The sequence below is a fragment of the Microbacterium rhizophilum genome (assembly GCF_039605615.1).
In the GTDB taxonomy this organism is placed as follows: Bacteria; Actinomycetota; Actinomycetes; order Actinomycetales; family Microbacteriaceae; genus Microbacterium; species Microbacterium rhizophilus.
Window position 1 is genome coordinate 1 of sequence record NZ_JBCNUN010000007.1, and the last position, 115,041, is coordinate 115,041.

Annotated in this window: 102 protein-coding genes and 1 tRNA gene (1 of these 103 only partly in view); 66 read left to right on the plus strand and 37 right to left on the minus strand. The window is 72.6% G+C overall.

Going from position 1 to position 115,041, the window contains the following annotated elements; translation table 11 throughout:
* Positions 1-115 precede the first annotated feature (115 nt).
* Positions 116-595 (plus strand): YbaK/EbsC family protein, encoded by a 480-nt coding sequence (locus AAD528_RS11900; protein WP_345752297.1) that lies wholly within the window; start codon positions 116-118, stop codon positions 593-595.
* Position 596: 1 nt separating this feature from the next.
* On the opposite strand, the gene AAD528_RS11905 is transcribed toward AAD528_RS11900, so the two are convergent.
* Positions 597-1,862, minus strand: a complete 1,266-nt coding sequence (locus AAD528_RS11905) for a DUF445 domain-containing protein (RefSeq protein ID WP_345752298.1) — start codon at positions 1,860-1,862, stop codon at positions 597-599.
* Positions 1,863-1,912: 50 nt separating this feature from the next.
* Here AAD528_RS11905 and AAD528_RS11910 point away from each other — a divergent pair, with 50 nt between their 5' ends.
* Entirely contained in the window at positions 1,913-2,188 is a 276-nt protein-coding gene (locus AAD528_RS11910) for a metal-sensitive transcriptional regulator (protein WP_203135935.1), read from the plus strand.
* A gap of 6 nt (positions 2,189-2,194) precedes the next feature.
* Here AAD528_RS11910 and AAD528_RS11915 read toward each other — a convergent pair whose 3' ends face one another.
* From AAD528_RS11915 to AAD528_RS11925, 3 genes are all read right to left on the minus strand, one after another.
* Positions 2,195-3,352 carry an acyl-CoA dehydrogenase family protein gene (locus AAD528_RS11915; RefSeq protein ID WP_345752299.1) on the minus strand — a complete coding sequence of 386 codons (1,158 nt, stop codon included), beginning with the start codon at positions 3,350-3,352 and terminating at the stop codon, positions 2,195-2,197.
* Complete coding sequence (locus tag AAD528_RS11920) at positions 3,349-4,107, minus strand: alpha/beta fold hydrolase (protein WP_345752300.1); 759 nt, start codon at positions 4,105-4,107, stop codon at positions 3,349-3,351. Before AAD528_RS11920 ends, AAD528_RS11915 begins: the two co-directional genes overlap by 4 nt.
* A gap of 229 nt (positions 4,108-4,336) precedes the next feature.
* Complete coding sequence (locus tag AAD528_RS11925) at positions 4,337-5,545, minus strand: MFS transporter (RefSeq protein WP_345752301.1); 1,209 nt, start codon at positions 5,543-5,545, stop codon at positions 4,337-4,339.
* Between the two features lie 390 nt (positions 5,546-5,935).
* On the opposite strand from AAD528_RS11925, the gene nrdH reads away from it, so the two are divergent.
* Genes nrdH through nrdF form a run of 4 tightly spaced genes read left to right on the plus strand, consistent with a single transcriptional unit; the run spans position 5,936 to position 9,805 of the window.
* Positions 5,936-6,169, plus strand: coding sequence for a glutaredoxin-like protein NrdH (nrdH, locus tag AAD528_RS11930; RefSeq protein ID WP_345752302.1), 234 nt, complete (start codon positions 5,936-5,938; stop codon positions 6,167-6,169).
* Between the two features lie 54 nt (positions 6,170-6,223).
* A complete protein-coding gene (nrdI, locus tag AAD528_RS11935; RefSeq protein WP_345752303.1) occupies positions 6,224-6,655 on the plus strand; it encodes a class Ib ribonucleoside-diphosphate reductase assembly flavoprotein NrdI in 432 nt (143 codons plus the stop codon).
* On the plus strand, positions 6,634-8,796 hold the full coding sequence (nrdE, locus tag AAD528_RS11940) for a class 1b ribonucleoside-diphosphate reductase subunit alpha (RefSeq protein WP_345752304.1): 2,163 nt from the start codon (positions 6,634-6,636) through the stop codon (positions 8,794-8,796). Before nrdI ends, nrdE begins: the two co-directional genes overlap by 22 nt.
* A gap of 34 nt (positions 8,797-8,830) precedes the next feature.
* Positions 8,831-9,805, plus strand: coding sequence for a class 1b ribonucleoside-diphosphate reductase subunit beta (gene nrdF, locus AAD528_RS11945; protein WP_345752305.1), 975 nt, complete (start codon positions 8,831-8,833; stop codon positions 9,803-9,805).
* Between the two features lie 532 nt (positions 9,806-10,337).
* Here the strand turns inward: nrdF and bcp are convergent.
* The 3 genes from bcp to aroA form a co-directional block, all read right to left on the minus strand.
* Positions 10,338-10,811, minus strand: coding sequence for a thioredoxin-dependent thiol peroxidase (gene bcp / locus AAD528_RS11950; RefSeq protein WP_345752306.1), 474 nt, complete (start codon positions 10,809-10,811; stop codon positions 10,338-10,340).
* 123 nt (positions 10,812-10,934) lie between these two features.
* Positions 10,935-11,984, minus strand: a complete 1,050-nt coding sequence (gene rsgA / locus AAD528_RS11955; protein ID WP_345752307.1) for a ribosome small subunit-dependent GTPase A — start codon at positions 11,982-11,984, stop codon at positions 10,935-10,937.
* 85 nt (positions 11,985-12,069) lie between these two features.
* Positions 12,070-13,407, minus strand: a complete 1,338-nt coding sequence (gene aroA, locus AAD528_RS11960; RefSeq protein WP_345752308.1) for a 3-phosphoshikimate 1-carboxyvinyltransferase — start codon at positions 13,405-13,407, stop codon at positions 12,070-12,072.
* 31 nt (positions 13,408-13,438) lie between these two features.
* Here aroA and AAD528_RS11965 point away from each other — a divergent pair, with 31 nt between their 5' ends.
* From AAD528_RS11965 to AAD528_RS12000, 8 genes are all read left to right on the plus strand, one after another.
* Positions 13,439-14,227, plus strand: a complete 789-nt coding sequence (locus AAD528_RS11965; protein ID WP_345752309.1) for a sigma-70 family RNA polymerase sigma factor — start codon at positions 13,439-13,441, stop codon at positions 14,225-14,227.
* Positions 14,224-14,466, plus strand: coding sequence for a zf-HC2 domain-containing protein (locus tag AAD528_RS11970; protein ID WP_345752310.1), 243 nt, complete (start codon positions 14,224-14,226; stop codon positions 14,464-14,466). The genes AAD528_RS11965 and AAD528_RS11970 overlap by 4 nt, the downstream gene beginning before the upstream one ends.
* Positions 14,467-14,530: 64 nt before the next feature.
* A complete protein-coding gene (locus AAD528_RS11975) occupies positions 14,531-15,823 on the plus strand; it encodes a GNAT family N-acetyltransferase (RefSeq protein WP_345752311.1) in 1,293 nt (430 codons plus the stop codon).
* Between the two features lie 146 nt (positions 15,824-15,969).
* Positions 15,970-17,010, plus strand: a complete 1,041-nt coding sequence (locus AAD528_RS11980; RefSeq protein WP_345752312.1) for a hypothetical protein — start codon at positions 15,970-15,972, stop codon at positions 17,008-17,010.
* Positions 17,011-17,206: 196 nt separating this feature from the next.
* Positions 17,207-18,328, plus strand: a complete 1,122-nt coding sequence (locus AAD528_RS11985) for an ABC transporter substrate-binding protein (protein ID WP_345752313.1) — start codon at positions 17,207-17,209, stop codon at positions 18,326-18,328.
* Positions 18,325-19,260 (plus strand): ABC transporter permease, encoded by a 936-nt coding sequence (locus tag AAD528_RS11990; RefSeq protein ID WP_375339614.1) that lies wholly within the window; start codon positions 18,325-18,327, stop codon positions 19,258-19,260. The genes AAD528_RS11985 and AAD528_RS11990 overlap by 4 nt, the downstream gene beginning before the upstream one ends.
* Entirely contained in the window at positions 19,257-20,102 is an 846-nt protein-coding gene (locus tag AAD528_RS11995; RefSeq protein WP_345752314.1) for an ABC transporter permease, read from the plus strand. Before AAD528_RS11990 ends, AAD528_RS11995 begins: the two co-directional genes overlap by 4 nt.
* Positions 20,102-21,196, plus strand: a complete 1,095-nt coding sequence (locus tag AAD528_RS12000; protein WP_345752315.1) for an ABC transporter ATP-binding protein — start codon at positions 20,102-20,104, stop codon at positions 21,194-21,196. The genes AAD528_RS11995 and AAD528_RS12000 overlap by 1 nt, the downstream gene beginning before the upstream one ends.
* Positions 21,197-21,284: 88 nt before the next feature.
* On the opposite strand, the gene AAD528_RS12005 is transcribed toward AAD528_RS12000, so the two are convergent.
* Positions 21,285-21,956 (minus strand): class I SAM-dependent methyltransferase, encoded by a 672-nt coding sequence (locus AAD528_RS12005; RefSeq protein WP_345752316.1) that lies wholly within the window; start codon positions 21,954-21,956, stop codon positions 21,285-21,287.
* 107 nt (positions 21,957-22,063) lie between these two features.
* On the opposite strand from AAD528_RS12005, the gene AAD528_RS12010 reads away from it, so the two are divergent.
* From AAD528_RS12010 to AAD528_RS12020, 3 genes are read left to right on the plus strand one after another with little or no spacing between them, the layout of a single operon-like run.
* Positions 22,064-23,227 carry an inorganic phosphate transporter gene (locus tag AAD528_RS12010; RefSeq protein ID WP_345752317.1) on the plus strand — a complete coding sequence of 388 codons (1,164 nt, stop codon included), beginning with the start codon at positions 22,064-22,066 and terminating at the stop codon, positions 23,225-23,227.
* Complete coding sequence (locus AAD528_RS12015) at positions 23,227-23,502, plus strand: hypothetical protein (RefSeq protein WP_345752318.1); 276 nt, start codon at positions 23,227-23,229, stop codon at positions 23,500-23,502. Before AAD528_RS12010 ends, AAD528_RS12015 begins: the two co-directional genes overlap by 1 nt.
* Before the next feature lies 1 nt (position 23,503).
* Positions 23,504-23,812 (plus strand): DUF3349 domain-containing protein, encoded by a 309-nt coding sequence (locus AAD528_RS12020; RefSeq protein ID WP_345752319.1) that lies wholly within the window; start codon positions 23,504-23,506, stop codon positions 23,810-23,812.
* 123 nt (positions 23,813-23,935) lie between these two features.
* Here AAD528_RS12020 and AAD528_RS12025 read toward each other — a convergent pair whose 3' ends face one another.
* Positions 23,936-27,649 (minus strand): multifunctional oxoglutarate decarboxylase/oxoglutarate dehydrogenase thiamine pyrophosphate-binding subunit/dihydrolipoyllysine-residue succinyltransferase subunit, encoded by a 3,714-nt coding sequence (locus AAD528_RS12025; protein ID WP_345752453.1) that lies wholly within the window; start codon positions 27,647-27,649, stop codon positions 23,936-23,938.
* A 257-nt stretch (positions 27,650-27,906) separates the two neighbouring features.
* Between AAD528_RS12025 and AAD528_RS12030 the strand changes: the two genes are divergently transcribed.
* Positions 27,907-29,475: an SPFH domain-containing protein gene (locus AAD528_RS12030; protein ID WP_345752320.1), complete on the plus strand. Its 1,569-nt coding sequence runs from the start codon at positions 27,907-27,909 to the stop codon at positions 29,473-29,475.
* Positions 29,476-29,521: 46 nt separating this feature from the next.
* Here the strand turns inward: AAD528_RS12030 and AAD528_RS12035 are convergent, their stop codons facing one another.
* Positions 29,522-30,208 (minus strand): response regulator, encoded by a 687-nt coding sequence (locus tag AAD528_RS12035; RefSeq protein WP_345752321.1) that lies wholly within the window; start codon positions 30,206-30,208, stop codon positions 29,522-29,524.
* Positions 30,205-31,314 (minus strand): sensor histidine kinase, encoded by a 1,110-nt coding sequence (locus AAD528_RS12040; protein WP_345752322.1) that lies wholly within the window; start codon positions 31,312-31,314, stop codon positions 30,205-30,207. Before AAD528_RS12040 ends, AAD528_RS12035 begins: the two co-directional genes overlap by 4 nt.
* A gap of 159 nt (positions 31,315-31,473) precedes the next feature.
* Here AAD528_RS12040 and AAD528_RS12045 point away from each other — a divergent pair, with 159 nt between their 5' ends.
* The 4 genes from AAD528_RS12045 (at position 31,474) to AAD528_RS12060 (ending at position 35,782) form a co-directional block, all read left to right on the plus strand.
* Positions 31,474-32,139 (plus strand): hypothetical protein, encoded by a 666-nt coding sequence (locus AAD528_RS12045; RefSeq protein WP_345752323.1) that lies wholly within the window; start codon positions 31,474-31,476, stop codon positions 32,137-32,139.
* A gap of 84 nt (positions 32,140-32,223) precedes the next feature.
* Positions 32,224-33,216, plus strand: a complete 993-nt coding sequence (locus AAD528_RS12050) for a squalene cyclase (RefSeq protein WP_345752324.1) — start codon at positions 32,224-32,226, stop codon at positions 33,214-33,216.
* Positions 33,217-33,341: 125 nt separating this feature from the next.
* Entirely contained in the window at positions 33,342-34,718 is a 1,377-nt protein-coding gene (locus AAD528_RS12055; protein WP_345752325.1) for a hemolysin family protein, read from the plus strand.
* Positions 34,715-35,782, plus strand: coding sequence for a hemolysin family protein (locus tag AAD528_RS12060; RefSeq protein ID WP_345752326.1), 1,068 nt, complete (start codon positions 34,715-34,717; stop codon positions 35,780-35,782). Before AAD528_RS12055 ends, AAD528_RS12060 begins: the two co-directional genes overlap by 4 nt.
* Before the next feature lie 42 nt (positions 35,783-35,824).
* Here AAD528_RS12060 and AAD528_RS12065 read toward each other — a convergent pair whose 3' ends face one another.
* Entirely contained in the window at positions 35,825-36,904 is a 1,080-nt protein-coding gene (locus AAD528_RS12065) for an NADH:flavin oxidoreductase/NADH oxidase (protein WP_345752327.1), read from the minus strand.
* 42 nt (positions 36,905-36,946) lie between these two features.
* Here AAD528_RS12065 and AAD528_RS12070 point away from each other — a divergent pair, with 42 nt between their 5' ends.
* The 8 genes from AAD528_RS12070 to AAD528_RS12105 all read left to right on the plus strand — a co-directional run bounded on the left by AAD528_RS12070 (position 36,947) and on the right by AAD528_RS12105 (position 46,511).
* The gene (locus AAD528_RS12070; protein WP_375339616.1) at positions 36,947-37,837 is read left to right on the plus strand and encodes an ADP-dependent NAD(P)H-hydrate dehydratase; all 891 of its coding nucleotides are present in this window, start codon (positions 36,947-36,949) and stop codon (positions 37,835-37,837) included.
* Positions 37,838-37,847: 10 nt separating this feature from the next.
* Positions 37,848-39,074, plus strand: a complete 1,227-nt coding sequence (locus tag AAD528_RS12075) for a hypothetical protein (RefSeq protein WP_345752329.1) — start codon at positions 37,848-37,850, stop codon at positions 39,072-39,074.
* Between the two features lie 11 nt (positions 39,075-39,085).
* A complete protein-coding gene (locus AAD528_RS12080; protein ID WP_345752330.1) occupies positions 39,086-39,409 on the plus strand; it encodes a thiamine-binding protein in 324 nt (107 codons plus the stop codon).
* A 47-nt stretch (positions 39,410-39,456) separates the two neighbouring features.
* Positions 39,457-40,674 carry an MFS transporter gene (locus tag AAD528_RS12085; RefSeq protein WP_345752331.1) on the plus strand — a complete coding sequence of 406 codons (1,218 nt, stop codon included), beginning with the start codon at positions 39,457-39,459 and terminating at the stop codon, positions 40,672-40,674.
* A gap of 124 nt (positions 40,675-40,798) precedes the next feature.
* Positions 40,799-42,163, plus strand: a complete 1,365-nt coding sequence (gene gabT / locus AAD528_RS12090) for a 4-aminobutyrate--2-oxoglutarate transaminase (RefSeq protein ID WP_345752332.1) — start codon at positions 40,799-40,801, stop codon at positions 42,161-42,163.
* Positions 42,164-42,174: 11 nt separating this feature from the next.
* Positions 42,175-43,533, plus strand: coding sequence for a flavin monoamine oxidase family protein (locus AAD528_RS12095; protein WP_345752333.1), 1,359 nt, complete (start codon positions 42,175-42,177; stop codon positions 43,531-43,533).
* 45 nt (positions 43,534-43,578) lie between these two features.
* The gene (locus tag AAD528_RS12100) at positions 43,579-45,156 is read left to right on the plus strand and encodes an APC family permease (protein ID WP_345752334.1); all 1,578 of its coding nucleotides are present in this window, start codon (positions 43,579-43,581) and stop codon (positions 45,154-45,156) included.
* Positions 45,153-46,511 (plus strand): NAD-dependent succinate-semialdehyde dehydrogenase, encoded by a 1,359-nt coding sequence (locus tag AAD528_RS12105; RefSeq protein WP_345752335.1) that lies wholly within the window; start codon positions 45,153-45,155, stop codon positions 46,509-46,511. The genes AAD528_RS12100 and AAD528_RS12105 overlap by 4 nt, the downstream gene beginning before the upstream one ends.
* Positions 46,512-46,591: 80 nt before the next feature.
* Here the strand turns inward: AAD528_RS12105 and AAD528_RS12110 are convergent, their stop codons facing one another.
* Positions 46,592-48,271 carry an amidase gene (locus AAD528_RS12110; protein ID WP_345752336.1) on the minus strand — a complete coding sequence of 560 codons (1,680 nt, stop codon included), beginning with the start codon at positions 48,269-48,271 and terminating at the stop codon, positions 46,592-46,594.
* A complete protein-coding gene (locus tag AAD528_RS12115; protein ID WP_345752454.1) occupies positions 48,268-49,299 on the minus strand; it encodes an agmatine deiminase family protein in 1,032 nt (343 codons plus the stop codon). Before AAD528_RS12115 ends, AAD528_RS12110 begins: the two co-directional genes overlap by 4 nt.
* A 62-nt stretch (positions 49,300-49,361) precedes the next feature.
* Here AAD528_RS12115 and AAD528_RS12120 point away from each other — a divergent pair, with 62 nt between their 5' ends.
* Positions 49,362-49,970, plus strand: a complete 609-nt coding sequence (locus tag AAD528_RS12120; protein ID WP_345752337.1) for a TetR/AcrR family transcriptional regulator — start codon at positions 49,362-49,364, stop codon at positions 49,968-49,970.
* A 200-nt stretch (positions 49,971-50,170) separates the two neighbouring features.
* Here AAD528_RS12120 and AAD528_RS12125 read toward each other — a convergent pair whose 3' ends face one another.
* From AAD528_RS12125 to AAD528_RS12135, 3 genes are all read right to left on the minus strand, one after another.
* Positions 50,171-50,800, minus strand: a complete 630-nt coding sequence (locus AAD528_RS12125) for a DUF4126 domain-containing protein (protein ID WP_345752338.1) — start codon at positions 50,798-50,800, stop codon at positions 50,171-50,173.
* Positions 50,801-50,816: 16 nt separating this feature from the next.
* Positions 50,817-52,025 carry a homoserine O-acetyltransferase MetX gene (gene metX / locus AAD528_RS12130; protein WP_345752339.1) on the minus strand — a complete coding sequence of 403 codons (1,209 nt, stop codon included), beginning with the start codon at positions 52,023-52,025 and terminating at the stop codon, positions 50,817-50,819.
* A 158-nt stretch (positions 52,026-52,183) separates the two neighbouring features.
* Positions 52,184-53,515 (minus strand): bifunctional o-acetylhomoserine/o-acetylserine sulfhydrylase, encoded by a 1,332-nt coding sequence (locus tag AAD528_RS12135; RefSeq protein WP_345752340.1) that lies wholly within the window; start codon positions 53,513-53,515, stop codon positions 52,184-52,186.
* Between the two features lie 186 nt (positions 53,516-53,701).
* Here AAD528_RS12135 and AAD528_RS12140 point away from each other — a divergent pair, with 186 nt between their 5' ends.
* Genes AAD528_RS12140 through AAD528_RS12155 form a run of 4 tightly spaced genes read left to right on the plus strand, consistent with a single transcriptional unit; the run spans position 53,702 to position 56,338 of the window.
* Positions 53,702-54,460 (plus strand): SDR family oxidoreductase, encoded by a 759-nt coding sequence (locus AAD528_RS12140; protein ID WP_345752455.1) that lies wholly within the window; start codon positions 53,702-53,704, stop codon positions 54,458-54,460.
* 17 nt (positions 54,461-54,477) lie between these two features.
* Positions 54,478-54,984 (plus strand): phosphoribosyltransferase, encoded by a 507-nt coding sequence (locus AAD528_RS12145; protein ID WP_345752341.1) that lies wholly within the window; start codon positions 54,478-54,480, stop codon positions 54,982-54,984.
* A gap of 2 nt (positions 54,985-54,986) precedes the next feature.
* Positions 54,987-55,679 carry a uracil-DNA glycosylase gene (locus AAD528_RS12150; RefSeq protein ID WP_345752342.1) on the plus strand — a complete coding sequence of 231 codons (693 nt, stop codon included), beginning with the start codon at positions 54,987-54,989 and terminating at the stop codon, positions 55,677-55,679.
* 32 nt (positions 55,680-55,711) lie between these two features.
* Positions 55,712-56,338 carry a GNAT family N-acetyltransferase gene (locus AAD528_RS12155; RefSeq protein ID WP_345752343.1) on the plus strand — a complete coding sequence of 209 codons (627 nt, stop codon included), beginning with the start codon at positions 55,712-55,714 and terminating at the stop codon, positions 56,336-56,338.
* Between the two features lie 29 nt (positions 56,339-56,367).
* Here AAD528_RS12155 and AAD528_RS12160 read toward each other — a convergent pair whose 3' ends face one another.
* The 10 genes from AAD528_RS12160 to AAD528_RS12205 form a co-directional block, all read right to left on the minus strand.
* The gene (locus tag AAD528_RS12160; protein ID WP_345752344.1) at positions 56,368-57,450 is read right to left on the minus strand and encodes a TIGR03364 family FAD-dependent oxidoreductase; all 1,083 of its coding nucleotides are present in this window, start codon (positions 57,448-57,450) and stop codon (positions 56,368-56,370) included.
* Positions 57,450-59,249 (minus strand): PhnE/PtxC family ABC transporter permease, encoded by a 1,800-nt coding sequence (locus AAD528_RS12165; protein ID WP_345752345.1) that lies wholly within the window; start codon positions 59,247-59,249, stop codon positions 57,450-57,452. The genes AAD528_RS12160 and AAD528_RS12165 overlap by 1 nt, the downstream gene beginning before the upstream one ends.
* Entirely contained in the window at positions 59,246-60,160 is a 915-nt protein-coding gene (phnC, locus tag AAD528_RS12170) for a phosphonate ABC transporter ATP-binding protein (RefSeq protein WP_345752346.1), read from the minus strand. Before phnC ends, AAD528_RS12165 begins: the two co-directional genes overlap by 4 nt.
* 38 nt (positions 60,161-60,198) lie before the next feature.
* Positions 60,199-61,164, minus strand: coding sequence for a PhnD/SsuA/transferrin family substrate-binding protein (locus tag AAD528_RS12175; RefSeq protein ID WP_345752347.1), 966 nt, complete (start codon positions 61,162-61,164; stop codon positions 60,199-60,201).
* 200 nt (positions 61,165-61,364) lie between these two features.
* On the minus strand, positions 61,365-62,153 hold the full coding sequence (locus AAD528_RS12180; RefSeq protein ID WP_345752348.1) for an ABC transporter ATP-binding protein: 789 nt from the start codon (positions 62,151-62,153) through the stop codon (positions 61,365-61,367).
* Positions 62,150-62,932 (minus strand): ABC transporter ATP-binding protein, encoded by a 783-nt coding sequence (locus AAD528_RS12185; RefSeq protein ID WP_345752349.1) that lies wholly within the window; start codon positions 62,930-62,932, stop codon positions 62,150-62,152. The genes AAD528_RS12180 and AAD528_RS12185 overlap by 4 nt, the downstream gene beginning before the upstream one ends.
* Positions 62,929-63,810 carry an ABC transporter permease gene (locus AAD528_RS12190; protein WP_345752350.1) on the minus strand — a complete coding sequence of 294 codons (882 nt, stop codon included), beginning with the start codon at positions 63,808-63,810 and terminating at the stop codon, positions 62,929-62,931. The genes AAD528_RS12185 and AAD528_RS12190 overlap by 4 nt, the downstream gene beginning before the upstream one ends.
* The gene (locus AAD528_RS12195) at positions 63,810-64,757 is read right to left on the minus strand and encodes an ABC transporter permease (RefSeq protein WP_345752351.1); all 948 of its coding nucleotides are present in this window, start codon (positions 64,755-64,757) and stop codon (positions 63,810-63,812) included. Before AAD528_RS12195 ends, AAD528_RS12190 begins: the two co-directional genes overlap by 1 nt.
* A gap of 19 nt (positions 64,758-64,776) precedes the next feature.
* Positions 64,777-66,294 carry an ABC transporter substrate-binding protein gene (locus AAD528_RS12200; RefSeq protein ID WP_345752352.1) on the minus strand — a complete coding sequence of 506 codons (1,518 nt, stop codon included), beginning with the start codon at positions 66,292-66,294 and terminating at the stop codon, positions 64,777-64,779.
* 53 nt (positions 66,295-66,347) lie between these two features.
* A complete protein-coding gene (locus AAD528_RS12205; RefSeq protein ID WP_345752353.1) occupies positions 66,348-67,397 on the minus strand; it encodes an alpha/beta fold hydrolase in 1,050 nt (349 codons plus the stop codon).
* Positions 67,398-67,606: 209 nt separating this feature from the next.
* Here AAD528_RS12205 and AAD528_RS12210 point away from each other — a divergent pair, with 209 nt between their 5' ends.
* The 3 genes from AAD528_RS12210 to AAD528_RS12220 all read left to right on the plus strand — a co-directional run bounded on the left by AAD528_RS12210 (position 67,607) and on the right by AAD528_RS12220 (position 69,365).
* Positions 67,607-68,098, plus strand: coding sequence for a carboxymuconolactone decarboxylase family protein (locus AAD528_RS12210; RefSeq protein ID WP_345752354.1), 492 nt, complete (start codon positions 67,607-67,609; stop codon positions 68,096-68,098).
* 10 nt (positions 68,099-68,108) lie between these two features.
* Positions 68,109-68,813, plus strand: coding sequence for a tyrosine-protein phosphatase (locus AAD528_RS12215; RefSeq protein WP_345752355.1), 705 nt, complete (start codon positions 68,109-68,111; stop codon positions 68,811-68,813).
* Positions 68,814-68,882: 69 nt separating this feature from the next.
* Positions 68,883-69,365, plus strand: coding sequence for an SIP domain-containing protein (locus tag AAD528_RS12220; protein ID WP_345752356.1), 483 nt, complete (start codon positions 68,883-68,885; stop codon positions 69,363-69,365).
* A 44-nt stretch (positions 69,366-69,409) separates the two neighbouring features.
* Here AAD528_RS12220 and AAD528_RS12225 read toward each other — a convergent pair whose 3' ends face one another.
* The 4 genes from AAD528_RS12225 to AAD528_RS12240 all read right to left on the minus strand — a co-directional run bounded on the left by AAD528_RS12225 (position 69,410) and on the right by AAD528_RS12240 (position 73,748).
* The gene (locus AAD528_RS12225) at positions 69,410-69,802 is read right to left on the minus strand and encodes a Fe-S oxidoreductase (RefSeq protein ID WP_345752456.1); all 393 of its coding nucleotides are present in this window, start codon (positions 69,800-69,802) and stop codon (positions 69,410-69,412) included.
* A gap of 80 nt (positions 69,803-69,882) precedes the next feature.
* A complete protein-coding gene (locus tag AAD528_RS12230; protein WP_345752357.1) occupies positions 69,883-70,707 on the minus strand; it encodes an arginase family protein in 825 nt (274 codons plus the stop codon).
* Positions 70,708-70,922: 215 nt separating this feature from the next.
* Positions 70,923-71,660, minus strand: a complete 738-nt coding sequence (locus AAD528_RS12235; protein WP_345752358.1) for a PspA/IM30 family protein — start codon at positions 71,658-71,660, stop codon at positions 70,923-70,925.
* Between the two features lie 93 nt (positions 71,661-71,753).
* Complete coding sequence (locus tag AAD528_RS12240) at positions 71,754-73,748, minus strand: TPM domain-containing protein (protein ID WP_345752359.1); 1,995 nt, start codon at positions 73,746-73,748, stop codon at positions 71,754-71,756.
* Positions 73,749-73,939: 191 nt separating this feature from the next.
* On the opposite strand from AAD528_RS12240, the gene AAD528_RS12245 reads away from it, so the two are divergent.
* The 5 genes from AAD528_RS12245 (at position 73,940) to AAD528_RS12265 (ending at position 79,917) form a co-directional block, all read left to right on the plus strand.
* Positions 73,940-74,773 carry a DUF3097 domain-containing protein gene (locus tag AAD528_RS12245; protein ID WP_345752360.1) on the plus strand — a complete coding sequence of 278 codons (834 nt, stop codon included), beginning with the start codon at positions 73,940-73,942 and terminating at the stop codon, positions 74,771-74,773.
* 134 nt (positions 74,774-74,907) lie between these two features.
* A complete protein-coding gene (gene trmB / locus AAD528_RS12250; RefSeq protein ID WP_345752361.1) occupies positions 74,908-75,663 on the plus strand; it encodes a tRNA (guanosine(46)-N7)-methyltransferase TrmB in 756 nt (251 codons plus the stop codon).
* 1 nt (position 75,664) lies between these two features.
* Complete coding sequence (locus AAD528_RS12255; RefSeq protein ID WP_345752362.1) at positions 75,665-76,516, plus strand: CPBP family intramembrane glutamic endopeptidase; 852 nt, start codon at positions 75,665-75,667, stop codon at positions 76,514-76,516.
* A gap of 19 nt (positions 76,517-76,535) precedes the next feature.
* The gene (locus AAD528_RS12260; RefSeq protein WP_345752363.1) at positions 76,536-78,344 is read left to right on the plus strand and encodes a gamma-glutamyltransferase family protein; all 1,809 of its coding nucleotides are present in this window, start codon (positions 76,536-76,538) and stop codon (positions 78,342-78,344) included.
* A 70-nt stretch (positions 78,345-78,414) separates the two neighbouring features.
* Entirely contained in the window at positions 78,415-79,917 is a 1,503-nt protein-coding gene (locus AAD528_RS12265) for a serine/threonine-protein kinase (protein WP_345752364.1), read from the plus strand.
* Between the two features lie 182 nt (positions 79,918-80,099).
* Here the strand turns inward: AAD528_RS12265 and AAD528_RS12270 are convergent.
* Positions 80,100-80,175: transfer RNA gene (locus AAD528_RS12270), tRNA-Arg, on the minus strand.
* A gap of 49 nt (positions 80,176-80,224) precedes the next feature.
* Positions 80,225-81,043: an SGNH/GDSL hydrolase family protein gene (locus AAD528_RS12275; RefSeq protein ID WP_375339617.1), complete on the minus strand. Its 819-nt coding sequence runs from the start codon at positions 81,041-81,043 to the stop codon at positions 80,225-80,227.
* Positions 81,044-81,228: 185 nt separating this feature from the next.
* On the opposite strand from AAD528_RS12275, the gene argS reads away from it, so the two are divergent.
* From argS to AAD528_RS12370, 19 genes are all read left to right on the plus strand, one after another.
* The gene (gene argS / locus AAD528_RS12280) at positions 81,229-82,896 is read left to right on the plus strand and encodes an arginine--tRNA ligase (RefSeq protein WP_345752366.1); all 1,668 of its coding nucleotides are present in this window, start codon (positions 81,229-81,231) and stop codon (positions 82,894-82,896) included.
* Between the two features lie 49 nt (positions 82,897-82,945).
* Positions 82,946-83,743: an LmeA family phospholipid-binding protein gene (locus AAD528_RS12285; RefSeq protein WP_345752367.1), complete on the plus strand. Its 798-nt coding sequence runs from the start codon at positions 82,946-82,948 to the stop codon at positions 83,741-83,743.
* A 271-nt stretch (positions 83,744-84,014) separates the two neighbouring features.
* Positions 84,015-85,466: a diaminopimelate decarboxylase gene (lysA, locus tag AAD528_RS12290; RefSeq protein WP_345752368.1), complete on the plus strand. Its 1,452-nt coding sequence runs from the start codon at positions 84,015-84,017 to the stop codon at positions 85,464-85,466.
* Positions 85,463-86,767, plus strand: coding sequence for a homoserine dehydrogenase (locus tag AAD528_RS12295; protein ID WP_345752369.1), 1,305 nt, complete (start codon positions 85,463-85,465; stop codon positions 86,765-86,767). The genes lysA and AAD528_RS12295 overlap by 4 nt, the downstream gene beginning before the upstream one ends.
* A 2-nt stretch (positions 86,768-86,769) precedes the next feature.
* The gene (gene thrB, locus AAD528_RS12300; RefSeq protein WP_375339620.1) at positions 86,770-87,720 is read left to right on the plus strand and encodes a homoserine kinase; all 951 of its coding nucleotides are present in this window, start codon (positions 86,770-86,772) and stop codon (positions 87,718-87,720) included.
* A 19-nt stretch (positions 87,721-87,739) separates the two neighbouring features.
* On the plus strand, positions 87,740-89,191 hold the full coding sequence (gene thrC / locus AAD528_RS12305; RefSeq protein ID WP_345752371.1) for a threonine synthase: 1,452 nt from the start codon (positions 87,740-87,742) through the stop codon (positions 89,189-89,191).
* A gap of 169 nt (positions 89,192-89,360) precedes the next feature.
* Positions 89,361-91,277: a transcription termination factor Rho gene (gene rho, locus AAD528_RS12310; protein WP_345752372.1), complete on the plus strand. Its 1,917-nt coding sequence runs from the start codon at positions 89,361-89,363 to the stop codon at positions 91,275-91,277.
* A gap of 4 nt (positions 91,278-91,281) precedes the next feature.
* Positions 91,282-92,361 carry a peptide chain release factor 1 gene (gene prfA, locus AAD528_RS12315; protein WP_345752373.1) on the plus strand — a complete coding sequence of 360 codons (1,080 nt, stop codon included), beginning with the start codon at positions 91,282-91,284 and terminating at the stop codon, positions 92,359-92,361.
* 162 nt (positions 92,362-92,523) lie between these two features.
* Positions 92,524-93,171 (plus strand): cell wall protein, encoded by a 648-nt coding sequence (locus AAD528_RS12320; RefSeq protein WP_345752374.1) that lies wholly within the window; start codon positions 92,524-92,526, stop codon positions 93,169-93,171.
* Positions 93,168-94,982, plus strand: a complete 1,815-nt coding sequence (locus AAD528_RS12325) for a DUF4012 domain-containing protein (protein ID WP_345752375.1) — start codon at positions 93,168-93,170, stop codon at positions 94,980-94,982. The genes AAD528_RS12320 and AAD528_RS12325 overlap by 4 nt, the downstream gene beginning before the upstream one ends.
* A gap of 179 nt (positions 94,983-95,161) precedes the next feature.
* Positions 95,162-95,773, plus strand: a complete 612-nt coding sequence (locus tag AAD528_RS12330) for an RNA polymerase sigma factor (RefSeq protein WP_345752376.1) — start codon at positions 95,162-95,164, stop codon at positions 95,771-95,773.
* Between the two features lie 2 nt (positions 95,774-95,775).
* Positions 95,776-96,237: a hypothetical protein gene (locus tag AAD528_RS12335; RefSeq protein ID WP_345752377.1), complete on the plus strand. Its 462-nt coding sequence runs from the start codon at positions 95,776-95,778 to the stop codon at positions 96,235-96,237.
* 80 nt (positions 96,238-96,317) lie between these two features.
* The gene (locus AAD528_RS12340) at positions 96,318-97,928 is read left to right on the plus strand and encodes a S8 family peptidase (protein WP_345752378.1); all 1,611 of its coding nucleotides are present in this window, start codon (positions 96,318-96,320) and stop codon (positions 97,926-97,928) included.
* Between the two features lie 194 nt (positions 97,929-98,122).
* The gene (locus AAD528_RS12345; RefSeq protein WP_345752457.1) at positions 98,123-100,615 is read left to right on the plus strand and encodes a CHAT domain-containing protein; all 2,493 of its coding nucleotides are present in this window, start codon (positions 98,123-98,125) and stop codon (positions 100,613-100,615) included.
* 150 nt (positions 100,616-100,765) lie between these two features.
* Positions 100,766-101,803, plus strand: a complete 1,038-nt coding sequence (locus tag AAD528_RS12350; RefSeq protein WP_345752379.1) for a dTDP-glucose 4,6-dehydratase — start codon at positions 100,766-100,768, stop codon at positions 101,801-101,803.
* On the plus strand, positions 101,800-102,987 hold the full coding sequence (locus AAD528_RS12355) for a DegT/DnrJ/EryC1/StrS family aminotransferase (RefSeq protein WP_345752380.1): 1,188 nt from the start codon (positions 101,800-101,802) through the stop codon (positions 102,985-102,987). Before AAD528_RS12350 ends, AAD528_RS12355 begins: the two co-directional genes overlap by 4 nt.
* The gene (locus AAD528_RS12360) at positions 102,984-103,643 is read left to right on the plus strand and encodes a NeuD/PglB/VioB family sugar acetyltransferase (RefSeq protein WP_345752381.1); all 660 of its coding nucleotides are present in this window, start codon (positions 102,984-102,986) and stop codon (positions 103,641-103,643) included. The genes AAD528_RS12355 and AAD528_RS12360 overlap by 4 nt, the downstream gene beginning before the upstream one ends.
* Before the next feature lie 199 nt (positions 103,644-103,842).
* A complete protein-coding gene (locus AAD528_RS12365; RefSeq protein WP_345752382.1) occupies positions 103,843-104,631 on the plus strand; it encodes a phosphatase PAP2 family protein in 789 nt (262 codons plus the stop codon).
* 106 nt (positions 104,632-104,737) lie between these two features.
* Positions 104,738-105,997, plus strand: coding sequence for a glycosyltransferase (locus AAD528_RS12370; RefSeq protein ID WP_345752383.1), 1,260 nt, complete (start codon positions 104,738-104,740; stop codon positions 105,995-105,997).
* Positions 105,998-106,013: 16 nt separating this feature from the next.
* Here AAD528_RS12370 and AAD528_RS12375 read toward each other — a convergent pair whose 3' ends face one another.
* Together AAD528_RS12375 and AAD528_RS12380 are read right to left on the minus strand one after the other, a co-directional pair.
* Entirely contained in the window at positions 106,014-106,916 is a 903-nt protein-coding gene (locus tag AAD528_RS12375) for a glycosyltransferase family 2 protein (protein WP_345752384.1), read from the minus strand.
* On the minus strand, positions 106,913-107,839 hold the full coding sequence (locus tag AAD528_RS12380; protein WP_345752385.1) for a glycosyltransferase: 927 nt from the start codon (positions 107,837-107,839) through the stop codon (positions 106,913-106,915). Before AAD528_RS12380 ends, AAD528_RS12375 begins: the two co-directional genes overlap by 4 nt.
* A gap of 171 nt (positions 107,840-108,010) precedes the next feature.
* On the opposite strand from AAD528_RS12380, the gene AAD528_RS12385 reads away from it, so the two are divergent.
* From AAD528_RS12385 to AAD528_RS12400, 4 genes are read left to right on the plus strand one after another with little or no spacing between them, the layout of a single operon-like run.
* Positions 108,011-109,165: a GNAT family N-acetyltransferase gene (locus AAD528_RS12385; protein ID WP_345752386.1), complete on the plus strand. Its 1,155-nt coding sequence runs from the start codon at positions 108,011-108,013 to the stop codon at positions 109,163-109,165.
* Positions 109,162-109,953, plus strand: coding sequence for a polysaccharide deacetylase family protein (locus AAD528_RS12390; protein WP_345752387.1), 792 nt, complete (start codon positions 109,162-109,164; stop codon positions 109,951-109,953). Before AAD528_RS12385 ends, AAD528_RS12390 begins: the two co-directional genes overlap by 4 nt.
* Entirely contained in the window at positions 109,950-110,879 is a 930-nt protein-coding gene (locus AAD528_RS12395; RefSeq protein ID WP_345752388.1) for a glycosyltransferase family 2 protein, read from the plus strand. Before AAD528_RS12390 ends, AAD528_RS12395 begins: the two co-directional genes overlap by 4 nt.
* A 4-nt stretch (positions 110,880-110,883) precedes the next feature.
* Entirely contained in the window at positions 110,884-112,674 is a 1,791-nt protein-coding gene (locus AAD528_RS12400) for a hypothetical protein (RefSeq protein WP_345752389.1), read from the plus strand.
* Between the two features lie 33 nt (positions 112,675-112,707).
* Here AAD528_RS12400 and AAD528_RS12405 read toward each other — a convergent pair whose 3' ends face one another.
* Both AAD528_RS12405 and AAD528_RS12410 read right to left on the minus strand, forming a co-directional pair.
* Positions 112,708-114,648: a UbiA family prenyltransferase gene (locus AAD528_RS12405; protein ID WP_345752390.1), complete on the minus strand. Its 1,941-nt coding sequence runs from the start codon at positions 114,646-114,648 to the stop codon at positions 112,708-112,710.
* Between the two features lie 7 nt (positions 114,649-114,655).
* Positions 114,656-115,041: the final stretch of a GNAT family N-acetyltransferase gene (locus tag AAD528_RS12410; protein ID WP_345752391.1), read on the minus strand. It continues 784 nt past the right edge of the window; only the last 386 of its 1,170 coding nucleotides appear in the window; the start codon falls outside the window, past its right edge — the gene reads right to left on this strand; it ends in the stop codon at positions 114,656-114,658.

A 115,041-nucleotide genomic window follows, 5' to 3' on the forward strand; every position in this document is an offset into this window, starting at 1 on the left:
ACCCTGTGGGAGAGTAGGACACCGCCGGACTTAACGTGAAGACAGAAGGGCCACCCAACGACGGGTGGCCCTTCTGCATTTACCTGGGCATTTCGCCCCTTCGTAGACTGGCGGCATGGCGACCGCGCAGCTGCACCCCCGCAACATCCACGTCTCCGAGCGCCTGGCCGAGGCCGGCATCCGCGGCGAGATCGTCCTTCTTCCGGACGCCGCGTCGACGGCCGTCCTCGCGGCCTCCGCGCTCGGTGTCGAGGTCGGCGCCATCGCGAACAGCCTCGTGTTCTGGTGCGACGATCGGCCGCTGCTGGTCATGACGAGCGGCGCGCACCGCGTCGACACCGCGGCCCTCGCCGCGCGGCTGGGCCGCGGCACGATCCGGCGTGCGAAGCCGGCTCAGGTGCTCGCCGCGACCGATCAGGTGATCGGCGGGGTCGCGCCCACGGGCCATCCGGCGCCCATCGAGACCGTCGTCGATGAGCACCTCTCGACGTACGCGCAGCTGTGGGCCGCCGCCGGCACCGCGCACTCCGTGTTTCCGCTGACGTTCGACGAGCTCGTGCGGCTGACGGGCGGGCGCGTCGAGCGCGTCGACTGAGTCAGCCCAGCAGGGCGTGCGCGATCGTGAAGATCGTGAGGCCGGCGAGCGCGCCCACCACCGTGCCGTTAAGGCGGATGTACTGCAGGTCGCGTCCCACCATCAGCTCGATCTTCTCGGTCGTCTCCTGGGGATCCCACCGCTCGACCGTGTCCGTGATCACCGACGCGATGTCGTGTCGATACCGGTCGACGACGAACACCGCGGCGTCGGTGACCCACGTGTCCACTCGGGCGCGCAGCCCGGGCTCGTCCTCGAGGCGGCCGCCGATCTCCGCGAGCGCGTCACGCAGCCGAGTCCGGAGCGCGCTGTCGGGCTGCTCGAGCTCCCGCAGCAGGCCCTGCTTGGCGGCACCCCACGCCTCGGCGGCGAGGCGACGCACGCCGGGACTGTCGAAGAGCGTGGTCTTTGCCTGCTCGAGACGACCGCGCGTGGCGTCGTCGTGCTGCAGGTTCTGGGCCAGGCGCGCCAGGTAGCCGTCGATCGCGCGGCGAGCGGGGTGGTCCGGATCGGCCTGCACCGCGCCGACGAACGCCACGGCCTCGTTGTAGACCGTGTGGTCGACCAGGCGCTGCGCGATGGACGGCACCCAGGACGGCAGGCGGCGGGAGACCAGTCCCTGGAAGGACTCGGGGTTCGCGTCCAGCCACGCGGCAACGGTCTCGGCGGCGAGGTCGACGGCACCGTGATGCGCCCCGGTGTCGATGACGCGCTCGAGCCAGCCGCCGAGCGGATCGCCCCATCCAGGCTGGATCAGGTGGCGTCGCGCGAGCGACTCGATGACATCCTGCACGTCGTCGTCGCTCAGCGCGCGCAGCACGCCCTGGGCGACCGCGGCGCTCTCCGTCGCGACGCGCTCGGCGTGCTCCGGCTGCCTCAGCCAGGCGCCGAGCCGCGCCGCGATCGGTGTGGACGCGAGCTTCGCGCGCACGACGCCGCCCTCGAGGAAGTTGGTCTCGACGAACTCGCCGAGGTTGCGGCCGATCTCGTCCTTGCGCGTCGGGATGATCGCGGTGTGCGGGATCGGCAGGCCGAGCGGGCGTCGGAACAGCGCGGTCACGGCGAACCAGTCGGCCAGCGCGCCCACCATGCCGCCCTCTGCCGCCGCCCGCACGTACGCGAAGGCCGGCACGCGATCCTGCAGCGCGAAGCCGACCGCGAACAGCACCGCCATGAAGATCAGCGCGCCGAGCGCGACGGCCTTCATGCGGCGCAGGCCCCGCAGCCGCTCCTGATCGGCGGGGGAGAGGAGCTCGAGGGTCGCCATGCCCGCTATCCTCGCACGCGCCTCATACCCGGTGGGGGTACTCTCGCCGTGTGATCGAAGACATCCAGAAGCGAGCCCTGCATCGCACCCGCATCCTCGAGGGCCAGCTGCGCGGGCTCGGCCGGATGATCGAGAACGAGGACTACTGCATGGACATCATCACGCAGTCGCGCGCGATCCAGCGCTCTCTCGAGTCGCTCAACCGCCTGCTGCTGGAGAACCACCTGCGCACGCACGTCACGCACATGTTCGACAGCGGCGCGGAGGATGACCGCGAGCAGGCGGTCGCCGAGCTGCTGCGCGCGTTCGACTTCGACGGGCGCTGATCCGGGCTACTGCTCGAGCGGCCCCAGCCAGGCGGTCGCGACGGTGGCGTGCGCCGACTCCGGATCGGACGGGTGGAACGCGCCCGCGATCACATCGCGATACAGGCGCGACAGCTCGCTCGCGGCGAAGAACGAGGATCCGCCCGCGACGAGCATCGCGTCGTCGACGACGCGCTTGGCGGTCGCCGTCGCGCGGTGCTTGATCCCGGACAGCAGCGAGAACCACCGCGCCCCGTGATCCGCGCGCTCGTCGATGTCGCGGCACAGCGCGGCCAGCTGCGGCGGGAGCGCGTCATAGGCAAGGGCCATCTCGGCGATCCGCCAGCGGATGTCCGGATCCTGGCTGTACGTCCTGCCGGTCCGCTTCGAGCGGCGCGCCTGCGCGGACGCGACCGCGAGGTCGAGGGCCCGGCGCGCGACGCCCGTGTACACCGAGGCGAGCAGCAGCTCGAAGACGCTGAAGATGCCGAAGACGATCGGATCAGGGTTCGGGCCGGGCGCGACCCGGCGCACCACGCGGTCGGCGGGCGCGACGGCGCCGTGCAGCTCGGTCGTGCGGCTCTGGGTGCCGCGCATGCCGAGCGTGTCCCAGTCGTCGCGGGTGACCACGCGCTCGTCGCGGCCGACGAACGCGTAGACCATCTGCGGGGCATCGGGGGAGGTCGTGTCGAGGCCGTGCAGGCCGAGCCGCGTCCACACCGGGCCGAGCGACGTGAATATCTTCGTGCCGGTGAAGGCGTACGACCCGTCGGGCTGCGGCGCCGCCTCGGTGTCGCTTCCGAACAGGACGAGGTCGTTGCCGGCCTCGCTGATCCCGAACGCGAACACCTCGCCCGCGGCGGCGGCTTCCTGCACGAAGCGGAGATCGTCGATGCCGCGATCCCACATGACCTTCGCGACGCCGGTCCACACCAGGTGCATGTTGATCGCCAGGGCGGTCGCTGGGGCGGCCTCGGCGAGCCGCTGCTGCAGCAGCGAGACGTCGGCGAGCGACAGGCCGAGTCCGCCGCGGTCGGCCGGGACCAGCGCGCGCAGGTAGCCGGCCTCGCGGAGCTCGGCGAGATCCTCGTCGGGGAACGCGTTGCCGGCGTCCACGGCGGCCGCGCGCGAGCGGATCCGCTCGACGAGCTCGTCGGTCAGGATCTCGCGGGGGTCGACGCTCACGACAGCACCTCCGACAGCAGTCGCATGGTCTGCTCGGGCTCGTCGCGGTGCGGCGAGTGGCCTGCGCCGGGCACGATCGACATCGAGATCCGCGGGTTTCCCAGCACCTCCTCGGCCAGCGCGCCGGCGAAGATGCTGTAGACCTCGGGGTCGGCGCCGAGGATGTGCATCGGCACCTGCAGGCGGACCGCGGCCTCGCGGACGTCCCACGTGCGGTTCTGCGCGCTGGTCTGCTCGACGGCCCACCGGCTCGCGCGGGCGACGCCGGCGACCTTCAGCTCGAGATCCTGCGGGTGCCAGTGCGGGTGCTCGTCGCGCACCGCCTCGATCCGGTTGTCGGCGAACGCGCGCTCCTGGCTGCGGCGGACGATGCCCGCGTCGCGGTCGTCCACGAAGATCGCCGGATCGATCAGGACCACCTGACGCGCCCAGTCCGGATGGTCCGCGGCCGCGACGGTGGTGGCGGCGCCGCCGAGCGAGTGGCCGATCACGAGGTCCCACGCGCCGCCGCCCTCGGGCCACGTGGCGGCGACGTCCGCGGCGTACGCCGGGATCGAATAGTCGAGCGCGCGGGGAGCGTCGCCGTGACCGCGCAGATCGACCGCGGTGGCGTGCCATCCGGCGTCCGCGAGCGCCACGCCGAAGCGCCACATCAGCGCGCCCGACGAGCCCAGCCCGTGGACGAGCAGCGCGCGGCGATCCGAGGACGGATCGCCCCAGTGGATCCGGGGCAGAGACACGGGAGCAGGCGTCATGGCATCAGCTTCTCATTCGCTCGCTCCGCTCGCGCGTCCCACGCGCTCGGGCTCCCCCGAAGGCGAGGTCGGTGTATGACCAGGTGCGAGCGGAGCGAGCGTGCCGCGAAGCGGCCCCGCAGCGCGAAGCGCTGCCTTCGATGGAGCGTCAGCGACAGCGTGTCGCTCGCGAGTGCCGGCGCGGAGCGTCGGCCGAGCGCGTGCGACGGCGAGCGGAGCGAGCTGAGAACTACGTGATGACCGGGAGCTGCTCCGTGTCGGGAATCGGGGAGGCGTCGCGGTGGCGCAGATCCGGGAATGCCCGGTGGAAGACCGCCGCGATGATCGCGGCGCCCACGACCATCGCGATGCTCACGACGTACGCGCCCACGGCGCCCGTGCCGTCGATCGCGAAGCCGGCGGCCATCGATCCGAGCGCCGCGCCGATGAGCTGACCCGTGTTGATCCAGCCGTACGCCTCGGCGGTCTCGCTGAACTTCACGCTCGCGGACGTGCCCGCGAGCATCACGGCCAGGGCCGGGGCGAAGCCGACGCCGGCGATGAACAGGGAGGCCGCGAGTCCCACGGGGTTCGTCACCCACAGCAGCGTCAGCGCGCTGCCGATCGCCACGATGACCAGTCGCCGGGCCGTGGACCATGGGCTCATCGGGATGCCGCCGGAGCCGAGACCGCCGACGAGGCTGCCGAAGGCGTAGGCGGCCAGCACGAGGCCCGACTCGACGCCGCCCTCGCCGAAGGTCGCGACGACGCCGGCCTCGATCGCGGCGGCGGAGCCGATGAACAGCACGCCGATCGCGGTGGTCAGCAGAACGGTGGGCTTGCGCAGCACGCGACCGAAGGCTGCGCGGCTGCGCGGGATGCGCACGCGTCCGACCTCGGGAGACAGGATGAACCACGCACCGCCGGCGAGGGCGACGGCGGAGATGACGAGCAGCGCGAGCACCGACGAGACCTGCAGCGCCAGGAACGTCACGAGCACGGGAGCGGCGACCCAGATGATCTCCTGCAGCGAGGCGTCGAGGGAGTACAGCGCCGTGAGCTGACGCGAGTTGACGAGCTTGGGATAGATCGTGCGGACCGCCGACTGCACGGGCGGCGTCGACAGGCCCGCGAGCATGCCGAGCACGATCAGTGCGGGGACGGGCAACGGGGCGAGCGCGACGACCGCGACGGCCGCGGCGTAGAGGAGCGTGAGCGTGGTCAGCACGGGACGCATGCCCCAGCGGCCCATCCAGCGGCTGGTGATCGGGCCGGCGAACGCCTGGCCGATCGACATGGCCGCGAGCACCGTACCGGCGACGCCGTACGAGTGGGTCAGATGCTCGACGTGGATGAGGATGCCGAGGCTGATCATGCCCGAGGGGAATCGCGCCGTCAGCTGTGCGGCGATGATCCGGGCGACGCCCGGGGTGCGGGCCAGCTCACGGTAGGACGACATCCCTTCAGGCTATCCGGTGGGCACCTTCGGAGGCTGGGCAGGGGCAGGGCAGGCGACGGGTGCGACACGCCGCGACACGCCGGGGAGCAGGGATCCACAGCCTGTGGGATGTCGGAGGCCCTCCCTAGCGTCGTACCTGTGGAGAAGCCGTCGCGGCCGCGCCGGGAACCGCGATTTCCCGCCCGATCCGGGCCGGCCGCGCAGCGCGCGGGCTGTGGAGGGATCGGTGGACAGACCTGTGGTGGGGCGGTGGAGAACGGTGGAAAATGACAACCGTGTAACTACTAGTCCTAGTGGTGACCCGGAATGTCCGTACCCATATGTAGTATTGAGGTCCCGGTGGAGGTCCACCGGATCTCACCAGGTTTTCGAGGGGAAGAAGAGAGCGCCATGGCGATCACGGTCTACACCAAGCCCTCCTGCGTCCAGTGCACGGCCACCTACCGTGCGCTCGACTCCAAGGGCATCGAGTACGAGGTCGTCGACCTCTCGCAGGACCCGACGGCTCTCGAGCAGGTCAAGGCCCTGGGCTACATGCAGGCGCCGGTCGTCGTGACCGACGAGGACCACTGGTCGGGCTTCCGTCCCGACATGATCGACGAGCTCGCTACGCGCCTCGCCTGATCGGCCGCACCTGCCGATCCTGACGAGTCGGCAGGCCCGGCGAACGGAGGAGAGATGACCGCGACAGTCACCGCGACTGAGGCGCCGCTCCTTGTCTATTTCTCGAGCGTGTCGGGCAACACCGCGCGTTTCATCGAGAAGCTCGGAATGCGGGCCGAGCGGATCCCCCTCCACCGCAGCGACGACGAACTGGTCATCACCGAGCCCTACGTCCTGGTCACCCCCACCTATGGCGGGGGCGACGGGCGGGGGGCCGTCCCCAAGCAGGTGATCCGGTTCCTCAACGACGAACGCAACCGGGGAGCCATCCGCGGGGTGATCTCCGCGGGCAACACCAACTTCGGCGAAGGCTTCTGCATCGCCGGCGACATCATCAGCCGCAAGTGCCACGTGCCTCACTTGTACCGGCTTGAACTCTTCGGCACACCCGACGACGTCGAACGCGTCTCCGACGGATTGGAACGATGGTGGAAGCAACAGCACTGACCACGGATGCGGACTTCAAGCACAACGTGAAGTTCGAGGGCATGGACTACCACGCCCTCAACGCGATGCTGAACCTGTACGACGAGAACGGGAAGATCCAGTTCGGCGCCGACAAGCGCGCCGCGCGGGAGTACTTCCTGCAGCACGTCAACCAGAACACGGTGTTCTTCCACTCGCTCAAGGAGCGACTCGACTACCTGGTCGAGAAGGAGTACTACGAGGGCGCCGTCATCGAGGCCTACCCGTTCGAGTTCGTCGAGCGCCTGAACGAGTTTGCGTACGGCAAGAAGTTCCGCTTCGAGACCTTCCTCGGCGCGTTCAAGTACTACACGAGCTACACGCTCAAGACGTTCGACGGCAAGCGCTACCTCGAGCGCTTCGAGGACCGCGTCGTCATGACCGCTCTCGCGCTGGCGAACGGCGACCAGGACCTCGCCTGGAACCTCGTCGAGGAGATCATCTCGGGACGCTTCCAGCCCGCGACCCCGACATTCCTCAACGCCGGCAAGGCGCAGCGCGGCGAGCTCGTCAGCTGCTTCCTGCTGCGCATCGAGGACAACATGGAGTCGATCGCGCGCGGCATCAACTCGGCGCTGCAGCTGTCCAAGCGCGGCGGCGGCGTGGCCCTGCTGCTGTCGAACATCCGCGAGGCCGGCGCCCCGATCAAGCAGATCGAGAACCAGTCCAGCGGCATCATCCCCGTCATGAAGCTGCTCGAGGACTCGTTCAGCTACGCCAACCAGCTCGGTGCGCGGCAGGGCGCGGGCGCGGTGTACCTGTCGGCGCACCACCCCGACATCATGAAGTTCCTCGACACCAAGCGCGAGAACGCCGACGAGAAGATCCGCATCAAGACGCTGTCGCTCGGCGTCGTCGTGCCGGACATCACGTTCGAGCTCGCGAAGAACGACGAGGACATGTACCTCTTCTCGCCGTACGACGTCGAGCGCGTCTACGGCGTGCCGTTCGGCGACATCTCGGTGACCGAGAAGTACCGCGAGATGGTCGACGACCCGCGCATCAAGAAGACGAAGATCAACGCGCGCAAGTTCTTCCAGACGCTCGCGGAGATCCAGTTCGAGTCGGGCTACCCGTACATCATGTTCGAGGACACGGTGAACAAGGCCAACCCGATCAAGGGCCGGATCAACATGTCCAACCTCTGCAGCGAGATCCTGCAGGTGAACACGCCGACCACGCTGAACGAGGACCTCTCGTACGACCAGATCGGCAAGGACATCTCCTGCAACCTGGGCTCGCTGAACATCGCGCTCGCGATGGACTCGCCGAACCTCGGGCAGACCGTCGAGACGTCGATCCGCGCCCTCACCGCGGTCAGCGACCAGAGCCACATCCGCTCGGTCCGCTCGATCGAGGACGGCAACGACAAGTCGCACGCCATCGGCCTCGGCCAGATGAACCTGCACGGCTACCTCGCCCGCGAGCGCGTCTACTACGGCTCGGAGGAGGGTGTCGACTTCACGAACATCTACTTCTACACGGTGCTGTTCCACGCGCTGCGCGCCTCGAACAAGCTCGCGATCGAGCGCGGGGTCGCATTCGAGGGCTTCGAGGACTCGAAGTACGCGTCGGGCGAGTTCTTCGACAAGTACACCGAGCAGGCGTGGGTTCCGGCGACCGCCAAGGTCGCGGAGATGTTCGCGGGTCACCACATCCCGACGCAGGACGACTGGCGCGAGCTGAAGGCGTCCATCCAGCAGCACGGCATCTACAACCAGAACCTGCAGGCCGTGCCGCCGACCGGCTCGATCTCGTACATCAACAACTCGACGTCGTCGATCCACCCGATCGCGTCGAAGGTCGAGATCCGCAAGGAAGGCAAGCTGGGCCGCGTCTACTACCCGGCGCCGTTCATGACGAACGACAACCTGGACTACTACCAGGACGCCTACGAGATCGGCTACGAGAAGGTCATCGACACGTACGCCGCGGCGACGCAGCACGTGGACCAGGGCCTGTCGCTGACGCTGTTCTTCAAGGACACCGCCACCACGCGCGACATCAACAAGGCGCAGATCTACGCATGGCGCAAGGGCATCAAGACGATCTACTACATCCGCCTGCGCCAGATGGCACTCGAGGGCACGGACATCGATCAGTGCGTCAGCTGCACGCTGTGACGCCGCTGAGCTCGGATCTGCTGAAGAAGGAATCATGACTGAAGCCGTCAAGCTGCTGGACCACGTCCAGGCGATCAACTGGAACCGGATCCAGGACGACAAGGACGTCGAGGTGTGGAACCGCCTCGTGAACAACTTCTGGCTGCCCGAGAAGGTGCCGCTGTCGAACGACATCCAGTCGTGGAACACCCTCACGCCGGATGAGCAGCAGCTCACCATGCGCGTGTTCACGGGCCTCACGCTGCTCGACACGATCCAGGGCACGGTCGGCGCGGTCTCGCTGATCCCTGACGCGCTGACCCCGCACGAGGAGGCGGTGTACACCAACATCGCGTTCATGGAGTCGGTGCACGCCAAGAGCTACTCGTCGGTGTTCTCGACGCTGTGCTCGACGCAGGAGATCGACGAGGCGTTCCGCTGGTCGGTCGAGAACCCGAACCTGCAGAAGAAGGCCCAGATCGTCATGGACTACTACCGTGGCGACGACCCGCTCAAGCGCAAGGTCGCCTCGACCCTGCTCGAGAGCTTCCTGTTCTACTCGGGCTTCTACCTGCCGCTGCACTGGTCGTCGCGGGCGAAGCTGACGAACACGGCCGACCTGATCCGCCTCATCATCCGCGACGAGGCCGTGCACGGGTACTACATCGGCTACAAGTTCCAGAAGGGGCTCGAGCAGGCCGACCAGGCCCGCAAGGACGAGATCAAGGACTACACGTTCTCGCTGCTGTACGAGCTCTACGACAACGAGGTGCAGTACACGCAGGACCTCTACGACCAGGTCGGCCTGACCGAGGACGTCAAGAAGTTCCTGCACTACAACGCCAACAAGGCCCTCATGAACCTGGGCTACGAGGCGATGTTCCCGGCATCGGTCACGAACGTGAACCCGACGATCCTGTCGTCGCTCTCGCCGAATTCGGACGAGAACCACGACTTCTTCTCCGGCTCGGGCTCGTCGTACGTGATCGGCAAGCACGAAGCCACCGACGACGACGACTGGGACTTCTGAAATGCCTGACCATAGCCGATATCTGGGCGCGACTATGGTCAACAGGCCGTCGACGAATAGTGCTCATGCTGAGCACGTCGTCGGGGGCTTGCCCACATCTTGCCCACAACTGATCGAGGGGCGCAGATGTGAGACCGGGCTCAGCTGTTGAGGGTGACCCCTCCCGGGGAGCAGGAGGCTCAACCCGAGAGGGGCGGTGCGCTTCCGAGCGCCCTCCCCCCGGAGGGCCCCAGCTCGTTCGCCCCCTAATTATGAGTGGGCGCAGAGAATAGCGAAACCGCCCCTCCCAGGGAGCAGGCCATATGCCGCATCGACGAGATCCGCTGTGGGTGCCCACGCGTTGGCCGTGGATCGCAGAACCCGACGGTCAGCGCAGCGCAACCGTGTCGTGCTGCCTCTGGTCGGGGTACCGAGCCAGGAGGTCGCGGCCTGCCTCAGCCCCTACCCGCCGTCCAGCCGAGGAGATCCGGCTTCGCGAGGAGATCCGGATCCGATTCGTCCTCGGGAAGCCGGATCTCCTCGCGTGGCGGCGTCAGTCGACGCCGAGCTCCCGGCGGAGGCGCGCGACGTGGCCGGTGGCCTTGACGTTGTAGAGCGCCGTGGTGACGATGCCCTGCTCGTCGAGCACGAAGGTGGACCGGATGACGCCCTCGACGACCTTGCCGTAGTTCATCTTCTCGCCCCACGCCCCGTAGGCGCGGTGCACGGCGGCGTCGGGGTCGCTCAGCAGCCCGAACGTGAGGCCGTCGCGATCGCGGAACTCGGCGAGCTTCTCAGGCGTGTCCCGCGAGACGCCGAGCACCGTGTAGCCGGCGCCGGCGAGCGAGCCGATGCTGTCGCGGAAGTCGCAGGCCTCGGTGGTGCAGCCCGGGGTCATCGCGGCGGGGTAGAAGTACAGCACGACCTTGCCGCCGCGGAAGTCCGCGAGCGAGACGGGCGCGCCGTCCTGATCCTGCAGCGTGAAGTCGGGGGCGGGTGTTCCGGGTTCCAGGCGCGTGTCAGTCACCCGTCCAGCCTAGGCCGCGCACCAGAACACGTGTTCTCGGCGACGACATGCCAGATCGGGCCCGAAAAGGCGTGTCGTCGCTGATCACACGTGTTCTCGATGCGGGGCCGGAGCCGGGTCTCGTCAGTAGTCCGTGCGGTCCTTGAAGGTGGCGAGCAGGCGCTGCAGCGAGTCGACGCGGGCGGCGGGCAGGCGGCCCTCCGCGACGGCCTCGTTCAGCGCGCAGTCCGGAGCGTCGGCGAGGTGCGTGCAGCCGCGCGGGCACTGCTCTGCGACGTCCTCGAGGTCGCGGTACGCGCGCAGGATGTTGGCCGGATCCACGTGTCCGAGCCCGAAGGAGCGGACACCGGGAGTGTCGATGACCCAGCCGGACCCGCCGTGGCCGTGGTAGCGCAGCGACACGGTGGACGACGACGTGTGGCGGCCGCGGCCCGTGACGACGTTGACGTGGCCCGTCGCGCGTCCGGCGGTCGGGACGAGCGCGTTCACGAGCGTCGACTTGCCGACGCCGGAGTGCCCCACGAACACGGTCGAGTGGCCGATCAGCGCCTGTCCGATCGCGTCGGCCGGTGTCTCGTCGCGCGCGCTCGTGAACACGCGGAGGTCGTCCAGGCCGTCGAAGTGCGCGAGGAACGGCGCCGGATCGGCGAGGTCCGTCTTCGTGACGACCATGAGCGGCCGGATGCCCGCATCGAGCGCCGCGATCAGGTAGCGATCCACGAGACGGGGCCGGGGCTCGGGATCCGCCGCGGCGACGACGACCAGCATCTGGTCGGCGTTCGCGACGATGACGCGCTCGACCTGGTCGGTGTCGTCGGCGCTGCGCCGCAGCAGCGACGTGCGCTCCTCGATCCCGATGATGCGCGCGAGCGTGCCCTCCTCGCCCGTCGTGTCGCCCACGATCCGCGCGCGGTCGCCCGTGACGATCGGGGTCTTGCGCAGCTCGCGGGCGCGCACGGCCGTGAGCTGGTGCTCATCCGGCGTGTCCTCGCCCGCCAGCACCGCGTAGCGGCCGCGGTCGACGCCGAGGACGCGCGCGATCGTGGCGTCCTCGTGCGCGGGGCGACGCTTGGTGCGCGGCCGGTTGCCCTTCGGGTTCGGGCGCACGCGCACGTCGCTCTCGTCGAAGAGGGGCTCGTCCTCGTCGTCGAGCGGATCGTCGAGCCAGCTCACTGCGACTCGCTTCGATCGAGCGGCCGGACACCGCGGGTCGTCTCGACTCGCCCGAGGCTCGCTCGTCGACCGATGGTTCCGCTCGTCACCGTGCGCCCCGCATCTCGTCCCACAGCTGCGTGAACTGGGGCAGGGTCTTCGCGGTCGTGCCGATGTCGTCGACCACCACGCCCGGCACACGCAGACCGATCAGCGCGCCCGTGGTCGCCATCCGGTGGTCGTGGTGAGCGCGCCAGGTGCCGCCGACGAGCGGCGTGCCGGTCACGGCCGGGGGAGTGATCCGGATGCCGTCGGGCATCTCCTCGGCGTCGCCGCCGAGCGCGGTCACGTTCGCCGCGAGCGCCGCGATCCGGTCGGTCTCGTGACCGCGGATGTGCGCGATGCCGTGGAAGGTCGTGGGGGAGTCGGCGAACACCGCGAGCCCCACGAGCGTGGGGGTGAGCTCGCTCACGGCCGACAGGTCGAGGTCGACGCCGTGGATGCCGCGCCCGGCGGCGACCGTGAGGGCCCCGCCGCGGCGGCTCACGCGGCCGCCCATCAGCTGCAGGATGTCCGCGAGCTGCGAGCCCGGCTGAGTCGAGTGCGGCGGCCAGCCGGCGATCGTGACGGAGCCGCCCGCGACCATCGCCGCCGCGAGGAACGGCGCGGCGTTCGACAGGTCGGGCTCGATCGCGATGTCCTTGGCGCGCAGCGATCCGGCGGGCACGATCCACTCGCCCGGCGCGGGGCGCTCGACGTGCACACCGCGGCGGGCGAGCGCCTCGACCGTCATGTCGATGTGCGGCACGCTCGGCAGACGCGCGCCCGTGTGGCGCAGGTGCAGTCCGACGTCGAAGCGCGGGGCGGCCAGCAGCAGGCCGGACACGAACTGGCTCGACACGGACGCGTCGATCGAGATCTCGCCGCCACGCACATGCCCGTGGCCGCGCACCGTGAAGGGCAGCGACCAGTGGCCGCCGTCGTCGATGTCCACGCCGAGGTCGCGGAGCGCGCGGATCATCTCGGCCATCGGGCGGTGCAGGGCGCTCTCGTGCGCCGTGACGAGCACGTCGCCCGACGCGAAGCCCGCCAGCGGGGCGAGGAACCGCATCACGGTGCCGGCCTGGCCGCAGTCGACCGTCGCGCCGCCCGTGAACGGAGCGGCCGGGTGCACCAGCAGGTCGGGACCGAACCCGCCCTCTCCGGGGACCTCCTCGACCTCGACGCCCAGCGCGCGCAGGCCCTCGACCATGCGCCGCGAGTCGTCGGACTGCAGCGGCGCGATCAGCCGACTCGGAGCCTCGGCGAGCGCCGCCAGGATCAGCTCGCGATTCGTGAGCGACTTGGATCCGGGGATCGTCAGGGCCGCGTCGAGAGGGGCGTCCGCGACGGGCGCGAGGTACTCGCCCTGGGGGGCTTCGGGGGAATACGCACGCGAGGTCATCGGTTCCACCCTAGTGAAAGCGAGGACCTGGATGACTGCGACGATTCTGGCTCCGGAGCGGCCGCTGGCCGTCCCGATGTCGTCTCGGGCGACCGGCCTAGACTGGCGCGTGATGGATGACGAGCTGGACCTGGCCGACACCGACGACGCGACCGCGCGGCCGGTGCCCGCCGAGGCGAGCCCGGAGGCCGACGCCGGACCGGAGACCGCCCGCGACCAGTTCCAGGAGCAGGCGCTGCCGTTCATGGACCAGCTCTACGGCGCCGCGATGCGCATGACGCGCAACCCCAGCGACGCCGCGGATCTGGTGCAGGAGACCTTCGTGAAGGCGTTCGCCTCGTGGGCGTCGTTCACGCAGGGCACGAACCTCAAGGCGTGGCTCTACCGGATCCTCACCAACACGTACATCAACACCTATCGCAAGAAGCAGCGCGAGCCGTACCAGGGCACGATCGACGACCTCGAGGACTGGCAGCTCGGCGGCGCCGAGTCGACCACCGCCATGAGCAGTCGATCGGCCGAGGCCGAGGCGATCGACCACATGCCGGCGTCGGTCGTCAAGGACGCGCTGCAGTCGATCCCCGACGACTTCCGGATGGCGGTGTACCTCGCAGACGTCGAAGGCTTCGCCTACCAGGAGATCGCCGACATCATGAAGACCCCCATCGGCACGGTCATGAGCCGCCTCCACCGCGGCCGCCGCCTGCTGCGCGACCTGCTGCAGGACTACGCGGCCGAGCGAGGCATCCGGGCCGCCACGGAAGACACCACCGCCGGCACCGCCCCCCGAGGCCGGCGTCCCAACAGGAGTGAGAAATGACCGACTGCGGCTGCGAGAAGGCGCGGCAGGATCTCGAGGAGTACCTGCGCAACGAGGTCTGCAAGACCGAGCATGCGGACATCAAGGAGCACCTGGCTACCTGCGCCTCGTGCCGTGACGAGGCCCTGGTCTCGCGCACGCTGACCGAGGTGGTCGCGCGTGCGTGCAAGGAGACCGCCCCCGAGGAGCTCAAGCACCTCGTGCTCGCGCGACTGCGGGACGTCCAGGCCACGCACTGACCCATCGCGGCCCGCCGGCGCAAGGGGCTCCTTCCCCGTCGGGACCGCTGGGTAGGGTCGGATCATGGCAGAGCTCCCCGACGCCCGCGCGCTTCCCCTCGACGAGACGACGCGGGCGGCGCTCGCGGAGCGAGGGCTCGAGTACCGCCTGATCGAGAACGAGCGCGCGGCCGTCATGGACGAGTGGTCGCACGCGGTGCGCCGCGGGTTCGCGGGGCCCGAGCTCTCGGACGCCGAGATCGCGGAGTGGCGCGAGCCCATGTCGTGGCGGCGCGTCACGGGCGTCTACGACCCGTCGTCGCCGCAGGCCGAGCGACCCATCGCGACCGCGAGCTCGTGGGTCGCGCCCATGACGATCCCGGGCGGCCGGCTGCCGTCCTGGGCCATCAGCACCGTCACCGTCGCGGGGACCCACCGGCGCCGCGGCGTCGCCCGCGCGCTGCTCGAGGCGGAGCTGCGCGACGCGCACGCCGCCGGCGTCCCCGCCGCGGGCCTGACGGCCAGCGAGGCCACGATCTACGGCCGCTACGGCTTCGCGCCCGCCACGAGGATCGCCGCGTGGAACGTCGACTGCCGCCGCGCGCGCTGGGCGGGCCCGGAGGCGCCGGGACGCGTGCAGTACCTCGATCGCGAGGACGCGGCGCTCCTGATGGGCGCGCTGCACGAGCGCACACTGGCGCAGCGGATCGGCGAGCTGCCGGGCTGGCCGCGGCGGTGGCGCGGGCGCCTCGCGCTCGCCGAGGACAGGAACGACGCGGTGCGCGCCGTCCGGTACGTCGACGAGGCCGGCGAGCCGCGCGGCGTCATGGCCTACCTCATCGAGGGAGACCCGGAAGGCGACGGCGGCACGCTGAGCATCCGGTACCTCGTCGCGGAGGACGACACCGCGCTCGGCGCGCTGTGGCGCTTCGCGATCGAGCACGACCTGGTCGCGACCGCGACCGCGCCGATGCGCCCGGTCGACGAGCCGCTTCCCTGGCTCCTGGACGACCCGCGCCTCGCCGTGTCGTCCGTCACGGACCACGGCTGGCTGCGCATCCTGGACGTCCCCGCGGCGCTCGAGGCGCGCGGCTACGCCGCTCCGGCCGCGCTGACCCTCCGGGTGACGGATCCGCTGGGCTACGCGGAGGGGACGTGGCGCGTCGAGATCGCGGAGGGCCGTGCCACGGTGGCGCCGACGACGGGCGATCCGGACGTCGCGCTGTCCGTGATCGAGCTGTCGGCGGCGTACCTCGGCGGCTTCCCGCTCGCGGTGCTGCGGGCGGCGGGGCGCGTCACGGGGTCGGCCGAGTCGGTCGATGCCCTCGACGCCGCGTTGCGCGTGCCGCGCGCGCCGTTCCTGAGCATCGTCTACTGACGGGGATCGCGCCGACTGCCACGACGGGGGTTCATCGTGGCGGTGGCGTGTCGTCCGCATCCGCGCGAGCGGCGCGCAGGCCGCACCTAGGGTGATGCCCATGAGGGATGAGGAGTACTTCGTCGACCCGGGCCCCTACTACATCGTTGGAGTCCGGCCCGTTCATCGAGACGGTGCGGGCGCGGATCGTGCGCGCCGGACGGTGGCAGTACGTCGAGATGCTCGACGCCTGGGATGACCTGATCGGCCAGGAAGATGACGAGCCGGATCTCGTGGCGGATGCCGCCGGCGAAGACTGGAATCCGCCAGGCCGCGTCGTCGAGTTCTCCCATCGGCCCCTCGTGGACGGGAATCTCCAGGCGATGAGGCAGAAGACTCCGGTCGAAGCGTGGTCGGCCGAGGGCTGGACTGTCATGCGATGGTCAGCGTCGGTGCCCGTCGGCCTTCCGCCCGGGGCGCGCGATACACCCATCGTGACATTCCACTCGCTCAGCGAGCGCGGAGTCGGAGAGCGCGGGTGGATCGGTGTGGAGACGTGCGGCGGGAACTACTACGCGGTCGACTGCAGCCCTGCTGACGAGCGGGTGACGACGTGGCCTCCAGCTGAGTTCGAAGCCGATGCGCGCCGACTCGCGCTTGTCCTCCTCGACGAGAACCGTGCTCGCGGCTCCGCGGTCGCAGCGCTGACCGCAGATCCCGAACTGGTCGTCGCGGTCGAGTCTGTGAGGGAAGTGCTCGCCCAGGACAGGACCATGCGAGAGCGGGCGCAGGGGCTGGCCACACTGTTCGGAGTACCTGCCGATACAGTCGCGCGGGCCCTCGACGGCGAACCGATCCCGGACGCGAAGCACTATGAGCCTCGGGGCATCCTGGGCACGATCTGGGAAAGCGCGCGCGCCGACGGCGCGAGCATCCGGCGGCCCGGACAGTCCGCCGGCGCCCTGACGCGAGCCGAGTCTCGCCTCGCGGACCTGCAACGTCGAGAAGCCGGGAGCTTCGTGCATTCGCCGGGGTGGGCGACGGCATCCGTCATTGCCGGTCCGATTCTGATCGCGCTGGTCTGGATCCGGTGGGACGCGCCGATCACCTGGGTCGTGACGGTCATCGCCGGCCTCGGCATGGTGGTCGGCGTCCACGACCTCTGGAGGCATGGCCGCCGGAAGCGCGAGCAGCGCCGCTCGTCCTGATCTCCAGGCCATGATCCGGATCCCGGGATGTGGGCCACCTGCCGGTAACCGAGAGCGGGAGCGTCGTTCACCTCCCGGAGAGCGGGATGTTCACGCGCCCTGCGTAGCGTCGGGTCGTCTCGCCTCGAGACCCGCGCTGCCCGAGCGCGAGCCCGCACCACAGCGCGGGACGCTCCCATTCACCCGGAGGACATCCATGATCCGTCGTTCCGCATTCGCCGCGCTCGGCCTCGTCGCCGCGTCGGCCGTCGCTCTCACCGGCTGCGCATCGAACGCAGCCGCGCCCGCCGAGGGCGCCGTCGACGCGGCCACCGCCACCAGCGTCGACGCGTTCGGCTCGTTCGAGGCGCTCGAGGAGGCCGCCAAGGCCGAGGGCGCGCTGAACGTCATCGCGCTGCCGCGCGACTGGGCGAACTACGGCGAGATCCTCGACCTGTTCGCCTCGAAGTACCCCGAGATCGCCATCACGGAGCAGTCGCCCGACGTCTCGAGCGCGGAGGAGATCACGGCCGCCGAGACCAACCAGGGCCTCGACACCGCGCCGGACGTGTTCGACCTCGGCCTCGCCGTCGCGCTGCAGAGCACCGACGTGTTCGCGCCGTACCAGGTGCAGACGTGGGACGAGATCCCCGACGCGCTCAAGGAGCCCAGCGGCCTGTTCGTCGGCGACTACGGCGGGTACATGTCGGTCGGCTACGACTCGTCGAAGTTCCCCGCCCCCGAGGCGCTCGAGGACCTGCTCGGCGACGACTACAAGAGCGCCGTGGCGATCAACGGCGACCCGACCCAGGCGGGAGCGGCCTTCGCGGCCGTCGGTCTCGCGACCATCCAGTCGGGCGGAGACCTCGACGACTTCCAGCCCGGCATCGACTTCTTCGCCGACCTGCAGAAGGCCGGCAACCTGCTCAAGGTCGACGTCACGACGGCGACCGTCGCGAGCGGCGAGACGCCCGTCGTCTTCGACTGGGACTACCTCAACGCGACCCACAAGGCCGACAACCCGAACTGGGAGGTCGTGGTCTTCGATGACAAGGGCTACGCCGGCTACTACAACCAGGCCATCAACAAGGACGCCCCGCACCCCGCGGCCGCGCGCCTGTGGCAGGAGTTCCTGTACAGCGACGAGGCGCAGAACCTCTGGCTGAAGGGCGGCGCCCGCCCGGCGCGCATGGACGCCATGACCGAGGCCGGCGCGATCGACGCCGACCTGGCCGCGGCTCTGCCCGCCACGCCCGCCGAGACGCTGGTTCCGACGCAGGAGCAGAGCGACGCCGCCGGCGTCCTGCTCGGCGAGAAGTGGGCCTCGGCGGTCCAGTGACCGTCGCCCCCCTCGCGGCCGCGGAACCGGGCCTCGTGGCCGGGCCCGCGGTCGCCGCGGCGCCGGCCCGCGCGCCGCGCGCGACCGCATCCGCCGCGCTCGCCTGGCTCGGGCTCGCGCCGTTCGCCGCGTACATCGTGCTGTTCCTGGTGCTGCCGACGATCCTGTCGCTCGCCTCCGGCCTGTTCGACGCCGACGGCGCGCTGACCGCGGACAATCTCGCGGCCCTCGCGGATCCGACGATCGTCGCCGTGTTCGGCAACACCGTGTGGCTCTCTGCCGCGACCGCCGCCATCGGCGCCGTGCTCGGCGCGCTGATCTGCTACGCGCTGCTCGGGGTCGCGGACACGCACCCGATGCGCCGCGTGGTCGACGCGGCATCCAGCGTCCTCGCCCAGTTCGGCGGCGTCATGCTCGCGTTCGCGTGGATCGCGACCTTCGGCCTGCAGGGCGTGGTGACCGAGCTGCTCCAGGGCGCCGGCATCGACCCCTACGCCGAGGGCCCGTGGATCTACGAGCTGCCCGGCCTGTTCGGGCCCTACATCTACTTCCAGGTGCCGCTCATGGTCATCACGTTCATGCCGGCGCTCGCCGCGCTCAAGCCCCAGTGGGCCGAGGCGAACCTGACGCTCGGCGGCACGCGCGCCGGCTTCTGGGCGCACGTGGGCGTGCCCGTGCTGGCACCCGCCTTCCTCGCCAGCCTGCTGCTGCTGTTCGCGAACGCCTTCTCGTCGTACGCGACCGCCGCCGCGCTCGCCAGCCAGGGCGGTCAGATCGTGCCGCTGCAGATCCGGGCGGCGCTGACGAGCGAGACCGTCCTCGGACGCGAGAACCTGGCGGGCGCGCTCGCGCTCGGCATGATCGTGATCGTCGCGCTCGCCATGTGGGCGTACTCCGCCGTGCAGCGCCGCGCCGCGAGGTGGCAGCGATGAGCGGCGCAGGCATCGCCCCGGGCCGCCCGGTGCGCTGGATCATCGGCGTCCTGATCGGCGGCGCGTTCCTCGTGCCGCTCGTCGGCACCTTCCTCTACACGATCCGCGACACCGCGACCGGCGGCGTCACGGGCGCGCACTGGGCGAGCCTGCTCGACCCGGCGAAGGCGGCCACGCTGCGGCCGATCTGGACGGGCCTCGGCAACTCGCTGACCCTCGCGGTCGTCACCGTCGCGATCGTGCTGATCCTGGTCACGCCCACGATCATCCTGGTGAACCTGCGGTTCCCCTCCCTGCGGCGCGGATTCGAGTTCGTCGCGCTGCTGCCGATCTCGATCCCCGCGATCGTGCTCGTGGTCGGCCTCGCGCCGATCTACCTGCAGATCGGACGCGCGCTCGGCACGGGCGCGTGGACGCTCGCGTTCGCATACGGCATCACCGTGCTGCCGTTCGCGTACCGCGCCATCCAGGCCTCGCTCGACGCCATCGACCTGCGCACGCTCAGCGAGGCGGCGCGCTCGCTCGGCGCCAGCTGGCTCGACGTCGTGCTGCGCGTGCTCGTGCCGAACCTGCGCCAGGGACTGCTCGCGGCGTCGCTCATCTCCGTGGCCGTGGTGCTCGGCGAGTTCACGATCGCGTCGCTGCTGAACCGCCAGGTGTTCCAGACCGCGATGGTCGTGGTGCAGAAGCAGGACTCGGTCGCCCCGGCGATGTTCACGCTGCTCGCGCTGCTGCTCGTGTTCGTGCTCCTGCTGATCCTCGGATTCCTCGCCGGCGGCCGCGCGGCCGGCGCGTCCCCGCTGCGCACCAAGACGCGCGTGAAGAAAGTGAAGGCCCCCTGATGACCACCGTCGACGACGCCCCGCACGGGCTGCCGCGCACGTCCGACAACGTCCTGCTGGCCGAGGCCGGCGAGGGCACCCGCGTCGAGTTCCGCCAGGTCGTGAAGGATTACGGACCCACCCGCGTGCTGCACGGCATCGACCTCGACATCCGCCCAGGCGAGTTCGTGTCGCTGCTCGGGCCCTCCGGCTGCGGCAAGACGACCGCGTTGCGCGTGCTGGCGGGCCTGGAGCAGGCGAGCGCCGGATCCGTCCTGCTCGGCGGGCAGGACGTCTCGGGCACGCCGACCAACAAGCGCGACATCGGCATGGTGTTCCAGGCGTACTCGCTGTTCCCGCATCTCAAGGTCGTCGACAACACGGCCTTCGGCCTGCGCCGCCGCGGCGTCGGCCGCGTGCAGGCGACGAAGCGCGCCGGCGACGCGCTCGACCTCGTCGGGCTCGGGCACCTCGCCGACCGCTTCCCGCACCAGCTGTCGGGCGGCCAGCAGCAGCGCGTGGCGCTCGCCCGCGCGCTGGTCACCGAGCCGCGCGTGCTGCTGCTCGACGAGCCGCTGTCGGCGCTCGACGCCAAGGTGCGCGTCCAGCTGCGCGACGAGATCCGCCGCATCCAGCTGCGCCTGGGCACCACGACCGTCTTCGTCACGCACGACCAGGAGGAGGCGCTCGCCGTCTCCGACCGGATCGCCGTGATGAACGCCGGCCGGATCGAGCAGATCGGCACGCCCGAGGACCTCTACCTGCGCCCCGAGACGCCCGGCGTCGCGGCGTTCGTCGGCCTGTCCTCGATCGTGCCCGCCATGGTCTCCGGCGGCGTCGCGTCCGTGCTCGGCGTCGACATGCCGGTCGTGGGCGCGGCCGAGGACGGCCCGGCCGAGGCGTTCCTGCGCCCCGAGAACGTGCGCCTCGGCGGGCCCATCCCCGCCGTCGTGCAGGAGTCCACGTTCCTGGGGTCGCTGCGCCGCACCGTGGTGCGTACGGAGACGGGCGTGCTGCTGCGCCTGCAGCACGCCGCGAGCGAGCGCCTCGACTTCGACGAGCGTGTCACGGTCGGCATCGACCCGGTTGCGGTGGTGGTGCGGCCCGGCGTGTGACGGCTTCTCCGGAGATGCCGTGTTCTCCGGAGCGCATCCGCGATCCGGATCCTGAGAAGCCGGGATCTCCGGGGATGCGGGTGCCGCCTCACCGCGGCGGCGCGGTCCACTCGATCGTGTGACGGAAGCCGAGGCGGCGGCGAAAGCGCGCGCCGGGGAGGTGCCGGGCGCACGCGGCGCGGAGGTCGCGCAGCGTGACATCCGGTTCCTTCGTGGGGAACGGATCGCCGGAGGGCGCGTCCAGGACGGGGCGCGGATGCAGGATGAACCCGATCAGCGGATTCGTCGCGACCGACAGCAGGTCCCATGCGAGGTCGACCGACCCGCTCGGCCGCGCGAGACCGACGACCAGCAGGCGGCCGCCGGGGGAGAGCAGGCGGCGCACGTGCGCGAGCGCGTCGTCGAGGTCGAGATGGTGCAGCACCGCGACCATCGTGATGCAGTCGAACGCCCCTTCGGCCTCGTCGAACGCGGCCCGCCGTGCGGTCACGTTCGCGCGGTCCGCGCAGCGCGCGGCCGTCGCGGCGGCCTGCCGCCCGTCCACGTCGATCGCCAGCACCCGGGCGAAGCGGTGCGAGAGACGCCACGCGAGCAGCCCCTGACCGCACCCGACGTCGAGGGCCGCGCCGCGGCGATCCGGAAGCCGCCTCGCGATCCAGCGGTGCCGGCGGTCGTTGTGGCTCCAGGGGTGCCGGCGGTTCGCGCGGTGCAGCCAGGCGACGATCCGCGCAAGCGCGGCGCCGAGCACGCGATGGTCCATCCGGTCACGCTAGCCGACCCGGGCACGGGTGAATGGCGGGTGGCGGGGCGCGGAACAGATCCGGAACCGCCCCGAGGAAGCGGGCGGATCGCGCGCAGGATGACCGCATGGAAGAGTTCCTCGTCCTGGCGATCGTGATCGCGACCGCCCTCGCGTTCGACTTCACCAACGGCTTCCACGACACGGGCAACGCCATGGCGACATCCATCGCGACCGGCGCGCTGAAGCCGCGCATCGCGGTCGTCCTGTCGGCGGTGCTCAACCTCGTCGGCGCGTTCCTGTCCATCGAGGTCGCGAAGACCGTGGGCGGCGACGTCGTCGACCTGAGCCAGGCGCAGGGCGACCAGCTGATGCTGATCGTCTTCGCCGGTCTCGTGGGCGGCATCATCTGGAACCTGCTGACCTGGCTCCTCGGCCTGCCGTCGTCCTCGAGCCACGCCCTGTTCGGCGGGCTGATCGGATCCGCCCTCGTCTGGGGCATCGTGACCGGCGCGAACGGCGTGCTGTGGGGATCCATCATCGGCAAGGTCATCCTGCCGGCGCTGTTGTCGCCCGTGATCGCGGCGCTGGTCGCCGCGGCGGGCACCTGGATCGTGTACCGGATCACCGCGCGCGTGCCGCGGCGGATCGAGAACCAGGGCTTCCGATGGGGGCAGATCGGATCGGCCTCGCTCGTCTCGCTCGCGCACGGCACGAACGACGCGCAGAAGACCATGGGCGTGATCTTCCTCGCGCTCGTCGCGTCGGGCGGGCTGACGCAGGACGACGACATCCCGTTCTGGGTGAAGGCGGCGTGCGCGCTCGCGATCGCGCTGGGCACCTACCTCGGCGGCTGGCGCGTGATCCGCACGCTCGGCAAGGGCCTGGTGGAGATCGCGCCGCCGCAGGGCATGGCGGCGGAGGCGTCCAGCGCCGCGATCATCCTGTCGTCCAGCCACCTGGGGCTGCCGCTGTCGACCACGCACGTCGCGACCGGATCCATCCTGGGCACGGGCATCGGCAAGAAGGGCGCCCAGGTGCGATGGGCCGTCGCGGGCCGGATGGTCGTCGCCTGGCTGATCACGCTCCCGTCCGCGGGAGTCGTCGGCGTGGTGTGCTGGCTGATCGCCCACGCGATCGGCGGGCTCCTCGGCGTGCTGGTCGTCTTCGCGATCCTGATCGGCCTGGCGCTGGCGATGTGGCTTCGCGCGAACCGCACGCCGATCAACCCCGACAACGTCAACCACGAGTGGACCGGCACGCTTCACCCCGGTCTGGAGAGGGTGCCCTGATGGAGATCGACGTCGGCGGGATCCTGAACTCGCTGTGGCAGGTCGTGGTCGTGGGCCTGCTGTTCGGCGCGGGACTGCCCGCGCTGTTCGCCCTCGGAATGCGCTCGCTCGCGTCCGTGCCGGCGGGGCACCGGCTCGACCCGGAGTCGAACGCGCCGGTGCCGACGACGCCCGTGGGCCGCGCCGTCGCCTACCTGTGCTTCGGGCTGTGCGTCGCCGCCGCGCTGTTCGGCGTCGTCGTGATCGTGTTCGGCAAGCAGATCTTCGGAGGCTGATGTGACGGATTCCTCGATCATCCAGCGCGTCGTCGGCTGGCTGCGGGCCGGATACGCCGACGGCGTGCCGCCGCAGGACTACGTGCCGCTGCTCGAGGTGCTGCACCGGCGGCTGACGGACGGCGAGGTGGACGCGGTCACGCACGAGCTCATCGCGGGGGAGGGATGGCCGTTCACGGCCGAGAGCATCGTCGACGCGACCCGCCGCCGCGTGCTCGAGCACCCGGGCGACGCGGACGTGAACCGCGTCGCGTCGCGCCTGGCCGCCGCCGGCTGGCCGCTCGAGGGCTTCGACCACCTCGAGGCGTAGCGCGCGGCCGCCTGCCGCCACGTGCCGCCCATGGTCGCGGAATCGCGGCACATCGAGGAGAGCCGACCTCCGCAACGCCGAAGCGGCCGGCCCCGAGGGGACCGGCCGCTTCGCGCGTGCGGATCAGGAGAGCGCGCGCTGCATCAGATCGGCGTGCTCGGACGCGTGGACCTTCGACGAGCCGGTGGCCGGCGACGCCGACGAGGCGCGCGCGACCACGCGGATGTCGCGGCCCTTGAGGTCCTTCGCGAGCTCGAGCGCGATGAACGGCCACGCGCCCTGGTTCTCGGGCTCGTCCTGCACCCACACCAGTTCGGCGTTCGGGTACTGGTCGAGCACGGCATTGAGCTGCTCGACCGGCGCCGGGTAGAACTGCTCGAGGCGCACCAGGGCGATGCCGTCATTGGGGCGCTTGTCCAGCTCGCCGCGCAGATCCCAGTGGATCTTGCCCGAGTGCAGCAGCACCTTCTTCACGGCGCCCTTGTCGACGCCGCGGTTGTCGTCCAGCACCGGCTCGAAGCGGCCCGACGTGAAGTCGGCGACCTCGCTGGTCGCGCCGCGCAGGCGCAGCATGGCCTTCGGCGTGAAGACGATCAGCGGACGGCGCGGGCGCATGTACGCCTGGCGGCGCAGCAGGTGGAAGTACGACGCGGGCGTCGACGGGCGCGCCACGGTCATGTTGTCCTGCGCGCACAGCTGGAGGAAGCGCTCGATGCGCGCCGACGAGTGATCCGGTCCCTGGCCCTCGTAGCCGTGGGGGAGCAGCAGCACGACGCTCGACTGCTGACCCCACTTCTGGTCGGCCGCCGAGATGTACTCGTCGATCACCGACTGGGCGCCGTTGATGAAGTCGCCGAACTGCGCCTCCCAGAGCACGAGGGCATCCGGGTTCTCGACCGAGTAGCCGTACTCGAAGCCGAGCGCGGCGTACTCGCTGAGCAGCGAGTCGTAGATCCAGAACCGGCCCTGGTTGTCGGACAGGTTCACGAGCGGCAGCCACTCCTGGCCGTTCACGCGGTCGTGGAACGTCGCGTGACGCTGCGCGAACGTGCCACGGCGGGCATCCTGTCCGGCCAGGCGCACCGCCGTGCCCTCCGTGAGCAGCGAGCCGAACGCGAGCAGCTCGCCGAAGGCCCAGTCGATCTGGCCGTTGCGGCTCATCTGCACGCGCTTGTCGAGCACCTGCTGCAGCTTGCTGTGCACCGTGAAGCCCTCGGGCTTGTTGGCGTGCGCGTCGCCGATCTGCGTGATGACGTCGACGGACACGCCGGTCGTGTCGGGCTCGCCCACGGGCTCGGTCGCGATCGGGCCGGACGCGTCGACGATCGGGATGGACCCGGTCTCGGCGGCGTGCGTCTCGGCGAACGCGATCTCCAGGCGATCCTGGAAGTCGCGCTTGGCCTGCTCGTACTCCTCCTCGGTGATGTCACCGCGGCCGACGAGCGACTCGGTGTACAGGCGCCGGGTGGAGCGCTTCGCCTCGATGAGGTCGGTCATGAGCGGCTGCGTCATCGACGGGTCGTCGCCCTCGTTGTGACCGCGACGGCGGTAGCAGACGAGGTCGATCACCACATCGCGGTGGAACCGCTCGCGGTACTCGAACGCGAGCTCCGAGACGCGCACGACGGCCTCGGGGTCGTCGCCGTTCACGTGGAAGATCGGGGCCTGGATCGTCTTGGCCACATCCGTCGAGTACACCGACGTGCGGCTGTCCTGCGGCAGCGTCGTGAAGCCGACCTGGTTGTTGACGACCACGTGCACCGTGCCGCCCGTGCGGTAGCCGCGCAGCTGCGACATCTGCAGCGTCTCGACGACCACGCCCTGGCCGGCCATGGCGGCGTCGCCGTGGACGAGGATCGGCAGCCACGTGAACGATCCGACCGGCTTGCGGTCCTGCTTCGCGCGGACGATGCCCTCGAGCACGCCGTCGACGACCTCGAGGTGCGACGGGTTCGCGGCGAGGTAGACGTCGAGCTCGGCGCCGGACTCGGCGACGAACGTGCCCTCGGTGCCGAGGTGATACTTCACGTCGCCCGAGCCGCGCTTGTTGCCCGGCAGGGCGCCCTCGAACTCCTGGAACACCTGGCCGTACGTCTTGCCCGCGATGTTCGTGAGCACGTTCAGGCGCCCGCGGTGCGCCATGCCGATCGCGGCGCCCTCGAGACCCGCCTCGGCCGCGCCCTCGAGGATGCGGTCCAGCAGCGGGATGAGCGACTCGCCGCCCTCCAGCGAGAACCGCTTCTGGCCCACGTACTTGGTCTGCAGGAAGGTCTCGAACGCCTCGGCCTCGTTCAGCTTGCGCAGGATCCGCAGCTGGTCGTCGTGGTCGGGCTTGGTGTACTTCTGCTCGAGCTTCTGCTGGAACCACTCCCGCTGCTCGTAGTCGTGGATGTGCATGTACTCGATGCCGGTCGTGCGGCAGTACGAGTCGCGCAGGACGCCCAGGATGTCGCGCAGCTTCATGGTGCGCTTGCCGCCGAAGCCGCCCGTCACGAACTCGCGCTCGAGGTCCCAGAAGGTCAGGCCGTGCGACTCGATCTCGAGGTCGTGGTGCAGGCGCTGCACGTACTCGAGCGGATCGATGTCGGCCATCAGGTGGCCGCGCACGCGGTAGCTGTTGATGAGCTCCTGCACGCGGGCGGTCTTGTCGACGCGCTCGGCGAGGTCGACCGCGACGTCGGCGTTCCACTGGATCGGCGCATACGGGATGCGCAGGGCCGCGAAGACGCCCTCGTAGAAGCCGCGCTGGCCGATGAGCAGCTCGTGCACCTTCTTGAGGAACTCGCCCGAGCCGGCGCCCTGGATGACGCGGTGGTCGTACGTGCTCGTGAGCGTGATCGTCTTGCCGATCGCGAACTCGTTGAGCGTCTTCTGGCTCGCGCCCTGGAACTCCGCGGGGTAGTCGAGGGCGCCCGCGCCGATGATGCAGCCCTGACCCTTCATGAGGCGCGGGACCGAGTGGACCGTGCCGATGCCGCCGGGGTTCGTGAGCGAGACGGTGGTGCCCGCGAAGTCGCCGGCCGTGAGCTTGTTGCCGCGGGCGCGCTTGACGAGGTCCTCGTACGCCGAGAGGTACTCGGTGAACGAGAGCGTGTCGGCGTTCTTGATACTGGGAACCAGCAGCGCGCGCGTGCCGTCGGGCTTGGGCAGGTCGATCGCGATGCCGAGGTTCACGTGCGCCGGGGCGACGACCGACGGCTTGCCGTCGATCTCGGCGTAGAACACGTTCTGGCTCGGGAACTCCTTGAGCGCCTGGATCAGGGCCCAGCCGATCAGGTGCGTGAAGCTCACCTTGCCGCCGCGCGTGCGCGACATGTGGTTGTTGATGACGATGCGGTTGTCGATCATCAGCTTCGCCGGGATCGTGCGCACGCTCGTGGCCGTGGGGACCGTGAGCGACTCGTCCATGTTCTTGGCGAGGGTCTTGGGCATGCCGCGCAGGACGGAGACGACGTCCTCGTCGGCCTTCGACTCGGCAGGCTCGGCCGGAGCGGCGGGCTTCTGCGGCGCGTCGGCCGGGATCGGCGCGGGCTTGGCCGGCTTGGCCGTCGTGCGGGCCACGGGCTGCTGACCCGTGGGGGCCGGCGCGGCGACGGGCTCCTGCAGTGCCGCGGGCTCGGACTTCGGCTGCGCCTGCGGTGCGGCGGCCGGAGCCGCGGCGGCCGGGGCCGGCTGCCCGGAGCGGCCGCCGTGGTAGGCCTCGAGGACGGGCCACCACTCCTTGTCCACCGAATTCCTGTCGGCCTGGAACTGCTCGTAGAGCTCGTCCACGAGCCACTGATTGGCCCCGAACTCCCCCTCGTTCGCAGTCCCGGTGCCCGTTCCCTGGCTCGACACGGCCGATTCGCCTTCTTTCATCGGTGACTTCTCTGACCCGGAGACCGCTGGAGCGGTCTCCACCGCCTCTCGCGCGCACAGCGAAGTGCGCACGCGCGTACGCCTCAAAAGCCTAGCCCAGATCGCCCCTCGCCCTCCCCGTGCCGAGGGCACGCGGAGGTCCCTCTCAGGGCGGATGCGCGCCGCCGCGGCGCCTCGCTATGTTGAGCGGGCGTGCGGGCGCACCCAGGCGCCCGCGATACCCGAACGGAGCACCCGTGGATCCCTTCTCCCTGCTGTTCACGGTGGGGCCGATCGCCGTCGGCGTCATCGTCCTGGCGCTGATCGTGCTGCTGCTGTTCCGCGCCTGGTACCGGATCGCGAAGGCCGACGAGGCGCTCGTGATCGTCGGCAAGAGCCAGCGCGGCGCGGACGGCGAGACCTCCCGGGTCACGGTCGTCACGGGCGGCGGCGCGATCGTCAACCCCATCACGCAGCGCGCGGAGCTGATCTCGCTGCGCGCGCGCCAGATCAACGTCGAGCCGACCGCGCAGTCGTCCAACGGCGTCACGGTGGACGTGACGGGCGTGGCGCTGTTCAAGATCGGCTCCGATCCGGATCAGGTGCGTCGCGCGGCGGAGCGCTTCGCCTCCCAGGACAGCGCGATCGAGCAGTTCACGCGCGAGCAGCTCGAGGGCTCGCTGCGCGGGGTCGTGGCGATGCTCACGGTCGAGCAGCTGATGCGCGACCGGCAGCAGCTGTCGGACCAGATCGCCGACAACATCAAGGGCGACCTCGAGGCGCAGGGCCTGATCCTCGACTCGTTCCAGATCCAGGGCATCACCGACAAGAACGGCTACATCGAGGCGCTCGGCGCGAGCGAGATCGAGCGCGTGAAGCGCGACGCCCAGGTGGCGAGCATCTCCGCGCAGCGCGAGGTGCAGCGCAACACGATCGCGACCAACGAGCAGAACCTGGTCGAGTACACCGCGTTCCAGAAGAACGAGGCCAACGCGAAGGCCGAGATCGGCCGGGCCAACGCCCAGGCCGAGGCGGCCGAGAAGCTCGCACGCGAGCAGCTCGAGCAGGGCGTGCTCGAGCAGGCGGCGATGAACCAATCGGCCAAGCTCGACGCGGAGGTGCGCCGTGTGGCCGAGGCCGCGACGTACGAGCGCCAGCAGAGGGCCGACGCCGAGGCCTATGAGCAGCAGAAGCAGGCGGACGCCGAGGCGTACGCGCGCATCAAGGAGGCCGAGGCGCAGGCCAAGATCGCCGAGCAGAAGGCGCTCGAGCTCAAGACGCGTGCCGCGGCCGACGCCGAGACCGTGCGCCTGGCGGCCGAGGCCGAGGCGGGAGCGCAGCGCGCCGCCGCCGAGGCCGCCGCGTTCGCCGCGCAGCAGGAGGCGCAGGGCACGAAGTTCCGCGCGGACGCCGAGGCCGAGGCCGTCCGTCTCGCGGGTGAGGCGAAGGCATCCGCCATCAAGGCCGAGGCCGCAGCGATCGCCGAGCACGAGGAGGCGCTGATGGCGCAGCGCGCCATCGAGGCCGTGGTGCCGATGATGGCCGAGTTCGCCAAGGGCTATCAGCGGGTCGGATCCATCACGGTGCTGGGCGGCGAGGGCGGCGCGTCCGCGCACCTCGCGAGCGAGCAGGCCGTCGGGATGCGCGCGACGTTCGACGCGGTCAAGGCCGCCACGGGCGTCGACCTCGCGGCGATCATCGCGGGCCGCGCGGTGGGCGAGGGGATCGGCGAGGGTCTGCGCCCCGCGGCGCCGCCGACCCCGAAGCGGGCACCCGCGGCCACGCCCGTGGCCCCCTCCGTCGCGCCCGAGGACGCCGGCGCCTGACCGCGTCGCGGATCGCGCCCGCGCGGGGGCTCGCCGCCGATCCCGGTCAGGGGTCGCGGGCCTCGCCGGGCGCGACCAGCCCGGACTCGTAGGCCAGGACCACGAGCTGGGTCCGGTCGCGCAGCCCGTGCCGGACGAGCACGTCGCTGAGGTATCCCTTCACGGTCGACTCGGCCAGGTGCAGGCGCCCGGCGATCTCGCGGTTGCTCAGCCCGCGCGCGACGAGACGCACGACATCCGCCTGCCGCTCGGTCAGACCGAGCGCGGAACCGTCGCCGACCCCTGGTCTCGCGATGTGGCGCTCGATCAGCCGTCGGGTGATGGCGGGCGCGAGCAGCGCATCGCCGGCATGCACGGCCCGGATGCCGGCCCACAGCTGCTCGCGGGGCACGCTCTTGAGCAGGAAGCCGCTCGCTCCGGCGCGCAGCGAGGCGGCGACGATGTCGTCGCTCTCGAACGTCGTGAGCACCAGCACGCGGGTCGGCGCACCGGAGGCGACGATGCGGGCCGTGGCCTCGATGCCGTCCACGCCCGGCATCCGGACGTCCATCAGCACCACGTCGGGCGCGCGCGCCGCGCCGATCACCAGTTCGCACGCCTCGGCGCCGTCGGCGGCGGTGCCGATCACCTCGATGTCGGCCGCGGCCCCGAGGATCGCGGCCAGCCCGTCGCGGACCAGCGTCTCGTCTTCGGCCACGACCACTCGGATCGGATCACCGGGCCGATCGTTCATGTCGGGATCTCGGCGTCGAGTCGGAAGCCGTTCGCGTGGGGGCCCGCGGTCAGGGTGCCGCCGAGCATGGCCACCCGCTCGCCCAGACCGGCCAGGCCGCGGCCGGTCCCGCCATACGCCGAGGTGTGGCGGGAGCCGCTGCTGTCGAGCCGCACGTGCAGTCGCCGGGCGTCCGCGTCGATCCGGAGATCCACGGCTCCTCCCGCCGAGTGACGCAGCGCGTTGGTCAGCCCCTCCTGCACGATGCGGTACGCGCATCGATCGACGGCGGCGGGCAGGGAGCCGGCCACGGCGAGGTCGGCGTCCACGCGGAGCCCCGCCGCTCGTGCACCCGCCAGCAGCGCGTCGATCCGACCGAGGCCCGCCTCCGGCGGGTCGTCCTGCTCGCCGCCCAGCAGCGCGAGGAGGCGGTGCAGCTCTCCCAGCGCCTCACGGCTGACGTCGCCGATCGACTCCAGTGACCGTCGGGCCGCGGCCGGGTCGGACTCGAGGAGCGTCGACCCCGCTTCGGCCTGCACGGCGATCAGCGTCACGGCATGCGAGACGACGTCGTGCAGCTCGCGGGCGATCCGCTGCCGTTCCCGGTCGACGGCTTCGCGCGCCTCGGCCTCCAACCGGATCCGCTCGGCCTCGAGTCCGTCGATCTGGCGCTGGCGTCGGCCGACGCTCCGCCCGATGACCGCGGGCACGGCGAGGAAGAGCATCAGGGTCGGCAGCACGTTGACGGCCGAATCCGACGGGTCGAGCACGATCGCCACCGCGAGCGCCATCGCGAGCAGCACGCCGCCGGCCACGAGGTCGCGCGTCGGCGCGTACGCCGCCAGGGAGAAAGACGCCAGCGCGGTCGCGAGAAGGACGCCCACCTCGTCGGGGCTCTCCAGCAGCATGGATTCGGCGGCCAGGCCCGTCGCGACGACCGTCGCCGCCGCGAGCGGGTGCCGACGCCGCAGCGCGAGCCCTCCGCAGGTGAGCGCCGCCATCAGGGCACGCAGGCCCGCGTGCGGCGCCGTGGACACGATCAGCGTCTCGGCGACCGCCAGCGCGGCGAACACCCCGGCGAACCCGAGGTCACGCCACGTCGTGTGCCTGGCCAGCAGCCCTCGCATGTCCAGAACCGTAGTCCTCCGCGGCGGACCGCACCCCCGTCGCGGGGAGGGGCATCTCCCGCCCCGCGGAGGGGGTGGCGCCGCCGAGCGCCGGTGCCGGCCGGCGCCGCCCGTTCCTACCTTCGAGATCGACGCACTCACCAGATCCGGGAGGTCTCCATGTCCACATCCATCGCCGCGGCGCCCTCGACCGCGCCGTCTCGCATCGCGAGGCCCGGCGGCTCGTGGTGGCTGCTGCTCGCGGGCTTCGTGCTGGTCGCCGTCAGCGAGCTCGTCGCGCCTCACCAGTCCGTCGCCTCGGACGACCCCGCGCAGCGCGCCCAGTTCCTCGTCGAGCACCAGGGGCCGCTGCTCGCGAGCTATGTGATGGCGTTCCTCGCGGCGCCGATCATCGGTGCGATGTTCGTGCGGCTCGGGTGTCTTCCCGCGGGACGGGGACGGATCGTGGGCCGCATCGCGGCGGGCTTCGGCGCCCTCGGCGCGACCGGCCTCGCCGGCCTGCGCACCGCCGACATGATCTCGCTCGACCTCTACGTGCAGGATCCGAGCGTCGCACCGGTGGTCGAGACGGTCGGCGAGACGGGGGCGTCGGGCGCCGTCGTGTTCCTCGCCCTCCTGGTCGGGATGATGACGGGCCTGGTCCTCCTCGCGATCGCCGCGGTCCGGGCCGGCTGGGCGCCGTGGTGGATCATCGCGCTGGCGGTCGCCGCGGTCGTCTCCGACTTCCTGCCGTTCGACTACAAGACGACCCTGTTCGGCCTCCTCGCCGCGCTCGTGTGCGGACTGGTGCTCGCCGGTGCTCGGCGTGCGAGCCGCACCTCTTGACGCCACCCCGCATCCGGGCGCCCGACCTCGTCGCGCCGGCGCCGGGCCCTCGCGCCCGGCCCCGGCGCGTCCTACTGTGACGCCATGGCGATCGCTCCCGAGCTCGCGGACTGGCTGCTCGACTCCGATCCGACCCTGCGCTGGCAGGTCGAGCGGGACCTCCTGCACCTGCCGGAGGACACGTGGCGGGCGACGCGGGCGCGCGTGCCGGCCGAGGGGTTCGGCCGGCGGCTGCTCGAGCGGCAGGACCCCGAGGGGACGTGGGCGCGCGGCGCGCACTTCCCGGGGAAGGGCTGGCGCGCCGCCGGCGTCGCGATCGGCGAGACGGGCGAGGACGCCCAGCCGTGGGTCTCCACGGACTGGAGCCTCAGAGCGCTGCAGGACTGGGGCGTGGACGCCGCGGCGCTCGGCGACACCGCCGAGCGCATCGCGGCGAACTGCCGCTGGGAGTACGACGGCCTGCCGTACTGGGGCGGCGAGACCGACGTCTGCATCAACGCCATGACGCTGGCCTCCGGCGCATGGCTCGGGGCCGACGTCGCCGCCCTCGCCGCGTGGTTCCCGGAGCACCAGCTGTCCGACGGCGGCTGGAACTGCGAGTGGGTGGAGGGCTCGAGGCGGTCCTCGTTCCACTCGACCCTGAACGCGTTGCGCGGCCTGCTGGACTACGAGCGGATCACCGGCGACGCCTCGGTGCGCGCGGCCCGGCGCCGCGGCGAGGAGTACCTGCTGGCGCGGCGGCTGCTGTACCGCCTGTCGAGCGGCGAGCAGGTGGCGCGCTGGGCGACGCGGTTCTCGCATCCGTTCCGCTGGCGCTACAGCGCGCTGAGCGCGGCGGATCATTTCCGGGCCGCCGGTCGGCACGACGGCACGGATCCGGATCCGCGCCTCGCGGACGCGATGGACGCGATCCGCGCCGCGCGCGAGCCGGACGGGCGCTGGCGGCAGGGCGGCCGCGAGCCCGGGCTGGTGTGGTTCGAGACGGATGTCCCGCCCGACGAGCCGTCGAAGTGGCTCACCCTCGTCGGCACCCGGGTGCTGGAGTGGTGGGACGGCACGGGCGCGGAGCGGACGTGACGTCCCCCGGCCGCCGCATAGCCGCCGGCTCTAGACTCGAACCCTATGGACGACCCTCCCAGTAGTAGATCGCCCCATCGACCGGCCTTCGCCCCGGCTTGCGACGTGAGCGGAGGTGGATCCGCATGGACCTGATCCTGCTCGGCGTGGGGCTGCTGCTGACGGTCGGCACCGGCCTGTTCGTCGCGAGCGAGTTCGCGCTCGTGAACCTCGATCGCGCGGATCTCGAGGCCCGCCGCGAGCGCGGAGAGTCGCGTCTCGGGATGACCATCGCCGCGCTGCGGCAGACGTCCACGCACCTCTCCAGCGCGCAGCTCGGCATCACGCTGACCACGCTGCTGACCGGCTACACGCTCGAGCCCGCGTTCTCGCGCCTGCTCGAGCCGGTCCTCACGTCGTGGGGGCTCGCGGAGGCCGCGGTGGCGCCGATCGCGACGGTCGTCGCGGTGGCGATCGCGACGATCCTGTCGATGATCCTGGGCGAGCTCGTGCCGAAGAACCTGGCGCTCGCGCTGCCGGTGGCCACAGGCAGGTTCGTCGCCCCGTTCCAGATCGCGTTCACGACCGTGTTCCGTCCGGCCGTGGCGCTGCTCAACGGCAGCGCCAACGCGGTGCTGCGGGGGTTCGGCATCGAGCCGAAGGAGGAGCTCTCGGGCGCCCGCACAGCCGAGGAGCTGTCGTCGCTCGTGCGGCGCTCCGCTCTCGCCGGCGTGCTGGAGGAGGACACCGCGACGCTGCTCGACCGCAGCCTCACGTTCTCGCGCCTGAGCGCCGGCGACGTCATGACCCCGCGCCCGCGCATGCACGCGGTGGCGGCCGACGACTCGGCCGACGATGTGATCGAGCTCGCGCGCCAGACCGGGCACAGCCGCTTCCCGGTGTTCGACGAGTCGATGGACGACATCGTGGGCATCGTGCACCTGAAGGCCGCTGTGGCCGTGCCGCGCGGCCGACGCGCCGACGTGCCCGCCGCCGCGCTCGCCACCGAGCCGCTGCGGGTCCCCGAGACCGTGCACCTCGACCAGCTGATCTCCGAGCTGCGCTCGCGCGGTTACCAGATGGCCGTCGTGGTGGACGAGTACGGCGGCACGGCCGGCGTCGTCACGCTCGAGGACCTGGTCGAGGAGATCGTGGGCGAGGTGGCCGACGAGCACGACCGCCGCCTCGCGGGCGTCGTCCGGCACCGCGACTCGATCACGTTCCCGGGCCAGCTGCGTCCCGACGAGCTGCGCGACCGCGCCGAGGTCGAGGTGCCCGAGGACGACGCGTACGACACGATCGGCGGCTACATCATGAGCGTGCTCGAGCGCATCCCCGCCGTCGGCGACGCCGTGCGGCTGGAGGACGGGACGCTGAGCGTGGAGCGGATGGACGGCCGCCGCGTCGACCGCGTGCGGTTCACGCCCGACGCGCCGCCCGATCCGGATCCGATCGTCGAGCGGCGCTCGGACGAGCCGCGATCCGGATCGCGCCCCGGCTCGAACACGGGGGGCGGGCGATGAACGACTGGGCCGGGATCGCATGGCTCGTGGTGCTGCTGCTCGCGAACGCCTTCTTCGTCGGCGCGGAGTTCGCCGTCATCTCCGCGCGCCGCTCGCAGATCGAGCCGCTCGCCGAGCGCGGATCGCGCGCGGCGCGGACCGCGCTGTATGCGATGGAGCGCGCGACGCTCATGCTCGCGACGTCGCAGCTCGGCATCACGATCTGCTCGCTGCTGATCCTGAACGTCTCCGAGCCCGCGATCCACCACCTGTTCGCGGTGCCGCTGGAGCTCACGGGGATGTCCGAGGCGTTCGTCGACACGGCCGCGTTCGTGATCGCGCTCGTGCTCGTGTCGTACCTGCATGTGGTGTTCGGCGAGATGGTCGCGAAGAACATCGCGTTCTCGCTGCCGGATCGCGCCGTCCTGCTGCTGGCGACACCTCTGGTGTGGATCTCGAAGGTGTTCCACCCCGTGATCTGGGTGCTGAACTGGCTCGCGAACGCGGTGCTGCGCCTGTTCGGGGTAGAGCCCAAGAACGAGGCGGCGTCGACGTTCACGCTCGACGAGGTCGCCACGATCGTCACGCAGTCGCGCCGCGAGGGCGTGCTCGACGACGTGTCGGGCGCGGTCGCGGCCGCCGTCGAGTTCACGGACAAGAAGGCGAAGGACGTCGCCGTGCCGCTGAGCGAGATCGTCTCGCTGCCCGAGACGACCACGCCCGCCAGGATCGAGCGCGCGGTGGCCAAGCACGGCTACTCGCGCTACGTGATCGTGGACGGCGGCGGCGATCCGGTCGGGTACGTGCACCTCAAGGACATCCTGCGCGTCGCCGACGAGGCGGACGTGCCGGCGGCGCTCGTCCGCCCGATCCCGGCGAAGCGGATCCACCACATGGTGCCGGTGCAGGAGGACACGGATCTCGAGGACGCCCTGGCCGTCATGCGGCGCGCGGGGCGCCACCTCGCGCGCGTGCGGGACGCCGACGGCCGCACGACCGCCGTGCTGTTCCTGGAGGACATCCTCGAGGAGCTGATCGGCGAGATCCACGACGCCACCCGTCGCGGGCGAGCCCCCGGACGGTGAGCGAGGGGTCGGCCCGCGAGGGCCGGCCCGACGACCGCCGGCTCAGCGGCCGAGCGGGCGGTGGGCGCGCAGGTACTGCGGCGGCCAGAGGGCGTCCGGGTCCTCGCCGAGCTCGGTCGCGGCGCGCAGGCCGAAGTGCGGATCGCGCAGCCACTCGCGCGCCGCGAACACCGCGTCGGCGGACCCCTCCCGCAGGATGGCCTCCGCCTGCGCGCCGGTCGTGATGATGCCGACGGCCGCCGCCGGCACGCCGGCCTCGCGGATGCGCGCGGCGAACGGCACCTGGTAGCCCGGGCCCACCGTGAGCTGCTGGTGGGCCACGAGGCCCGCCGAGGACACGTCGATCAGATCGGCGCCGGCGTCGACCGCCCAGCGCGAGACGCGGGCCACGTCGTCCGGCTCGAGCCCGCCGGGGGCGGCGTCGGAGGCCGAGAAGCGCACGAGCACCGGCACGCCCTCGCCCGCCTCGGCGCGCACGGCGCGCACCACGTCCAGCACGAGGCGCGCGCGGTTCTCGATCGATCCGCCCCACGCATCCGCGCGCTCGTTGCTGAGCGGCGACAGGAACTGGTGCAGCAGGTAGCCGTGCGCGGCGTGGACCTCGAGCGCGTCGAAGCCGGCGTCGAGCGCGCGGCGGGCCGCGGCGCGGAACGCGTCGACCACGGCCGCGATGCCGTCGGCGTCGAGCGCGACGGGCGCGGCGAAGCCGTCGTACGCGATCGGCGACGGCGCGACGGTCGTCCATCCGCCCTCCGCCTCGGCGACGCTCCCGCGCCGACCCGAGAACGGCGACCACGTGGAGGCCTTGCGGCCGGCGTGCGCGAGCTGGATGCCGGCGAGCGCGCCCCGCGCGTGGATCGCGTCGACGATCCGCCGCCATGCGTCGCGGTGGGCGTCGTCCCAGATGCCGGTGTCCTGCGGCGAGATCCGGCCCTCCGGCACGACCGCGGTCGCCTCGGCGACCACGAGGCCCGCGCCGCCCGACGCGAACTGCGCGAGGTGCACGTGGTGCCAGTCGTTCGGCATGCCGTCCTCCGCGCTGTACTGGCACATCGGCGCGACCCACAGGCGGTTGCGGGTCGTGACGTCGCGCAGGGTCAGCGGGGTGAACAGCAGGCTCATGGGGCTCCGATCGCGTTCGCGGCAGGGGAATAGGGTGACGGCATGACAGCACGGGAGTGGTCCGCGGCCGATGCCGCCTCCGTTCTCCGGACGCCAACGGCCGCCTCGCACAAGTATTCCCGCGGAGTCGTGGCGCTGCGGACCGGGTCGACCGCGTATCCGGGCGCGGCGGTGCTCGGCGTCGAGGGCGCCGCGCGCGCCGGAGCCGGCATGGTGCGCTGGATCGGCGACCCGGACGTCGGGCGGCTCGTGCTGCAGCGCCGGCCCGAGACGGTCACGGGGGAGGGGCGCACCGACGCGTGGGTGCTCGGCTCGGGCGTCGACGCCCGCACGCGCCCCGACGACGTGCGCGCGGCGATGCTCGACGCCCTCCGTTCGGGCGCGCCCGTCGTGGTGGACGCGGGGGCGCTGGACCTCGCGGCCGAGGCCCGCGGCCCCGTCGTCGTGACGCCGCACGACGGCGAGCTGAAGGAGGTGCGGATCCCGCTCGGCCTGGGCGTCGACGACGTGGAGGGCGACGATCCGCTGGCCGACCGGCTGCGACGCGGCTTCGACGAGCGGCTGCTGGTCGTGCGGGAGACCGCGGTCGCGCTCGGCGGCGTGGTGCTGCTGAAGGGCGCCGCCACGATCGTCGCGGCGCCCACCGGCTGGTTCACGGTGGTGCGCGCAGGCACGCCCTGGCTCGCCACCGCCGGCACGGGAGACGTGCTCGCGGGCGCGATCGGCGCCGTGGCGGCTGCCGTCGCGGGCGCGGGTCCCGTCGACGCGGAGGCGCTCGGAAGGGCGGCGGCGACCGGAGCCTGGCTGCACGGCCATGCGGGCCGGCTGGCGGCGGGGGCCACGGAGGGCCGCCCGGGCCACCCCATCACGGCGCTCGACGTCGCCGCGCACCTGCCGGCCGCCTACGCGGCCGCATTCGGCGCGCGTCCCTAGGATGAGGATCGTGCGTCGGCGACTGATCCTGTGGCTCGCCTTCGCGCTCGTCCACGGCCTGGTCGGATGGCTCGGCTGGCGGATGCCGAATCAGCCCATGGGCGACGTGTACCTCGTGTACGAGCCCTGGTCGACCGCGGCACTGCACGGCGCGGGCATCGTGGGCGTCACCGAGTCGTGGGTCTACCCGCATCTCGCGCTCGTCCCCATGCTGCTGGCGCACGCGTTCGCGTGGCTCGGCGGCTACACGGTGGCGTGGGCCGTGCTCGTGACGCCGTGCGATGCGGCCGGGTTCTGGCTGCTGATCGGCGACGCGCGCTCGCGCTCCCGACGCGCGGCCGCGTGGTTCTGGCTCGCATTCATCCTGCTGCTCGGCCCGGTCGGGATGTACCGCATCGACGCCATCACGGTGCCGCTGGCGATCACGGGACTGCTGTGGGTCGTGCGCCGCCCGTTGGTCGCGTCGGCGCTGCTCGCCGCGGGGGCCTGGATCAAGGTGTGGCCCGCCGCGCTGCTCGCGGCGGCGCTCGTCGCGGTGCGCCGCCGGGCCGAGGTCGTCACGGGCGCCCTCGTGACGTCCGCGGTGATCGTGGCCGTCGTGATCCTGATGGGCGGCGTCGCGCACCTGCTCGGCTTCGTGACCGCGCAGACGGGGCGCGGCCTGCAGCTCGAGGCGCCCGTCAGCACCCTGTACCTGTGGGGCGCCGCGCTGCGTGTGGACGGATGGTGGCTGTTCTACGACCGGGACATCCTGACCTTCCAGGTGACGGGCCCGAACGTCGATGTCGTGATCGCGGCGATGACCCCCGTGCTCGCGCTCGCCGCGGCCGCGGTCGTGCTGCTCGGCGCGCTCAAGGCCCGCCGCGGCGCGTCGGTCGTGCGGCTGCTGCCGCCCCTCGCGCTCGCGCTCGTGGTCGTGCTGATCGCGCTCAACAAGGTCGGATCGCCCCAGTTCCACGACTGGCTGATCGCGCCGCTCGTGCTCTGGATCGTGCTCGACCGGCGCCGCGCCCGCCCGCTCGCGGCGCTCGCGCTGCTGTCGGCCGTGCTGACGCAGACCGTGTACCCCCTGATGTACGGGCTGCTGCTCGTGCCGGACGTGTCCGCCGTCGCGGTGCTGACGGCGCGGAACCTCGTGCTCGTGGCGCTCATGGTGTGGGCGGTCGTCCGGCTCGCCCGCGTGCCCGTCCCCGCTCGCGTGAGGCGCCCGCTCGCCGAAGCCCCCGCCCCCGTCTGAAAGGACCCCTCATGCTCGTCGCCTTCTCCGTCGCCCCGTCCGGATCCAACGCCGCGAATCCCGAGGGATCCGTGCACGACGCGGTCGCCGCGGCCGTGAAGGTCGTGCGGGAGTCGGGCCTGGCCCACCGCACCACGTCGATGTTCACCGAGATCGAGGGCGAGACCTGGGACGAGGTCATGGACGTCGTCAAGCGCGCCACCGAGGCCGTCATGCCGTTCGGATCCCGCGTCTCGCTCGTGCTGAAGGCCGACATCCGCCCCGGATACTCGGGCGAGCTCGACGGCAAGATCGCGCGTCTCGAGGCGGCGATCGACCAGCAGCGGGACGCGTAGCCCGCCGGTGGAGCCGCCGTCAGCCGGCCGCCGGTAGGCTGGAGCGCATGATCTCCTCGACCTCGTCGAGGGGTGCGGCGATGTGGGCGCTCCTCTCACTCGCCATCGGCTCGTTCGGCATCGGCATGACCGAGTTCGTCTCCATGGGCCTGCTGCCCGGCATCGCGCGGGACCTGCTCGCGGACTCCTGGGCGACCAGCCAGGAGGGCGCGATCGCCCAGGCCGGCCTGCTCATCAGCGTGTACGCGCTGGGCGTCGTGATCGGAGCGCCGCTGATCGCCGGCTATGCCGCGCGGTTCGCACAGCACCGCGTGCTGATCGTGCTCGCGTCGCTGCTGCTGCTCGGCAACCTCCTGACCGTGATCGCGCCGACGTTCGAGACCGTGGCGATCGCGCGCCTCATCGCGGGGCTGCCGCACGGCGCCTACTTCGGCATCGCGGCGATCGTCGCCGGCGACCTGCTGGGCCCCGGCAAGCGGGCGCGCGGCATCTCGATCGTGATGAGCGGCCTCACGGTGGCCAACGTGGTCGGCGTGCCGCTCGGCACGTGGCTCGGCCAGGTCGCCGGATGGCGCATCTCCTACGCGGTCGTCGTCGGCATCTTCGGCCTTGCCGCGCTGATGATCGCGCTGATCGTGCCGACCATGCCGGGCCGCGGATCCGGATCCCTGCGGCACGAGCTCGGCGTGTTCCGGATCGGGCAGGTGTGGCTCGCGCTCGGCGTCGGCGCGATCGGCTTCGGCTCGTTCTTCGCGATCTACAGCTACATCTCGCCGCTCATGACCGAGGTCGCGGGCGCGCCCGAGGCGGCCGTGCCCTTCGCACTGGTCGCCACGGGCCTCGGCATGACCGTGGGCAACCTGGTCGGCGGCGTCGTCGCCGACCGCAACCTCGGGCGGGCCCTGATCGCGGCGTTCGTGCTGCTCGCCGCGGGCTCGGCGGTCGTCGGGCTCGCCTCGCACGATCCCGTGACGCTCGTCATCGCGATGTTCCTGTTCGGCGCGATCAGCGCGCTGGCCGGCCCCGCCATCCAGACGCGCCTGATGGACGTGTCGCAGGATCGCCCGACGATCGCGTCCGCGCTGAACCACTCCGGCATGAACGTCGGCAACAGCCTCGGCGCCGCCCTCGGCGGCGGCGTCATCGCGCTCGGCTGGGGCTACGTGGCCCCCGCGTGGCTCGGCGTCGTGCTGGCCGTCCTCGGCGTGGGCATCGTCGTCCTGAGCCTCTCGCTCGAGCGGCGGAAGGTGCTCGTCGACGCGTGAGTCGTGCCGCCGAGGGCGGATCTCGGATGCGTTTCGCTGTTCTGTCTGCGGAATCCGCGGTGATCCGATGCTCTGGCGACGGAATCCGTTGTGAGGTCTTGCGCGGGTCGCCTAGACTGCCCGCATGACCGTCACCACCGATCCCATCGCCGCCGGCATCGTCGCGGGAGGCCCTGCCCTGCCGCAGGAGCGTCGGCTCGTCACCGAGATCCCCGGCCCCCGCTCCCAGGAGCTGCTGGCCCGCAAGGCCGAGGCCGTCGCCGTGGGCGTCGGGCACACGGCGCCCATCTCCGCCGTCGCCGCGGGCGGCGGCGTGGTCGTCGACGCGGACGGCAACTCGCTGATCGACCTGGGCTCCGGCATCGCCGTCACCACGGTCGGCAACGCGCACCCCAAGGTCGTCGCGGCCGTGCAGGAGCAGGTCGCCGCCTTCACCCACACGTGCTTCATGGTCTCGCCGTACGAGTCGTACGTCGCCGTGGCCGAGGCGCTGAACCGCCTGACGCCCGGCGACCACGCCAAGAAGAGCGCGCTGTTCAACACGGGCGCCGAGGCCGTCGAGAACGCGGTCAAGATCGCCCGCAAGCACACCGGCCGGCAGGCGGTGGTCGCGTTCGACCACGGCTACCACGGCCGCACCAACCTCACGATGGGTCTGACCGCGAAGGCGATGCCCTACAAGACCGGCTTCGGCCCGTTCGCGCCCGAGATCTACCGCGCCCCGCTGTCGTACCCGTTCCGCGACGGCCTGAGCGGCCCGGAGGCCGCCAAGCGCGCGATCGGCCTGATCGAGAAGCAGATCGGCGGCGATCAGGTCGCGGCCGTCATCATCGAGCCGATCCAGGGCGAGGGCGGCTTCATCGTCCCGGCCGACGGCTTCCTGCCCGCCCTGGTCGACTGGTGCCGCGCCCACGGCGTCGTCTTCATCGCCGACGAGGTGCAGACGGGCTTCGCCCGCACCGGATCGATGTTCGCCAGCGAGCGCTTCGGCATCGTCCCCGATCTCATCACCACGGCGAAGGGCATCGCGGCGGGCCTGCCGCTCGCCGCCGTCACCGGCCGCGCCGAGATCATGGACGCCGCTCACGCCGGCGGCCTGGGCGGCACCTACGGCGGCAACCCGATCGCGTGCGCCGCGGCGCTCGCCGCGATCGACGCGTACGAGACCGAGAACCTCGTCGAGCGCGCGAATGAGATCGGCACGATCATCCGCGAGCGCTTCACGGCGGTGCAGGCCTCCGACCCGCGCCTCGGCGACGTCCGGGGCCACGGCGCCATGATGGCGCTGGAGTTCGTCGACCCCGCCACGGGCGAGCCGGACGCCGCCCTGACCGCCGCCATCGCGAAGGCCTCGATCGCGCAGGGCGTGATCGTGCTGACCTGCGGCACGTACGGCAACGTGATCCGGTTCCTGCCGCCGCTGGCGATCGGCGACGAGCTGCTGCTCGAGGCGCTGGACGTCGTGACCGCGGCCCTCGCGGCCGCCTGAGGGAGAGCACCATGACCGAGATCACCCGGGACGTCGTCGTGGTCGGGGCCGGCCCCGCCGGGCTCACCGCGGCGAACCGGCTGAAGGAGGCCGGTCTCAGCGTGGCCGTGCTCGAGGCCCGCGACCGCGTGGGCGGCCGCACCTGGACCGACGACATCGAGGGCGCCACCCTCGAGATCGGCGGCCAGTGGGTCTCGCCCGACCAGGAGGCGCTGCTCGAGACGCTCGAGGAGCTGGGACTGGAGACCTTCGAGCGCTACCGCGAGGGCGACAGCGTCTACATCTCGAAAGCCGGCGAGCACACGCGCTTCACCGGCGACATCTTCCCGGTTGCGCCCGAGACGGCCGCCGAGCTCGAGCGCCTGATCGAGAAGATCGACGTCATGGTCGCCGAGCTCGACCCCGACCGGCCGTGGGAGCACCCGCGCGCCGCCGAGCTCGACCGCATCTCGTTCGAGGCGTGGCTGGCCGCCGAGACGTCGGACCAGGAGGCGCGCGACAACATCGCGCTGTTCATCGGACCCGCGATGCTCACCAAGCCCGTGCACGCCTTCTCGATGCTGCAGGCCATGCTGATGGCCGCGAGCGCGGGCAGCTTCTCGAACCTGGTCGACGCCGACTTCATCCTCGACAAGCGGATCGTCGGCGGCATGCAGGAGGTCTCGAAGCGTCTCGCGGCGCGCCTCGGCGGCGACGTGTTCCTCGCCCAGCCCGTGCGCCGCATCGAGCAGGACGCGGACGGCGTCGTCGTGCACGCCGACGGGATGCACGTGCGCGCGAAGCGCGTCATCCTGGCGCACGCGCCCGTCCTGTACAGCCGGATCACGTTCGATCCGCCGCTGCCGCGCCGCCAGCACCAGCTGCACCAGCACCTCTCGATGGGTCTCGTCATCAAGGTGCACGCCGTGTACGACCGCCCGTTCTGGCGCGAGGCTGGGCTGTCGGGCACGGTGTTCAGCCCGTACCAGCTGGTGCACGAGGCGTACGACAACACCAACCACGAGGACGCGCGCGGCACGCTCGTCGGCTTCGTGTCCGACGTGCACGCGGACGGCGAGTTCGAGCTGTCGCCCGAGGAGCGCCGGGAGCGCATCCTCGACTCGCTCGCGGCGTACTACGGCCCCGAAGCGCGGAACCCCGTCGTGTACTACGAGAGCGACTGGGGCGCGGAGGAGTGGACGCGCGGCGCGTACGCCGCGAGCTTCGACCTCGGCGGCCTGCACCGGTACGGCGCGGATCTGCGCACGCCGGTCGGGCCGATCAGCTTCGCCTGCAGCGACATCGCGGGCGCCGGCTTCCAGCACGTCGACGGCGCGATCCGCATGGGTCGCCTCGCCGCCCAGAACCTGATCACCGACCTCGGAGCCTGATATCCCCACCCCGGGCCCCATCTACCCGACCCCAGAGGACACCGCATGACCGAAACAACCCGCCAGGCCGACGGCGCCGGCGAACCCACCGTCCAGGCAGGCAAGCCCGGCCTGATCACGCAGGTGATCTCGAGCAAGGGCCTCGCCGTCGGCGCGGTCGGGCTGTTCGGCGCCACCGTGATCGGCGTCTCGACCGTCGCCCCCGCGTACACCTTCACGATCTCCCTCGGCCCCGCGGCCGCGGAGGTCGGCACGCAGGCGCCCGCCGTCATCCTGCTCGGCTTCATCCCGATGCTGCTGGTGGCGCTCGGCTACCGCGAACTGAACAAGGTCATGCCCGACTCGGGCACGACCTTCACGTGGGCCACGCGCGCGTTCGGCCCGTGGATCGGCTGGATGGCCTCGTGGGGCCTCGTGATCGCGACGGTGCTGGTGCTGTCCAACCTCGCCGCGGTCGCGGTCGACTTCCTGTTCCTGCTGATCTCGCAGCTGACCGGCGATCCGGCCATCGCCGACCTGACCTTCAACCCCTTCATCAACGTCGCGGTGTGCCTGCTGTTCATGGTCGGGGCGGCGTACCTGTCGTTCCGCGACATGAAGGAGTCGAAGGTCTTCCAGGTCGTGCTCGTCGCGTTCCAGGTCGCGATCCTCGTGCTGTTCGCGGCGCTCGCGATCGGCAAGGCCGTCGAGGGCGGCGTGAACTCGATCCCGTTCGACGCGAACTGGTTCAACCCCTTCACGGTCGGCAGCCTGTCGGCGGTCGTCGCGGGCCTGTCGGTCTCGATCTTCATCTTCTGGGGCTGGGACGTGACCCTCACGATGAACGAGGAGACGATCGATCCGGAGCGCACGCCCGGGCGCGCGGCCACGCTGACCGTCGTCGTCGTGGGAGGCCTGTACCTGCTGCTCGCCGTCGCGCTCATCATGTTCGCGGGCGTCGGGGAGGGCGAAGGCGGCCTGCTGAACGAGGACGTCGTCGAGAACGTGTTCTTCGGACTGGCCGACTCGATCATGGGCCCCTGGGCGTTCCTGATCTCCCTGGCCGTGCTGGTGAGCTCCGCCGCGTCCCTGCAGTCGACCATCATCGGCCCCGCCCGCACGCTGCTCGCGATGGGCCACTACAAGGCGCTGCCGGCCAGGTTCGACGCGGTCCACCCGAAGCACAGGACGCCGGTGTTCGCGATCGTCGTGTCGGTCGCGGTCGCCGGCGGCTTCTACGCGGTGATGCGCTTCGTCAGCGAGAACGTGCTGTGGGACACCATTCTCACGCTCGGCATGATGATCTGCTTCTACTACGGCCTGACGGCGTTCGCGTGCGTGTGGTTCTTCCGCAGGCAGTGGTTCGACTCCGTGTCGGCCTTCCTCACGCGCCTCCTCGCCCCGCTCGTGGGCGGCGCCATCCTGCTCGCGCTGTTCGTCATGACGCTGTCCGACTCGCTGGACCCCACGTACGGCTCGGGCGAGAACATCGCCGGCGTCGGCATCGTGGGCATCCTGGGCATCGCCATCCTCGTGCTCGGTGTGGTCATCATGGTGATCATGGCCGTGCGGCAGCCCGACTTCTTCCGCGGCCGGATCCTGCCGGTCGCCGCCCCCGAGAGCGCAAAGGAGACCATCCGATGACCTACGCAGTCGTGAACCCCGCCACCGGCGAGACGGTGGCCGAGTACCCCGGCGCGAGCGACGCCGAGATCCAGGACGCGATCGCCGCGGCGCACGCGGGCTTCCTCGCGTGGCGCGAGACGCCGGTCGCGGAGCGCGCCGCCGTCGTGCGCCGCATCGCCGAGCTGCACCGCGAGCGTCGAGAGGAGCTCGCCGCGGCCATGACCCGCGAGATGGGCAAGCCCCTGGAGGCGTCGCGCGGCGAGGTCGACTTCGCCGCGGACATCGTGGAGTTCTACGCGGGCAACGCCGAGAAGATCACGGCGGATCAGCCGATCGACATCCTCGGCGAGGGATCCGCGGTCATCCGGCGCTCGCCGCTCGGCGTGCTGCTCGGGATCATGCCGTGGAACTTCCCCGCGTATCAGGTCGCGCGGTTCGCGGCGCCGAATCTCGTGATCGGCAACACGATCATCCTGAAGCACGCGCCGCAGTGCCCCGAGTCGGCGGCGATCCTCGCGGGCATCTACGCCGACGCCGGGCTTCCCGACGGCGCCTACGTCAACGTGTACGCGACCAACGAGCAGGCCGCGACGATCATCGCCGACCCGCGCGTGCAGGGCGTGTCGGTGACGGGATCGGAGCGCGCCGGATCCGCGGTCGCGTCGCTGGCCGGGCAGCACCTGAAGAAGGTGGCGCTCGAGCTGGGCGGATCGGATCCGTTCGTGCTGCTCTCGACCGACGATCTCGACACCGTCGTGCAGAACGCGGTCGACGCGCGCCTGGACAACACGGGTCAGTCATGCAACGCGGCCAAGCGCTTCATCGTGGTCGACGAGCTGTACGACGCGTTCCTCGAGAAGTTCGTCGAGAAGATGGCCGCCGCGAAGGTCGGAGACCCGACGGACGAGGACACCGTGCTCGGTCCGCTGTCCTCGCTCGCCGCGGCGGAGCGCCTGCAGGAGCAGGTCGATTCGGCCGTGACGCAGGGCGCTCAGGTCGCGGTCGGCGGCGCGCGCGACGGCGCGTTCTTCCCCGCGACGGTGCTGACGGGCGTCACTCCGGAGATGGACGTGTACCGCGAGGAGCTGTTCGGCCCGGTCGGGGTCGTCTACCGCGCGGCCGACGAGGCCGACGCCGTGCGCATCGCGAACGACACCCCGTTCGGCCTCGGCTCGTACGTGTTCACGACGGATCCGGTGCAGGCCGGCCGCGTCGCGGACGCGATCGAGGCCGGCATGGTCTACGTCAACTGCGTGCTGGCGGACAGCCCCGAGCTGCCCTTCGGCGGCGTGAAGCGCAGCGGCACCTCGCGCGAGCTCGGCCTGCTGGCAGCGGACGAGTTCGTCAACAAGAAGCTCATCCGCGTGGCCTGAGCCCTCGGCAGTTGACCCGATCGGCCCGAATTCCGGCAGGAATTCGGGCCGATCGGGCCAACGCCGGGGTCGACGCGGCGTCAGGCGAGCGGCGGGGTGAGCGGGGGAGGCGTGCGGCGGGAGCCGGTGGCCTCGAACGCGGAGGCGAGCGCGAGGAGGGCGGCGTCGTCGTACGCGCGGCCCGCGAAGGTCAGGCCCACGGGCATCCCGGTGTCGGGCATCGTGCCCATCGGCACCGTGACGGTCGGGACGCCGAGGTGGCGGATCGCGAGATTGCCGTTCGCGACCCACACCCCGTTGCGCCAGCCGAGGTCGGCGGACGCGGGGCTGACGTCCATGTCGGCCGGCGCGACGTCGGCCATCGCCGGGAACGCCACGGCGTCGAGGCCGAGGCCGTCCATCCACTCCTCGAGGTCGATCCGGCGGGTCTCCTCGAGGCCCGCGAGCCCCGGGGTGAGGTCGGCGAAGTCCGCGAGCGTCGTGCCGGGATGCTCGCGCACCCACGCGGGGTAGGTCGCGATGTCATCGTCGAATCCCGTGTACCGGTCGGGCAGCGCACCCTCCGGCGCGGGGAAGATCGCGGATCCGTCCACGTCGGCGAGCGACGACAGCGCCGGATCGCCGTTGGCGGCGAGGAAGTCGTCCCACGCCCACGCCGACAGGTCGAGGATCTCGCGGTCCAGGTACTCCGGAGACACGAGGCCGCGGGTGCGGATCGTCGGCGCGCCGGGCCGGTCGCCCTCGTAGTTCGTCACGACCGGGAAGTCGACCTCGACGACCTCCGCGCCGGCGGCCTCGAGCGCCGCGCGGGCATCCGCCCACAGCTCCAGGACCGACGGGCGGGTGTCGATCGGCTGCCCCGTGGATCCGCCGATCCCGCCGTCCGGGTTCGTGCCGGCATCCGGGTCCGTCCCGATGTACATGCGGGGCACGCCGATCCTGCGGCCGGCCACCGAGCCGCCCGCGAGCGCCGTGTAGCACGCGGGACGCTCGTGGCGGGGAAGCGGCACCCACGGCTGCCCGCGCCAGAAGTCGCCGCGGGTGTCGGGGTCGTCCGCGACGATCACATCGAGCAGCGCGAGCAGGTCGGCCATCGTGCGGGTGTGCGGCACGACGACGTCCATGGTCGGGACGAGCGGCCAGTTGCCGCGCACCGAGATGACGCCGCGCGAGGGCGTGTAGGCGCACAGCGCGTTGCACGACGCGGGCGCGCGGCCGCTCGACCAGGTCTCCTCGCCGAGGCCGAACGCCGCGAAGCTCGCGGCCGTGGCGGTGCCGGAGCCGTTCGAGGATCCGGATCCGAACGCGCTCGTGAGGTAGGCGCGGCTGTAGGGCGACTCGGCGCGGCCGTAGAGCCCGCGCTGCATGCCGCCGTTGGCCATGGGCGGCATGTTCGTCAGGCCCAGGCAGATCGCCCCGCCCGCGCGCAGCCGCTCGATCGCGAACGCGTCGCGCCGGGCCACCAGCCCGGCGAACGCGGGGCTGCCCGCGGCGGCGGTGAGGCCGCGCACGAGGTAGCTGTCCTTCGCGGTGTAGGGGATGCCGTCGAGCGGACCGAGCGCGGTGCCGGATGCGCGGCGCGCGTCCGACGCGCGCGCCTCCGCGAGGGCGTCGGGATTGCGCACCACGACGGCGTTCAGCTCGCCGTCGTACGCGTCGATGCGCGCGACGTACGCCTCGACGAGCTCGACGGCCGTCGTCCGGCCGTCCTCGAGCGCGGCGCGCAACTCGGCGATCGACGCCTCGTGCACCTCGATCATCGGGCACCCCTGACGGCCGGCTGCTGCTGCGTGATGCAGTGGATGCCGCCGCCGCGCGCGAAGATCTCGCGGGCGTCGACCGTCACGACCTCGCGGCCCGGGTACGCCTCGGCGAGGATCGCCGCGGCCCGCGCGTCGGCCTGCGGCTCGCCGAAGCCGCACGCGATCACGCCGCCGTTCACGACGAGGTGGTTCACGTAGCTCCAGTCGACCGGGCCGTGCGCGTCGGTCAGCGTGGCGGGCGCGGGCAGGCCGACGATCTCGAACCGGCGACCGGCGGCGTCCGTCTGCTCCGCGAGCAGGGCTCGCAGCTCGCGCGCGACCGCGTGATCCGGATGGGACGGGTCCGGCTGATCGTGCAGCAGCAGGCGGCCGGGGGAGGGGATCGTCGCGACGATGTCGACGTGACCGTTCGTGCCGAGGTCGTCGTAGTCGCGCGTCAGGCCGCGCGGCAGCCACACGGCGTGCGTCGCGCCGATCGTGCGGGCCATCTCGGCCGCGACGCGTGCGCGGTCGGCGTGCGGGTTGCGTCGCGGGTCGAGCTGCACGGTGTCGGTGAGCAGCACGGTTCCCTCGCCGTCCACGTGGATGCCGCCGCCCTCGTTCACGAGCAGCGATGACACGAGTTCGGCGCCCACGTGCTCGGCGATCAGGCGCGCGTGGTCGGCCGAGCGCTTCCACTCCGCCCAGTCGGGCGCGCCCCAGCCGTTGAAGACCCAGTCGACGGCGCCGAGCCGGTCGCCGTCGGTCACGAACGTCGGGCCATGATCGCGCATCCAGAACTCGTCGACGGGCGCCTCGATCAGCTCGATGTCCGACGACAGGATGCGCCGTGCCCGCGCGGTCTCGCTCCGGTCGACGAGCATCGACACGGGCTCGAAGCGGGCGACGGCGTGCGCGACGGCCGCCCATGCGGCGTAGCCCGCCTCGCGCGCGGCGTCGCTCGCGCCGAGCGTCGCGCCCTCCCGAGGGAAGGCCATCCAGGTGCGCTCGTGCGGCGAGGTCTCCGCGGGCATCCGCCAGGACATCCGGATCTCCGTTCTATTGATCATCTGATCAATATGTCGACGGTAACGGCTACGCTGAGAGGGTGTCAACCGCACCGGCCCGCCGCACGCGCGCCCCGCGCCGCGCGCCGGAGGAGCGCCGTGCCGCGATCGCCGGCGCCGCCCGCGCCGTCGCTCTGTCCGACGGCCTCGGCGCCGTGACGCTGCGCTCGGTCGCCGCGCGCGCCGGCGTCGCCCCGGCGCTCGTCGCGCACTACGCCGACGGCGGGATGGACGCGCTCGTGGCGGACGCGTTCGCCCGCATCGTGGGCCACGAGCTCGCCGAGGTCGCGGCGCTCGTGTCGACCGAGGATCCGCGCGCCGCGCTCGCCGCCATGATCCGGACGCTCGCGAGCGGCGAGCGCGACGAGGTCACCGCGGTCTGGGTCGAGGCGTGGGCGCTGGGCCGCCGCAACGAGGCGCTCGCGGCGGCCGTGCGCGCGCAGATGGACGCGTGGCAGGAGCTCGTCCGCGGCATCGTGGAGGCCGGCGTCGCCCGGGGCGACTTCCGCGCGGCCGACCCCGCCGAGGCCGCCTGGCAGGTGCTCGCGATGATCGACGGCACGGGCGCCCAGGGCCTGGTCCGCTGGGGTAGCACGGCCGACAGGTCCGACCTGCTGCTGCGGGCCGTGGAGGGGATGCTGGGGGTCTGAGCCCTCGTCGGGCCGCACACCCGCCGAGCCCAGCCGCACAACGCAGGAGCGGATGTGACGGGAGGGGCTGCTGCCGGCGTGTCGCGGGCGCATCCGGATCCGGATCCTGCGTTGTGCCGGTGGACGGGATCGGGCCGGCGGACGGGATCGGGCCGGCGGACGGGATCGGGCCGGCGGACGGGATCGGCCGGTGGACGGGATCAGGCCGGTGCCGGGCGGCCCTGGTCGCGCCGGCGCCGGCGGTGCTCCAGCCGGCGTCGACGCAGCCACACGAACAGCGCGACGGCGCCGATGAGCAGCAGCACCGCCAGGATCGCGGCGAGCGGCAGCAGCGGGAAGGCCAGCACGAGCAGGACGGCCGCGGCCGCGTCCTCGCCGAAGCTCACCAGGACGTTGGACACAGGCTCGGGCAGCGTGTTCACCACGGCGCGCGTCGCGGCCTTGCCGAAGCTGACGCCGGCCGCCGTGACGCCGCCCGCGACCGCGGCGCCCACCGCGACGCCCGTGCCCTCGTCGGCGCCGATGCCGTAGCCGAGCGCCGCGCCGAACAGCGGCCGCAGCACCAGGTGGATGCCGTCCCACGCGGAGTCGAGGTAGGGGATCTTGTCGACCACCACCTCGCCGAGCGCGAGGACCCCCACGACGATCAGGACCCACGGCTGCGCGAGCATCTCCGGGATCGCGCCGATCACGCCAGCGGCGGGACCGGCCGCATCGAGCGGCACGAGGGCCTTCACGGCGCCGAGGGTCAGCACGACGAAGTACGGCCGCAGGCCCGACACCGTGCCCGACGCGATCGAGAGCAGGGCCGCCGTCCATGCCGGATCCATCAGCGGCTCCCGTCGGTCAGTCGGCGTCGAGCAGGCGCCGCAGGTGGGATCCGACCGCGGCCGTCTCGATCAGGAATCCATCGTGCCCGAAGTCGCTGTGCAGCACGACGGCCGCATCGCCGTCGAGCGTGTGCGGGACGCCGCGGGCGATCCGGTGCTGTCCGTCGACCGGGAACAGGCGATCCGAGTCGATCCCGAGCACGAGCGTCGTGGCCGTGACGCGGCCGAGGGCCTCCTCGACGCCGCCGCGCTCGCGTCCGACGTCGTGGGAGTCCATCGCGTCGACGAGCCGGATGTACGTGTTCGCGTCGAAGCGGCGAGTGAACTTGTTTCCGTGGAAGTCGAGGTACGACTCCACGGCGAAGCGCCCGCCGTGGCCGAGCGGGCTCACGCCCGACTGCCACGAGCGCTGGAAGCGCGAGTTGAGCTCCGTGGGGCTGCGGTAGTTCAGCAGCGCCATGCGGCGGGCGAGCGCCAGACCGCGGTGCGGCCCGTCGCCGTCCGCGGCGTCGTAGTACTCGCCGCCGCGGAACCTCGGGTCGACGTGGATCGCCTGCAGCTGCACCGAGTTCAGGGCGATCTGGTCGGCCGTCGTGACGGGCGGCGCCGACAGCACGGCGAGCCGCGTGACGCGATCCGGATGCCCCACACCCCACTCGAGCGCGTGCATGCCTCCCATCGAGCCGCCGACGACCGCGGCCCACACGTCGATGCCGAGCGCATCGGCCAGCCGCACCTGGGCGGCGACCTGGTCGCGGATGGTCAGGTACGGGAAGCGGGACGCCCACTCCTCGCCATCGGGATGCACGCTCGCCGGGCCCGTGGACCCCTGGCAGCCGCCGAGGATGTTCGGCGCCACCACGAACCACCGGTCGGTGTCGATCGGGGCGCCGGGGCCGACGATGTCGCCCCACCAGCCCGCGGTCGCGTGCCCCGGGCCGGCGTCGCCGCGCACGTGGCTGTCACCCGTGAGCGCGTGCGCGATCAGGACGGCGTTGTCGCGCGCCGCGTTCAGCTCGCCCCACGTCTCGTACGCGAGCCGGAAGGACGGCAGGACGCCGCCGCTCTCGAGCGGCAGCTCGCCGAAGCCGGCGAAGCGGCGGTCGCCCGCAGGGTCGCCGTCGCGCCAGGCGCCGGATGCCGGCGGGCGGCCGACCATGGACCGGGCATCGGCCTCCGTGACGAGGCTCGACGGCACCGTGTCCTCGGAGATCTGCCAGTCCATACGCCCCATTCTGCCGGGCGGCCCGCACAGCCCCGGCCAGTGTTACGCCGCCGAGACAGCATCGCCCCGCCGAGACAGCAATACCCCGCCGAGACAGCGGTGCGGACCGGCTGTCTCGGCGGGGCGATGCAGTGTCGCGGCGCGGGCGCGGCGAGGGGTTACGCGCGGGCGGCGGCCGAGGTGGCGCGCGCCGCGGCGAGGGCCTGCTCGAGGTCGGCGACCAGGTCGTCCACGTTCTCCAGGCCCACCGAGAGGCGCACCAGGCCCGGCGTGACGCCCGCGCTGAGCTGCTGCTCGGGCGTGAGCTGCGAGTGCGTGGTCGAGGCGGGGTGGATCACGAGCGAGCGCACGTCGCCGATGTTCGCCAGGTGGCTGAACAGCTGCAGCGAGTCGACGAACGTGCGGCCGGCGTCCACGCCGCCCTTCAGCTCGAACGACAGCACCGCGCCGACGCCCTTGGGGGCGTACCGGTTCGCCGCGGCGTACCAGGGCGAGGTCGGCAGGCCCGAGTAGTTCACGGTCGCGACGTCCGGATGGTTCTCGAGCCACTCGGCCACGTGCTGCGCGTTGTGCACGTGGCGCTCCACGCGCAGCGAGAGGGTCTCGATGCCCTGGATCAGCTGCCACGCGCTCTGCGGCGCGATCGAGGAGCCGAGGTCGCGCAGCAGCTGCACGCGCGCCTTGATGATGTACGCGAGCTCGTCGCCGACCGCGTCGGTGTAGACCGCGCCGTGGTACGAGGGGTCGGGTGTCGTCAGCCCGGGGAACTTCTCGCCGTTCTGCGACCACGCGAAGCGGCCGCCGTCGACGATCACGCCGCCGATGACCGTGCCATGGCCGCCGAGGAACTTGGTCGCCGAGTGCACGATGATGTCCGCGCCGTGCTCGAAGGGCCGGATCAGGTAGGGCGTCGCGATCGTGTTGTCGACGATGAGCGGCACGCCGCTGTCGTGCGCGATGTCGGCCACGGTGCGGATGTCGAGCACGTTGATGGCCGGGTTGCCGATCGTCTCGGCGAAGAACAGCTTGGTGTTCGGGCGGACCGCCGCGCGCCACGCCTCCGGGTCGTCCTGGTTCTCGACGAACGTGACCTCGATGCCGAGCTTGGCGAGCGTGTACTTGAACAGGTTGTACGTGCCGCCGTAGATCGACGAGGACGACACGATGTGGTCGCCGGCCTGCGCGATGTTCAGCACCGCGAACGTCTCGGCGGCCTGGCCGCTCGCGACCAGCAGCGCGCCCGAGCCGCCCTCGAGCGCGGCCAGGCGCTGCTCGACCACGTCCTGCGTCGGGTTCTGGATGCGCGTGTAGATGTTGCCGGTCTCGGCCAGCGCGAACAGGTTCTTCGCGTGGTCGGAGTCGCGGAACACGTACGACGTGGTCTGGTAGATCGGCGTCGCGCGCGCGCCCGTGACCGGATCCGGGGCCGCGCCGGCGTGGATCTGCAGGGTCTCGAAGCGCAGCTGCTGCGGAGTCTGGTCGTCGCTCATCGGGGTGCCTCCGGTCGGGGTGAGGTCTGCGGCCGTCTGGGCCTCGGTGCGACGTTACGTCCGCCGCCCGGAGCGGGCAATCGGCGGGACACGCGGCGTCACATAGCCGCCCGCGCCCGCGGGTAGGTTTGACGGGTGACGAATACCCAGGGTGGCGCCGCGTCCCGTTCTCTCGGGCGCCGCGCGGTGGTGACGGGGGCGAGCTCGGGAATCGGCGAGGCCGCCGTGCGGGCGCTGCGGGCGTCCGGATGGGACGTGCTCGGCGTCGCGCGCCGGGCCGACCGCCTCGAGGCGCTCGCGCAGGAGACGGGCGCCGCGGTCTTCGCGGCCGACCTCACATCGCCGGCCGACGTCGACGCGCTCGCGGCGCACGTCGAGGCCACGGGCGGCGTCGCCGCGCTCGTGCACGTGGCGGGCGGCGCGCGCGGCTCCGACCGCGTCGAGGACGGCGACGCCGGCGACTGGACGTGGATGTTCGACGTCAACGTGCTCTCGGCCCAGCGCCTCGTGAAGGCCCTGCTTCCGCAGCTGCGCGACGCGATCCGATCCGGATCGGGCCACGCCGACACGCTGTTCGTCACGTCGACGGCCTCGCAGGTCGCGTACCCGGGCGGCGGCGGCTACAACGCCGCGAAGGCGGCCGAGATGATGCTCGTGCGCGCGCTGCGGCAGGAGCTGAACGGCGAGCCCATCCGCGTGATCGAGATCGCGCCCGGCATGGTGCACACCGAGGAGTTCACGCTCAACCGCCTCGGCGATCAGGCCGCGGCCGACGCGCTGTACGAGGGCGTCGACGGCGTGCTCGTGGCCGAGGACGTCGCGGACGTGATCGCGTACGCGCTGAACGCGCCCGGGCACGTGAACCTCGACTCCGTGACGATGCGCCCCGTGGCGCAGTCGGCGCAGCACATCCTGGCGCGCGGCCCGCTGAAGCCGCGCGACTGACCCCTGAAAGGATCCCTGTGGCAGACACCGACATCCGCGAGCGCCTCACCTGGGACGGCTTCGGCGAGGCGACGCGCGATCTGGCGCGGCGCATCCTGGACGACGGCTTCGAGCCGGAGGTCGTGGTCGCGATCGCGCGCGGCGGCCTGCTGCCGGCCGGCGCCATCGCGTACGGCCTGGGCGCCAAGAACTGCGGCGCGCTGAACGTCGAGTTCTACACCGGCATCGGCACCGTGCTGGACGCGCCCGAGGTGCTGCCGCCCGAACTCGACATGGCCTACCTCGGCGGGCGCCGCGTGCTCCTCGTGGACGACGTGGCCGATTCCGGCCGCACGCTCGCGCTCGCCGTGGACCTGCTCAAGGGACAGGGCGCGGACGTGCGCTCGGTGACGATCTACACGAAGCCGACCACGATCATCGAGCCCGACTACGCCTGGAAGGCGACGGACCTCTGGATCGACTTCCCGTGGTCGTGGAAGGGCACGGTGCGCGAGGAGGACGCGGGCCTGGAGGCGTCGGCCTGACCATGGCCATGACGCTGCCCGAGCTCGCCGACGCGGGCCTGATGGATCCGGGCTGGGCCGCCGCGCTCGCGCCCGTCGCGGGCGACATCGCGGCCCTGGGCGAGCGGCTGCGCGGCGAGGTCGCGGCCGGGCATGGCTACCTTCCCGCGGGGGATCGGGTGCTGCGCGCGTTCCAGCGACCGCTCGCGGACGTGCGGGTGCTGATCGTCGGGCAGGATCCGTACCCCACGCCGGGGCATCCGATCGGGCTGTCGTTCGCGGTCGAGCGGCACGTCCGCCCGCTGCCGCGCAGCCTCCGCAACATCTACCGCGAGCTGCAGACCGACCTCGGGATCGAGCCGGCGCCGCACGGCGACCTCTCGGCCTGGAGCGATCAGGGCGTCATGCTGCTGAACCGCGTGCTCACGGTGCGGCCGGGCGCGCCCGCCTCGCACCGCGGCTGGGGCTGGGAGCGGGTGACCGAGCACGCCATCCGGACGCTCGTCGCGCGCGACGCCCCGCTGGTCGCGATCCTGTGGGGCCGCGACGCGTCGGGCCTGAAGCCCCTGCTGGGCGCCGCGCCATGGGTCGAGTCCGCACATCCGTCGCCGCTGTCGGCCAGCCGCGGGTTCTTCGGATCCCGCCCGTTCTCCCGCGTCAACGCCCTGCTCGAGCAGCAGGGCGCCGCGCCGGTCGACTGGCGCATCCCGGCGTAGCGCGGCACGCCGCCCGCCGTAGGCTGGAGCGCATGCTGGAGGAGGAGTACCAGAAGCGCCGCGTGCTGCCGCGCCACCTGCGTCGGGCGTCCGCGGCCGAGCGGCCCTTCGCGTACGAGATCCGGCCGGCGACGCTCGCGGACATCCCGGACATCCGCGAGATCTACAACTACTACGTGCGCAACTCGGTCGTCACGTTCGACGAGAAGGCGTGGACGCAGAAGCGGTGGCGTGAGAAGTTCGAGCACCTGCAGAAGCTCGGGCTGCCGTTCCTCGTGGCCGTCTCGCCGAGCGGGCAGGTGCTCGGCTACGCGCTGGTGTCGCCCTGGGCCGGCAAGTCGGCGTTCCGCTACACGGTGGAGAACTCGATCTACCTCGGCCAGGCCGCGACGGGGAAGGGCCTCGGCCGCGCGCTGCTCGAGGCGCTGATCGAGGCGTGCGAGGAGATCGGCCTGCGCCAGCTCGTCGCCGTGATCAGCGACAAGGGCGCGGAGGGGTCGATCGCCCTGCACGAGAAGCTCGGCTTCGTCGAGGTGGGCCGGATGGGCAAGGTCGGCTTCAAGTTCGACCGCTGGCTCGGCACCGTCTACCTGCAGAAGCAGCTCAGCCCGAAGAAGAAGACCGGCATCCTGAAGCGGATCTTCGGCGGCGAGGCCTGAGGGGCCCGGTCGGCTTCCAGCCGATTGGGTCAACCCGGAGCGAAGAGCTCCGTCACGACCGATTCGGCGAGCCCGAGGCCCGTGGTCATGCCGATGCCGGTCGTGACGGACACCACGCGCACGCCGTCGAGCGGCGCGGCGCGCAGGAAGTCCTGCGGTGCCGAGGCGTAGACGCCCTGCCAGCGCTGCCGGATCCGCAGCCCGCGGCCGAACAGCTCGCGCGCCAGGCGGCCGAGCAGATCGAACGCGGCCTCGTCCTGGAACGGCGCGACCGTGACGTCGCGGTGGTGCGTGTCGCCGACGAGCAGCGTGCCGTCCGGACGCTCCGTGTACATCTGGTTCACGTCGCGCGCGAGCACCTCCGGGTCCTCCGCCGCGAAGCGGGCGCGGAGCGCTGCCGCGGCGTCCGTGCCGGCGAACGTCGAGTACCGCAGCATCGACGACCCCGTGAGGACCGGGGTGCCGAGACCGAGGCCGTCCGCGAGCATCATGTCGAGCCCGCACCGGACGATCCCGTGCTCCTCGGCGATCTCGGGGAACAGGTGGTCGACGTCGAAGTTCACGGCGAACACGATCGCGTCGGCCGCGATCTCGCCGCGACTGGTGTGCAGCGCGCCGGGCTCGACGCCCAGCGCCGTGGTGCGCCAGCGGAACTCCACGCCGCGGCGCGCGAGGTAGCCCGCCAGCGCGGGCGCGGCCTCGCGCGGATCGACCTGCACGTCGCCGGCGAGGAACGCGCCCCCGACCGCGCCCCTCACGGGGGAGCGGTGCATCACGTCCTCGCCCGACAGCAGCGTGCCCTCGCCCGCCTCGGCGAGCACGGCGCGCTCGTCCTCGTTGCGTGCCACGACCAGCGTGCCGGGCTCGCGCAGCCAGAAGCCCGCGCGCGGGGCGTAGCGCTTCCAGAGCTCGCGCGCCCGTTCGGCGTACTCGCGCGCCTCGCCGACGTGCGCGGATGTGCCGATGTGGCCGAAATTGCGCACGGTGGAGCCGACGATCGCGGTGGCGCGGTCGATCACCACGACCTTCAGGCCCCGCTGCATGGCGGCCGCGGCGTGGCCGAGCCCGACGACGCCCGCGCCGACGACCGCGAGGTCGTAGCGCTCCGGCATCACTTCAGCGCGCGGCGGATCAGGACCGACGCGCCCTCGACCACGACCACCATCGCGATGATCACGAACAGGAAGGCGACGACCTGGTCGAAGTGCCGACCCTGCAGCGCGTTGAGCAGCAGGAAGCCGATGCCGCCCGCGCCGACGACGCCGAGCAGCGTGGCCGAGCGGATGTTGTGGTCGAGCACGTACATCAGGTGGCTGACGAGCGCCGGGACCGACATCGGCACGGTCGAGGAGAAGAACACCTGCGGACGGCTTCCGCCGGCGGCCGCGAGAGCGCGCTCCGGGCCGTTCGGCACCTCCTCCATGGAGTCGCCGATGAGCTTGCCGAGCAGGCCCACGCCGCCGATGCCGAGCGCGAGCGCCGCCGCCTGCGCGCCGAAGCCGGTCGCGATGATGAACAGGATGGCGACGACGAGCTCCGGGACCGCGCGGAGGAAGATCGTGATGCCGCGGAACACGTTGCGCACGGCGCGGCTCGAGGCGACGTTGCGCGCCGAGAGCGGGCCCACGACCGCGGATATCACAGCGGCGATGAGCGTCGAGGCGAAGGCGACCTGCACCGTCGTGAGCACGGCCGCCGTCACGTCCGCCCAGTCGCGGCTGCCGAAGTTCGGCGGCCAGACGGCGCGGTCGAGCGCGGGGTTGCTCACCTGATCCCACTCGGGCGCGAAGATCTTCGCGACGCTCGGTGCGGCGTACACGAACGACGCCACGACCACGGCGATCCCGACCCAGACCCAGACGACGGACGTGATCCTGCCGCGATCCCACGGCCGCCGCATCGCCGCGGCGATCCGCTGGCCGCGCTCCAGCTGCAGCACCGGCTGCGCGGGGGCGGCGCCCTTCCGGGCGGCCGCGCGGGCGATCCGGTCGCCGAGGCGCCTGCCCGTGGGCTCGACGCCGAGCAGGCGCGCACGCAGGAGCGACGAGATGATCTCGAACAGGAGGCAGAGCACGATGATGATGAGCACGAGCGGGATCACGCGGCGCATGCCCGACGGGCCGGCGTGCAGCGCGTCGTCGAGCTCGTATCCGAGGCCGACCACGCCGACCACGCCGAGGATGACGGTGCCGCGCAGGTTGATGTCGGCACGGTGCAGCGTGACCGCGATCCACGCCGGCAGCGCCTGCGGCACGACGCCGGTCCAGAACTCCTGCGCCTTCGAGCCGCCGGCCGAGCGCACCGCGAGGCGCGGGCCCTCGTCGATCTGCTCGATCGCGTCGGCGAACATCTTCGAGATCATGCCCACGGAGTGGATGGCGACCGCGACGATCGCGGGCAGCGTGCCCGAGTTGAACCATAGGAACGCCAGGAACACGACGAACGCGATGTCCGGGACGGCGCGGGCCAGCACGCCGATGCCGCGGCAGATCGCCATCACGGCCGGGCCGGGCGTGGTGTTGCGCGCGGCGCCGTACGCGACCGGGATCGAGATCAGCGCCGACAGGAACGTGGCCGCGATCGTGATCGCGAGGGTGATCGCGATGGCCTCCACGATGTGCCAGACCGCGTCGAAGCCGACCCACTCGAACGTGAAGCTCTTCACACCGCCCGCGCCCACCGTGGCGAGCACCTCGAAGCCGGGCCACTGCATGGGGGTGGCGAGGTCCAGGAAGCGCTGGATGTTCTCGCCCGTGGTCGCGAAGTTCGCGAAGTTGTACTCGAGCGCGACGATCGACCACACGCCCATGCCGAGCACGCCGATGATCACCGCGTACGAGACGACGGTCGAGACGCGCGGGGCGGGACGCGGCACCGAGGCGATGCGCGCGGCGAGCGCCGTCGTCGTCACGACGGGTCCTCCTCGGCGAAGCCCTGCTGCAGGCGCTCGCCCGCGTTGCGCTGGATCTCGGCGGCGAGCACCTGCTCGCGGGCCTCGGCGAGCTCGGCGGCGACCGCGTCGATCTCCGCGGTCGTCGTCGCGACGCGGCCGTAGATCTCCATGACCTGCTCGCGGGAGAGGTTCTCGGTGGTCATGTCGAGCACGACCGCGCCGGCGCGCAGGCCGACGATGCGGTCGCCCCAGCTAAGGGCGAGGTCGACCTGGTGCAGCGAGCACAGCACGGTGAGGCCGCGCTCGGCCGCGATCTCGCGGATGAGGCCCATGACCTGGCTGCTGGACTCGGGGTCGAGCGAGGCGACGGGCTCGTCGGCGAGCAGGATGTCCGGATCCTGCATCAGGGCGCGCGCGATCGCGACGCGCTGCTGCTGGCCGCCGGACAGCGTGTCGGCGCGCTGGTACGCGCGCTCGAGCAGGCCGACGCGGTCGAGGTGGCCGAGCGCCTTCTCGCGCAGCGACCGGGGATACATGAACAGGCCGACGCGGGGACCGCGGAGGGTCGACAGCGCGCCGGTGAGCACGTTCTCGAGCACGGTGAGCGGGCCCACGAGCTCGAACTGCTGGAAGATGAAGCCGATCCGGCCGCGCAGCTCGCGCAGCGCGCGGCCCCTGAGCGACGAGACGTTCTGATCGAGCGAGACGACCGAGCCGGTGGTCGGCGTCTCGAGCCCGTTGATGTGGCGGAGCAGGGTCGACTTGCCCGAGCCCGACAGGCCCAGGAGGACGACGATCTCGCCGGGGGCGACGGACAGCGACACCCCCGTCAGAGCAGGCGCCGAGGCGCCGGGATAGGTCTTCCCGAGATCCTGGATCCGGACGGCGCCGTGGGCCGTGCTCTGAGCGGGGGTGTCGCTGTTCGTCATGTCAGTTCTCTCCTAGGGGACGCGTCGATCCGAGCGGATCAGGCGCGGCACGCCTCGACGATGTCCGCCACCTCGGTGCAGACGGTGCGGATCGAGTCGAAGTACGCGTCGTCCACGGTGCCGAAGCCGAACCAGTTCTCCGTGAGGAAGTCGTTCAGCTCGACGCCGGCGTCCGTTAGGTCCTGCTGCGTGCTGTCGGCGATCGCGTCGACGAGCGTGTCCTGGACGTCCTGCGGCAGGGCCGACTGCATCACGATCGGGGCGGCGGGCACCTGGAAGCGGTCGATCTCCTCGAGCTTGCCCTCCTCGATGAGCGGGTCGGCGTCGACGTCCTGGACGAAGCCGACCTGGCAGTCCACGCCCTCGGCGATCTTCGCGGCGTTGAGGTCGTGCTCCTCGCCGTACAGCGTGTTCTCCTCGGAGACCTCGACGCCGGCGGCCTTGAGCTGGCCGGCGGGGATCGCGCGGCCCGAGGTCGACGTCGGGTTCACGAAGCAGACCGGCTGGTCGGCGAAGTCCTCGAGCGTCGTCACGTCGGTGGCGGCCGGGTTCTTCACGGCGACCGAGAAGTAGCCGGGCTCGGCGCCCTCTTCGGTGATCTGCGCGCCGATCGGGGTGATCTCGGCACCGGCGGCCTGCGCCTGGTAGTACGTGAAGGCGGAGATCTGCGCGACGTCGATCTTGTCCGAGGCGAGGCCCTGCACGACGGCGGTGTAGTCGGTCGCCTCGAAGAACTCGACCTCCTTGCCCGTGATCTCGGCGATCCAGTCGGCGATCGGCTGCGCGTCCTGGTCGGCGCCCTCGTGGTCGGGGAGGGTCGCGAACACGATCGTGTTCTCGTCCTTGGCGAACGTGCCCTCGGCGGCGGGGGCCTCGGCGGCGGGGGACTCGCCACCGGCGGCGGGGGTCTCCTCGGCGGCGGGGGTCGAGGAACAGGCGGCGAGGCCGAATGCGAGCGCGAGGCCCGCGGTGAGCGCGAGGCCGCGCTTCAGGGTGGTCTGCATGAGTACCTTCCGGGTATGTGAGATGCAGCGGGGACGCCGGCCCGGGAATCAGTCATGCTGTGCGGCCGACTCCGGCAACATAGGAGCGCCACCGCCCATTCGCGTTGACCCGCGGTGGCCCGAAGGTGAACGACCCGTGAAGGTCCGTCGAAGAGCGCGGCGCATCCCGGCATCCCGGATCACCCGCGCGGGCGGGGCGGTCAGCCGATCGTGGGGATCGCGGCGAGCAGGCGGCGGGTGTACGCGTGCCGCGGGCGCAGGAGCACGTCGGACGTGGCGCCGTGCTCCACGACCTCGCCGTCCTTCATGACGGCGACCGCGTCGCACAGGCTCTGCACGACGCCGATGTCGTGGGAGACCAGGACGAGTGTCAGGCCGTCGCGCTCGCGCAGGCCCGCCAGCAGCTCGAGGATCTGCGCGCGCACCGTCACGTCGAGCGCCGACAGCGGCTCGTCGCCCACGAGCACGCGCGGGCGGTGCGCGATCGCCCGCGCCAGCGCCACGCGCTGCCGCTGGCCGCCGGAGAACTCGTGCGGGTGGCGTGCGGCCATGTCGGGGTCCAGACCCACGTCCGCGAGGACCTCCCGCACGCGCGCGGCGTGATCGCCCTCGATCCCGAGCGCCCACAGCGGCTCGGCGACGATGCGTCCGATGGTCATCCGCGGATCCAGCGAGGCGTACGGATCCTGGAACACGATGCCGGTGTCGCGACGCAGCCAGTGCAGCGCCCGCGCCGAGGCCGTCGCGTCGACGGGGCGGCCGTCGAACTCGACCGCGCCGGTCGTGGGACGGTCGAGCCCCAGCAGCAGCCGGATCAGCGTCGACTTCCCCGAGCCCGACTCGCCGATCACGCCGAGCGCGGAGCCCGCGGCCACGTCGAGGTCGGTGGGCGCGAGCGCGACGTTCTCGCGCCGGCGCGCGAACGGGTGCTCGCGGGGGAGGGCGTAGCGGCGGCTCACGCCGCGCGCGGAGATCAGGGGAGCGGTCATGTCCCCGGCTTCCAGAGCGTGGCGGTCGCGTCGCGCAGCAGGCCCTGCGTCACGGGATGATCCGGAGCCGACAGCAGCCGCGCCACCGCGCCCTCCTCGACCACGCGGCCGTCCTCGAGCACGACGCCGTGCGTCGCGACCTGCGACAGCACCGCGAGGTCGTGCGTGATGAAGACGAGCGACATGCCGCCCGACTCGACGAGCCCGAGAAGCAGCTGCAGGATCTCGGCCTGGATCGTGACGTCGAGGGCGGTCGTGGGCTCGTCCGCGATGAGCAGGCGCGGCTCGCACGCGAGCGCCATCGCGATCGCCACGCGCTGCCGCTGACCGCCCGAGAGCTGGTGCGGGTAGCGGCGCACGATCGTCTCCGGGTCCGGCAGCGCCACGCGCCGGGCCTCGGCCACCGCCACGCGCCGGGCCTCCGCGCGCGAGACGTCGTGGTGGATCCGCACCGACTCGGCGATCTGCCGCCCCACCGTGCGGATCGGGTTCAGCGCGGTCTGCGGCTCCTGGAAGACCATGCCGATCTCGTCGCCGCGCAGCGTCGCGAGCTCGCGGTCGGGCAGGCCGATCAGCTCGCGCCCGTTCCAGCGGATGCTGCCGCTCGCGGTCGCCTCCTCAGGGAGCAGGCCCAGGATCGCGAGCGCCGTGAGCGACTTGCCCGATCCGGACTCCCCGATCAGGCCCACTCGCGCGCCGTCCGGCACGGTGAACGAGACGCCGTCGACGACGCGACGGCCGCCGATCTCGATCGCGAGATCCCGCACCTCGAGCGTCACGCGACCACCCCCGGCGCGGCGTGGGCGATGGCCTTGGGCCCCGGCGCGTGTCGGCCGCGCAGGCTCGGGTCGGTCGCCTCGCGCAGCGCGTCGCCCAGCAGGTTGAGCGCCAGCACGGTGAGCGTGATCGCGAGGCCGGGCCACACCACGGACAGCGGGTGGATCTGCAGGTACTGCTGCAGCTCGGACAGCAGCAGGCCCCACGACGGCTCGGTCACGGACGCGCCGAAGCCCAGGTACGACAGGCCCGCCTCGGCGAGCACGGCCACGGCCATCGACCACGACAGCTGCACGATGAACACGGGAGCGACGTTCGGCAGCAGGTGCACGCGCAGGTTCTGCAGCGCGGTCAGACCCGCGGCGCGCCCCGCGAGCACGTAGTCGCTGCCGCGCACGCGGCGGAGCTCTGGGCGCGTGACGCGCGCGATGCTCACGCCGAAGCCGATCCCGACCGACCACACCACGACCCACAGCGACCCGCCCCACACCGACGAGATCATCATCGCGATCAGCAGCACGGGGAACGCGATCAGGATGTCGATCAGCACCGCGACCGCCTCGCGCGTCCACCGCGGGGTGAGGGCGCCTGCCGCGGCGAGCAGGATGCCGACGGCGGTCGACACGACGCCCGCGCCGAACGCGACGAACACCGTCGTACGGGCGCCCGCCATCACGAGGCTCAGGATGTCGCGTCCCGTGCCGTCCGTGCCGAGCACGTGCGGCCATCCGGGCAGGCCCCAGCGGGCGGCGATGTCGACGGACTTCGGATCGAACGGCGTCCAGAACAGCGACACGAGCGCCGTGAGGCCGACGAGGGCCATCACGATCAGGCCGAATCGTCCGGTGGACAGGCGCCACAGGCGCGCGAGCGTCTGCATCAGGCCTCCCGCTGCCGGGGGTCGATCGCGTGGTGCACGAGGTCGACGACGAAGCCGATCATCAGCACGAACCCGGTCAGCACCAGCAGCTCGCCCTGCACCATCACGAGGTCGCGCGATCCGACGTCCGTGGCGAGCATCCGGCCGATCCCGGGCAGGTTGAACACGAGCTCGATCACGACCGCACCCACGACGATTCCCGCCACCTGCAGGCCCATCACGGTCACGATCGACAGGCCGACCGACGGCAGACCGTGCCGGATGAGCGCCTGCGTGCGGGTGAGCCCCTTGGCGGCGCCCGTGCGGACGAAGTCCTGCCCGATGGCCTGCAGCGTCGCGCTGCGGACGAACCGCAGCAGCATGGCGCCCTCGACGATGCCGATCGTGAGCGCCGGCAGGATCAGCGACCGCAGCGCGAGATCCGGCGTGCGCCAGCCCGAGCGGGGGAAGCCCTGCGCCGGCAGCCAGCCCAGCACGACCGCGAACAGCACGACGAGCATCATGCCCGCCCACACCACGGGCACGGCGGCGAGCCCCTGCGACACCACGCTGAGGGCCGTGCCGTCCGCGCGGCCGCGCCGCAGGGCCGAGAGCACGCCGAAGGGCACGGCGATCAGCAGCGCGACGAGCATCGACAGGATGCCGAGCGGCACCGTGACCCGCGCCTTCTCCCACAGCTGATCCGCGACGGGCGACCCCGTCAGCAGGGACGCGCCGAGGTCGCCGCGCGCGACGCCGCCGATCCACGCGAGGTACTGCCCGATCAGCGGGCGGTCCAGGCCGAGCTGCTCGCGGATCCGGCCCACCTGATCCGGGGACCCCTGCGTTCCGGCGATCATCTGCGCGACGTCGCCGGGCAGCACCCGCAGCACCGTGAAGATCAGCGCGCTCGCCACGAGCAGGCCCACCGCGAGGAGGACCAGGCGCGTGAGCGCATACCGGATCACGGGTGCGGGCGCTCCGGGATCACTCGGTCGCGAGCGTGACGGCCGACAGGTCGATGCGCGAGTTGGTCGAGTCCGTGGGGAAGCCCGCCACCCCCGTGCCGAGCGCCGTGATCGTCTCGACCGTGTACAGCCAGTCCGCCGCGTGGTCCTCCGACACGATGCGCGCCGCCTGCGCGAGCAGCGCCGCGGAGTCGTCGGGGTCGACCGTCGCCATCGCCTCGGCGTACAGCTCCTGCACCTCGGCGCTGTCGTAGCCGAAGTAGTAGTCGGGGTTCGCCCAGTTGGCGAAGTCGCGCGGCTCGACGTGCAGCACGAAGCTCAGCTCGTAGTCCTTGTTGGTGTAGACGTCCTGCAGCCAGGTGGGGAACTCCACCGGGTCGACCTCGAGGTCGACGCCGATGTCGTTGAACGCCGAGACGAGGTACGTCGACACGGTCGTGCCGTAGAACGACGGGATCGTGAGCGTGAGCGACAGGTTCTCCTCGCCGGCCTCGGCGAGCAGCTGCCTGGCGCGATCCGGATCGAACTGCACGACGTCGGACAGGTCCTCGTAGCCCGGGTCGAGTGCCGGGATCGGGCCGAACTGCGTGGTGCCCGCGCCGACCGCCTCGACCAGCGCGTCGTGGTCGATCGCGAGGCGCAGCGCCTCGCGCACACGCGCGTCGTCGAGCGGGGCCCGCTGGTTGTTGAACGCCAGCGTGGCCTTGTCGGTGGTCTTGCCGCGCGCCAGCGTGAAGCCGTTCTGGCCGTCGAGCTGCGGCGACAGCTCGGGCAGCACGGCCGTGAGCACGTCGAGGCTGCCGTCGAGGGCCGCGTTCACGCCCGCGGTGTAGTCGGGGATGTAGCTGACCTCGACCGATCCGACCCCCGCCGGGTCCGACCAGTAGTCGTCGAAGCGTGCGAGGGTGATGCCGTCGCCCTGCGTCCAGTTCTCCAGCGTGAACGGGCCGGTGCCGTTGGCGTCGGTCTTCAGGTCGGTCTCGTCGCCCTCGTCGAACACCAGGCCGGCGGGGCCCGTGAGCGAGAACAGCAGGTTCTGGTCGGGCTGGTCGAGCGTCAGGACGACCGTGCGCTCGTCGGGCGCGTCCACCGCGGTCACGTGCGCCATCTGCGCGTGGCCGATGATCGACTCGTCGTTGCGCACCGCGTTGTAGCTCGCGACGACATCCGAGGCCGTGAGCTCGCCGCCGCCGTGGAAGGTGACGCCCTCGGGGATCGTGAAGGTGTAGGTGAGGCCGTCGGGCGAGACCTCGTAGTCCTCCGCGAGCGACGGCGTGATCTCGTTGAGCGAGTCGCGCGTCACGAGGCCCTCGTACACGTTGTCGATCAGGATCTGCTCGAGCGCGGCGCCCGACGTGTGGCGGATGTCGAGGTTGCCCGGCTCGAGCACGAGACCGACGCGCAGGGTCGCGTCGGGGTCGGGCTCGCCCGTGGGCTCCTCCGCCGGCGACGGCGTGCAGCCGGCGAGGGCGACGGCGGCCACGGCGAGGCCCGCGACGGCGACGCGGCGCGGGTGGCGGGTGGGGAGACGGTGCATGGGTGTCCTTTCGGAGCGGGCGTCGCGGGTGGCGGCGCCGGGCGGATCGCCGGTCAGGGCGTGTCCGCGTTCGGGTCGGGTGCGGCGCCCTCGGGCGCGGCGGCCGCGGGATTCGGGGGAAGCCGGAGGGCCTGCGTGGCGTACGGCACGCGCTGCGCGGTGTCGGACGCGTTCAGGCGGGCCGCGATGAGGGCGGCGAGCGGGACGGGCGCGACCTCCTGCACGTTGTGCGGCGCGTCGAGCGTGACGACGGTCGCGGCGGGCAGTCGCCGCGCGAAGTCGTCCGCCGCGGCCTCGTCCACGAAGCCGCGCGTGCCGCGCACGAGCGTGACGGGTGCCGCGACGGCGGCGAGGTCGTCCCAGCCGGAGCGGTCGACCAGGGGAGCGGTCGCGCCCGCGGCCGGCTCTGCCGGCGCGGCCAGCGCCTGCTGCGCGAGGCGGGCGAAGTGGTGCTTCCACTCGACGCGCCCGTCCTCGCGCACGCGCGTGTTGTGGAAGACGCCGCGGCGGGTGTCCTCGGGCGCTCCGCCCAGGCCGAACGCGGTGGCGCGCTCGACGACGGCCTCGCGCGAGTCGAACACGGTCTCCTCGTAGAAGCGGCGCAGCTCGGCCGATCCGCTGCCGCCGGCCGCGCCCGGGGTGATGTCCACGAGCTCGAGCGCCGCGACGAGGTCTCCGCGCTGCGCGGCGACCGCGGCGGCGGTGAGGCCGCCGAGGGAGTGGCCGACGAGCACGACGGGCGCATCCGTCCACTCCTCGATCGCGCGGATGACGTCGGGGGCGAGCGTGCGCGGCCGGTAGTCGGCGTCGTCCCGCCAGGAGGAGTCGCCGTGGCCGGGGAGATCCAGTGCCAGCACGGGCGCACCGAGCGCGAGCGCGGTGGTGTCCCAGGTGTGTGCGTTGAGCCCCGCGCCGTGCAGCAGCACGACGCGCGGGCTCCCGTTCCCGAGCCGGACGGCGCTGAGAGTGCGGCCGTCGGACAGCTCCAGGTGCAGACGCCGCGCGGGCGGCAGGGCGGCGCCGAGGCGCTCGGCCTGCCCGGGAAGGTAGGAGAACTCGTCGCGGGCGTCGGCCGCGGGCGCGGCGGCGGGGTTCTCGGTCACGGAGGTGCTTCCAGTCGATGGGGACGCGGCGGTCGCCGGGTGCGTCCCATTGTGCCGCTGTTCTCACAGAGCGGGGAAATCGTGGATCAACATGCACGCTTGAGAAGCGTCAGAGCCGCGTATCTGATGAATAATCTGCGGAATGAGCGGGCATCCTGGTCCGGAGGCCTTTCGCGGCGTGCGTCACATGCGCTCGATAGGGTGTCAGCATGGCCCAGCTTCGCGTGCACCTGTCGAAATCGGAGCCGACCGCCTACAAGGCGCTCGACGCGTTCTCGCGTGAGGTGGGACGCATCGCCCGCGACAACGGCGTGGACGACCGGCTCAAGGAGCTCGTGCTGCTGCACTGCTCCCAGCTGAACGGCTGCGCCTACTGCGCGCGCATCCACTCCGACCGGGCGCTCGCCGCGGGCATCACGTACGACGACCTCGCGCAGCTGCCCGTGTGGCGCGAGTCGGGCGTGTTCAGCGAGCGCGAGCGCGCGGCGCTCGAGCTGGCGGAGGCGCACACCTTCATCCACCGCGCCGGCATCCCGGACGACGTCTACGACCGGGTCGGCGCCGTGCTCAGCGAGTCGGAGTACCTGGGCGTCAGCTGGCTGTCGGTCTCGATCAACGCCTTCAACCGCGTCGTGATCGCCGGCAAGTACCCGGTGCCCCCGCGCGAGGGCGACGAGTCCGCGCCGGCCGGCCAGGCGTGAGGGCGGCGGCGTGAGCCTCATCCCCGGCGCCGTCAACTTCCGCGACATCGGCGGCCTGCCCGCGGGAGGCGGGCGGACGCGATCCGGGGTGCTCTATCGCTCGGGCAACCTCGCGGCGGTCGACGAGGTCGGCGGCGCCGCGTTCCGCGCCCTCGGTGTGCGCCGGGTCATCGACCTGCGCTCGGATGACGAGGTCGCCCACGCCCCGAGCCGCGTCGGCGATGTGGAGATGATGCGCGTGCCGCTGTTCCTCGGATCCGTGACGTCGTTCTTCATCGAGGACATCTCGCTCGTCGAGATGTACCGGGCGCTGCTCGAGCGCTCGGGCGACCGGCTCGTGACGGCGATCCGCGGGATCCTCGACGCGCAGCCGGTCGTGGTGCACTGCACGGTGGGCAAGGACCGCACGGGTCTCACGGTCGCGCTGGCGCTCGCGGCGGCGGGCGTGGACGAGGACGCGGTCGTGGCGGACTACGCGCTCACCGAGCAGAATCTGCCCGCGTGGCGCGGCGACAGGACCCTCGCGCGGATCCGCGCCGCGTTTCCGGACGCGAAGCACCTGGAGGAGCTCGCGACGAAGTCGCCCGCGCCCGCGATGCGCGGCGTGCTGGACCAGCTGCGCGCGGAACACGGCTCCGCGGCCGGGTTCCTGCGTGCGCACGGCATGACCCAGGGCGAGCTGGACCGTCTGCGCGCCGTCCTCGTGGAGGACTGACGCCCCATCCCGCTCAGCGGTCGGAGTGAGGTAAGGCAACCCTCAAAAGGAGCGTAGACTGTCGGCATCATGTCGACCGTCGATGAGCGCACCCAGAGCGTCCGCACCGCGCACAGCGCGTCCGCGTGCCGTGCCGCGCGTCACACGCGCGTGCAGCACCTCGTGACCGCCGACGAGCAGTCGCTCGTGGATCTCGAGCTGCTCCTCGCGACGCTGCCGATCTGCTCGACCGGCCGAGTGTTCGTCGAAGTGCCCGACGCGCGCTGGGTGTCCGACCTCGCCGCCCCGCCCCGCATGGTCGTCACGTGGCTGGACCGCTCGGCCCGCACCGGCGACCCCGGCACCGGCCGCTCGTGCGCCGCGGGTGCCGCGCTGACGCGTGCCGTGACCGCCTGGGCCGACGAGATGATGTGCAGCGAGGACGACCAGACGCGCATCGATCTGCTCGGCGGCTACCTCGGCACGGCCGACATCGCCGATCACCTCACGGACCGCCTGGGCGTCGCGCCCGAGCGCATCCACGCCCCCGAGCGCTTCGGCCTGTTCGGCTGAAGCATCTCGCGCGCTTCTCGCACGCACGCTTCCGGCGGCTGCGGTCAGCGGACGTAGCCGCCGGTGCGCAGGCCCGCGGCGATCTCGAAGCGGTTGCGCAGCGCGTCGCGGCCCGCGAGCAGGTACAGCAGCGGCATCAGGAAGCCGTAGCGGCGCCACTGCGCGCGGTGCACGGCCTCGTGCGCGAGCAGTCGGTCGGTCACCGCGGCGTCGCCCGTGAGGAAGCAGCCGCCCACGCACACCCCGCCGCGCGGGAACGCCCATGAGGGCAGCCCCCGGAACACCCACAGGCCCGCGCGCCGCTCGACGGCGCCGGTGCTCCACAGCGATCCCCACACCCAGCCCACCGCCGTGCCCCACGCGTAGCCGAGGAGGCTGGCGGGGGAGTCGAGCAGGAACCCGGGGATGAGCCGGTCGATCCGGTCGCCGACGCGCAGCGCGCGCTCCGCCCGCCTCCGGATCGTCGTCGGCAGCGCCGCGAGGGCCGCGTGCGGGTGGCGCGCCGCGAGATCCGCCGTCACGCGAGCGCCCCGATGACGCGCAGGATCGCGCCGAGGTCCTCGACCGCCGCGCCCGGCGTCTGCGGCGTGAAACCCGCGACCGTGGCGCCCGCGAGGGGCAGCCGGGCGCGCACGGCGGCGATCGCCGCGACCAGCGCGGCGGGCGTGACGCCGAAGGGCTCGGGCGAGGAGACGCCGGTGATCTCGGCGGGGTCGAGAACGTCGAGGTCGACGTGGATGTACACGCGGCTCGCGCCCGTCGCCGCGACCGCGTCGGCGAGCGCCTCGGGGTCGGCCAGGTCGGACGGCGTGAGCGAGGTCAGATCGGAGTCGGCCAGCAGCTCGTCCTCCTCGGGATCGAGCATCCGCACGCCGGCGAGCACCACCTGGCGGGGCGCGACGGCGCCGCCGCTCGGCACCAGCTCTGCGGCGCCGTCGCCCAGCACCGCGCGCAGGGCCATGCCGGCGTACGCGCCGCTGGGGGACGTGTCGGGCGTGTGCAGATCGGCGTGCGCGTCGAACCACACCACGGCGAGCGGCCCCTCCCCCCGCGCCACCGCGTGGCCGATGGCCCCGACCGACACCGAGCAGTCGCCGCCGATCACGATCGCGGGCGTCGGCACGTCATCCAGGGCCGCGGTGAGCGCGTCGCGCGTGCGGATGAGGGCGCTCGCGCGCAGCACGCCGGTGCCGAGGGGCTCTCCCGCCTCGAGCGGCACCTCCACGAACGTGCAGGCCGAGCGAGGCAGGTCGCCCGCGATCGCCTCCGCGCCGTCGATGTGCGCCATCGCGCGCGACGACGGCGACCCCTGCCACTGCGGCACCACGACGAACCGAGCCATGGGGATCTCCTTTTCTTCGTCTCGCACGCTGCGGGGCCGCAGGCGGCGCCCTGGCGAGCGAGGACGCTGTCGCTTCGCTCCATCGCCGGCGGCGCTTCGCGCCGCGGGCCCCATCCGGGGCACGCTCGCTTCGCTCGCACGGGGGTCGAGCTCACGGACGTGCACGTCACGAGCCCGGCCCCCGTGCCCGAGCGGATGGCGCGGGCGTGAGCGAGCTAACTGCCGAGCTGGCCCTGGGGCTGGCCGCCGGACTTGAGCTCGGCCAGGCGGGCCTCGACCTCGGTGAGCTCGCCGAGGTCGTCGAGGCTCTCGAACTGGGCGTCGAGGCTCGATGCGGCGAGCTCCTGCTGGCCCGCGGCGCGCGCCTCGACGCGGCGCACCTTGTCCTCGAAGCGGCCGAGCTCGCTGGTCGGGTCGAGCACGTCGATCGACTTCACGGCGTCGACGACCTTCGACTGCGCCTCCGCCGTCTTCTGGCGGGCCAGCAGCTCGCTGCGCTTGGCGCGCAGCTGCTCGAGCTTGCCCTTCATGCCGTTCAGGCCGGCCTTGAGCTTCTCGACGACCTCGTTCTGGGCGGCGAGCTGCGGGGCCGTGGTCCTGACCTCGTTCTCGGCCGAGATCTGCCGCTGCAGCGCGACCTTGGCGAGGTTGTCGAACTTGTCGGCGTCGACGGTGTCGCCCGAGGCGCGCAGCTCGTCGGCCTTGCGGCTCGCGGCGAGCGCCTTGTTGCCCCACTCGGTCGCGGCCTGCTTGTCCTCGGCGTGGTCCCGCTCGAGCAGGCGCAGGTTGCCGATGGTCTCGGCGATCGCGGCCTCCGCGTCGGCGATGTTGTTGGTGTAGTCGCGCACCAGCTGGTCGAGCATCTTCTCCGGGTCCTCGGCCTGGTCGAGGAGGGCGTTGATGTTCGCCTTCATGAGCGTCGAGATGCGCCCGAAGATGGACTGCTTTGCCATGATGTGCCTTTCGTCTGGCGTGGGTTCTGCGTTGGACAATGGGCTCAGGGTGAGTCTAGGAGCGGCGCCCCCGCGGGGGAGAGGCGAGCGAGGTCAGAACCGGCCTCCGCCCCGGCGTCCGCTGCGGCCGCCGCCGAAGCCGCCGCCGCGCGAGGCGCGCCCGCCCCCGCCGCCGAGCATGCCGCCGAGACCGCCGCCGACGCTTCCGCCCCAGCCGCTCGATCCGGAGCGCGAGGATCCGCCGCTCAGGCCTCCGCTGATCAGGCCGCCGATGAGTCCGCCCACGAGCCCGTCGACCATGCCGCCGCCGCGACCGCCGCCCAGCATGCCGCCGAGGCCGCCGCCCATGCCGCCGCCCCAGTCGGCCGACTGGACGTCGGCCTGCGCGAGCCGGCTCGCCTCGGTCGCGAGCTGCAGCGAGCGCTGGGCACGCTGCAGCGCCTGGGCGGGGTCCGCCGCCTGCAGCGCCTCGGCGCGCGCGAGCTCGGCGCCCGCCTCCGCGAGGCGCGTGCGCGCGTCGGCGCCGACGACCCCGCGGCGCGAGGCGATGAACTCCTCGGCGCCCGTCACCTGGCTGCGGGCCTGCAGCAGCGTCTGCCCCAGCATCTGCTGCGCGCGCTGCGCGCTGCCCACGACGCCGTCGATCTGCGCGTTCGCCTGCTGCAGCGCCTCGAGCAGCCCCTGCGGGCTGCGGGCCTCGCCCGACAGGTTCTGCCGCGCCAGCGCGACGGCCTGCTCGGTCGCGGCGACCGCCGCGGCGACGTCGCCCGTCGCGGGCAGCGTGCGCGCGCGGGCGAGATCCTGCTCCAGGTCGGCGACGAGCGCCGCCGCCTGCTGCTCAGCCGCCGCGAGCGTCGCGCCGAGATCCGTCGCGGCCTTCTCTAGCGCACCGGCCTGCGCGACCGCCTGCTCGGCGCCGCGGATCGACACGGCCGCCTCGCCGCCGTCCCCCGCGTCGATCTGCTGCTGCGCGCGGGCGAGCTGCTCGTCCGCGAACGCGAGCCGCGCCTCGACCTGCGACGCGTTGTCCGCCACGGTGGCGAGCGCCCCGGGGGCGTACCGTCCCTGCAGCTGCGCGAGCGCCTCGGCCGTGCGCGGGGCCGCGCCCTCGGCGGCCGCGCGCCGGCGCTGCGCCTCGGCCAGCGCGGCGGGGGCGTCCTGCTCGATGCGGCGCAGCTCGGCGAAGGCCGCCTGCTTGTCGGCGAGCGCGGTCGACGCCGCCTCGCACAGCCGGATGATCTCGGCGTTCCAGGCGCGGACCTCCTGCTCGGTGTCCTTCTCGCCGTCGTCCAGGCGCTGCTTGAGCTCGAAGGCCTGCGCGAGGCTCGCCTTCGCGTCCTGCAGCGTCCTCTCGAACTCGCCCGTCGCCTCCGTCCCGAACTGCGCGACCGCGAAGCCGAGCTCCTGCTCGCTCGCGCGCACCGCGTCGTCCGTCGCGACGAGGGCCGAGGATGCCCGCTGCGCGAGCTCCGCTGCGGTCGGGCCGGCCTCGGCCGTGCCCGCCGTCGAGCCACGGCGCCGGCGGGTGAGCGCCCAGGCCGTGCCGCCGATCGCCGCGACGCCCAGGCCGCCGATCACCCACGGCATGGCCGAGCCGCCGGCGCCCGCTCCGGATCCGCCGAAGCCGGCCGTCGCCGCGTCGATCGCGCCCGCCCAGTCGTCCCGACCGAGCGCGTCGCCGACGTCGCCCTCGATCGCGACGAGCCGGTCCTCCGGGACCGACCCGCCCTCCGGCGAGGAGATGGAGAACTGCCGGCCCTCGGTCGCGACCGCGAGCAGGTACTGGTCTTGGCCGAGCCCGTTCAGGATCGCCGTGTCATCCGCCCACGCGACGCGATCCGTCGGGTTCTCGAAGTCCGCGACGAACACGACCCACAGGTCGAGGTCGGCGTCGGCGGAGAGCTGCGCGAGCCGCTGCTGCGCGCTCGCCTCCTCCGCATCGCTCAGCACGTCGGAGCCGTCGTGCACGAATCGGCTGCCGAGCGTCACGGGCTCCTCGGCCGAGGCCGGCAGGGCCGCGAGCATCGATGCCGCGACGAGCCCCAGGGCCGCGAGCCCCCGCAACGCCGTCGTTCCCCGCGCTCGCATCGCGCCTCCCCTCCCGACCGCCTCCCGGTCGGAGCCGGTGGTGGTCGGTCACGATCCTATGCACCGCGCGGCATGCGCAGAAGGGCGCGGATGTTCGCCTCCCGCGGACAGATCGGAACGCGCGTCGCGCGGCGGCCGGGCGCGGCGGGGAACGTAGGCTGGGGCGTCGCCGGCACCACAGGAGGACGCCCATGGACGATCGCTACGGCACGGACGTGCTCGCATCCGGATGGCGCGAGCGCGGCGCGACTCACGTCGCGAAGGTGCCCGCCGAGATCGACCTCGTGGTCGAGGTCGCGGGGGACGGATTCTGCGGCGCCATCACCCGCCGCGAGGCCGGCACGGTCGAACTCGAGGACTACAGGGGGCGCCGCCGGATCTTCCCGCTCGGGCGGGGGTTCCTGATCGACGGCGAGCCGGTCGAGCTGGTGGTGCCGCAGGCGCCGCCCCGGGGACGCCGGCGCACGGCGTCCGGGTCCTTCGTCGCCGAGGACCGGCGCGCCCGCGTCGCGCTGCCGCACCGGATCCTGGTCGAGGGCAAGCACGACGCCGAGCTCGTCGAGAAGGTGTGGGGCGCCGACCTCCGCGTCGAGGGCGTGGCGGTGGAGTTCCTGGAGGGCGTCGACCGGCTGGCCGAGCTGCTGCGCGACGAGCCTCCCGGACCGGATCGCCGGTACGGCGTGCTGGTCGATCACCTCGTGCCCGGCTCGAAGGAGCAGCGGATCACCCAGCAGATCGAGCGGGGCCCGCACGGGCGGCACCTGCTGATCGTGGGGCATCCGTTCATCGACGTCTGGCAGTGCGTCAGGCCCTCCGCGGTGGGCATCCCCGCGTGGCCGACGGTGCCCAAGGGCGAGGAGTGGAAGAAGGGCGTGTGCCGCCGCCTCGGCTGGCCGCACACCGAGCAGGCCGACACCGCCCGCGCGTGGCAGCACATCCTGTCGAAGGTCACGACCTTCCGCGATATCGAGCCGACCCTGCTCGGCCGCGTCGAGGAGCTGATCGACTTCGTCACGTCGCCGTAGCGCGGCCGCCATCCGGTTCGGTGTGACGGGGCGGCGGGGCGGATGCGCGCGTGTCGGCCGCAGGGCACGACGTCCGCACCGCGGACCCGACGGATCGCACGGGCGGGGCGACGGGCGCCGCCTACGCTTGGGGGATGCCCGAAGAACAGCCTGAGCACGAGCCGACCTACCGCACGAAGCCGGTGTCGTTCGTGCGGCGGAGCGGGCGGATGTCCGAGGCGCAGGAGCGCGCGTGGAGCGAGCTGTCGCCGTTCTACGCGTTCGACGTGCCGCGCGATGTCGCCTCGACATCTGTGCACCCGGGCGCCCGGCTCGTGCCCGCGGACGTGTACGGCCGCGAGGCGCCGCTGACCGTGGAGATCGGATCGGGGCAGGGGCACGCGATAGTCGCCGCGGCGTCCGCGCATCCGGATCGCGACTTCCTCGCGGTCGAGGTCTTCCGCGCCGGGCTCGCCCGCACCATGCTCGACGCGGATCGCGCGGGCGTGCGGAACCTGCGGCTGGTCGAGGCGAACGCGCCCGAGGTGCTCGAGACGCTGCTGCCCGAGGGATCCGCCGACGAGGTGTGGGTGTTCTTCCCGGACCCGTGGCACAAGAGCCGCCACAACAAGCGCCGCCTGGTCAAGGAGGGCTTCGGCGCGATCGCCGGCCGCGCGCTGCGCGACGGTGCGGACGAGGGCGGCGGCCTGCTGCGGCTCGCGACCGACTGGGAGGACTACGCGCTGCAGATGCGCGAGGTGCTCGACGCCGAGCCCGAGTTCGAGCGGGCCTTCGACGGCGACTGGGCGCCGCGCTTCGACGGCCGCGTCATGACGGCGTTCGAGCGCAAGGGCCTGAACAAGGGGCGCGACATCCGCGACCTGACCTACCGGCGCGTGACGCGCGGCTGACATGGACCCGCACGCGACGGACCGGCCGAGCCGGATCGATCCGGTCGTCCTGTCCGGGGCGCTGCCGGTGTGCCTGTCGGCTCCCGCGTTCTTCGTGCTGGAGCTCTGGTGGCTGGGCGCGATCCTGCTCGCCGCCGGTCTCGCGGTCGCGGTCGTCGCGGATCGGCGGGATCCGGATGGGCTCCGGCGCGAGACCGGGCTCACGCGCGACCTGTCGCTGATCGCGCTCGGGCTGCTGCTGATCAGCTCGATGTCGCTCGAGGCGCGACTCGACAACTGGTCGATGGTGCGGTTCGGCCTCGTGCTCGGGGGCGCGGTCGCGGTGCCGTACGTGATCTCGCGCTTCGTCTTCCGCGACCACGCGGTGCGGTTCCCGTGGCGGGGCGGGGGGCGGTGGGGACGGCTGCAGTGGGGCTGGCTCGCGGCCGTGCTGGCGCTCGGCTGGCTGATCCTGCCGTTCTACTTCATCTCGAGCGGCGTCTACCTGAACTGGCCGGTCGTCGACACGCCGGATCTGATCGCGCGGCTGTTCGTCGGCGTCGGCGCGGTCGGCATCTGGGACGAGCTGTTCTTCATCTGCACGGTCTTCGCGCTGCTGCGCCGGCATCTGCCGGATCTGGCCGCCAATCCGCTGCAGGCGATCGTGTTCGTGTCGTTCCTGTGGGAGCTCGGATACCGCGCGTGGGGGCCCATCCTGACGATCCCGTTCGCGCTGCTGCAGGGCCTGATCTTCCTGCGCACGCGCTCGCTGGCGTACGTCGTGACGGTGCACCTGCTGTTCGACGCGGTGGTGTTCGCGGTGCTCGTGCACGGACACAACCCCGGCCTGCTCGACGGGCTGTTCCTGGTCTGAGCCCTGCTTGACTGGGGCGATGAGCTTCACACCGCCGCCCGCTCACCTGACCCGCCCCGATCTGCGGGGCCGCTTCGGGATGGCGGCCTCGACGCACTGGCTCGCGAGCGCCAGTGCGCAGGCGGTGCTCGAACGGGGCGGCAACGCGTTCGACGCGGCGGTCGCCGGGGCCTTCGTGCTGCACGTGGTGGAGCCGCACCTGAACGGGCCGGGCGGCGACCTGACCGCCGTGTTCGCGACGGCGCAGGATCCGACCCCGGTCGTCCTGATGGGACAGGGACCCGCGCCGCAGGGGGCGACCATCGCGCGCCTCCGCGCCGAGGGCCTCGACCTCGTGCCGGGTGCCGGCGCGCTCGCCGCGGCCGTCCCGGGCGCGGTCGACGCCTGGCTCCTGCTGCTGCGGGACCACGGCACGTGGGCCCTGGGCGACGTCCTCGCGTACGCCATCGACTACGCCCTGGGCGGGCATCCGATCCTGGGCGGCGTCCGCCGGACGATCGCGCAGGTCGAGGACCTGTTCCGGGACCACTGGCCCACGTCGGCGGAACGCTGGATGCCGGACGGCAGGATCCCCGACGCCGGCGAGATCGTCTTCTCGCGCACCTACGGAGCCCTGCTGCAGGACCTCGCCGCCGCGGGCGCGGGCCCCGACCGCGCGGCGGGCATCGACGCCGCGCGCACGCTGTGGCGCGAGCGCGTCGGCCAGGCGGCCGAGGAGTTCGTGCGCGCGCCGCACCGCCACTCGGACGGCGCCGACCACGCGGGCGTCCTCACGGCCGCCGACGTCGCGGCGTTCGCGGCCTCGTACGAGCCCGCCGTCTCGATCGAGTTCCGCGGGCACACGGTCGCGAAGACCGGACCGTGGGGGCAGGGACCGGTGCTGCTGCAGGCGCTGCGCATCCTGGACGGCTTCGACGACGCGCACCTGGACCCTTCCACCGAGCTCGGCGCGCACACGATCCTCGAGGCGCTGAAGCTGGCGATGGCGGATCGCGACGCCTGGTACGGCGAGGACGTGGACCCGGATGCGCTCGCGCACCTGCTCTCCGAGGAGTACGCCGCGCAGCGCCGGGCGCTGATCGGCGCCACCGCATCGCGCGAGGTGCGGCCCGGCACGGTCCCCGGCCGGCCCGCGCCGCACCTGCCGATCCTGCGCGAGGAGCACCAGCCGGGCGTCGGCGGCGTGGGGGAGCCGACCGTGCAGGTCGACGGTCTCGAGACCGATGCCGCGGGCGTCACGCGCGGCGACACGTGCCACCTCGACGTCGTCGACCGCTGGGGCAACATCGTGTCGGCGACCCCGTCGGGCGGCTGGCTGCAGTCTTCGCCCGAGATCCCGGCCCTCGGCTTCTGCCTCGGCACGCGCCTGCAGATGTCCTGGCTCGACGACGCGTCGCCGTCGCGCCTGCGCCCGGGCCGCCGGCCCCGCACGACGCTCACTCCCACGCTCGTGCTGCGCGACGGCCATCCGGTCCTGGCGCTCGGATCGCCGGGCGGCGATCAGCAGGACCAGTGGCAGCTGCTGATGCTGCTGCGCGTGCTCGTGGGCGGGTACACGCCGCAGCAGGCGATCGACGCGCCCGCCCTGCACACGACCTCGATGCACGGGTCGTTCTGGCCGCGCACGTGGACGCCCGCCGGGGCGGTGGTCGAGGACCGGCTGGGCGAGGGGGTGATCGCGGCCCTCGAGGCGCGCGGACACGCGGTGACGCGGGCCGGGGCATGGGCGCTCGGGCGACTGTCCGCCGTGACGCGCGATCCCGCGACGGGGCTGCTCGCAGCCGCCGCCAATCCCCGCGGCGCGCAGGGCTACGCGGTCGGGCGCTGATCGCATATTCCATGTCCGTCCCGGAGTCAAGCCTTCGGGGCAAAATCGCCGCGCGCGGCATCCTTGTCTCATGACATCAGCGAGCATCTGCGAGGCGGGACCGGGGGCGTTCCCGACCGCAGGTGTGGACGCGGGTCATGCCGCAGGGAGTGGTCTGCTGGGGGATCGCTACAAGCTCGGGGAGCTCGTCGGACAGGGTGGGATGGGACGGGTGTACCGCGCCACCGACGAGCTCCTCGGGCGCACCGTCGCGATCAAGATGTTCCCCGCCGCGGCGACGGATGAGGCGGACCGCGCGCGCCGCGAGTCGGAGACGCGCCTGCTGGCCTCGCTCAGCCACCCCTCGCTCGTGACGCTCTACGACGCGGATACGCTCGAGGACGGGTCCGGCTACCTCGTCATGGAGTACGTCGACGGCGGCACGCTGGCCGACTGGATCGCCCGCGGCCCGATGGCGCCGCACCACGTCGCGCACGTCGCCGCCGACCTGGGCGAGGCGCTGCACGCCGTGCACGCGGGCGGCGTGATCCACCGGGACATCAAGCCGCCCAACGTGCTGCTGCGCTCGTCCTACGGCCGGCCGTTCCGGGCCACGCTCGCCGACTTCGGCATCGCCTACCTGATGGACACCGCCCGGATGACGACGCCCGGCATGGCCGTCGGCACCGCCGCGTACTTCTCGCCCGAGCAGGCGCGCGGCGCGCAGCCCTCGCCCGCCTCGGACATCTACGCGCTCGGCCTGGTGCTCATGGAGGCGCTGACCGGCCGCCGCGCGTTCCCGCAGACCACGCCGATCGAGGCGGCCATCGCGCGACTGCACACGCCGCCCGAGGTTCCCGCGGGCTTCGGCTACGGCTGGCGCTCGCTGCTGACCGCCATGACCGCGCCGGATCCGGCCGCGCGGCCGACCGCGCTGGAGGTCGCCGAGCGCGCCCGCGAGCTGACGACGCCGGATGCCGCGCCGCAGGACGTGCCCACCGAGGCCGCCGTGCCACTCGTCTCGGAGCCGCCCGCCGCGGCGCCGCCGACCCCAGGGCCGATGGTCACCGAGCCGCCGGTCACCGCCGCCGCGCCGGTCGAGGATGCGACGCGGGTCATCCCGGTCGAGCACGCGCTGCGCTCGCGCCGCCGTCGGCGGCACCGTGCGCGCCGCACGCTGATGGGGCGGGCGATCGTGGCCGGCGCCGGAGCCGCGGTCATCGCCGCCGGCATCTGGAGCGGCGTCGCCACGGCGGGTCTCGAGCACGCCGCGACGAGCGGACGCCAGCTGGAGACGCGCATCGTGGATCGCGCGTCCGACACGTCGGAGCCCGCCGCGCCGGCGCCGGCCGCGCCCGCACCGGCCGACGCGGCCGTGCAGCAGGGCGCGACGACCACGGGGACGCAGACGGCCGGGAACCAGGGCGCGTCGCAGAGCCAGGGCGGATCACAGAGCCAAGGCCCGAGCGGCTCGGCGGGAAGGGGCCAGGGCGCCCCCGCCGACGCCGGAGCGGGCGACAAGACCCATGGGAATGGGAACGGGAATGGGAGGTCCGACGTGGGGACGTCGGGCACAGGTCACGGCGCAGGCTGAGAGCGCGCCCCCTCCACTGGGACGGGAGGGGGCTCTGACGCCTCAGGCTCGCTGAGCCGAGAAGGGCCGCACCGATCGGTGCGGCCCTTCTTCCCTGCCCGCCGGTTCGTCCGCCGGCCGCGTGACGCCGCGGCGCCCGGACACGGCGAGAGGGCCGCCCCCTGGGGGACGGCCCTCTCGCGTGGTGCGCCCGAAGGGATTCGAACCCCCGACACCTGGCACCGGAAGCCAGTGCTCTATCCACTGAGCTACGGGCGCATACGGATCGAGGATATCAGCCGGAGGCGGGTGCTCCCGCCGCGGCGCGTCAGGGAAGCGCGGGCGAGGCGGGCTCGGCCGCGCCGTCCTGCGACGCCTCGAGGCTCGTGACCGGATCCGTGATCTTCGACAGCGCCTGCGCGAGGCGGTCGGCCAGGTAGGCGTGGCCCCCGACCGAGGGGTGGTCGCGGCCGAAGTCGCTCGTGTCGATCACGGCCGCGTAGTTCTGCGACGTGATCCAGTCCTCCTGGATCGGCGAGATGTACCACCACTGCCGGTCGGCCGCGAGCGAGGCGAGATCGCGGTCGATGCGGGCCGTCGCCGTCTCGATCGGCAGCACCTGCGGTGCGGGTCCCAGGACCACGACGGGCGTGTCGGGATAGATCGCCGCGAGCGCGTCCCATGCCGCCGTCACAGCCGCGCGATAGCCCGCCTCGGGCTCGCGGCGGTCGTTGATCGAGCCCTGCAGGATGATCAGGTCGTAGTGCGCCGTCGGATCGAGCGCCGCGATGCGGGTGCCGAAGTCGGGACGGTCGACGCCCGGTCGCAGGTAGCCGCTGCCTCGGCCGCCGTCGACGACGGTCCGGCCGCCGATGAGCTCGGCGAGCACATAGGCGTAGCCGCGACGGATCGGCGTGGCCGCGGAGCCGTAGGTCCACGAGTCGCCGAAGACGAGGACGTCCGGATCGGCGGGGAGGCGGATCGCGGGGGGAGTGAGCACGGGCTCGGCGGCGGCCGCCTGATCGACCGGCGCCACGGGCGTCGCCCAAGGGCGAAGCGCCCCCGCCGCCACGGCAGCGAGCACCGCGACGAACACGGTGATGAGCAGGGCGACGGCGGTGCGACTGGGACGTGTCACGGACGCCATGCGAAGTAGGGTAAGCGATCCGGCTGAATGCATGACGACACGTGACGCACATCGTTCCCGAACACCGGTGGAACCGTTCCCATCCGGCCCGTCGAATGGCGCTCCCGCGGGGGCCGTGTGGGCGTGGGAAAGCTGGGCGACCGCCGACACGCCGTGCGCACCCGCCGCCCTAGACTCGAAGGGCCATGAACCCCGATGCCCTCGCCTCCGCCCTGCTCGCCGTCGTCACGCCCATCGCCGCACGACGTCGCCCCGAGGAGGCGCTGGAGCTGACGGCCGCCGACGTCACGCTGGAGCGCCCGAGGAACCGCGACCACGGCGACTGGGCGACGAATCTGGCGATGAAGCTCGCCAAGCGCCTCGGCACGAACCCGCGCGAGCTCGCGCAGGAGTTCGCGGACGGCCTCGCCGCGACCGACGGCGTCGCGAGCGTCGAGGTGGCCGGCCCCGGATTCATCAACATCCGCCTGGAGGCGGGCGCCGCCGGCGCGCTTGCGAAGACGATCGTCGACGCGGGCGACGACTACGGCCGCAACGACTCGCAGGCCGGCAACACGATCAACCTCGAGTTCGTCAGCGCCAACCCGACCGGGCCGCTGCACATCGCGCACACGCGTTGGGCGGCGCTGGGCGACGCGATCGCGCGCCTGCTGGCCTTCAGCGGCGCGACCGTGGCTCGCGAGTACTACATCAATGACGCCGGCGCGCAGATGGAGCGCTTCGGTGCCTCGATCATCGCCTCGCTCAAGGGCGAGGAGAAGCCGGACGGCGGCTACGCCGGCGAGTACATCGACGAGCTGGGCCGCAAGGTGCTCGCCGAGCGCCCGGACATCCTGTCGCTGCCGGCGGACGAGCAGATCGCGCTCGCCCGCGACCTCGCCTACCCGTTGCAGCTCGCCGAGATCCAGGCGTCGCTCGAGTCGTTCAACGTGCGCTTCGACGAGTGGTTCTCGGAGCGCACGCTGCACGAGCCGGGCCGGGACGGTGCGCCGAGCCTGATCGACCAGGCCGTCGACCGCCTGCGCGAGCAGGGCCACGTGTTCGACGAGGACGACGCGATCTGGGTGCGCACGACCGACTTCGGCGACGACAAGGACCGCGTCATCCGCCGCTCGAACGGCGAGTACACGTACTTCGCCGCCGATGCGGCGTACTACCTCAGCAAGAGCGATCGCGGCTGGGCAGACAAGATCTATCTGCTCGGCGCGGACCACCACGGCTATGTGCACCGCCTTAAGGCGCTCGCCGGCGCCGCGGGTGAGGACCCCGAGAAGAACATCGAGGTGCTGATCGGCCAGATGGTGTCGATCAACGGCGCTCGCCTGTCCAAGCGTGCGGGCAACATCATCGAGATGGACGACATCATCGAGTGGGTCGGCACGGATGCGCTGCGCTACTCGCTTGGCCGTTCTCCCGCGGACTCGCCCCTCGACCTCGACCCCGAACTCCTCCAGAAGCGCACGAACGACAACCCGGTCTTCTACGTGCAGTACGCGCACGCCCGCACGCACAACGTCGGCCGCAACGCGATCGACGCGGGCGTGGACCGCTCGGAGTTCGCGCCCGAGCTGCTCACGCACGAGACCGAGGCGGCGCTGCTGGGCGCGCTGCAGGAGTTCCCGCGCGTCGTGGCCTTCGCGGCCGAGGTGCGCGAGCCGCACCGCGTCGCGCGCTACCTCGAGGAGCTCGCGGGCCTGTACCACCGCTGGTACGACAACTGCCGCGTGACGCCGCTCGGCGACGCCCCGGTCGAGCTCGTCCACCGCACGCGCCTGTGGCTGAACGACGCCACGGGCCAGGTGCTGCGCAACGGCCTCGGCCTGCTCGGGGTGACGGCTCCGGAGCGCATGTGACCGACCGCCGGGCGAGACCTGGGGCAGCGACAAGACCGGAGGAGATCCGATGGCCGTGACTGCACCGATACCGACCCCGACCCCGCAGACGCCGGCTCCTCGCCGGCGCCGGCGACGCGGCTGGATCGCGCTGATCGCGATCCTGATCATCGTGGCCGCCGCCGCGGTGGCCGCCGAGTTCATCGCGCGCGCGGTCGTGCGGGATCAGGTGCGCCAGAACGTCGTACAGGCGCTCGGCATGCCCGCGGATCATCCGGTCGACGTCGGCCTGGAGGGGATCGTGCTGGCGCAGCTGGCGGGCGGTGCGCTCGACGTGGTGAGTCTGTCGAGCGACGACGTGCCGATCGGGGACATGACGGCGGACGCGGACGTCGAGCTGACGCGCGTGCCCGTGCGGGACGGCGTCGACGGCGGTCCAGGCACGGGACGGCTGTGGATCGACGCCGCCACGGTGGAGCAGCTCTTCGCGCAGTCGCGGCAGCCGGGCGTGCTGGCCAGCGCGGCGCTGTCGCTCGACGAGCCCGACATCGTGCTGTCGAACGAGTTCCCGGTGCTCGGCGCACAGGTCCCCGTCTCCCTGGCGCTGACCCCGGGCGCCGCGGAAGGCGGCCTGACGTTCACGCCCACGAAGGCTCGGCTCGGCGACGTCGAGCTGGGGCTCGACCAGCTCGCGGCCGTGATCGGGATGCCCCCGGAGCCCGCGACCGTGTGCATCGCGGATCGCCTCCCGGCCGGCCTGTCGCTGGCCGACGTGTCGGTCGTCGGCGACCAGCTCGTCGCCGAGGTGACCCTCGCGGAGGGGATGCTCACGGATCCGGCGCTCCAGCAGCCCGGCACCTGCGGCTGACCCGCCGGATTCCGCCCGCACGGCGGCGGCCCCCGGGCCGGGGCGATCGCGCAATCTGCCAACCTCAGCGGAGGAGATATCCGCAACAGAGGAGATCCGGATCCCGGATCGTCCTCAATCCGGCAGATCTCCTCCGCGGGGGTGGTGGCGTTGGTCATCGTGGGCGGTCACGACGCGTCGGGAGACGCCGCGCGGGTGCCCTAGACTCGGGGGCACCCGCGGCGCGTGAGCATCCCGCGCAGGCGGAATCCCCCATCCCCGAAGGTGATCCGTGCACGACGACGCAACTGCTCCGGAACAGAGCAGGGCCCTCGCGCCCGACTGGCTCGCCGAGCCCGACGACCCGAACGACCTGGCCGCGGGGGTGTGGCCCGCCTCCGCGCACCGCGCCGGCGACGGCGCCCTCGTGATCGCCGGAATCCCCGCGCCCGAGCTGGCGCGCGAGTTCGGCACGCCGGTGCTCGTGCTCGACGAGGACGAGGTGCGCGCCCGCGCCCGCGGCGCGCTCGCCGCATTCGGCGACGCGGCCGCGCGCCACGGCGGCCGGGCGCGCGTCTACTACGCGGGCAAGGCGTTCCTCAGCACCGAGGTCGCGCGCTGGATGATCGACGCGGGGCTGAACGTCGACGTGTGCTCGGCGGGCGAGCTCGCCGTCGCGCTCGCGGCGGATGTGCCGCCCGCGCGCATCGGCTTCCACGGCAACAACAAGCGCGTGTTCGAGCTGGAGCGGGCCGTCGAGGCCGGCATCGGCACGATCATCGTCGACTCCGAGATCGAGATCGAGCGCCTCGCGGCCATCACCGAGCGCCTGGATCGCCGCCAGAGCGTGCTGATCCGCGTCAACAGCGGCGTGCACGCCGAGACCCACAGCTTCCTCGCCACGGCGCACGAGGACCAGAAGTTCGGCTTCACGCTCGAGGCCGCCGAGCGCGCGGCGGAGCGGGTCCACGAGCTGCCGCTCGTGGACCTCGCGGGCCTGCACTGCCACATCGGCTCGCAGATCTTCGGCACGGGCGGATTCCGCGAGTCGGCGTCGCGCGTGCTCGAGCTGCACGCCCGCCTGCTCGAGGCGGGCATCCTGGGCGAGGACCCCGTCCTGAACCTCGGCGGCGGCTTCGGCATCGCGTACACGCGCGCCGACACCCCGACCCCGATCGCGGAGCTCGCGAGCGGCATCGTCGACGCCGTCGCCGACGAGTGCGCCGTGCGCGGCATCGACCTGCCCGTGCTCGCGTTCGAGCCCGGCCGCTCGATCGTCGGCACGCCCGGCGTCACCCTCTACGAGGTGGGCACGACGAAGACCGTGACGGTCGGCGAGGGCGAGCGCCGCTATGTGAGCGTCGACGGCGGCATGAGCGACAACGCCCGCCCCGCGCTGTACGGCGCGCAGTACTCCGCGCGCCTCGCGTCGCGCGAGGGCACCGACGCGCCCGTGCTCAGCCGCGTCGTCGGGCTGCACTGCGAGTCGGGCGACGTCGTGGTCGATCACGAGTACCTGCCGGGCGACGTGACGCCCGGCGACCTGCTCGCCGTGCCGGCGACCGGCGCGTACTGCGCCCCGCTGGCGAGCAACTACAACCACGTTCCGCGCCCGCCCGTCGTGGCGGTCTCGGACGGACGCGCCCGGATCATCGTGCGGGGCGAGCGGATCGAGGATCTGCTCGCGCGCGATGCCGGCATCGATCCGGTGCCCGCCGTGCGCGCCGGCGAGGGAGAAGAATGATCGATCACCGCCGCCTCCGGGTCGCGCTGCTGGGCGCCGGATCCGTCGGGTCGCAGGTCGCGAACCTGCTGCTGTCGCAGGCGTCCGAGCTCGCCGAGCGCACCGGCGCCGACCTGGAGCTGGCCGGCATCGCGGTGCGCGACGTCGACGCGCCGCGCGACGTCGACCTGCCGCGCGAGCTGCTGACGACGGACGCCGAGGGCCTCATCGTGGGCGCGGACATCGTGATCGAGCTGATGGGCGGCATCGAGCCGGCCCGCACGCACATCCTCGCGGCGCTGAACTCCGGCGCCGACGTCGTGACCGGCAACAAGGCGCTGCTCGCCACGCACGGCGCCGAGATCTTCGACGCGGCGGATCAGCTCGGCGCGTCCGTCTCGTACGAGGCGGCCGTGGCAGGCGCGATCCCGATCATCCGGCCGCTCAAGGACTCGCTCGCGGGCGACCGGATCCGGCGGATCTTCGGCATCGTCAACGGATCGACCAACTTCATCCTCGACAAGATGGATCGCGAGGGCCTGTCCGCCGACGAGGCGCAGCGGATCGCGACCGAGCTCGGCTACCTCGAGGCCGACCCGACTCTCGACCTCGAGGGCCACGACGCCGCGCAGAAGGCCGCGATCCTCGCGAGCCTCGCGTTCCACACGCACGTGTCGCTGGCCGACGTGCACCGCGAGGGCATCGAGAACGTCACGGCGGACATGATCGACGGCGCGCGCCGCGCGGGCTTCACGATCAAGCTGCTCGCGGTGTGCGAGCGACTCGAGGAGGACGGCGCCGAGTCGATCTCGGTGCGGGTGTACCCCGCGCTGATCAGCCGCGAGCACCCGCTCGCCAGCGTGCACGGCGGCAACAACGCCGTGTTCGTCGAGGCGGCCGCCGCGGGCGACCTGATGTTCTACGGTGCGGGCGCCGGCGGGCTGCAGACCGCGTCGGCCGTCATGGGCGACGTCGTCTCGGCCGCCCGCCGCCACATCGCGGGCGGCGTCGGCGTGGGCGAGGCACCCCGCCAGAGCCTGCCGACCGCGCCGATCGGCCGCATCTTCACGCGCTACCAGGTCACGCTCGAGGTCGCCGACGAGCCGGGCGTGCTCGCGCGCGTCGCGAACATCGTGAGCGAAGGCGGCGTCTCGGTCGCGACGGTCGAGCAGGCGCCGTCGAGCGACGCCGAGGGGCGCGCGCACATCGTGATCGGCACCCACCGCGCGCGCGAGCAGGCGCTGAGCGACACGGTCGCGCGCCTCGCCGCGAGCGACGTCGTCGAGCGCGTGGTGTCCGTGCTGCGCGTGGAAGGGGAGTGACGGTGGTCGCCGCCGGGCGGACCGTCTCCGTGCGGGTCCCGGCGACCAGCGCGAACCTCGGGCCGGGCTTCGACACGCTGGGGCTCGCGCTGAGCGTGTACGACGAGCTGGACGTCACGGCGCTCGCGCCGGGCGAGCTCGAGATCGACGTGACGGGCACGGGCGCGGAGGAGATCCCGCGCGACGAGTCGCACCTGATCGCGCGCACCATCCGGTACTGCTTCGAGGCGGTCGGGCGCCCCGCGCCCGGGCTGCGCATCGCCGCCCGCAACGGCATCCCGCACGGCAAGGGCATGGGCTCCTCGGGGGCGGCCGTCGCCGCGGGCGTGCTCGCGGCCAAGGGTCTGCTGGAGGGCGAGGCCGAGCTGACCGACACCGATCTGCTGCGGCTCGCGACCGAGATCGAGGGCCACCCCGACAACGTCGCGCCCGCGCTGTTCGGCGGCCTGACGATCGCGTGGACCGAGCACGGCGTCCCGAAGCACAAGAAGCTGCTCGTGCACCGCGGCGTCGCGCCGGTCGTGTTCGTGCCCGACCGCACGATGTCGACGCACGCCGCGCGCAGTGTGCTCGAGGCCGAGGTGTCCCGCGAGAGCGCGGTGTTCAACGTGTCGCGCTCGGCGCTGCTCATCGCGGCGCTGACGCAGAGCCCCGACCTGCTGCTGTCGGCCACCGAGGACCGGCTGCACCAGGAGCAGCGGGCCCAGGCGATGCCCGACACGTTCGCGCTCGTGAGCGCGCTGCGCGAGCGCGGCTTCGCGGCCGTCGTCTCGGGTGCGGGGCCCAGCGTGCTGGTGCTCGCCGACGGTCCCGGCCAGCGCGTCGCGGCCGCGGCCGTCGTCGCGGAGGTCGCGAGCGGGTCCTGGCAGTCGCTCATGCTCGCCGTCGACTTCCTCGGCGGCACCGTGCGCACCCCCGCCGCGGGGAACAGGGAGGTCCCCGGTGGACTCTGAACACGAATCGAGGAGCGCCGTGCAGTACATCTCCACCCGCGGCGGCGGGGAGCCGCTGTCGTTCGGCGAGACCCTGATCGAGGGCCTCGCCCGCGACGGCGGCCTCGCCGTCCCCGCCGTGATGCCGCAGGTCGGCCGCGCCACGCTCGATCGCTGGCGCGCGCTGACGTACCCGCAGCTCGCGACCGAGGTGCTCTCGCTGTTCGCCACCGACATCCCGCGCGAGGACCTCGCCCGGATGACGGCCGCGGCCTACGCGTCCTTCCCCTCCGAGGTCGTGCCGCTGCGACCGATCGGCGACGGCCTCACGCTCGTGGGCCTGTCCGAGGGGCCGACGCTGGCCTTCAAGGACATCGCGATGCAGTTCCTCGGGCAGGTCCTCGAGTACGCGCTGGAGCGCACCGGCTCGGTGCTGAACGTGCTGGGGGCGACCTCGGGCGACACGGGATCCGCCGCCGAGCATGCGCTGCGCGGCAAGGACCGCATCTCCGTGTTCATGCTGTCGCCGCACGGCAGGATGAGCGCCTTCCAGCGCGCGCAGATGTTCTCGCTCGACGACGCCAACGTGCACAACATCGCGATCGACGGCGTGTTCGACGACTGCCAGAACCTCGTCAAGCAGCTCGCGGGCGACCTCGAGTTCAAGCGCGCCCAGCACCTGGGCGCCGTGAACTCGATCAACCTGGCGCGCATCACGGCGCAGGTCGTCTACTACTTCTGGGCGTGGCTGCGGGCGACCGACGCCATCGGCCCGACCGAGGTGTCGTTCACGGTGCCGTCGGGCAACTTCGGCAACATCCTGTCCGGGTTCTACGCGAAGCGGATGGGCCTGCCGGTCCGCCGCCTCGTGCTGGCGACGAACGAGAACAACGTGCTCGACGAGTTCTTCCGCACGGGCGTGTACCGTCCGCGCACGGCCGCCGAGACCCACGCGACGTCGAGCCCGTCGATGGACATCTCGAAGGCCTCGAACCTCGAGCGCTTCATCTTCGAGCTCGTCGACCGGGACGCCGCGCGCGTCGTGACGGCCTGGAGCGAGCTCGAGTCGCAGGGTCACTCGGACTTCAGCGCCGAGCAGCCGCGCTTCGCCGACGAGTTCGGCCTGGTCAGCGGCACCTCCACCCATGCCGACCGGATCGAGACCATCCGCCGGGTCCATGCGGAAGCGGGCGAGATCATCGATCCGCACACGGCCGACGGCGTGAAGGTCGCGCGCGAGCATGTCGAGCCCGGCGTCCCGATGCTCGTGCTCGAGACCGCCAAGCCGGAGAAGTTCGCCGACACCATCCGGGAGGCCCTCGGCGTCGAGCCGGAGTACTCGCCGGAGCTGCGGGCCATGCTGGACGCCCCGCAGCACGTGACCGAGCTGCCGGACGACGCGGATGCGCTGCGCGCGTTCATCGCGGACGCCTCGCTCGGAGGTGGTACAGTGAAGACAACCCCGGTGGGTGCCGATCGGCACGAATCTTGACCACCGATTCGCAATCTGCGAAGCCCCGCACAGGTCCCCCGACCAGCTCTCACAGCAGCTTGTTCACCTGAGCAGTCTGTTCACGAGCGCCTGGGCGACCGACGCGCGTCCCCACGCGCGCCTGCATGTGCATCGGGCACCACCACCACGTTCCACTGGAGGAGCACTCGTGGAGACCATCTCCGAGATCCAGACCGAGGCCGCCGCCGAGCGCGACGAGCAGGTCACCGAGACGACCGCCGAGGCCGTCACCGATACGGCCGCCGAGGCGCCCGCGGCGCCGGCCAAGTCGGCACCGCGCAAGCGCGCGCCGCGTCGCGCCAAGTCGACCGACGCCGCGCCGGTCGAGGCGCCCGCGGCCGACGCCGCGCCCGCCGAGGGCGAGACCCCGGCCGACGCGCCGGCCGCCGAGGCCGAGCCGCCCGCCGAGAAGCCCAAGCGCGCGCCGCGCAAGCGCACGCCCAAGGCCGCACCGGTCGAGGCGCCCGCGGTCGAGGCGCCCGCCGACGAGGCGATCCCCGCCGAGGCGGAGACCGCCACCCCGGCCGAGGCCGAGCCCGCCGCCGAGGCGACGGAGGCTCCTGCCGAGGAGACGACGCAGGAGGCGGCGCCCGCCGAGGGCGAGACCGCCGACGCCGACGCCGGCGCCCAGGAGGGCACCGGCCGCCGCAGCCGCAGCCGCAGCCGCAGTCGCAACCGCAACAAGGGCGACCGCGCCGAGGGCGGCCAGGCCCAGGGTGGCCAGAACGGCCAGGCCCCGGGCGGACAGCCCCAGGCGCCGCAGTCGCAGTCCCAGGACGACGCCGACGACGCGCGCGGCGCGAACGAGGCGGGCGGGCGCAACGCCCGCGGCAGCCGCAACAAGCGCCGCGGCAACCAGACGAGCGACGAGTTCGACACCGAGATCAACGAGGACGACGTCCTGATCCCGATCGCCGGCATCCTCGACGTGCTCGACAACTACGCGTTCGTGCGCACCACGGGCTACCTGCCCGGCACGCAGGACGTGTACGTCTCGCTCGGCCAGGTCAAGAAGTACAACCTGCGCAAGGGCGACGCGGTCGTCGGCGCCATCAAGCAGCCTCGCGAGAACGAGCAGCAGGGTCGCCAGAAGTACAACGCGCTCGTCAAGGTCGACTCGGTCAACGGCCTGTCGGTCGACGACGCCGCCGCGCGCGTGGAGTTCTCGAAGCTCACGCCGCTGTACCCGCAGGAGCGCCTGCGTCTCGAGACCGCCCCCGAGAAGCTGACGCAGCGGATCATCGACCTCGTCGCGCCCATCGGCAAGGGCCAGCGCGGCCTGATCGTCGCGCCGCCCAAGGCCGGCAAGACGATCGTGCTGCAGCAGATCGCCAACGCGATCGCGCAGAACAACCCCGAGGCCCACCTCATGGTCGTGCTCGTCGACGAGCGTCCCGAGGAGGTCACCGACATGCAGCGCACGGTGAAGGGCGAGGTCATCGCCTCGACCTTCGACCGTCCCGCCGAGGATCACACCACGGTCGCCGAGCTCGCCATCGAGCGCGCCAAGCGCCTGGTCGAGCTGGGCCGCGATGTGGTCGTGCTCCTCGACTCGATCACGCGCCTCGGCCGTGCCTACAACGTCTCGGCGCCGACCTCGGGCCGCGTGCTGTCGGGCGGCGTGGACGCCTCGGCGCTGTACCCGCCCAAGCGCTTCTTCGGCGCCGCGCGCAACATCGAGAACGGCGGATCGCTCACGATCCTCGCGACCGCGCTGGTGGAGACCGGATCCAAGATGGACGAGGTCATCTTCGAGGAGTTCAAGGGCACCGGCAACATGGAGCTGCGACTGTCGCGCCAGCTCGCCGACAAGCGCATCTTCCCGGCCGTCGACGTGAACGCGTCGTCCACGCGCCGCGAGGAGATGCTGCTCTCGTCCGACGAGGTCAAGATCACCTGGAAGCTGCGTCGCGCGCTCGCGGGCCTGAACCCCGAGCAGGCGCTCAGCACCGTGCTCGACAAGCTCAAGGAGACGTCCTCGAACGTCGAGTTCCTCGTGCAGATGAAGAACGCCCAGATGTCCGTGGGCGGCCGCTCGTCCGGTCACGAGAACGACATCCGCTGAGCGCGTGTTCGAGTCCGTCGACGCGCTGATCGACGAGCACCGCCGGGTGCAGGAGGAGCTCTCCGACCCGGCGGTGCACGCCGACGCCGCGCGCGCCAAGCGCGTCAACCGGCGCTACGCCGAGCTGAACCGGATCGTGCAGGCGCACGAGGCCTGGACCGCCGCGGGGGACGACCTCGCGGCCGCCCGCGAGCTCGCGCGCGAGGACGAGGCGTTCGCCGCCGAGGTCCCGGGGCTGGAGGAGCAGCTGGCGCGGGCGCAGGAGAAGCTGCGCCGCCTGCTGATCCCGCGCGACCCGGATGACGCGCGCGACGTGATCATGGAGATCAAGGCCGGCGAGGGCGGCGCGGAGAGCGCGCTGTTCGCCGCCGACCTGCTGCGCATGTACTCGCAGTACGCCGCGTCCAAGGGCTGGAAGACCGAGCTGCTCGAGCGCAACGAGTCGGACCTCGGCGGCTACAAGGACGTCCAGATCGCGATCAAGGGCTCCTCGTCGGATCCCGCGCAGGGCGTGTGGGCGCACCTGAAGTACGAGGGCGGCGTGCACCGCGTGCAGCGCGTGCCCGCGACGGAGTCGCAGGGCCGGATCCACACGTCCACGACCGGCGTGCTGGTGTTCCCCGAGGTCGACGAGCCCGAGGAGATCCAGATCGACCAGAACGATCTGAAGATCGACGTGTTCCGCTCGTCCGGCCCCGGCGGCCAGTCGGTGAACACGACCGACTCGGCGGTGCGCATCACGCACGTGCCGACCGGCATCGTCGTGTCCATGCAGAACGAGAAGTCCCAGCTGCAGAACCGCGAGGCGGGCATGCGCGTGCTGCGGGCCCGACTGCTCGCGAAGCAGCAGGAGGAGCTCGACGCGGCCGCGTCGGATGCGCGCCGGTCGCAGATCCGCGGCATGGACCGCTCCGAGCGGATCCGGACGTACAACTTCCCGGAGAACCGCATCGCGGATCACCGCACGGGCTACAAGGCCTACAACCTCGACCAGGTCATGGACGGCGCGCTCGAGCCGATCCTGCAGTCCTGCATCGAGGCCGACGAGGCCGAGCGCCTCGCCGCCCTGGGCGACCAGGGGTGACGCCCGCCCGCAGTTGACCCGATCGGCCCGTACTCCCCACGGAGTCCGGGCCGATTCGACTCGAGCGGGACCGCCGTCGTATCCGCTCATCCCGCCGCTCCTGTATCAGGGAGCCGGGGCGGCTCCTCGTTACCGGCGAGGGGTGAAAGGCGGAGAAGTCCCATGCTGCAGCTGATGATGACAGGCGCCGCGCTCGCGCTGCTGGTCGGTGCGTCGCCGGCACCGGACGCGGGCGACGTCTACGTGCCCGAGGAACCCGTCGAGCCGTCGCTGAATGTGACCGCGTTCGCGGAGTGCGTCACCGACGCGCCCTGGATCTCGTACGACGTGACGCTCGTCGACCCGGATGACCGCTCGACCTCCCACGACGTGTCCCTCGTCTTCACCGAGGGCGGCCGACGCCTCGAGGTCCCGCTCGGTCCGCTGGGCGACGACAACCGGCTCGCAGGACGGATCCTCTGGCCGGGCGCCACGGTCGACGCGGCGGGCGCCGGATCAGACTGGCCCGGCTGGGTGCAGCAGGGCGGCGAGTGGGTCGACGTCGGCGACGACGACCTCGGCTGGACCCGCGACGGCGCGACCGCATCGATCGAGGTCAACCCCGAGGCGGCGATCGCCGTGGCGTATCCGCCGGCGACGCCTCGTTGTGTGGCGGGACCACGCCCGACGGCCGATGAGCCGCCCGTGAGCGCCGCGCCCACGGCGCTGGCTGCCACCGGTCCGGAGATCATCGCGCCCCTCATGCTGGGCGCCACGCTGCTCATGGGCGGCCTGGCGTTCGCCGCGGCCCGAAGGCGACCCCGCGAGTGAAGCGACAGCTCTCCACGCGCAGCGGACCGACGGCCGAGCGCCCGAACGGCCAGAGGCGCCGGATCGCCGTGCGCGCGCTGATCGGCGCCGGCGCGGTGATGATCGCCGCCGGTGCCTGGCTCGGCGTGCGCGGGGCCCTCGCCTACGCCGAGGCGGACTCGGTGAGGGTCGCGGCCGACCGGCTCGGGGTCGCTCTCGACTCCGCGTCGCTCGACGCGGTGCGATTCGACGCGGCCCTGATCGGGCCGCTCCTGGACCGCGTGTCCGGCGACGCGGGGGCGCTCGCCGGACACGCGCAGACCCTGGCGGGCCTGACGGCAGACCCCGTGTGGCGCGTCGCGGAGCTCGTGCCGGTGGCGGGCCCGCAGTTGCGAGCCGTCCGGGTGGGCGCCGCGGAGCTCGCGGCGCTCACGACCACGGCGAGCGATGTGCTCGCCGTGGGCGGCGACGTGCTGAGCAGCGAGGCCGACGGCCTCGACGTCGACGGGATCCGCAGGCTCAGCCCGCCGCTGGAGGCCGCGGTCGCCGCGCTCACCACCGCGCGCGCGAATCTCGCCGCGGTGGAGCGCGAGGGTCTCGTGGCGCCCGTCGCCGCGGCGCTCGCCGCGCTCGACGACGCGATCGCGCGCACGGGTCCCGCGCTCGAGGATGCTCACGCGGTGGCTCGACTCGCGCCGCCGATGCTGGGCGCCGACGAACCGCGCCTCCTCCTGGTCATGCTGCAGAATCCGGCGGAACTGCGCGCGGCGGGGGGCATCGCCGGCACCTTCATCGCGATGCGGGCCGAACGGGGCACGCTGACTCTCGTCGCGCAGGCCGACGGCGCCGACTTCCCGATCCTGGACGATCCGCTCGTCCCGGTGCCGGCGGACGCATCCGCGCGCGACGACGATGGCGTCGGCCGATTCGTGCAGAACCTCACCGGAACGCCCGACTTCGCGCTGTCCGCGCGGCTCGCCGCCGCATGGTGGGCCGAGCGCACGGGGCAGGAGCCCGACGCAGTGGTGGCGATCGACCCGCTCGTGCTGCAGCCCCTCCTCCACGTGACGGGCCCGGTCCAGGCGGACGGCGTGCGCATCGACGCCGATCAGGTGGTCGACGCGCTGCTGCGTCGCCCCTATCTCGAGCGCGACCGCGACGGGCAGACGGCGCTGTTCCAGGCTGCCGCGGAAGCCGTGTTCACGACCGTGCTCGCGGCGCCCGCCGAGGCGCCCCGGCTGGCGCTCGATCTCGCGCCGCTGATCGGCGAGGGGCGCATCGCGCTGTGGAGCGCGCGCCCGGACGAGCAGGCGGTGATCGCGGGCACGGCGTCGGCGGGGATGGCCGCCCGGATGGCGCAGCAGGACGCGCACGCCGTCCTGCTCGACGATCTCGCCGGGGGCAAGCTGGACGCGTATCTCGACGCCTCGTTCGCTCTCGACGGGAGCACATGCCGCCCGGACGGGAGAGCCGAGATCGTCGTGACGGCGACGCTCACGAGCACGGTCCCGCCCGGCGTGGAGCTGCCCTGGACGGAGTTCCCCGGGCTCGGCGGCTTCGCGAGTGACCAGATCGGCCTGCGGGTCTCCGCACTCGCCCTGCCCGGTGCGGTCGCCGAGGGCGTGCGCATCGATGGCGTGCCGGCCGCGTGGTCGGCCGCGACGGTCGTCGGGCGTCCCACCGCGTCGGCGCGCGTCGCGGTCGATCCGGGAGCGACCGTCGTCGTGGAGTTCCGCTTCGCCGGCGATGCCGGTGCGCACGGGCCAGCGCTCGTGCACACGCCGCTGGTCGGCGACGCCTCCGTCGCTCTCACGGGCGGAGGCTGCCGATGAATGCCCGAGTGCTTGCGCCGTCGAGTGGGAGCCGATGGCGTGAGGATGACGGTTCCCCTTGCGCGGCGTCCCTGCCTGTAGGCACAATTGCCCGCGTGGAGGACGATCCTCTGCCGAGTCGTCAGGATCCCCCCGAACCTGGCGTCGCACCGTCCGCATCCCCCCGCGCGGCGGAGAACGTGCCAACGGCACCCGGCGACGATACGGGCGAGCGGCATGCCCGCTGGCGCCACGCCGCCGCGCTGTTCGTGCGGTGGCGGGAGTCCGCGGACAACCGCGCGCTCGACGAGCTCGTGCGCCTGCTCAGCCCCGTGCTGTGGCACGTCGTGCGGGCCTACGGCCTCGGGCCGGAGGCCGCAGCGGACGTGGTGCAGTCGACCTGGCTGGCGTTCGTGCGCAAGCACGAGTCGATCGCCGATCCGGAGGCGGTGTCGGCCTGGCTGACGATGACAGCGCGCCGCGAGGCGTGGCGGACATCGAAGATCGACGCCCGGTCCGACCCGACCGAGGATGAGGCGCTCGAGCGGCGGATGCCGCCGAGCGCCACAGCCGAGGAGCAGGCGGTCGGGCAGCTCGAGTCGCAGCGGCTGTGGCTCGCGGTCTCGGCGCTCGACGAGCGCTGCCGTCGCCTGCTGCGGATCGTCGCGTTCGACGACCGACCGGATTACCGGCGGATCGCGAGCGATCTGCACATGCCCATCGGAAGCATCGGGCCGACCCGGCAGCGGTGCCTGGGCAAACTCCGCGCGCGGCTTGCTGACGCGGAGGGCACTGAGGGGGGAAGATCGTGATCGTGGACAGTAGTGAAGAGGAAGACCGCGCGATGTTCGCGGCGCTCAAGCGGATGTGGGAGCGTGCCGACGGACCGCCAGCGGATCTTGCCGAGAGGATGATCGCGGCCGTGGCCGTCGACGACCTGACGCGCGAGTACGCCCTGCTGACGGAGGTGTCGGCGGATCGGGCGGCCGTGCGGACCGAGCAGGAGCGCCTGACGCTCCAGTTCAGCGACGAGAGCACGAGCGTGCTGCTGCACGTGTCGGCCACGGAGTCGGGGAGCCGACGCGTGGACGGGTGGTCGGAGCCGTCGGTCCTGGCCGCGCGGCTGTCGCAGGACGCGCGGGAATGGGCGGCCGTGCTGGGCGAGGAAGGACGATTCGCGTTCGACGACGTGGCCCCGGGCCTGTCGGCCGTGCGGTTGATCGTCCGCATGGACGGCGAGCTGAAGGAATTCATCACTCCGCAGTTCGAGGTGTGAACGTCCCTCGGGACGACGGCGCCGCCCCCGCGTCGCCGTGAGGTGGAGCGCGGCGGCCGCCGCGGAGAGAGGGTGTCCCCGTGGCTGCTGACGACGGCTCCCAGCCGGAGAACTGGACCTGGCGCGACCGCGCCGCGGGGTCCGTGCCCCGGGGCCGGACGCTCGATCCGACGATCGAGCGCGTGCCCGGCATCGAGGCGTTCCCGACCGTCTACGTGCCGGATCGGCTGCTGGTCGCGAGCGCGGGCGGCGAGCGCTCCTCACGCCTGCGCGCGCTGGACGAGGCGGCGGCGACCTTCGGCTGGCGCGTCGAGCTCGAGGACCTGCGCGGCGAGCCGCTGCCCGACGGCGAGTCGGAGCCGGGGCCGCTGCTGCCGGAGGTGGCCGGCGTCACGCGTGTGCGCGTCGTCGCGCCGGGCGAGTCCCCGGACGCCGACGCACCCCTCTCACCCGACGCCTGGCGCGTCCTGCAGCGCGCGCGACGCCTGACGAGGTCCCGGCTCGAGGGCGTGGGGCTCGATCACGTCCTCGCGATCGACCCCGTGCGCGTGAACCCGTTCACGCAGACCAATCCGTTCACGCAGACCAACCCCTTCACGCAGACGAACCCGTTCACGCAGACGAACCCGCACGGCGCCGCCGAGTACGCGCAGCCGGGCTGCGGGGGACGTCAGCCGATCACGCGGCTCGGAGCCGGTCCGACGCGCATGGCCGCGCTCCGGCGCGGATCGCGGAGGGCGGTGGTCGCGATCCTGGACACCGGATGCGGAGCGCACGCCTGGCTGCCGGATGACGTGGTCACGCGGCGGCTCGAGATCGACGGCCGCCCGATCGGGCTGACCGACGAGGCCGATCCCGAGCGCTACGGCGACCTCTACGGGCAGCTCGACGGAGAGATCGATCCGGTGGCGGGGCACGGGACCTTCATCGCGGGCGTCGTCCGGCAGGTGGCGCCCGACGCCGACCTCGTCTCCGTGCGCCTGGCCGATGCGCTCGGCGTCATCGAGGAGAGCCTGCTGATCCGGACGCTCGCCGACGTGCTCGAGCTCGCACGCCGCCATGCGGCCGGCGAGAAGGGCGGCACCGCGATCGACGTCCTCAGTCTCTCGCTGAGCTACTACCACGAGACGCCGGAGGACGGGCTCTACTCGCGCACCGTCTACGACCTGCTCCGCTTCGCCCGGCGCCTCGGCATCGCCGTGGTGTGCTCGGCGGGCAACGACGCGATCGACCGGCCGAGCTTCCCGGCATCGCTGTGGGCGTGGCCCGACGCGGACAACGGCATCGCTCCCGACGACCTCGCGGAGCACGTGTCGGTGGGCGCGCTCAACCCGGGCTCGACCTCCGTCGCGCTGTTCTCGAACGTCGGTCCCTGGGTGCGCGTCTACGCACCCGGTGCGTCGATCGTGAGCTGCCTGCCGGCGTTCGAGGGAGGCCGGCAGGCGGCCACGCGCGAGGACCTGTACCGCCGCAGGCGCCAGACGATCGCGCCCGAGGACTACCGCGGCGGCTTCGCGACCTGGAGCGGCACGTCGTTCGCCGCTCCGTTCGTCGCGGGCCTCATCGCCGCGGAGCTCGGGATGCAGCCCGTCACTGCGGCGGCGACGTCGGGAAGTGCGGTCGACCGTTCCCGGAAAGCGACGGAAGCGGCCCTGACGGTTGTCTCAGCGGACGACGGATCGAGGGTGTGAGCGGACCATGCGCGGCGGGGTGGAGGCGCGCGGAATTAGTGCGGGTGAAAGGCATTGGGGGAGCCTCGGTGTCTGGGTAGGACGGGAATCGGGTCGACGGTTTGGTCGGGGGCCCGTGCCGTCACCGGACATCCTGCACCCTGTCGGCACATCAGGGAAGAGGCAGATTCCGGTATACCCGGGGAGTGGGAACGATGCGCCTCACCGCGGATGACCTCCACGCGCGCGGCGTCGCCCTGAGCAACCGCGGTCGCCTGACGGCGGCCCGGCGCGCCCTGCGCGCGGCGGGCGAGCGGGCGACCTCGCCGGAGGAGCGCGCGCGGATCGCCGGAACGCTCGCCTACGTGCTCACCCGCACCGGGCATCCGGACGAGGCCGAGCGGATCTGCCGCGAGGCGCTCGGCGATCAGGAGGGGGCCGTCGTGCTGTCGCAGGCGACGGCCGCCGTGCTGCACGGACAGCTCGGCGCTCTCGCGGTCGAACGGGGGGACTTCGACGGGGCGCTCGCGTGGCTGGAGCTCGCCACGAGCGCGGAGACGGATCTCGTGCGCTCCGGCAACATGCTCATGAATCGCAGCGTCGCGCTGATGCGCCTGCAGCGCCTCGCGGAGGCGCGCGCGGATCTCGACGCCGCGGCCGATCGCTTCGCGGCGGCCGGCGAGCCGAACAGCCGGGCGCTCAGCGTGCACAACGCGGGCTACGTCGCTCTGCTGGAGGGCGACCTCGTGACCGCCCTCGAGCGCATGTCGGAGGCCCGGCCGCTGGCGGCCTCGTCGCCGGTCAACGCCGCGATCTGCGACCAGGATCGCGCCGAGGTGCTGCGCGAGGCGGGACAGGTGCTGGAGGCGGAGAGCACGCTCGAGAGCGTCGCCCGCTCGTTCGGGGCAGCGCACATGCCGCAGTCGCGGGCCGAGGCCGAGTTCCACCTCGCGCGCTCGCTCATCACGCACGACCTCGGACGCGCCGCGGAGGTCGCCACCGCCGCGGCCCGGCGGTTCCGCGCGCTGGGCAGCACCGCCTGGGCGGCGCGGGCCGACGGGCTGCGCCTGCGGGCCCTGCTCTCGATGTCGGACGCGGGGCGGCGCCGGCCCTCCGCCGAGCAGGTGCAGCAGGCGATCGCGGCCCTGGAGCGCGCGGGCTTCGCGAGCGAGGCCCGGCTGCTGCGCCTGACGACGCTGATCGCCCGTGCCCGCCGCGGAGAGATCGACCGGGGCGGCATCCGGATGCGGCCGGACGATCCCCAGCCCGTGCGGCTGCTCGTGCACGAGGCGCGCGCCGTGCAGGCGACGGCGCGCGGCCGCGACGCGGACACACGCCGGCACGCCGCAGCGGGGCTGGAGAGCCTCGCCGCGTGGCAGCGGTCCTTCGGGGCGCTCGACGTCGCGTCGTCCGTCGCGATGCACGGCAACGGGCTGATGTTCGAGGGTCTGTCGGCGGCGATCCGCTCGGGCCGTCCCGAGGTGCTGTTCGAATGGTCCGAGCGCGCGCGGCATTTCGCCCACCAGGTGATGCCGGTGCGGCCGCCGCGCGATCCGCAGCACGCGGCCGACCTCGCGCAGCTGCGCCTGCTGCGCGAGGAGACGGGCGTCTCCTGGGAGCGGGACCCGCGGGTGCGCGAGCTGCGCGAGCGCGTGCGCGAGCGGCAGTGGGCGACCGCGGGTGGGGCCGCGACCATCCCGCGCGTCGGCCTCGAGACGCTGCGGGCCGGGCTCGAATCGGACACCGCGATGCTGACGTTCGTCTACAGCCGCGGCGTCATGGTGTGTCTCGTCGTGCCCGCGGTCGGCGCGCCGCGCGTCATCCACACCGACTGGGCGACCGCGAGCGCGCAGCTCCCGGGCCTGCGCGCGGATCTCGACGTCCTCGCGGCCATGGGGAACGGGCCGATGGCGCACGTCGTCCGGCGCGCGCTCGAGTCGCGTCTGGCGGCGCTCTCGCACGCGCTCGTCGAGGACGGGCTCCGCGCGGCCGGCGATCCGCGGCGCGTGCTGATCACGGCCCCGGGAATCCTGGCGGGACTGCCCTGGACGATGCTGCCCGCGATGCGGGGCCGGTCGATGACGCTGGCGAGGTCGGCCTCGCGCTGGATCGCGGCGCGCACCCGGGACCGCCGGGGCCACACCGCCGGATTCGCCGTGGGACCGGACGTCGCTCGCGGCGCGGAGGAGGCGCAGAGCGCCGCGTTCGCCTGGGAGGTCGCGGGTCACGCGGCCGACCCGCTCGCGGGCCGGGTCCCCACCGTGCTGCAGGGATCCGAGGCACGCGTCTCGGCCGTGACGGCGATGGCCGAGGAGGTCGACGTGCTGCACCTCGTGGCGCACGGCCGCCACGCGATCGACTCGCCCATGCTCTCGGGCCTGAGCCTCGCCGACGGCACGCTGTTCGGCTACGACATCGACCTGATCGACAGCCCGCCGAAGACGGTCGTCCTGTCGGCCTGCGAGCTCGGGCGCTCGTCAGTGCGCTGGGGCGCCGAGGCCATGAGCATGGCGCACGGCTGGCTGCATGCGGGCGCCGTGTGCGTGATCGCGGCACCGGTGACCGTCGCGGACGATGTGGCCGCGGAGCTGCTCGCGGGGTTGCACAGCGGACTCGCCGCGGGCCTCGCGCCGGCGGACGCGCTGTCGCTCGCGAGCCAGGAGACGGGGCTCGTGGCGCCGTTCCTCTGCCACGGCAGCGGGTTCTGAGCCCGGGAGCCCGTGAGGCGTCTCTCACGGGATCCGCGCGGTCGTGTATCACGGGCCGTCGTGGACCCTCCGGATGTCCATGGCGAACGTCGGTCGCGTGCTCGAGGCACCCGTCTCCGTCGACGGATGCGCTCGGATCGGAGGTGCGGCATGACGTCGCTCGTTGGTGCGCGGGTCGTGGTCACCGGTGGTGCCGGATTCATCGGCAGTCACCTCGTGGACGAGCTGGCCACGCGGCGGCACGTGGCGGAGGTGACCGTGGTCGACTCGCTCGTCAACGGGAGCCGCGCGAACCTCGCACACTGGAACGGTGATCCGCGGGTGCGCCTGATCGAGGCCGACATCCGCTCGGGCACTGCGATGCGCGCCCTCGAGGGCGCCGACGTCGTGTTCCACCTGGCGTGCCTCGGCGTGCGGCACAGCCTGCATGACCCGATCGCGAACCACGAGGTCAACGCGACCGCGACGCTCCAGCTGCTCGAGCGGGCCCGGGCGGTCGGCGTCGGCCGCTTCGTGCATGTCAGCTCGAGCGCGGTGTTCGGCACCGCGCAGCGCGTGCCGATGGACGAGCGGCACCCGACGTGGCCCGAGACGGTCTACGGCGCATCGAAGCTCGCCGGCGAGGCGTATGCCCGGTCCGCCTATCGCCGCCACGACCTGCCCGTGATCGTGGTGCGGCCGTTCAGCACGTACGGTCCGCGCAGCCACTTCGCGGGCGACAGCGGCGAGGTCCTGCCGCGCACGATCATCCGCAATCTCTGCGGACTGCCCGCGCTGGTCTACGGGGACGGGCGGCAGACGCGGGACTTCATGCACGTCAGCGACACGGCGCGCGGGCTCGCGACGATCGCCCAATGCGACGCCGCCGTCGGAAGCACCGTGAACCTCGGCTCGGGGGAGGAGATCTCGATCGAGGCGCTCGCCCGCACGGTCGCCTGGCTCATCGGCCGACCGGATCTCGACCCCATCCTCCTCGAGCCCCGCCCGGGGGACGTGCGGCGCCTGCTCGTGGACGCCCACCTGATGCACCGTCTCACGGGGTTCACCCCCGCGATGCCGTTCGACGCGGGCGTCGCCGACCTCGTGCGCTGGTTCCGCAGCCGCCCCCGCACGCCCGAGCAGATGCTCGAGCGCATCGAGGACCGCAACTGGGAGGCCCCTCGGCCCGTGGCACAGGTGAGCGCGTGATCAGTCCCGTGGCCGACGCGCCTGCAGAGGCTGGCCTCACTCGCATCGATGTGACGCGGCCGTGGCTGGGCGCGGAGGAGACCGCCGCCATGGCGGAGGTCATCGCGGCGGGCTGGATCGCGCAGGGACCCCGCGTGGCGGAGTTCGAGCGGGAGTTCGCGGAGGCCGTCCACGGCGTGCACGCGATCGCGACGTCCAGCGGCGCCACCGCCCTGCACCTCGCACTCGTCGTGGCGGGCGTCGGCCGCGGCGACGACGTCGTCGTGCCGTCCCTGGGGTTCATCGCGACGGCCCATGCCGCGTCCCACGTCGGAGCCCGCGTGGTGTTCGCGGACGTCGAGCTCGCCACCGGCTGCGTCACGGCCGCGACGATCGCCCGCGCGCTCACTCCGCGCACGCGAGCCGTGATCGCGGTGGACCAGGGCGGCGTCCCGGTCGATCTCGCACCGATCCGGGCCCTGTGCGATCCCCGCGGAATCGTGGTGATCGAGGACGCGGCAAGCGGCGTCGGATCCACCTACCGCGGCGAGCCGCTCGGCGCCGGCGCCGAGCTGGCGACGTGGTCATTCCGCCAGGGGGAGATCCTCACGACGGGCGAGGGCGGCATGCTGACCACGGGCCGCGCCGATTGGGCCGAGCACGCCCGCATCCTGCGCCAGCACGGGTCGGCCCTCTCCGATGCGGAGCGCGAGACGGCGCGGATCCCGCCGCACGAGATCCATGACGAGATCGGATTCGGCTTCCGCATGACCGACCTGCAGGCCGCGATCGGGCTGGTCCAGCTGGGCCGTCTGCCCGCGATCGTCGCCCGCCGGCGGGCGGCGGCCGCCCGTTACCGCGTGGCGCTCGCCGACGTCCCGGGCATCCGGGTGGTGGCCGATCCGCCGTACGGGCAGAGCGCATTCCCGTCGCTGTGGATCGAGATCGGCCCGCCGTGCCCGCTGAACCGGGAGGAGCTCCTCGCCCTGCTCGCAGAGCGCGGCATCTCGGCCCGCCGTGGCAGCGTGGCCGCCCACCGCCAGCCGGCCTACGCGTTCCGCGACACGGGATCGGCCTCGCTGGCCGTGACCGACCGGCTCGCCGACCGCACGGTGATCCTGCCGCTGTTCCATGAACTGACCTCGGCGGATCAGGATCGCGTCATCGCGGCTGTCCGGGACGGCGCCATCGGGATCCGGTCGTGAGCGTGCTGCTGCTCGGCGCGAGCGGTCTGGCGCGCGAGGTGATCGCGGCCGGAGCGCCCGGCATCGTCGGCGTGCTCGACGATGATCCGACCATGCACGGCACGGAGTGCGGGGGAGTGCCCGTGCTCGGGGGCATCGCCGAGGCCGTGACGCGCCGCGCCGACCACCTGCTGCTGTGCGTCGGTCCCGGTCGCGCGCGCCGCGAGGTCGCGCACCGGCTGGCGGCCGCCGGTGTCGGGGCCGACCGCTACGCGACGTTCGTCGCGGCGGACGCCCGGATCGGCGCCACGAGCACCGTGGGCGGCGGGTCGATCCTGCTCGACGGCGCCACGATCACTGCGGAGGCGAGAGTCGGCCGGCACGTCGTCGTGATGCCCGGCTGCACGATCGGCCACGATGACCTCGTCGCCGACTTCGCGACCTTCGCGGCGGGCGTGAGCCTCGGGGGCGGGGTCCGCATCGGCGAAGCGGCGTTCCTCGGCCTGAACGCCTCCGTGCACCCGGGGGTCGCGATCGGCGCGGACGCGACGGTCGGGATGGGCGCGGCCGTGATCCGCGACGTCCCCGACGGCGAGACGTGGGTCGGAGTGCCGGCTCGGCCTCTCCTCTCCTCCGGCGGGATCCATCCGATCTCCGTGCTGGAGGTCTCGGCATGAGTGTCGCCTCGCTCGCTGCGACGCGTGGTCGCGCCGCGCCAGAAGCTGCGGCGCCCGGACGTGCGGAACACCGCGCGCCGGGCAGCCGCGTCCACGTCCGCCGAGTCGCGAGCGCGCGCCGACGGCGGACATCGGGTACGGGCCCCGTCGACCGGCTGCGCCTGCGTCCACACAGGGAGACCTGAGGGGGCGCATCCACATGCGACAGCGGGCGGTGCGGGCGGGCGGCTTCGCCGTCGCGTTCCTCGCGGTGTACGGGTTCTTCGTGCTGACCCCGACCGGTCAGCTGCTCGACGCCGCGAGCCTGGGCGCGTTCACGTGGGCCCGCGAGCTGGGCGCCCTGCCGCTCTTCCATGCCAGGGAGGTGCTTCCGTTCGTGCCGATCGCCGTGGCATGCGCGGCGATCGCGACCGCGCCGATGCGCGGACGGACGACGGACGCGGTTGCGGGGTTCGGCACCCTGGTGGTCGTCTTCGCCCTGGCCACCGTGCTGAAGCGGATGGTCCTTCCGCGACCGCACCTCGGCGACTTCGCCTATCCGGAGAACACCTTCCCGAGCGGGCACACCGCCCTCGCGCTCGCGGCGATCGTGGTGCTCGCCTGGCTCGTGCCACCACGGACCATGACGGCCGTGCTGGCGGCCGGCGGCGGGCTCGCGGTGTTCATCGCGATCGCGTCGGTGGCCTCGTTCGCGCATCGCGGCAGCGACGTCGTCGGCGGCGCTCTGCTGGCGGGTGCGGTGACGGGAGGGTTGTCCCGCGGCACGCGCACGACGTCCTGGGTCCGGCGCCGGCGGCCGGTGATCGGGCTGATCGCGCTCTCCGCGACGGCCGTCGTGGCGTTCGCCGTGTCCGCGATCGCGCTGGCGGCGGGCGCCGACGCGGCGCTGCCGCTCACGACGGCGCTCGTCCTGTCCTCGAGCGCCGCGGTCGGGGCGGTTCTGCTCGTGTCCGCGCCGTCGTCGGCACCCGCTCTCGTGCCGGCCTGACGGTCCGCGATCGTCCCCGGGTACCGGGGGCCCGAGGTATCAGCGACCGTGCACACCGCTCCATCCAGGTGGGTCCGCACGGTGCGGTGCCCGGGGAGGTGCGGTCATGAGCGGACAGGTGCTGCAGGCGGTCTCAGAGGACCAGTACGGGGCGCAGGCGCAGGCGACGGTGGCTCTCGCGCACGACTACTTCACCCAGCGGGGAGGAGCCGAGCGTGTGGCGCTGTCCATGGGACGCGCGTTCCCCGGCGCGTCCCTGTACACGACGCTGTACGAGCCGGCGCAGACGTTCCCCGAGTTCGGCGCCCTCGACGTGCGGCCCTCCGCGCTGAACCGGCACAGTCTGCTGCGTCGCTCGCACCGCCTCGCGCTCCCGCTGCTCGCACGCGACGTCGACCGCATCCACGTCGACGCCGATGTGCTGCTGGCCAGCTCCAGCGGCTGGGCCCACGGCATCCGCACGACCGGGCGCAAGATCGTGTACTGCCACGCCCCGGCGCGCTGGCTGTACCAGACCGACCGGTACGCGAGCGGCGGCTCGGTGCGCGGCGCCGCGACACGCGCGGCCATCGCCGCGCTGGGGCGGGGCCTGCGGCAGTGGGACCGTGCCGCGGCGCTGTCGGCCGACCGCTACCTCGTCAACTCGACGGTCATCCAGCGGGCGGTGCGCGACGTGTACGGAATCGAGGCCGAGGTCGTTCCGCCGCCGCCGGCGTGCCTGCCGTCCGGCGACGAGGACGCGGCTCCAGGGATCGAGCCCGGCTTCCTGCTCGTCGTGGCGCGGCTGCTGCCCTACAAGAACGTCGACGCCGTGGTGCGCGCCGCATCGCTGCTCGGGGACGTGGACCTCCTGGTCGTCGGCGTCGGACCCGATCGCGACCGCCTGCAGTCCATCGCGGGACCTCGCGTGCGCCTGCTGGGATCGGTGACGGATGCGCGCCTGCGCTGGCTCTATCGGCACGCCTCGGCGCTCGTCGCGGCCTCGTACGAGGACTACGGTCTCACGCCGCTGGAGGCGGCGACGTTCGGGCGCCCCACGCTCGCGCTGCACGACGGCGGGTTCCTCGACACCGTGCGGAACGGGACGAGTGGACTCTTCTTCGACGCACCGGATCCGGAGCAGATCGCGAGCGCGGTCGAGCGCGCCCGGGCGACGTCGTGGGACGCCGCCGCGATCAGGGCGCATGCCGAGAGCTTCAGCGAGCCGCGCTTCATCGAACGTCTGCGCGCCGTCGTGACCGAGGTGGCCGAGGGGGCGCCGGCGCGCGTGAAGACGCCGCTCGTGGCCGAGGGGAGCCTCGTCAGCGCACCGGCATCGCGTCCGCAGCCCGCCGCCGGCCTGCTGCCGAGCCCGGTGGCCGCGTAGGAGGCGCGGCTGCGCTTCACCTGGCCCGGCGGCTCGCCCGCCGAGCCAGGCCGTCGAGCAGGCCGCCGGGGGCCGTGCGCAGCGCCCACCACAGCTCGCCTGCGGCGGCGGCGGGATGGCGCTCCCGCAGTGACGATCGCGCCCGGCGGGACGCACCCCACCACGCGAAGCGCGCATTGCCGCGGAGGCTCTCGTCGAACGCGGCGACGAGCTCCGCATCACCGCGCTCCACCGCGCTCCAGCGGTGCAGCCGCAGCACGCGGTCGATGCTGCGCGTGAGCTCACGGTGGCGGCGCGTGGTGTTCGTCGAGGTCGCGCGATAGTCCACGAGGCGCTCCGGGACGAACGCGAACGATCCGCGTTCCGCGAGGCGCAGGACGAGGTCCAGGTCCTCGGCGAGCGCCAGGCGCGAGTGGAATCCGCCGACGGCGTCGAACGAGGCGCGGCGGATGACGAGATTGGGCAGGATGATCCCGGTGATCCGCCGTGCGACGTCCAGCCGAGACGTCACCGCGACCTGGTCCGCCGGTGCGAGCTCGCGCCGCCCGGTCGCGTCGACGGTCCTCATGCCGCAGTAGCTCGCGACCGCGCCAGGGTCCTCCTCCAGCGCCGCGACCTGCCGGCGCAGCCGCTCCGGATGCCACCGGTCGTCGTCGTCGAGGAACACCACGTAGTCGCCCGTGACCTCCGCGGCGCCCACGTTGCGCGCGATGCTGACGCCGGAAGGCGGGATGCGCACGGTCCGCGCGCCGACGGCTGACGCGGCGGCGGCGACGGCGGCGGCATCCGGGGATCCATCGTCGACGACGAGGATGTCCACGGCCGGATGCGTCTGCGCGACCGCGGACTCCAGGGCCTCTCGCAGGTAGGGGCTCACGCGGTTGGTCGCGACGACCACGCTCACCCGCGGATCGGTCACGGTCGCTCGTCCGCGACGGCCGCGCGCGGTGCCCTCGGTCGGTAAGTCTGCTCAACGGCCACGGGCCCGCGCTGGAAGAGCAGGCCGCGCTCACGCGCCGCGCGGCGCCGATCGCCGCGCAGCAGCAGGCGCCGCGGGAGGCTGCCCACGACGACCGACCAGCGCGCGAGCTGCCACCCCCACACGCCGTGGTGCTTGCGCAGGAACCGCTCCTGTCCCGCCTGCAGGAAGACTTCGCGCCGGGCGGCGTCGGAGCTCGTCGCGGCGCCGACGTGCAGCGCGGTGACGTCCTCCCGCACGATGTTGCGCCATCCGGCGAGGTGCGCGCGGTACTCCCAGTCGGCCTCCTCCGCGTACAGGAAGAACTCCTCGTCGAACCCGCCGACGCGCTCCAGGGCGGCGGCGTTGAGCATCAGCACGGAGCCGATGACGTACTGCGCGCGAACCGGCACGAACCGCTCCAGCCGCACGGTCTTCGCCAGGTACTCCAGGGGATCCGGGTACGGCCACGTGATGCGGGAACGGTGGCCGTCCGCGTCCAGCTGCGCGGGGCCGACGCTCGCGATCCCCGGCTCGGCGTGCAGGGTCTCCTGCAGCCGCCGGATCGCCTCGGGCTCGACCACCGCGTCCGGGTTCAGCAGCAGCACGTCCGAGCCGGGCGTCCGCCGGCGGGCGAGCGCGTGGTTCACGCCGGCGCCGAAGCCGAGGTTGGCCCCCGGATCCCAGTACGCCGCGCCCGCCTCGCGCGCGATGGCGGCGATCTCGGGCAGCGACGAGTTGTCGACGATCGTCACGGCGAAGCCGGCGATCGGAGCGAGGGCGTCTCGCAGCAGATCCGGTGTGCCGTACGCGACGATCACGATCTCCGGATCGAGGCGGTCGCCGGCAGCCGGGCTCGGTCCGGCTGGAGATCTCGAGTTCATGGGCACTCCTCAGCGCGAGCATAGCCAGAGGGTCGGCTCCCGCGCATCGTGGAGGCAGCGGGGGGCACGCAGCGTCCGGCCCGGACTCGGGCGCGGGCGTATCAGGCGCGGGGCACGCGCATCCTGCACTGCAGACGCATTCACGATGTCTCCTCGCGCAAGGGTGGTCCGATGAAGGTACGCGATGTCGCCGTCGGCGACCTCGAGCCGGCGGACGTCGAGCGCTGGACGCGGTTGGCCGAGGGCGCGATCGAGCCGAACGCCTTCCTGGATCCGCGGTATCTGGCGGTCTCGGCTCGGCTCGACCCGTTCGCGGCGCGGCAGCGCGTGCTGATCGCCGAGGACGGCGGCGACATGATCGGGATGATGCCGTACTCGGTCGCGGCCGTCACACTCGGGCGCCGCCGGCTCCGCGCTCTGTCTCTGCGCTGCGACGGCGCGTATCTGCAGGACGCGAGCTCCCGCTTCCACCCTCTGCTGGCGAGCGATCGCGCCGACCGAGCGGCCGAGCTCCTGATCGAGGGGGCGCTGCGTCATGGCGGCGGTGAAGTGCTCGATCTCCGGCGCGTCCCCGAGGGCCATCTCATCGACGCCCTGACCGACGCCGCGCGTCGACGGCGTCTGCCCGTGTACCGGATGGACCGCGAGCACATCCACTGCGTGGACGCGCGCCCCGGGGATGTCGGCGAGCCGACGGACGTCGTCGCCGTCTCTCACCTCGGCGCCACGACCCGCAAGACGCGTCGCAAGGAGATGCGCACGCTGCAGCAGGCGCTCGGGGCGGAGCTCGCGTTCGAGGACCGCGGCGACGATCCGGAGGCGCTGGAGCAGTTCCTCGAGCTCCAGGCCGCGGGCTGGAAGGGGCAGACGGAGTCCGGCGGGAAAGCGTATCTGCCGACCGGGCGGGGGGACTGGATCCGCGCCGTGGCCTCCGCCTTCCGCGAGGACGGCAGGTTCGTCGTGTTCGTGCTGCGCGCGGGGCAGCGCATCGTCCACATGCAGATCGCCTTCCGCAGCGGGAACGCGGTGTTCGGCCTGGCGGACGCCTACGACGAGGAGCTCGGCCACTTCGGCGTCGGCGCGCTGGGGCGCCTCGCGAGCGTGCAGTGGGCGCTCTTCGCCACGGATGCGGACTACTACGATCCGACGATGGACATCGTGAGCGGCAAGGTGGCGCCGATCTTCCCGCATACGCTGCCGGTCGTGACGTACGCAGTCGGCCTGCGTGGCGGCGGCAGGCAGCTCGTGCGCGCGCTGCCCGCCCTGCGACGGGCGCGGGAGTGGGCCGCCGCCGTGCCGCGCGGACGAGGAGCCGTGCAGCGATGAGATCGCCGCTCCTTGTGCGCTCGCGCGAGATCTGGCGCGAACCCGCCCCCCGGGGAGGGGGCTTCGCGGACCTCGCGGTCGCCCCGCTTCCCGGGTTCCTGACGGCGCCGTTCGGCGTCTTCTGCGTGGAGACCGACGATCCGGTCGTCGCCCTCACGTACGACGACGGCCCGCACCCCGCCCACACGCCCGGGATCCTCGACGTGCTCGGGCAGAGAGGTGCGACCGCGACGTTCTTCGTGCTCGCCGAGCAGGTGGCGGCCCATCCCGAGCTCGCCCGGCGGATCGTCGCGGAGGGGCACGAGCTCGCCCTGCACGGCTGGGACCACACCGCGCTGACCACGCTGGCCGACGAGGACGCGCTGCGGCGCATCCGCGACGCCCGGGCGCGCGTCGAGGACGTCACCGGGGTGACCGTGCGGGTCTTCCGGCCGCCCTACGGCAAGCACACCTGGCGGCAGGCGCTCGGCATCCGCCGAATGGGGCTGGAACTGATGATCTGGTCCGGGCACGCGTGGGACTGGGTCGATGCCGAGGTCGAGACCGTGGCCCGCCGAGCGCTGGCCGAGGTGTTCCCGGGCGCGGTCCTGCTGCTGCACGATCATCGGGCCGACCCGCACATGCTGGAGGCGGGCGAGCGCCTGCCCGAATTCGTCAAGGCGGACGTCCTCGACCGGATCCTGGTGGGGCTCGCGGACCGCGGCTTCACGACGGTCGGCGCGAGCGCGCTGCTCGCCGCCCATCGGCATGTGCGCAGCGCCCTGCGTGATCGGATGGCGCGCGAATGACGCCGGCGGTCAGCGTGGTGATCCCCGCCTACAACGCGCGGGACACGCTGGGTGAGCAGCTCGCCGCACTCGCGGCGCAGGACGCCGCGGTGCCGTTCGAGGTGCTCGCGTGCGACAACGGCTCGACGGACGGCACGGTGGAGCTGGTGCGGGCCGCGCAGCGAGAGCGGCCCTGGCTGCGTCTCGTGGACGCGTCCGCGCGGCGGGGGGCGTCCGCGGCGCGGAACATCGGCGCCGCCGACGCCCGCGCCTCGCTGCTGCTGTTCTGCGACGCGGACGACGTGGTGAGCTCCGGCTGGGTGCGCGCCTTCCACGACGCGCTGCAGTCGGCGGCGTTCGCGGCGGGCGCGGTCGAGCACGCCGTGCTCAATCCCGGGCAGGACTGGGACTTCGGGTGGGATCGGCCCACGTTCACCGACCCGGCCCTGCCGCAGCTGCCCGCCGGCGGATCGGGGAACATGGGGATCCGCGCCGACGTGTTCGCCGCGGTGGGCGGATTCGACGAGACGCTCGCCACTGCCGAGGACATCGACTTCTCCTGGCGTGTCCAGCTCGCCGGGCACGACCTCGTCGGCGTGCCCGACGCGATCGTGCACGTCCGCAAGCGCGCGGGCCTGCGTGCGGCGATGCGCCAGGCATACGCCAAGGGCGCCGGAGGCCGCGTGCTGGCTCACCGGTACGCGCTGATCCGGGCCGAGTACGAGCGGCAGAGCCGGTCCGCGTCGGCATCGTTCGGCGCCGGGGGCGGTGGGACCCGCCTCGACCGTCTTCGCCGGCTGCCGGCGAAGGCCGCATCGATCCTGCGCTCGCCGGCGCAGGCGACGCCATACCTGTCGGAGCTCGCCCATCGGGCCGGAAGCCGGCGCGCCGAGATCGACGGCGTCGCGCAGCTGGCGCCGCCGGACCGGCTCCCGCGGGCCGGGTGAGCGGATGAGCGCAGTGATGGTGGATCGGCGCGTCGCCGATGTCTCACTGGCGTCGGGCGTGGCCCTGGTCGTCCTGTTCGCCCTGCTGGTCACGGCGCAGTCCGTGGTGCTGATCCTCGGCGGCGCCGTCACCCCCGTCGTCACCATGCTCAGCCCGGTCGCGGTCCTCGCGGCGCTGTGGTTCGTCCTCGGACGGTCGCCGGTCGCGGTCCGCGTCGCCGCCGTCGCGATCGCGTGCGGTGCGATCGCGCTCAGCGTGGTGGTCGCGACCCTCACGACGGACCGATCCTGGGACGGCAACACCTATCACAAGCTCGCGGTCGGAGCCCTGCGTGCGGGCTGGAACCCCGTGTGGGCGCCGGTTGAAGACTGGGCGGGCTCCGCGGACGGCGGGTCGTTCGCCGTGCTTCTCGAGTCGGACCCCGAGGGGCTGTGGATCGACGCCTATCCGAAGGCGACCTGGCTCTTCGGCGCGTCCCTGGCGCAGGTGACCGGTTCGATCGAGTCGGGCAAGGCCTTCACGCTACTCATGATGATCGCACTGTTCCTCGTCGCCACCGGGTATCTCGCGACGCGGATGCGGCTCTGGAGCGCGGTCCTGATCGGCGCCGTGGCGGCGGCGAACCCCATCGCGGTGACGCAGGTGTTCACGTACTACAACGACGGCCTGATGGGCACCGTCGTCCTCATCGCGGTCGTGCTCCTGTCGACCCTCGTCGACCCCGGTTGGGACCCGCCCCTCTGGTGGCGCCGGGCGTCCCCCGTCGCGCTCGTGTCGACCGTGGTGGTCCTCGCGAACGTCAAGTTCACGGGACTCGTCCACGCGGGGATCCTCGGGCTGGTCTTCCTGGCGTGGCTGTGCGTGCGGTTGCGGGCGAACCGGCGTGCCGTGTGGGCGCTCGCCGGGACCGGTCTCGCGGGCGGCGCGATCGCCCTGGTCGTCGTCGGCGCGTCCTCGTACCTGCGCAATCTCGTGACGGAGGGGAATCCGCTGCATCCGCTCTTCGGTCGCGGCACGGTGGACATCCTCACGCACTTCACGCCCGTGAGCTTCGTCGGGCGCGATCCGGTGTCCAGGTTCGCGATCTCCGTGCTCAGCACGGCCTCGAACTCGGTGCCGCCCGTCGCGGACCTCAAGGTCCCGTTCACGTTCACGGGTGGGGAGCTGCACTTGTTCCGCTCGCTCGACGTGCGCATCGGCGGCTGGGGGGTGCTGTTCGGCGGCGTCCTGATCGTGTCGGTCCTGCTCGGCGTGTACCTGCTCATCCGGTTCGCGCGGACCCACCGGCGGCACCTGCACGTGTTCCTGCTGCCGATCGCGGCGATGGCGATCGGCGTCGTCGCGGTCGACGGCTCCTGGTGGGCACGCTACACACCCCATCTCGTGGTGGTCTCCCTCGTCGTGCTCGTCGCTCTGGCCGTATCCCGGGCGCGCGCGCTCTGCCTCGCGCTGTCCGTCTTGGTGCTCGCCAACTCCGCGCTGATCGGGGCTGTCCAGGTGCACGAGCAGTGGATCCAGCGTCAGGCGGGGTCGCTCTCGCAGGCGCTGTCCTCGGCAGCCGAACGGGAGGGGTGCATCGCGGTCACGGCCGCCGAGCGGCTCATGCTCGCGGATCCTCCGGACCCGGACGCCGCCATGTTCGGCGGCGCCGTGCTCAACGCGTTGGAGGCCGACGGGCGCGCACGGGTCATGACGCGCGACGAGCTGCTGGCCCGGGAACCGGGGGGCAGCCTGGTCGAGTTCGACTCGTCCGGATTCATCGTGATCGCGATCGCTCCCGAGCCCTGCGGCTGAGCCCGGCGGACGCGATCGCGTGGCCGCCGGCCGTCACCCGATCCGCAGCACCGTCGCCGCAGTCCAGACTGCGGCGATGAGGCCCACCGTGACGAGGCTCACCGGGTTGCGGACCGCGTAGACGAGGGGATCGTCGTTCATCTCGCCGCGGAACGCGACGAGCCAGGTGCGCGCGCACCAGTACAGCAGCAGGGGCACGGCCAGCCACAGCGCCTGGGGCGTGCCGTACGCGCCGGTGCTCGCGCTCTGATCGATGTAGAGCACGAACACGAGCACCGCGACGAGAGACGACGAGACCCCGAGCGCCGACACGAGCAGCGTGTCGTCGCGCCCGTAGCCGCGGGCGCGCTCGGCGCCGTACAGCTCGGCGAACCGCTTGACGAGCGCCAGCCCGAAGAAGAAGAAGGTCGAGAACGCGAGCAGCCACACGGTGGGCTCGACGGAGATGGCGACGCACCCGGTGACGACCCGCCAGGTGTAGAGCAGGGCGAGCGTCGTCACATCGATCATGGGCTTGCGCTTGAGCCACAGCGAGTAGAGGTTCGTCGCCACCAGGTAGACGAGCAGGGCCGCGAGGGTCCATCCGTTCACGAGCCAGGCGATCCACAGGCCCGCGACCCCGAGGATCACACCGGTCGCCAGACCCGCGCGGATCGAGATGGTCCCGGAGGCGAGCGGACGCGCGCGCTTGCGGGGATGCTGCCGGTCGGCGTCGAGGTCCGCGAGGTCGTTGAAGGCGTACACCGCCGACGCGCAGAGACTGAAAGCCGCGAAGGCGCCGAGTGCGGCGAGCAGGGCGCTGAGATCCTCGAGCACCTCGTGCGACGTCGCGAGGGGCACGAAGACGAGGAGGTTCTTCGCCCACTGATGCGGACGCAGCTGTCGCAGCCAGGAGCGCCAGGACGCGCCCGTGCGCGTGCGGATCCGCTCGACGGGGATGGCCGCCGCCCGCAGCCGGGCGTCGACGCGCGCGTCCGCGTCCACCGTGATCGCCGCCGCCGCCGAGCTCCACACGGCGAAGTCCTTCGGGCTGTCTCCCACGTACGTCCACGGCGCGCCGCCGAAGTGCGCCGAGATCGCCTCCGCCTTCTGTGCGGAGCGGCGGTTCGGGCCCTCCGGGTCCGTCGCGATGACCGCGTCGAAGAGGCCGAGGTGGTCGGCGACGGCTTGTCCGTAGCGGCGCGCGGCCGCGGTGGCGAGCACCAGCTCGGCGCCCTCGGCGCGCCGACGCGCGAGATCCTCGACGACCTCGCGCTTGTACGGCAGGAGAGCGGCGTCGAGGTCGACGCGCGCGGCGAGCTGCGACTTGAGGGTCACGGGGCCCTGCAGCGTCCACCGGATGATGCGCGCCGCGCCGAGCGGCGTGCGCAGCGCGTGCCGCGCGGCCGACTCCCACAGTAGATCGCTGCGGATCAGCGTGCCGTCGAGGTCGACCGCGATGCGCACTGTCCGGTCCCCGGGGATCGCCCCGGATCGAAGCGGTGCGTCCGTGGCACGGGGCTCGCGTTCCGCGGCATCCGGGTCGTCGTCCGCGGCGTGCGGGAAGACCCACCAGGTGTACGCGACGTACCGGAACGCCGTCGCGACGGCCTGGCCGACGACCGTGCCCCACAGATTGTCCGAAACGACATCGGCCTGTCCCAGCACGGCGCGGGAGAACCACAGGCACGCGAGGTGCAGCAGCACCGCGATCGCGTTCGCGGCCGCGAAGCGCGCGACCTCAGAGGCCGACATCGGCGCTCCGCGGTCGCGGTAGGTCCAGAGCTTGTTTCCGAGATACGAGACGGCGAGGCTGACGAGCAGCGAGAGCGACTTCGCGAGGAGCGGCTGGTCGAAGAGCGGTCCGTGGCCGCCGCCGAACACGAGCAGGTTGTAGAGGGCGGCATCCACCACGAACCCGACGAGCCCTACCGCGAGAAAGGCCGACCCGCGGCGCATGTGGCGCCTGGACAGCTCGCGGCTCATGGTGGTCATGCTCGGCTCAACCCGCTCGAGAGCCGCCGCGCAGCGCGCGACGCGCCCGGTCCCGGATCGCCCGCGCCGCGGGCAGCGCGTGCAGCATCGCGCGTGCCGTGGCGCCCTGGGCGATCACGAGGTTCACGCGATCCCGGCGGTCGGGGTACAGCACCGTGGCCGATCGGTAGAAGGGGTCGACGTCGGGGTCGACGAAGCGCGCGGGGTCGCTGGACGCGAGCCGATGGAGACCCAGGACGCGACCGAGGTGCCCGACGCCGAACCGCCGGAAGGCCTCGTCGTAGGAGTCGAGGAACCCGAAGACGCCGGATCCGGATACCAGGTACACTCCCATGTACAGCACGGCGTCGCCCGCCTCGAGCGAGAACAGCCGCAGCTCGCCGTCGGAGCGGA

Bases quoted from the DNA above. Each gene is read 5' to 3' on its own strand.
- AAD528_RS11900 (WP_345752297.1), top strand. From the start codon at position 116: ATGGCGACCGCGCAGCTGCACCCCCGCAACATCCACGTCTCCGAGCGC.
- AAD528_RS11905 (WP_345752298.1), bottom strand. From the start codon at position 1,862: ATGGCGACCCTCGAGCTCCTCTCCCCCGCCGATCAGGAGCGGCTGCGG.
- AAD528_RS11920 (WP_345752300.1), bottom strand. From the start codon at position 4,107: ATGACGCCTGCTCCCGTGTCTCTGCCCCGGATCCACTGGGGCGATCCG.
- AAD528_RS11925 (WP_345752301.1), bottom strand. From the start codon at position 5,545: ATGTCGTCCTACCGTGAGCTGGCCCGCACCCCGGGCGTCGCCCGGATC.
- nrdH (WP_345752302.1), top strand. From the start codon at position 5,936: ATGGCGATCACGGTCTACACCAAGCCCTCCTGCGTCCAGTGCACGGCC.
- nrdI (WP_345752303.1), top strand. From the start codon at position 6,224: ATGACCGCGACAGTCACCGCGACTGAGGCGCCGCTCCTTGTCTATTTC.
- nrdE (WP_345752304.1), top strand. From the start codon at position 6,634: ATGGTGGAAGCAACAGCACTGACCACGGATGCGGACTTCAAGCACAAC.
- nrdF (WP_345752305.1), top strand. From the start codon at position 8,831: ATGACTGAAGCCGTCAAGCTGCTGGACCACGTCCAGGCGATCAACTGG.
- aroA (WP_345752308.1), bottom strand. From the start codon at position 13,407: ATGACCTCGCGTGCGTATTCCCCCGAAGCCCCCCAGGGCGAGTACCTC.
- AAD528_RS11965 (WP_345752309.1), top strand. From the start codon at position 13,439: ATGACTGCGACGATTCTGGCTCCGGAGCGGCCGCTGGCCGTCCCGATG.
- AAD528_RS11970 (WP_345752310.1), top strand. From the start codon at position 14,224: ATGACCGACTGCGGCTGCGAGAAGGCGCGGCAGGATCTCGAGGAGTAC.
- AAD528_RS11975 (WP_345752311.1), top strand. From the start codon at position 14,531: ATGGCAGAGCTCCCCGACGCCCGCGCGCTTCCCCTCGACGAGACGACG.
- AAD528_RS11985 (WP_345752313.1), top strand. From the start codon at position 17,207: ATGATCCGTCGTTCCGCATTCGCCGCGCTCGGCCTCGTCGCCGCGTCG.
- AAD528_RS11995 (WP_345752314.1), top strand. From the start codon at position 19,257: ATGAGCGGCGCAGGCATCGCCCCGGGCCGCCCGGTGCGCTGGATCATC.
- AAD528_RS12000 (WP_345752315.1), top strand. From the start codon at position 20,102: ATGACCACCGTCGACGACGCCCCGCACGGGCTGCCGCGCACGTCCGAC.
- AAD528_RS12005 (WP_345752316.1), bottom strand. From the start codon at position 21,956: ATGGACCATCGCGTGCTCGGCGCCGCGCTTGCGCGGATCGTCGCCTGG.
- AAD528_RS12010 (WP_345752317.1), top strand. From the start codon at position 22,064: ATGGAAGAGTTCCTCGTCCTGGCGATCGTGATCGCGACCGCCCTCGCG.
- AAD528_RS12015 (WP_345752318.1), top strand. From the start codon at position 23,227: ATGGAGATCGACGTCGGCGGGATCCTGAACTCGCTGTGGCAGGTCGTG.
- AAD528_RS12035 (WP_345752321.1), bottom strand. From the start codon at position 30,208: ATGAACGATCGGCCCGGTGATCCGATCCGAGTGGTCGTGGCCGAAGAC.
- AAD528_RS12040 (WP_345752322.1), bottom strand. From the start codon at position 31,314: ATGCGAGGGCTGCTGGCCAGGCACACGACGTGGCGTGACCTCGGGTTC.
- AAD528_RS12045 (WP_345752323.1), top strand. From the start codon at position 31,474: ATGTCCACATCCATCGCCGCGGCGCCCTCGACCGCGCCGTCTCGCATC.
- AAD528_RS12050 (WP_345752324.1), top strand. From the start codon at position 32,224: ATGGCGATCGCTCCCGAGCTCGCGGACTGGCTGCTCGACTCCGATCCG.
- AAD528_RS12055 (WP_345752325.1), top strand. From the start codon at position 33,342: ATGGACCTGATCCTGCTCGGCGTGGGGCTGCTGCTGACGGTCGGCACC.
- AAD528_RS12060 (WP_345752326.1), top strand. From the start codon at position 34,715: ATGAACGACTGGGCCGGGATCGCATGGCTCGTGGTGCTGCTGCTCGCG.
- AAD528_RS12065 (WP_345752327.1), bottom strand. From the start codon at position 36,904: ATGAGCCTGCTGTTCACCCCGCTGACCCTGCGCGACGTCACGACCCGC.
- AAD528_RS12070 (WP_375339616.1), top strand. From the start codon at position 36,947: ATGACAGCACGGGAGTGGTCCGCGGCCGATGCCGCCTCCGTTCTCCGG.
- AAD528_RS12080 (WP_345752330.1), top strand. From the start codon at position 39,086: ATGCTCGTCGCCTTCTCCGTCGCCCCGTCCGGATCCAACGCCGCGAAT.
- AAD528_RS12085 (WP_345752331.1), top strand. From the start codon at position 39,457: ATGATCTCCTCGACCTCGTCGAGGGGTGCGGCGATGTGGGCGCTCCTC.
- gabT (WP_345752332.1), top strand. From the start codon at position 40,799: ATGACCGTCACCACCGATCCCATCGCCGCCGGCATCGTCGCGGGAGGC.
- AAD528_RS12095 (WP_345752333.1), top strand. From the start codon at position 42,175: ATGACCGAGATCACCCGGGACGTCGTCGTGGTCGGGGCCGGCCCCGCC.
- AAD528_RS12100 (WP_345752334.1), top strand. From the start codon at position 43,579: ATGACCGAAACAACCCGCCAGGCCGACGGCGCCGGCGAACCCACCGTC.
- AAD528_RS12105 (WP_345752335.1), top strand. From the start codon at position 45,153: ATGACCTACGCAGTCGTGAACCCCGCCACCGGCGAGACGGTGGCCGAG.
- AAD528_RS12110 (WP_345752336.1), bottom strand. From the start codon at position 48,271: ATGATCGAGGTGCACGAGGCGTCGATCGCCGAGTTGCGCGCCGCGCTC.
- AAD528_RS12115 (WP_345752454.1), bottom strand. From the start codon at position 49,299: ATGTCCTGGCGGATGCCCGCGGAGACCTCGCCGCACGAGCGCACCTGG.
- AAD528_RS12125 (WP_345752338.1), bottom strand. From the start codon at position 50,800: ATGGATCCGGCATGGACGGCGGCCCTGCTCTCGATCGCGTCGGGCACG.
- metX (WP_345752339.1), bottom strand. From the start codon at position 52,025: ATGGACTGGCAGATCTCCGAGGACACGGTGCCGTCGAGCCTCGTCACG.
- AAD528_RS12135 (WP_345752340.1), bottom strand. From the start codon at position 53,515: ATGAGCGACGACCAGACTCCGCAGCAGCTGCGCTTCGAGACCCTGCAG.
- AAD528_RS12150 (WP_345752342.1), top strand. From the start codon at position 54,987: ATGGCCATGACGCTGCCCGAGCTCGCCGACGCGGGCCTGATGGATCCG.
- AAD528_RS12155 (WP_345752343.1), top strand. From the start codon at position 55,712: ATGCTGGAGGAGGAGTACCAGAAGCGCCGCGTGCTGCCGCGCCACCTG.
- AAD528_RS12160 (WP_345752344.1), bottom strand. From the start codon at position 57,450: ATGCCGGAGCGCTACGACCTCGCGGTCGTCGGCGCGGGCGTCGTCGGG.
- phnC (WP_345752346.1), bottom strand. From the start codon at position 60,160: ATGACGAACAGCGACACCCCCGCTCAGAGCACGGCCCACGGCGCCGTC.
- AAD528_RS12175 (WP_345752347.1), bottom strand. From the start codon at position 61,164: ATGCAGACCACCCTGAAGCGCGGCCTCGCGCTCACCGCGGGCCTCGCG.
- AAD528_RS12180 (WP_345752348.1), bottom strand. From the start codon at position 62,153: ATGACCGCTCCCCTGATCTCCGCGCGCGGCGTGAGCCGCCGCTACGCC.
- AAD528_RS12190 (WP_345752350.1), bottom strand. From the start codon at position 63,810: ATGCAGACGCTCGCGCGCCTGTGGCGCCTGTCCACCGGACGATTCGGC.
- AAD528_RS12200 (WP_345752352.1), bottom strand. From the start codon at position 66,294: ATGCACCGTCTCCCCACCCGCCACCCGCGCCGCGTCGCCGTCGCGGGC.
- AAD528_RS12210 (WP_345752354.1), top strand. From the start codon at position 67,607: ATGGCCCAGCTTCGCGTGCACCTGTCGAAATCGGAGCCGACCGCCTAC.
- AAD528_RS12220 (WP_345752356.1), top strand. From the start codon at position 68,883: ATGTCGACCGTCGATGAGCGCACCCAGAGCGTCCGCACCGCGCACAGC.
- AAD528_RS12230 (WP_345752357.1), bottom strand. From the start codon at position 70,707: ATGGCTCGGTTCGTCGTGGTGCCGCAGTGGCAGGGGTCGCCGTCGTCG.
- AAD528_RS12235 (WP_345752358.1), bottom strand. From the start codon at position 71,660: ATGGCAAAGCAGTCCATCTTCGGGCGCATCTCGACGCTCATGAAGGCG.
- AAD528_RS12240 (WP_345752359.1), bottom strand. From the start codon at position 73,748: ATGCGAGCGCGGGGAACGACGGCGTTGCGGGGGCTCGCGGCCCTGGGG.
- AAD528_RS12245 (WP_345752360.1), top strand. From the start codon at position 73,940: ATGGACGATCGCTACGGCACGGACGTGCTCGCATCCGGATGGCGCGAG.
- trmB (WP_345752361.1), top strand. From the start codon at position 74,908: ATGCCCGAAGAACAGCCTGAGCACGAGCCGACCTACCGCACGAAGCCG.
- AAD528_RS12255 (WP_345752362.1), top strand. From the start codon at position 75,665: ATGGACCCGCACGCGACGGACCGGCCGAGCCGGATCGATCCGGTCGTC.
- AAD528_RS12260 (WP_345752363.1), top strand. From the start codon at position 76,536: ATGAGCTTCACACCGCCGCCCGCTCACCTGACCCGCCCCGATCTGCGG.
- AAD528_RS12265 (WP_345752364.1), top strand. From the start codon at position 78,415: ATGACATCAGCGAGCATCTGCGAGGCGGGACCGGGGGCGTTCCCGACC.
- AAD528_RS12275 (WP_375339617.1), bottom strand. From the start codon at position 81,043: ATGGCGTCCGTGACACGTCCCAGTCGCACCGCCGTCGCCCTGCTCATC.
- argS (WP_345752366.1), top strand. From the start codon at position 81,229: ATGAACCCCGATGCCCTCGCCTCCGCCCTGCTCGCCGTCGTCACGCCC.
- AAD528_RS12285 (WP_345752367.1), top strand. From the start codon at position 82,946: ATGGCCGTGACTGCACCGATACCGACCCCGACCCCGCAGACGCCGGCT.
- AAD528_RS12295 (WP_345752369.1), top strand. From the start codon at position 85,463: ATGATCGATCACCGCCGCCTCCGGGTCGCGCTGCTGGGCGCCGGATCC.
- AAD528_RS12320 (WP_345752374.1), top strand. From the start codon at position 92,524: ATGCTGCAGCTGATGATGACAGGCGCCGCGCTCGCGCTGCTGGTCGGT.
- AAD528_RS12345 (WP_345752457.1), top strand. From the start codon at position 98,123: ATGCGCCTCACCGCGGATGACCTCCACGCGCGCGGCGTCGCCCTGAGC.
- AAD528_RS12350 (WP_345752379.1), top strand. From the start codon at position 100,766: ATGACGTCGCTCGTTGGTGCGCGGGTCGTGGTCACCGGTGGTGCCGGA.
- AAD528_RS12365 (WP_345752382.1), top strand. From the start codon at position 103,843: ATGCGACAGCGGGCGGTGCGGGCGGGCGGCTTCGCCGTCGCGTTCCTC.
- AAD528_RS12370 (WP_345752383.1), top strand. From the start codon at position 104,738: ATGAGCGGACAGGTGCTGCAGGCGGTCTCAGAGGACCAGTACGGGGCG.
- AAD528_RS12380 (WP_345752385.1), bottom strand. From the start codon at position 107,839: ATGAACTCGAGATCTCCAGCCGGACCGAGCCCGGCTGCCGGCGACCGC.
- AAD528_RS12385 (WP_345752386.1), top strand. From the start codon at position 108,011: ATGAAGGTACGCGATGTCGCCGTCGGCGACCTCGAGCCGGCGGACGTC.
- AAD528_RS12390 (WP_345752387.1), top strand. From the start codon at position 109,162: ATGAGATCGCCGCTCCTTGTGCGCTCGCGCGAGATCTGGCGCGAACCC.
- AAD528_RS12395 (WP_345752388.1), top strand. From the start codon at position 109,950: ATGACGCCGGCGGTCAGCGTGGTGATCCCCGCCTACAACGCGCGGGAC.
- AAD528_RS12400 (WP_345752389.1), top strand. From the start codon at position 110,884: ATGAGCGCAGTGATGGTGGATCGGCGCGTCGCCGATGTCTCACTGGCG.
- AAD528_RS12405 (WP_345752390.1), bottom strand. From the start codon at position 114,648: ATGACCACCATGAGCCGCGAGCTGTCCAGGCGCCACATGCGCCGCGGG.